General features: G+C 69.0%; 114 protein-coding genes and 6 pseudogenes (1 of these 120 running past the window's edge). 72 read left to right on the top strand and 48 right to left on the bottom strand.

The features are described from left to right. The 4 genes from ACTMTI_RS43085 to ACTMTI_RS43070 form a co-directional block, all read left to right on the top strand. Positions 1-1,174, top strand: partial view of a sensor histidine kinase gene (locus tag ACTMTI_RS43085; RefSeq protein ID WP_441126586.1) — the 3' portion only. 35 nt of this gene lie to the left of the window's left edge; only the last 1,174 of its 1,209 coding nucleotides appear in the window; the start codon falls outside the window, past its left edge; the stop codon is at positions 1,172-1,174. Next, positions 1,171-1,791, top strand: coding sequence for a response regulator (locus tag ACTMTI_RS43080; RefSeq protein ID WP_441126585.1), 621 nt, complete (start codon positions 1,171-1,173; stop codon positions 1,789-1,791). The genes ACTMTI_RS43085 and ACTMTI_RS43080 overlap by 4 nt, the downstream gene beginning before the upstream one ends. Positions 1,792-2,072: 281 nt before the next feature. Then, a complete protein-coding gene (locus tag ACTMTI_RS43075) occupies positions 2,073-2,942 on the top strand; it encodes a GNAT family N-acetyltransferase (RefSeq protein WP_441126584.1) in 870 nt (289 codons plus the stop codon). 835 nt (positions 2,943-3,777) lie between these two features. Beyond that, a complete protein-coding gene (locus ACTMTI_RS43070; protein WP_441126661.1) occupies positions 3,778-4,044 on the top strand; it encodes a helix-turn-helix domain-containing protein in 267 nt (88 codons plus the stop codon). A 222-nt stretch (positions 4,045-4,266) separates the two neighbouring features. Here ACTMTI_RS43070 and ACTMTI_RS43065 read toward each other — a convergent pair whose 3' ends face one another. Continuing rightward, complete coding sequence (locus tag ACTMTI_RS43065) at positions 4,267-4,599, bottom strand: YnfA family protein (RefSeq protein ID WP_441126582.1); 333 nt, start codon at positions 4,597-4,599, stop codon at positions 4,267-4,269. An 82-nt stretch (positions 4,600-4,681) separates the two neighbouring features. Here ACTMTI_RS43065 and ACTMTI_RS43060 point away from each other — a divergent pair, with 82 nt between their 5' ends. Both ACTMTI_RS43060 and ACTMTI_RS43055 read left to right on the top strand, forming a co-directional pair. Further along, on the top strand, positions 4,682-4,921 hold the full coding sequence (locus ACTMTI_RS43060) for a hypothetical protein (protein WP_441126581.1): 240 nt from the start codon (positions 4,682-4,684) through the stop codon (positions 4,919-4,921). A 68-nt stretch (positions 4,922-4,989) separates the two neighbouring features. Beyond that, positions 4,990-5,628, top strand: a complete 639-nt coding sequence (locus tag ACTMTI_RS43055) for an NAD(P)-dependent oxidoreductase (protein ID WP_441126580.1) — start codon at positions 4,990-4,992, stop codon at positions 5,626-5,628. A gap of 28 nt (positions 5,629-5,656) precedes the next feature. Here ACTMTI_RS43055 and ACTMTI_RS43050 read toward each other — a convergent pair whose 3' ends face one another. Together ACTMTI_RS43050 and ACTMTI_RS43045 are read right to left on the bottom strand one after the other, a co-directional pair. Beyond that, entirely contained in the window at positions 5,657-6,811 is a 1,155-nt protein-coding gene (locus tag ACTMTI_RS43050) for an SWIM zinc finger family protein (protein WP_441126579.1), read from the bottom strand. Then, on the bottom strand, positions 6,808-9,546 hold the full coding sequence (locus tag ACTMTI_RS43045; protein ID WP_441126660.1) for a DEAD/DEAH box helicase: 2,739 nt from the start codon (positions 9,544-9,546) through the stop codon (positions 6,808-6,810). Before ACTMTI_RS43045 ends, ACTMTI_RS43050 begins: the two co-directional genes overlap by 4 nt. Before the next feature lie 110 nt (positions 9,547-9,656). Here ACTMTI_RS43045 and ACTMTI_RS43040 point away from each other — a divergent pair, with 110 nt between their 5' ends. From ACTMTI_RS43040 to ACTMTI_RS43030, 3 genes are read left to right on the top strand one after another with little or no spacing between them, the layout of a single operon-like run. Next, positions 9,657-10,274 (top strand): DedA family protein, encoded by a 618-nt coding sequence (locus ACTMTI_RS43040; protein WP_441126578.1) that lies wholly within the window; start codon positions 9,657-9,659, stop codon positions 10,272-10,274. After that, entirely contained in the window at positions 10,258-11,370 is a 1,113-nt protein-coding gene (locus ACTMTI_RS43035; RefSeq protein ID WP_441126576.1) for a sensor histidine kinase, read from the top strand. The genes ACTMTI_RS43040 and ACTMTI_RS43035 overlap by 17 nt, the downstream gene beginning before the upstream one ends. Continuing rightward, on the top strand, positions 11,361-12,005 hold the full coding sequence (locus ACTMTI_RS43030; RefSeq protein ID WP_441126575.1) for a response regulator: 645 nt from the start codon (positions 11,361-11,363) through the stop codon (positions 12,003-12,005). Before ACTMTI_RS43035 ends, ACTMTI_RS43030 begins: the two co-directional genes overlap by 10 nt. 13 nt (positions 12,006-12,018) lie before the next feature. On the opposite strand, the gene ACTMTI_RS43025 is transcribed toward ACTMTI_RS43030, so the two are convergent. Continuing rightward, the gene (locus ACTMTI_RS43025) at positions 12,019-12,906 is read right to left on the bottom strand and encodes a LysR family transcriptional regulator (RefSeq protein ID WP_441126574.1); all 888 of its coding nucleotides are present in this window, start codon (positions 12,904-12,906) and stop codon (positions 12,019-12,021) included. Positions 12,907-13,186: 280 nt separating this feature from the next. Between ACTMTI_RS43025 and ACTMTI_RS43020 the strand changes: the two genes are divergently transcribed. Further along, positions 13,187-13,492 carry a hypothetical protein gene (locus tag ACTMTI_RS43020; RefSeq protein WP_441126573.1) on the top strand — a complete coding sequence of 102 codons (306 nt, stop codon included), beginning with the start codon at positions 13,187-13,189 and terminating at the stop codon, positions 13,490-13,492. Between the two features lie 82 nt (positions 13,493-13,574). After that, positions 13,575-14,108, top strand: a complete 534-nt coding sequence (locus ACTMTI_RS43015) for a hypothetical protein (protein ID WP_441126572.1) — start codon at positions 13,575-13,577, stop codon at positions 14,106-14,108. Positions 14,109-14,311: 203 nt separating this feature from the next. On the opposite strand, the gene ACTMTI_RS43010 is transcribed toward ACTMTI_RS43015, so the two are convergent. The 3 genes from ACTMTI_RS43010 to ACTMTI_RS43000 form a co-directional block, all read right to left on the bottom strand. After that, on the bottom strand, positions 14,312-14,770 hold the full coding sequence (locus ACTMTI_RS43010; RefSeq protein WP_441126571.1) for a hypothetical protein: 459 nt from the start codon (positions 14,768-14,770) through the stop codon (positions 14,312-14,314). A gap of 100 nt (positions 14,771-14,870) precedes the next feature. Then, complete coding sequence (locus tag ACTMTI_RS43005; protein WP_441126570.1) at positions 14,871-15,317, bottom strand: MarR family winged helix-turn-helix transcriptional regulator; 447 nt, start codon at positions 15,315-15,317, stop codon at positions 14,871-14,873. Positions 15,318-15,368: 51 nt separating this feature from the next. Next, positions 15,369-16,238: an LLM class F420-dependent oxidoreductase gene (locus ACTMTI_RS43000; RefSeq protein ID WP_441126569.1), complete on the bottom strand. Its 870-nt coding sequence runs from the start codon at positions 16,236-16,238 to the stop codon at positions 15,369-15,371. A gap of 103 nt (positions 16,239-16,341) precedes the next feature. On the opposite strand from ACTMTI_RS43000, the gene ACTMTI_RS42995 reads away from it, so the two are divergent. Further along, positions 16,342-16,767 carry an SRPBCC family protein gene (locus tag ACTMTI_RS42995; RefSeq protein ID WP_441126568.1) on the top strand — a complete coding sequence of 142 codons (426 nt, stop codon included), beginning with the start codon at positions 16,342-16,344 and terminating at the stop codon, positions 16,765-16,767. 9 nt (positions 16,768-16,776) lie between these two features. Here ACTMTI_RS42995 and ACTMTI_RS42990 read toward each other — a convergent pair whose 3' ends face one another. Then, a complete protein-coding gene (locus ACTMTI_RS42990; protein ID WP_441126567.1) occupies positions 16,777-17,733 on the bottom strand; it encodes a phosphotransferase family protein in 957 nt (318 codons plus the stop codon). Between the two features lie 64 nt (positions 17,734-17,797). Beyond that, positions 17,798-18,493: a CTP synthase C-terminal region-related (seleno)protein gene (locus tag ACTMTI_RS42985; protein WP_441126566.1), complete on the bottom strand. Its 696-nt coding sequence runs from the start codon at positions 18,491-18,493 to the stop codon at positions 17,798-17,800. A 71-nt stretch (positions 18,494-18,564) separates the two neighbouring features. On the opposite strand from ACTMTI_RS42985, the gene ACTMTI_RS42980 reads away from it, so the two are divergent. Beyond that, a complete protein-coding gene (locus ACTMTI_RS42980; RefSeq protein WP_441126565.1) occupies positions 18,565-19,458 on the top strand; it encodes a LysR family transcriptional regulator in 894 nt (297 codons plus the stop codon). Positions 19,459-19,524: 66 nt separating this feature from the next. Here the strand turns inward: ACTMTI_RS42980 and ACTMTI_RS42975 are convergent, their stop codons facing one another. The 4 genes from ACTMTI_RS42975 to ACTMTI_RS42960 all read right to left on the bottom strand — a co-directional run bounded on the left by ACTMTI_RS42975 (position 19,525) and on the right by ACTMTI_RS42960 (position 24,059). Further along, a complete protein-coding gene (locus ACTMTI_RS42975; protein ID WP_441126564.1) occupies positions 19,525-20,856 on the bottom strand; it encodes a serine hydrolase domain-containing protein in 1,332 nt (443 codons plus the stop codon). A gap of 18 nt (positions 20,857-20,874) precedes the next feature. Next, positions 20,875-22,425: a hypothetical protein gene (locus ACTMTI_RS42970; protein WP_441126563.1), complete on the bottom strand. Its 1,551-nt coding sequence runs from the start codon at positions 22,423-22,425 to the stop codon at positions 20,875-20,877. 26 nt (positions 22,426-22,451) lie between these two features. Continuing rightward, positions 22,452-23,378, bottom strand: a complete 927-nt coding sequence (locus ACTMTI_RS42965) for an alpha/beta hydrolase family esterase (RefSeq protein ID WP_441126562.1) — start codon at positions 23,376-23,378, stop codon at positions 22,452-22,454. A gap of 621 nt (positions 23,379-23,999) precedes the next feature. After that, positions 24,000-24,059 carry a hypothetical protein gene (locus ACTMTI_RS42960; protein ID WP_441126659.1) on the bottom strand — a complete coding sequence of 20 codons (60 nt, stop codon included), beginning with the start codon at positions 24,057-24,059 and terminating at the stop codon, positions 24,000-24,002. A 5-nt stretch (positions 24,060-24,064) separates the two neighbouring features. Between ACTMTI_RS42960 and ACTMTI_RS42955 the strand changes: the two genes are divergently transcribed. Next, positions 24,065-24,265, top strand: a complete 201-nt coding sequence (locus tag ACTMTI_RS42955; RefSeq protein ID WP_441126561.1) for a hypothetical protein — start codon at positions 24,065-24,067, stop codon at positions 24,263-24,265. Positions 24,266-24,520: 255 nt separating this feature from the next. Here ACTMTI_RS42955 and ACTMTI_RS42950 read toward each other — a convergent pair whose 3' ends face one another. The 5 genes from ACTMTI_RS42950 to ACTMTI_RS42930 all read right to left on the bottom strand — a co-directional run bounded on the left by ACTMTI_RS42950 (position 24,521) and on the right by ACTMTI_RS42930 (position 27,234). Then, positions 24,521-24,643: a hypothetical protein gene (locus ACTMTI_RS42950; protein ID WP_441126560.1), complete on the bottom strand. Its 123-nt coding sequence runs from the start codon at positions 24,641-24,643 to the stop codon at positions 24,521-24,523. A 32-nt stretch (positions 24,644-24,675) separates the two neighbouring features. Next, a complete protein-coding gene (locus ACTMTI_RS42945) occupies positions 24,676-24,840 on the bottom strand; it encodes a DUF4158 domain-containing protein (protein ID WP_441126559.1) in 165 nt (54 codons plus the stop codon). A gap of 326 nt (positions 24,841-25,166) precedes the next feature. Next, positions 25,167-25,679, bottom strand: a complete 513-nt coding sequence (locus tag ACTMTI_RS42940; RefSeq protein ID WP_441126558.1) for an NUDIX hydrolase — start codon at positions 25,677-25,679, stop codon at positions 25,167-25,169. A gap of 119 nt (positions 25,680-25,798) precedes the next feature. Next, positions 25,799-26,020, bottom strand: coding sequence for a hypothetical protein (locus tag ACTMTI_RS42935; protein ID WP_441126557.1), 222 nt, complete (start codon positions 26,018-26,020; stop codon positions 25,799-25,801). 896 nt (positions 26,021-26,916) lie between these two features. Then, positions 26,917-27,234: a transposase gene (locus tag ACTMTI_RS42930; protein ID WP_441126658.1), complete on the bottom strand. Its 318-nt coding sequence runs from the start codon at positions 27,232-27,234 to the stop codon at positions 26,917-26,919. A 363-nt stretch (positions 27,235-27,597) separates the two neighbouring features. Between ACTMTI_RS42930 and ACTMTI_RS42925 the strand changes: the two genes are divergently transcribed. Next, on the top strand, positions 27,598-28,026 hold the full coding sequence (locus ACTMTI_RS42925) for a hypothetical protein (protein WP_441126556.1): 429 nt from the start codon (positions 27,598-27,600) through the stop codon (positions 28,024-28,026). Here the strand turns inward: ACTMTI_RS42925 and ACTMTI_RS42920 are convergent. After that, complete coding sequence (locus ACTMTI_RS42920; RefSeq protein WP_441126555.1) at positions 28,016-28,231, bottom strand: hypothetical protein; 216 nt, start codon at positions 28,229-28,231, stop codon at positions 28,016-28,018. The genes ACTMTI_RS42925 and ACTMTI_RS42920 overlap by 11 nt on opposite strands. 389 nt (positions 28,232-28,620) lie before the next feature. Here ACTMTI_RS42920 and ACTMTI_RS42915 point away from each other — a divergent pair, with 389 nt between their 5' ends. Continuing rightward, positions 28,621-31,362 (top strand): BTAD domain-containing putative transcriptional regulator, encoded by a 2,742-nt coding sequence (locus ACTMTI_RS42915; RefSeq protein WP_441126554.1) that lies wholly within the window; start codon positions 28,621-28,623, stop codon positions 31,360-31,362. A gap of 740 nt (positions 31,363-32,102) precedes the next feature. Here ACTMTI_RS42915 and ACTMTI_RS42910 read toward each other — a convergent pair. Together ACTMTI_RS42910 and ACTMTI_RS42905 are read right to left on the bottom strand one after the other, a co-directional pair. After that, positions 32,103-32,327 (bottom strand): annotated as a pseudogene (locus ACTMTI_RS42910) (hypothetical protein); the annotation flags it as partial. 9 nt (positions 32,328-32,336) lie between these two features. After that, positions 32,337-33,545, bottom strand: coding sequence for a cytochrome P450 (locus ACTMTI_RS42905; protein ID WP_441126553.1), 1,209 nt, complete (start codon positions 33,543-33,545; stop codon positions 32,337-32,339). 91 nt (positions 33,546-33,636) lie between these two features. Between ACTMTI_RS42905 and ACTMTI_RS42900 the strand changes: the two genes are divergently transcribed. The 4 genes and pseudogenes from ACTMTI_RS42900 (at position 33,637) to ACTMTI_RS42885 (ending at position 35,550) form a co-directional block, all read left to right on the top strand. Further along, positions 33,637-34,278, top strand: coding sequence for a TetR/AcrR family transcriptional regulator (locus ACTMTI_RS42900; protein WP_441126552.1), 642 nt, complete (start codon positions 33,637-33,639; stop codon positions 34,276-34,278). A 57-nt stretch (positions 34,279-34,335) separates the two neighbouring features. Then, positions 34,336-34,530, top strand: a pseudogene (locus tag ACTMTI_RS42895) (molybdopterin cofactor-binding domain-containing protein); the annotation flags it as partial. Between the two features lie 32 nt (positions 34,531-34,562). Then, a complete protein-coding gene (locus tag ACTMTI_RS42890; protein ID WP_441126551.1) occupies positions 34,563-34,733 on the top strand; it encodes a hypothetical protein in 171 nt (56 codons plus the stop codon). 529 nt (positions 34,734-35,262) lie between these two features. After that, entirely contained in the window at positions 35,263-35,550 is a 288-nt protein-coding gene (locus ACTMTI_RS42885; RefSeq protein ID WP_441126550.1) for a hypothetical protein, read from the top strand. A gap of 6 nt (positions 35,551-35,556) precedes the next feature. Here the strand turns inward: ACTMTI_RS42885 and ACTMTI_RS42880 are convergent, their stop codons facing one another. After that, positions 35,557-35,823, bottom strand: a complete 267-nt coding sequence (locus tag ACTMTI_RS42880) for an NUDIX hydrolase (RefSeq protein ID WP_441126549.1) — start codon at positions 35,821-35,823, stop codon at positions 35,557-35,559. A gap of 101 nt (positions 35,824-35,924) precedes the next feature. Between ACTMTI_RS42880 and ACTMTI_RS42875 the strand changes: the two genes are divergently transcribed. Further along, on the top strand, positions 35,925-36,482 hold the full coding sequence (locus ACTMTI_RS42875) for a Tn3 family transposase (protein ID WP_441126657.1): 558 nt from the start codon (positions 35,925-35,927) through the stop codon (positions 36,480-36,482). A gap of 79 nt (positions 36,483-36,561) precedes the next feature. Here ACTMTI_RS42875 and ACTMTI_RS42870 read toward each other — a convergent pair whose 3' ends face one another. Beyond that, on the bottom strand, positions 36,562-37,995 hold the full coding sequence (locus ACTMTI_RS42870; RefSeq protein ID WP_441126548.1) for an MFS transporter: 1,434 nt from the start codon (positions 37,993-37,995) through the stop codon (positions 36,562-36,564). A gap of 79 nt (positions 37,996-38,074) precedes the next feature. Between ACTMTI_RS42870 and ACTMTI_RS42865 the strand changes: the two genes are divergently transcribed. Next, positions 38,075-38,644: a TetR/AcrR family transcriptional regulator gene (locus ACTMTI_RS42865; RefSeq protein ID WP_441126547.1), complete on the top strand. Its 570-nt coding sequence runs from the start codon at positions 38,075-38,077 to the stop codon at positions 38,642-38,644. Between the two features lie 230 nt (positions 38,645-38,874). After that, complete coding sequence (locus ACTMTI_RS42860; protein WP_441126656.1) at positions 38,875-39,522, top strand: tyrosine-type recombinase/integrase; 648 nt, start codon at positions 38,875-38,877, stop codon at positions 39,520-39,522. A gap of 132 nt (positions 39,523-39,654) precedes the next feature. Here the strand turns inward: ACTMTI_RS42860 and ACTMTI_RS42855 are convergent, their stop codons facing one another. Further along, on the bottom strand, positions 39,655-39,855 hold the full coding sequence (locus tag ACTMTI_RS42855) for a hypothetical protein (RefSeq protein ID WP_441126546.1): 201 nt from the start codon (positions 39,853-39,855) through the stop codon (positions 39,655-39,657). A gap of 138 nt (positions 39,856-39,993) precedes the next feature. Further along, positions 39,994-41,037 (bottom strand): hypothetical protein, encoded by a 1,044-nt coding sequence (locus ACTMTI_RS42850; protein WP_441126545.1) that lies wholly within the window; start codon positions 41,035-41,037, stop codon positions 39,994-39,996. A gap of 299 nt (positions 41,038-41,336) precedes the next feature. Between ACTMTI_RS42850 and ACTMTI_RS42845 the strand changes: the two genes are divergently transcribed. Continuing rightward, a complete protein-coding gene (locus tag ACTMTI_RS42845; RefSeq protein WP_441126544.1) occupies positions 41,337-42,254 on the top strand; it encodes an ArsR/SmtB family transcription factor in 918 nt (305 codons plus the stop codon). A 93-nt stretch (positions 42,255-42,347) separates the two neighbouring features. On the opposite strand, the gene ACTMTI_RS42840 is transcribed toward ACTMTI_RS42845, so the two are convergent. Further along, positions 42,348-43,427, bottom strand: coding sequence for a serine hydrolase domain-containing protein (locus ACTMTI_RS42840; RefSeq protein WP_441126543.1), 1,080 nt, complete (start codon positions 43,425-43,427; stop codon positions 42,348-42,350). Between the two features lie 314 nt (positions 43,428-43,741). Here ACTMTI_RS42840 and ACTMTI_RS42835 point away from each other — a divergent pair, with 314 nt between their 5' ends. From ACTMTI_RS42835 to ACTMTI_RS42815, 5 genes are all read left to right on the top strand, one after another. Then, on the top strand, positions 43,742-44,470 hold the full coding sequence (locus ACTMTI_RS42835) for a phytanoyl-CoA dioxygenase family protein (RefSeq protein ID WP_441126542.1): 729 nt from the start codon (positions 43,742-43,744) through the stop codon (positions 44,468-44,470). Between the two features lie 613 nt (positions 44,471-45,083). Next, positions 45,084-45,818, top strand: coding sequence for a hypothetical protein (locus tag ACTMTI_RS42830; protein ID WP_441126541.1), 735 nt, complete (start codon positions 45,084-45,086; stop codon positions 45,816-45,818). A gap of 280 nt (positions 45,819-46,098) precedes the next feature. Then, positions 46,099-46,689, top strand: a complete 591-nt coding sequence (locus ACTMTI_RS42825; RefSeq protein WP_441126540.1) for a DUF1707 SHOCT-like domain-containing protein — start codon at positions 46,099-46,101, stop codon at positions 46,687-46,689. A gap of 130 nt (positions 46,690-46,819) precedes the next feature. Continuing rightward, positions 46,820-47,785, top strand: a complete 966-nt coding sequence (locus tag ACTMTI_RS42820; RefSeq protein WP_441126539.1) for a tyrosine-type recombinase/integrase — start codon at positions 46,820-46,822, stop codon at positions 47,783-47,785. Positions 47,786-48,659: 874 nt separating this feature from the next. After that, positions 48,660-49,565 carry a class I SAM-dependent methyltransferase gene (locus tag ACTMTI_RS42815; protein WP_441126538.1) on the top strand — a complete coding sequence of 302 codons (906 nt, stop codon included), beginning with the start codon at positions 48,660-48,662 and terminating at the stop codon, positions 49,563-49,565. Between the two features lie 814 nt (positions 49,566-50,379). Here the strand turns inward: ACTMTI_RS42815 and ACTMTI_RS42810 are convergent. Further along, entirely contained in the window at positions 50,380-51,432 is a 1,053-nt protein-coding gene (locus ACTMTI_RS42810; RefSeq protein ID WP_441126537.1) for a protein kinase family protein, read from the bottom strand. A 171-nt stretch (positions 51,433-51,603) separates the two neighbouring features. Between ACTMTI_RS42810 and ACTMTI_RS42805 the strand changes: the two genes are divergently transcribed. Both ACTMTI_RS42805 and ACTMTI_RS42800 read left to right on the top strand, forming a co-directional pair. Beyond that, complete coding sequence (locus ACTMTI_RS42805; RefSeq protein ID WP_441126536.1) at positions 51,604-52,197, top strand: hypothetical protein; 594 nt, start codon at positions 51,604-51,606, stop codon at positions 52,195-52,197. A gap of 42 nt (positions 52,198-52,239) precedes the next feature. Continuing rightward, a complete protein-coding gene (locus ACTMTI_RS42800; RefSeq protein ID WP_441126535.1) occupies positions 52,240-52,452 on the top strand; it encodes a hypothetical protein in 213 nt (70 codons plus the stop codon). A 369-nt stretch (positions 52,453-52,821) separates the two neighbouring features. Here ACTMTI_RS42800 and ACTMTI_RS42795 read toward each other — a convergent pair whose 3' ends face one another. Further along, a complete protein-coding gene (locus tag ACTMTI_RS42795; protein WP_441126534.1) occupies positions 52,822-53,097 on the bottom strand; it encodes a hypothetical protein in 276 nt (91 codons plus the stop codon). A 193-nt stretch (positions 53,098-53,290) separates the two neighbouring features. Beyond that, positions 53,291-53,989 carry an AraC family transcriptional regulator gene (locus ACTMTI_RS42790; protein WP_441126533.1) on the bottom strand — a complete coding sequence of 233 codons (699 nt, stop codon included), beginning with the start codon at positions 53,987-53,989 and terminating at the stop codon, positions 53,291-53,293. Positions 53,990-54,284: 295 nt separating this feature from the next. Here ACTMTI_RS42790 and ACTMTI_RS42785 point away from each other — a divergent pair, with 295 nt between their 5' ends. From ACTMTI_RS42785 to ACTMTI_RS42770, 4 genes and pseudogenes are all read left to right on the top strand, one after another. Further along, a complete protein-coding gene (locus ACTMTI_RS42785; RefSeq protein ID WP_441126532.1) occupies positions 54,285-54,995 on the top strand; it encodes an alpha/beta fold hydrolase in 711 nt (236 codons plus the stop codon). Between the two features lie 141 nt (positions 54,996-55,136). Beyond that, positions 55,137-55,473, top strand: a pseudogene (locus ACTMTI_RS42780) (ISL3 family transposase); the annotation flags it as partial. Between the two features lie 323 nt (positions 55,474-55,796). Then, positions 55,797-56,108: a hypothetical protein gene (locus tag ACTMTI_RS42775; protein WP_441126531.1), complete on the top strand. Its 312-nt coding sequence runs from the start codon at positions 55,797-55,799 to the stop codon at positions 56,106-56,108. 324 nt (positions 56,109-56,432) lie between these two features. Beyond that, positions 56,433-56,606 carry a hypothetical protein gene (locus ACTMTI_RS42770; protein WP_441126530.1) on the top strand — a complete coding sequence of 58 codons (174 nt, stop codon included), beginning with the start codon at positions 56,433-56,435 and terminating at the stop codon, positions 56,604-56,606. Positions 56,607-56,743: 137 nt separating this feature from the next. Here ACTMTI_RS42770 and ACTMTI_RS42765 read toward each other — a convergent pair whose 3' ends face one another. Then, positions 56,744-57,196 carry a hypothetical protein gene (locus ACTMTI_RS42765; protein ID WP_441126529.1) on the bottom strand — a complete coding sequence of 151 codons (453 nt, stop codon included), beginning with the start codon at positions 57,194-57,196 and terminating at the stop codon, positions 56,744-56,746. 215 nt (positions 57,197-57,411) lie between these two features. On the opposite strand from ACTMTI_RS42765, the gene ACTMTI_RS42760 reads away from it, so the two are divergent. The 20 genes and pseudogenes from ACTMTI_RS42760 to ACTMTI_RS42665 all read left to right on the top strand — a co-directional run bounded on the left by ACTMTI_RS42760 (position 57,412) and on the right by ACTMTI_RS42665 (position 73,129). Continuing rightward, entirely contained in the window at positions 57,412-57,552 is a 141-nt protein-coding gene (locus ACTMTI_RS42760) for a hypothetical protein (RefSeq protein ID WP_441126528.1), read from the top strand. An 84-nt stretch (positions 57,553-57,636) separates the two neighbouring features. Continuing rightward, positions 57,637-57,918, top strand: a complete 282-nt coding sequence (locus ACTMTI_RS42755; protein WP_441126527.1) for a hypothetical protein — start codon at positions 57,637-57,639, stop codon at positions 57,916-57,918. Between the two features lie 676 nt (positions 57,919-58,594). Further along, positions 58,595-60,442 carry a hypothetical protein gene (locus ACTMTI_RS42750; RefSeq protein ID WP_441126526.1) on the top strand — a complete coding sequence of 616 codons (1,848 nt, stop codon included), beginning with the start codon at positions 58,595-58,597 and terminating at the stop codon, positions 60,440-60,442. Continuing rightward, positions 60,385-61,083 (top strand): hypothetical protein, encoded by a 699-nt coding sequence (locus ACTMTI_RS42745; protein ID WP_441126525.1) that lies wholly within the window; start codon positions 60,385-60,387, stop codon positions 61,081-61,083. The genes ACTMTI_RS42750 and ACTMTI_RS42745 overlap by 58 nt, the downstream gene beginning before the upstream one ends. Before the next feature lie 422 nt (positions 61,084-61,505). After that, positions 61,506-61,772 (top strand): hypothetical protein, encoded by a 267-nt coding sequence (locus tag ACTMTI_RS42740; protein WP_441126524.1) that lies wholly within the window; start codon positions 61,506-61,508, stop codon positions 61,770-61,772. Then, positions 61,773-61,985, top strand: coding sequence for a hypothetical protein (locus tag ACTMTI_RS42735; RefSeq protein ID WP_441126523.1), 213 nt, complete (start codon positions 61,773-61,775; stop codon positions 61,983-61,985). It abuts the gene before it with no gap. Beyond that, a complete protein-coding gene (locus tag ACTMTI_RS42730) occupies positions 61,982-62,350 on the top strand; it encodes an SsgA family sporulation/cell division regulator (protein WP_441126522.1) in 369 nt (122 codons plus the stop codon). The genes ACTMTI_RS42735 and ACTMTI_RS42730 overlap by 4 nt, the downstream gene beginning before the upstream one ends. Positions 62,351-62,509: 159 nt before the next feature. Then, entirely contained in the window at positions 62,510-62,773 is a 264-nt protein-coding gene (locus ACTMTI_RS42725; RefSeq protein ID WP_441126521.1) for a hypothetical protein, read from the top strand. A gap of 49 nt (positions 62,774-62,822) precedes the next feature. After that, positions 62,823-63,224 carry a hypothetical protein gene (locus ACTMTI_RS42720; protein WP_441126520.1) on the top strand — a complete coding sequence of 134 codons (402 nt, stop codon included), beginning with the start codon at positions 62,823-62,825 and terminating at the stop codon, positions 63,222-63,224. Positions 63,225-63,564: 340 nt separating this feature from the next. Beyond that, positions 63,565-63,843: a hypothetical protein gene (locus ACTMTI_RS42715; protein ID WP_441126519.1), complete on the top strand. Its 279-nt coding sequence runs from the start codon at positions 63,565-63,567 to the stop codon at positions 63,841-63,843. Next, complete coding sequence (locus tag ACTMTI_RS42710) at positions 63,843-64,184, top strand: hypothetical protein (RefSeq protein WP_441126518.1); 342 nt, start codon at positions 63,843-63,845, stop codon at positions 64,182-64,184. Before ACTMTI_RS42715 ends, ACTMTI_RS42710 begins: the two co-directional genes overlap by 1 nt. Positions 64,185-64,405: 221 nt before the next feature. Continuing rightward, positions 64,406-64,591 (top strand): hypothetical protein, encoded by a 186-nt coding sequence (locus ACTMTI_RS42705; protein ID WP_441126517.1) that lies wholly within the window; start codon positions 64,406-64,408, stop codon positions 64,589-64,591. A 52-nt stretch (positions 64,592-64,643) separates the two neighbouring features. Beyond that, positions 64,644-64,778 carry a hypothetical protein gene (locus tag ACTMTI_RS42700; protein ID WP_441126516.1) on the top strand — a complete coding sequence of 45 codons (135 nt, stop codon included), beginning with the start codon at positions 64,644-64,646 and terminating at the stop codon, positions 64,776-64,778. A 353-nt stretch (positions 64,779-65,131) separates the two neighbouring features. Continuing rightward, a complete protein-coding gene (gene recD2 / locus ACTMTI_RS42695; RefSeq protein ID WP_441126515.1) occupies positions 65,132-67,378 on the top strand; it encodes an SF1B family DNA helicase RecD2 in 2,247 nt (748 codons plus the stop codon). 125 nt (positions 67,379-67,503) lie between these two features. After that, positions 67,504-68,688 carry an Ig-like domain-containing protein gene (locus ACTMTI_RS42690; RefSeq protein ID WP_441126514.1) on the top strand — a complete coding sequence of 395 codons (1,185 nt, stop codon included), beginning with the start codon at positions 67,504-67,506 and terminating at the stop codon, positions 68,686-68,688. 48 nt (positions 68,689-68,736) lie between these two features. After that, entirely contained in the window at positions 68,737-70,005 is a 1,269-nt protein-coding gene (locus tag ACTMTI_RS42685; RefSeq protein WP_441126513.1) for an MFS transporter, read from the top strand. A gap of 179 nt (positions 70,006-70,184) precedes the next feature. Further along, the gene (locus tag ACTMTI_RS42680; protein WP_441126512.1) at positions 70,185-70,715 is read left to right on the top strand and encodes a pyridoxamine 5'-phosphate oxidase family protein; all 531 of its coding nucleotides are present in this window, start codon (positions 70,185-70,187) and stop codon (positions 70,713-70,715) included. A 171-nt stretch (positions 70,716-70,886) separates the two neighbouring features. Then, the gene (locus tag ACTMTI_RS42675) at positions 70,887-71,294 is read left to right on the top strand and encodes a YciI family protein (protein ID WP_441126655.1); all 408 of its coding nucleotides are present in this window, start codon (positions 70,887-70,889) and stop codon (positions 71,292-71,294) included. A 5-nt stretch (positions 71,295-71,299) separates the two neighbouring features. Further along, a pseudogene (locus tag ACTMTI_RS42670) lies at positions 71,300-72,446 on the top strand (RNA polymerase sigma factor). 185 nt (positions 72,447-72,631) lie between these two features. Then, a complete protein-coding gene (locus ACTMTI_RS42665; RefSeq protein WP_441126511.1) occupies positions 72,632-73,129 on the top strand; it encodes a GNAT family N-acetyltransferase in 498 nt (165 codons plus the stop codon). A 42-nt stretch (positions 73,130-73,171) separates the two neighbouring features. Here the strand turns inward: ACTMTI_RS42665 and ACTMTI_RS42660 are convergent, their stop codons facing one another. Next, positions 73,172-73,414 (bottom strand): DNA glycosylase AlkZ-like family protein, encoded by a 243-nt coding sequence (locus tag ACTMTI_RS42660; RefSeq protein ID WP_441126654.1) that lies wholly within the window; start codon positions 73,412-73,414, stop codon positions 73,172-73,174. 81 nt (positions 73,415-73,495) lie between these two features. Further along, positions 73,496-73,981, bottom strand: a complete 486-nt coding sequence (locus tag ACTMTI_RS42655) for a MarR family transcriptional regulator (RefSeq protein ID WP_441126510.1) — start codon at positions 73,979-73,981, stop codon at positions 73,496-73,498. Positions 73,982-74,065: 84 nt separating this feature from the next. Here ACTMTI_RS42655 and ACTMTI_RS42650 point away from each other — a divergent pair, with 84 nt between their 5' ends. The 6 genes and pseudogenes from ACTMTI_RS42650 to ACTMTI_RS42625 all read left to right on the top strand — a co-directional run bounded on the left by ACTMTI_RS42650 (position 74,066) and on the right by ACTMTI_RS42625 (position 76,909). Continuing rightward, positions 74,066-74,665, top strand: a complete 600-nt coding sequence (locus tag ACTMTI_RS42650) for an SDR family oxidoreductase (RefSeq protein WP_441126509.1) — start codon at positions 74,066-74,068, stop codon at positions 74,663-74,665. Beyond that, complete coding sequence (locus tag ACTMTI_RS42645) at positions 74,587-74,943, top strand: hypothetical protein (protein WP_441126663.1); 357 nt, start codon at positions 74,587-74,589, stop codon at positions 74,941-74,943. Before ACTMTI_RS42650 ends, ACTMTI_RS42645 begins: the two co-directional genes overlap by 79 nt. Positions 74,944-74,959: 16 nt before the next feature. Next, positions 74,960-75,307, top strand: a complete 348-nt coding sequence (locus ACTMTI_RS42640) for a DoxX family protein (protein ID WP_441126508.1) — start codon at positions 74,960-74,962, stop codon at positions 75,305-75,307. A 68-nt stretch (positions 75,308-75,375) separates the two neighbouring features. After that, a pseudogene (locus ACTMTI_RS42635) lies at positions 75,376-76,059 on the top strand (NAD(P)-dependent oxidoreductase). Positions 76,060-76,307: 248 nt separating this feature from the next. Then, on the top strand, positions 76,308-76,556 hold the full coding sequence (locus tag ACTMTI_RS42630; RefSeq protein ID WP_441126507.1) for a hypothetical protein: 249 nt from the start codon (positions 76,308-76,310) through the stop codon (positions 76,554-76,556). Further along, positions 76,520-76,909 (top strand): tyrosine-type recombinase/integrase, encoded by a 390-nt coding sequence (locus ACTMTI_RS42625; RefSeq protein WP_441126506.1) that lies wholly within the window; start codon positions 76,520-76,522, stop codon positions 76,907-76,909. The genes ACTMTI_RS42630 and ACTMTI_RS42625 overlap by 37 nt, the downstream gene beginning before the upstream one ends. Positions 76,910-77,053: 144 nt before the next feature. Here the strand turns inward: ACTMTI_RS42625 and ACTMTI_RS42620 are convergent, their stop codons facing one another. After that, positions 77,054-78,190, bottom strand: a complete 1,137-nt coding sequence (locus tag ACTMTI_RS42620) for an epoxide hydrolase family protein (RefSeq protein ID WP_441126505.1) — start codon at positions 78,188-78,190, stop codon at positions 77,054-77,056. 62 nt (positions 78,191-78,252) lie between these two features. Between ACTMTI_RS42620 and ACTMTI_RS42615 the strand changes: the two genes are divergently transcribed. Further along, entirely contained in the window at positions 78,253-79,215 is a 963-nt protein-coding gene (locus ACTMTI_RS42615) for a helix-turn-helix transcriptional regulator (RefSeq protein ID WP_441126504.1), read from the top strand. A 72-nt stretch (positions 79,216-79,287) separates the two neighbouring features. Here the strand turns inward: ACTMTI_RS42615 and ACTMTI_RS42610 are convergent, their stop codons facing one another. The 4 genes from ACTMTI_RS42610 to ACTMTI_RS42595 form a co-directional block, all read right to left on the bottom strand. Beyond that, complete coding sequence (locus ACTMTI_RS42610) at positions 79,288-80,349, bottom strand: tyrosine-type recombinase/integrase (protein ID WP_441126503.1); 1,062 nt, start codon at positions 80,347-80,349, stop codon at positions 79,288-79,290. 36 nt (positions 80,350-80,385) lie between these two features. Further along, a complete protein-coding gene (locus ACTMTI_RS42605; RefSeq protein ID WP_441126502.1) occupies positions 80,386-81,897 on the bottom strand; it encodes a helix-turn-helix domain-containing protein in 1,512 nt (503 codons plus the stop codon). A 34-nt stretch (positions 81,898-81,931) separates the two neighbouring features. Continuing rightward, entirely contained in the window at positions 81,932-83,635 is a 1,704-nt protein-coding gene (locus ACTMTI_RS42600) for an enoyl-CoA hydratase-related protein (protein ID WP_441126501.1), read from the bottom strand. A gap of 419 nt (positions 83,636-84,054) precedes the next feature. Then, on the bottom strand, positions 84,055-84,324 hold the full coding sequence (locus ACTMTI_RS42595) for a hypothetical protein (RefSeq protein ID WP_441126499.1): 270 nt from the start codon (positions 84,322-84,324) through the stop codon (positions 84,055-84,057). A 60-nt stretch (positions 84,325-84,384) separates the two neighbouring features. On the opposite strand from ACTMTI_RS42595, the gene ACTMTI_RS42590 reads away from it, so the two are divergent. Further along, on the top strand, positions 84,385-84,549 hold the full coding sequence (locus ACTMTI_RS42590) for a hypothetical protein (RefSeq protein WP_441126498.1): 165 nt from the start codon (positions 84,385-84,387) through the stop codon (positions 84,547-84,549). 278 nt (positions 84,550-84,827) lie between these two features. On the opposite strand, the gene ACTMTI_RS42585 is transcribed toward ACTMTI_RS42590, so the two are convergent. Next, positions 84,828-84,953 carry a hypothetical protein gene (locus ACTMTI_RS42585; RefSeq protein ID WP_441126497.1) on the bottom strand — a complete coding sequence of 42 codons (126 nt, stop codon included), beginning with the start codon at positions 84,951-84,953 and terminating at the stop codon, positions 84,828-84,830. Then, on the bottom strand, positions 84,941-85,423 hold the full coding sequence (locus ACTMTI_RS42580; RefSeq protein WP_441126496.1) for an ATP-binding cassette domain-containing protein: 483 nt from the start codon (positions 85,421-85,423) through the stop codon (positions 84,941-84,943). The genes ACTMTI_RS42585 and ACTMTI_RS42580 overlap by 13 nt, the downstream gene beginning before the upstream one ends. Positions 85,424-85,487: 64 nt before the next feature. Between ACTMTI_RS42580 and ACTMTI_RS42575 the strand changes: the two genes are divergently transcribed. Beyond that, positions 85,488-86,999: an ABC transporter substrate-binding protein gene (locus ACTMTI_RS42575; protein WP_441126495.1), complete on the top strand. Its 1,512-nt coding sequence runs from the start codon at positions 85,488-85,490 to the stop codon at positions 86,997-86,999. Positions 87,000-87,028: 29 nt separating this feature from the next. Beyond that, the gene (locus tag ACTMTI_RS42570) at positions 87,029-88,822 is read left to right on the top strand and encodes an ABC transporter permease subunit (RefSeq protein ID WP_441126494.1); all 1,794 of its coding nucleotides are present in this window, start codon (positions 87,029-87,031) and stop codon (positions 88,820-88,822) included. Between the two features lie 80 nt (positions 88,823-88,902). Here the strand turns inward: ACTMTI_RS42570 and ACTMTI_RS42565 are convergent. Both ACTMTI_RS42565 and ACTMTI_RS42560 read right to left on the bottom strand, forming a co-directional pair. Next, positions 88,903-89,097, bottom strand: a pseudogene (locus ACTMTI_RS42565) (hypothetical protein); the annotation flags it as partial. Positions 89,098-89,188: 91 nt separating this feature from the next. Continuing rightward, entirely contained in the window at positions 89,189-89,521 is a 333-nt protein-coding gene (locus ACTMTI_RS42560; RefSeq protein ID WP_441126493.1) for a hypothetical protein, read from the bottom strand. Between the two features lie 73 nt (positions 89,522-89,594). Here ACTMTI_RS42560 and ACTMTI_RS42555 point away from each other — a divergent pair, with 73 nt between their 5' ends. Then, positions 89,595-90,485 carry a hypothetical protein gene (locus ACTMTI_RS42555; protein WP_441126492.1) on the top strand — a complete coding sequence of 297 codons (891 nt, stop codon included), beginning with the start codon at positions 89,595-89,597 and terminating at the stop codon, positions 90,483-90,485. A gap of 182 nt (positions 90,486-90,667) precedes the next feature. Here the strand turns inward: ACTMTI_RS42555 and ACTMTI_RS42550 are convergent, their stop codons facing one another. Next, the gene (locus tag ACTMTI_RS42550) at positions 90,668-91,891 is read right to left on the bottom strand and encodes an oxygenase MpaB family protein (RefSeq protein ID WP_441126491.1); all 1,224 of its coding nucleotides are present in this window, start codon (positions 91,889-91,891) and stop codon (positions 90,668-90,670) included. A gap of 155 nt (positions 91,892-92,046) precedes the next feature. Here ACTMTI_RS42550 and ACTMTI_RS42545 point away from each other — a divergent pair, with 155 nt between their 5' ends. Further along, a complete protein-coding gene (locus ACTMTI_RS42545; protein ID WP_441126490.1) occupies positions 92,047-92,718 on the top strand; it encodes a TetR/AcrR family transcriptional regulator in 672 nt (223 codons plus the stop codon). A gap of 188 nt (positions 92,719-92,906) precedes the next feature. On the opposite strand, the gene ACTMTI_RS42540 is transcribed toward ACTMTI_RS42545, so the two are convergent. The 3 genes from ACTMTI_RS42540 to ACTMTI_RS42530 all read right to left on the bottom strand — a co-directional run bounded on the left by ACTMTI_RS42540 (position 92,907) and on the right by ACTMTI_RS42530 (position 98,306). Beyond that, the gene (locus tag ACTMTI_RS42540; protein ID WP_441126489.1) at positions 92,907-95,690 is read right to left on the bottom strand and encodes a glycosyl hydrolase family 95 catalytic domain-containing protein; all 2,784 of its coding nucleotides are present in this window, start codon (positions 95,688-95,690) and stop codon (positions 92,907-92,909) included. A 265-nt stretch (positions 95,691-95,955) separates the two neighbouring features. Next, positions 95,956-96,936: a ricin-type beta-trefoil lectin domain protein gene (locus ACTMTI_RS42535; protein WP_441126488.1), complete on the bottom strand. Its 981-nt coding sequence runs from the start codon at positions 96,934-96,936 to the stop codon at positions 95,956-95,958. A gap of 866 nt (positions 96,937-97,802) precedes the next feature. After that, positions 97,803-98,306 carry a FadR/GntR family transcriptional regulator gene (locus ACTMTI_RS42530; RefSeq protein WP_441126487.1) on the bottom strand — a complete coding sequence of 168 codons (504 nt, stop codon included), beginning with the start codon at positions 98,304-98,306 and terminating at the stop codon, positions 97,803-97,805. Between ACTMTI_RS42530 and ACTMTI_RS42525 the strand changes: the two genes are divergently transcribed. Both ACTMTI_RS42525 and ACTMTI_RS42520 read left to right on the top strand, forming a co-directional pair. Then, positions 98,278-98,913, top strand: a complete 636-nt coding sequence (locus ACTMTI_RS42525) for a carbohydrate ABC transporter permease (RefSeq protein WP_441126486.1) — start codon at positions 98,278-98,280, stop codon at positions 98,911-98,913. The two genes, ACTMTI_RS42530 and ACTMTI_RS42525, sit on opposite strands and share 29 nt — an antisense overlap. A 1-nt stretch (position 98,914) precedes the next feature. Next, positions 98,915-100,051 carry a mandelate racemase/muconate lactonizing enzyme family protein gene (locus ACTMTI_RS42520; protein WP_441126485.1) on the top strand — a complete coding sequence of 379 codons (1,137 nt, stop codon included), beginning with the start codon at positions 98,915-98,917 and terminating at the stop codon, positions 100,049-100,051. A 160-nt stretch (positions 100,052-100,211) separates the two neighbouring features. Here ACTMTI_RS42520 and ACTMTI_RS42515 read toward each other — a convergent pair whose 3' ends face one another. The 3 genes from ACTMTI_RS42515 to ACTMTI_RS42505 all read right to left on the bottom strand — a co-directional run bounded on the left by ACTMTI_RS42515 (position 100,212) and on the right by ACTMTI_RS42505 (position 103,709). Then, positions 100,212-100,781: a dihydrofolate reductase family protein gene (locus ACTMTI_RS42515; RefSeq protein WP_441126484.1), complete on the bottom strand. Its 570-nt coding sequence runs from the start codon at positions 100,779-100,781 to the stop codon at positions 100,212-100,214. 396 nt (positions 100,782-101,177) lie between these two features. After that, positions 101,178-102,608, bottom strand: coding sequence for an arabinofuranosidase catalytic domain-containing protein (locus ACTMTI_RS42510; protein WP_441126483.1), 1,431 nt, complete (start codon positions 102,606-102,608; stop codon positions 101,178-101,180). A 360-nt stretch (positions 102,609-102,968) separates the two neighbouring features. Next, the gene (locus ACTMTI_RS42505; protein WP_441126482.1) at positions 102,969-103,709 is read right to left on the bottom strand and encodes a FadR/GntR family transcriptional regulator; all 741 of its coding nucleotides are present in this window, start codon (positions 103,707-103,709) and stop codon (positions 102,969-102,971) included. 740 nt (positions 103,710-104,449) lie between these two features. Here ACTMTI_RS42505 and ACTMTI_RS42500 point away from each other — a divergent pair. From ACTMTI_RS42500 to ACTMTI_RS42490, 3 genes are all read left to right on the top strand, one after another. Further along, positions 104,450-106,807, top strand: a complete 2,358-nt coding sequence (locus tag ACTMTI_RS42500; protein WP_441126481.1) for an RICIN domain-containing protein — start codon at positions 104,450-104,452, stop codon at positions 106,805-106,807. Positions 106,808-106,929: 122 nt separating this feature from the next. Beyond that, positions 106,930-109,755, top strand: coding sequence for an RICIN domain-containing protein (locus tag ACTMTI_RS42495; RefSeq protein WP_441126480.1), 2,826 nt, complete (start codon positions 106,930-106,932; stop codon positions 109,753-109,755). Between the two features lie 10 nt (positions 109,756-109,765). Beyond that, positions 109,766-111,517, top strand: a complete 1,752-nt coding sequence (locus ACTMTI_RS42490) for a ThuA domain-containing protein (RefSeq protein ID WP_441126479.1) — start codon at positions 109,766-109,768, stop codon at positions 111,515-111,517. The last annotated feature ends 295 nt before the right edge of the window (positions 111,518-111,812 follow it).

Below are 111,812 nucleotides of genomic sequence, written 5' to 3'. Positions count from 1 at the left end.
GCGCTTCGAGCGCGTCGTCGAGATCGTCCCCTACATCACCCTCGCCGCTTCCGTGGTCATCAGCCTGGCCTCACCCGACCAGCCCGAGGGCGGGATCCCCCGTACTCTCGCGCTTACCGCCCTGGCCCTCGCCTGGATTCTCGGCGCCCGCACCCTCCTGCCCGCGGCCCTGCGCGGACGTCGGGTCGTCGTCACCGTTCACTTCGCCGGCGTCCTGGCCACCGCCGCGCTGCTCGCCTTCCACGACCCCATCTTCATCATCTACTGCATCTCCGGCTTCTTCCTCGCCGCCAACTTCGCTCCCTCCAAGTGGACCTTCGCCGCCGTCGCCGCTACCTCCTTCGTCCTGTACGGCTCGACGCTCGACTGGTCTCAGGCCACCATCCAGCTCATCGCCTTCTATCTGGCGATCATCGCCGTGCAGACCGTCGCCATCGGCGGCGGCTCCATCGCAGGCATCAAGATCGAGGACCGGCAGCGCAAATACCGGAAAGCAGTCAGCGACCTTCAGACCGCGCTGGAGGAGAACGCCGACCTCCACGCGCAGCTCCTCACCCAAGCCCACCAGGCCGGCATCCTCGACGAACGCCAGCGCATGGCCCGCGAGATCCACGACACCCTCGCCCAAGGCCTCACCGGCATCATCACCCAGCTACGCGCCGCCCAACGCGTCGAGGACTCCGACACCCACCTCGCACTCGCGCTCAACCTCGCCCAGGACAGCCTCACCGAAGCCCGCCGCTCCGTCGCCGCCCTGCAGCCCCACCAGCTCGAAGACGCCCACCTCCCCGAAGCCATGACCACCCTGGCCCGCAACTGGAGCCAGAGCACCGGCGTCGACCTCCACGTCGAAGTGACCGGCGACCGCGTCCCCCTCAGCCCCGCCATCGAGGTCACCCTCTTCCGCGTCGCCCAGGAAGCCCTCGCCAACGTCGCCAAACACGCAGGCGCCACTCGCGCCGGCCTCACCCTCTCCTACACCGGCACTGTCGTCCTGCTCGACATCCGCGACAACGGCACCGGCATCCACAACCCCAACGGCAAAGGATTCGGCCTCAGCAGCATGAGACAACGCCTACGCGGCGTCGGCGGCTCCCTCGAAATCGAGAGCACGCCCGGCGAGGGCACCGCCGTCAGCGCCACCGTCCCCGCGCTTCAAGGAAACCCCCGGTGATCCGCCTCCTCCTCGTCGACGACCACCCCATCGTCCGCGACGGCCTGCGCGCCGCCTTCGAAACCGAACCCGACATCGATGTCGCCGGAGAAGCCGCCAACGGCCGCGAAGGCATCGACCGCGCCGCCGCACTCGAGGTCGACATCGTCCTCATGGACCTGCGCATGCCCGAAATGGACGGCGTCACCGCCATCACCGCCCTGCGCCACTCCCACCCTCACATCAAGGTCCTCGTCCTGACCACCTTCGACGGTGACTCCGACGTCCTGCCCGCCATCGAAGCCGGCGCCACGGGCTACCTCCTCAAAGACGCCCCCACCGACGAACTCCTGCGCGCCGTCCGCGCCGCCGCCGCGGGCGAGCCGGTCCTGTCCCCCTCGGTCGCCGGCCGCCTGATGGGCCAGGTACGCCGACCGGTCAAGGCTGCCCTCACCGACCGCGAACTGCAGGTCCTCGCCCTCGTCGCTGACGGCGCCTCCAATCGCCAGGCGGCCGCCAAACTCTTCATCAGCGAGGCCAGCATCAAGACCCACCTGCTGCACATCTACGACAAACTCGGCGTCCGCGACCGCGCCGCCGCCGTCGGCGAGGGGTATCGACGCGGTTTGCTCAGTTAGTCGACCAACCACCCGCCGTACCGGAGCCCACCCCCGCCTACCTGCAGGAACGGCGCAGATGGCGGCCGGTGGGGCCAGCCTTACCGGCAGGCCGACCTGGGAGAACCCGTTAACGCCGGATTCCGTTCCAAATCTCTCCCACCCCGGGGTCGCCAGCCGCAAACGAGTGTGTTCGGGCAGGTCAGTGGCAGGGTGCGTACATGATCACGGCGACGCCGATTACTGACTGCCGGCGGGAAATCCGGGTGCGGAGGGTCGGTGGGGTGGTGTGTGATCGGGGGATGGCGATCGAGATGGGCAGGCCGGGGATCGACAGGCTCGGTGACGTGGTGCGGGTGTTGGGGGAGTGGCAGTACGACGGAGGCCCCGTGCAGTTGCATCCGGGGGATGTGGGGTGGTTCTGGCGGTTCGGTGCGGAGCGGACGGCGGAGGCTACGCGGACCTGGAGTCGGGCTGGGGAGGTTCTGGCGGTCGGGCTGCTGGATGGTGCGGAGTTGCTGCGGTTGGCGTTCGCGCCGCAGGCGTTGCGGGACGAGGAGTTGGCGCAGCAGCTGGTCGAGGACGTGTCGGCGGCTGAGCGTGGCGTGCTGCTCGAGGGCAAGGTGTACGTCGAGGCGCCGATGGGTGCGCTGGTCCAGGACCTGTTGTTCAAGGACGGCTGGGAGAGCGACGAGCCGTGGACACCACTTCGGCGCGACCTCGGCACCCCTGTGCCGGATCCGGGCGTTCACGTCGAGGTGATCGGGCCGCAACAGGCGCACGAGTGGGCCGCGGTCCTGCGGGCGTCGTTCGACGGGTCGACGTTCACTGACGAGCGCTGGCACGCGATGGCGGCAGGTATGCCGTATGTCGACGCGCGGTGCCTGGTCGCCCGCAACGAGCAGGGCGAGGCGGTGGCGGCCGTGACGGTGTGGTCGGCGGGTGAAGGCAAGCCGGGGTTGATCGAGCCGATGGGGGTGCACCGGGCACACCGCCGTCACGGTTACGGCAAAGCGATCACAGTCGCCGCAGCGCGCGCGCTCCAGGAGCTGGGTTCGTCCAGCGTGGACGTGTGCACGCCGAGCTCCAACGTCGGCGCCGTCGCCACCTACCAGTCGGCCGGCCTGGAGCAGTTGCCCGAGAGACAGGACCTGTACCGCAACGCTTCCTGAGGCTTTTCGATGTGGGGTCGGGGTGTGCTGGGCGCGAAGGGCTGGCAGGCCGAGGTGACCGTCCGCTGGCCCCGGAAGATCCAGGCGGCCGACGACCGCAACACCCCGCTGGCGCTGGCGCTGCTTGGGGCCTGCGGCGGCGCGGCGTGCACGATCGACGGCCGTCACGCTTCTGCCTGGCTTCGGCGGCGTGCGCCGGCAACGGTCGGAAGTCGGTGTTACCCCGTACCGAAAATCTGTTGTCGCCGTGGTAGACATTTGCATCCGATGGCGCTAATGTTCCTGACATCGCAAGGAACGGATCCACCGGGCAGCAGCAGTTAGCACGAGCACCACGACGAACTGCCCGCAGCAGGATGAAGTCAGTAGTTGATTGGCAGAAGGTCGGACGTGACGGGCCAGCGCAGTGGCAAGGGGCCCAGAGCGTGGACGCGCTGCCGAAGGTGAACAAGTGGTCCGGAAGAGAAAGATGAAGGGAGTGTTGACGCCATCGGGATCGCCCGTTGCCGGCTGAAGTTTCGCCGCTCGGGTACCGCAGTTCCACAGATAGGAAGGTGGTCTACGGTCACGCATCCGCGATCCGCGCATCACCGCCGCCCAGTACGGCGGATGCGGAAAACAGTAAGCCGGCCGATGGCCGGTAGATGGTGTTGAACTCTTCGGGGCCCCGGCGCAACAGGCGCCGGGGCCCCCTGTGCGCGTGATGAGAAAGGAATGTATGGATCAACGTCGCTCGGCTGCCGAGGGTGACACGCTCACGCACGGCAGGATTACGGATACGGCCGAACGCACGGCCGATGACCGGTTCGACGATGAGGACTACCCCGCCTACAGCATGGGTGCGGCCGCCGAGATGCTCGGCGTCACCCCGACGTTCCTGCGGGCTCTGGGCGCCGCCCATCTGATCGAGCCGAAACGCTCCAGCGGCGGACACCGCCGCTACTCCCGCTACCAGCTGCGCCTGGCCGCACGCGCCCGGGAACTCGTCGACCAGGGCGCCCCCGTGGAAGCCGCCTGCCGCATCATCATCTTGGAAGACCAACTCGCCGAAGCGCTGCGCATCAACGCCGCATATGAACGCGAGCGAGCGGCCGGAGACTGACAGGGAACTGACACCGGCGGCCTGGTCTCCGACCACGTGGACCAGGCCACACCGCGCGCACCGGCGCCGAACGCGCCGCGGACCCGGCCCCACGGCCGAGGCAGCCAAGACCGCGGCCGGCTGCGCCCGCCAGAACTGACCCATCGGCACAGAGTCGCCTGGCTGCTTCATGGCCCCGTAAACGGTTGCAATCGGGACGGAGCCCGTCCCCGGCCACGGGGGCTAGGCGCGCGGGACATACATGATCACCAGGACTCCGGCCACGCAGATCAGTGCCCCGATGACATCCCACCGGTCAGGGCGGAATCCGTCGGCGACCATGCCCCAAGCCAGCGACCCGGCCACGAACACACCGCCATAAGCGGCCAGGACGCGGCCGAAGTGCGGATCGGCCTGGAAGGTCGCGACGAACCCGTAGAGGCCGAGCGCGATCACGCCGGCGCCGATCCAGACCAGGCCACGCTGCTCACGTACGCCCTGCCAGACCAGCCAGGCACCGCCGATCTCGAACAGGGCCGCCAACGCGAACAGGACCAAGGAACGCACGATCGTCATAACGCCTATTAGAGGTCATGGGAGCGGTTCGCCGGCCAGGTCGGCTTACCGGAGCGGACAGTCGTCGGGGCAGGTGCAGTCAATGAAGCAGACGCTGCTGTGTACGTACCTGTCGGCGGTGCTGCTGGCCGGGCTGGCGCTCAACAGCCTGTTCGGCTGGTCCTGGGCCGACCCGATCGCCGCTGGTCATCGCCGCGGTCGCGGTCAAGGAGCGCCGGGGAACCTGGCGTGGCGACGCCTGCTGCGGCGTGAGCCCCGTCTCGGCCGAGTCCGGTGTCTGCACGGACGGCTGCTGCCCGCCCCCCGGGAGAACACCCCCTGATCGGCCGGGCGGCCGCCCGTCGAGGTAAGGTGAGTGAGTACTCACCTACCCTAAGGGGCGAAAGGCTCATGAAGCTCACCGTCTTCGGAGCGACCGGCGGCATCGGGCTCCAGTTGCTCCGGCAGGGACTCGACTTCGCCCACGAGATCACCGCCGTCGTGCGCGACGCCTCCCGCCTGCCCGCCGAGCTGCGCGAACGCGTCGACGTCGTCGAGGCGAACGTGATGGACCCCGACGCCATCACGCCGGCGGTCAAGGGCCGCGACGCCGTGCTCACCGCGATGGGCACGCGCGAACGCGGCCCCTCCGCCGTCCACACCGCCAGCGTCGGCGCCATCATCGAGGCCATGAACCGGACCGGCACCCGGCGCCTGCTGACGGTGGGCGCGAGCGGCATGGTGACCGACGCGGGCGACGGCCTGCTGACGCGGTACGTGCTCAAGCCCCTCATCGTGCAGCGGCTGTTCCGGCATTCCTATGCCGATCTGGCCGAGTCCGAGCGGTTGCTGCGGGCCAGTGACCTGGACTGGACGATCGTGCGCCCGTCACGTCTGACGGACGCGGGTCGTACCAACCGCTACCGCACCGCCAGGGACCGCAACATCCGGGGCGGCATGAACACCACCCGCGCCGACGTGGCCGACTGCATGCTGCAGCTGATCGGGGACCGCACGTCGGTGCGGCACGTCATCTCGGTGGCGTCCTAGAGCAGTCCTAGAGCGGGACGGCGCCGCGTCATCCGTGGGACAGGGCGGCGGGGTCGCGTTCGGGAGGGCCGGCGGGCCACCACTGGCCATCGCGTTCGATGAACGGGTACCAGCGCCCGTCTCGTCCGTAGCGCAGTTGCAGCGTGCCGAGGGTCCAGCGGTTACGCCAGGCCTGGATGCCGGGCGGCTGCTCGCCCTCCCAGCCCGCCTCCAGCAGTGCCTGCGCCCTGGCCAGGTCGCGCCGGGGCGGGGTCCAGGCGGTCTCGAGCACGTCCAGGCCGTCCGCGCCGCCGTATCGCCAGGCCGCCACGGCGGCGTCGAGGCCGAGGCCGAGGTCGTGCTCGGCGGCCAGCCGTACCCGGTCCTGGTATTCGGTCAGTTCCGGCAGCCGGCCGCGTACCAGGATCTGGCGGGCGCGGGAGGCGGCGGAGGCGGCCAGCACGCGCAGCGCGGCCGGGTCCGCGCCGGGCGCCGCGTCGCCGGCCGGTGGCGGGTCGAGGGCGGGCGGGGCGAAGGCGACGTCGTATGGCGGCGGCGCGGGCAACGGCGGCGTCCCCACCGCGAACGCCTCAGCCGCCGGAACCCCGGAAGCCGCCGAAACCCCGGAAGCCGCCGTCGTGCCGGCCGCGGGGGCGTCGCGCTGCTGGAGTGCCTCGATCAGCTCGCGCTCGCCGCGCCCGCGCATCAGCAGCAGCACGAACGGATCGGCGTCCAGCAGCCATGAGGCCTGGTAGCACAGGGCGGCGGCGTGCTTGCACGGATGCCCCCAGTCCGGGCAGGAGCACTCCGGTTCCAGGTCGCCGACGGCGGGCAGCAGCGGCACGGCGGCGTCGTCTGCGGCCTCGACGAGGTCGTGCGGCATGTCGCGGTCCAGCAGCGCGGCGATGTGCCCGCTCTTGGCGGCGACCTGGTCGAGGAAGCGTTCCCATGCGGCGTCGGTGAGCTGCTCGACGCGGACGACGGTGTCGTACTCGCTCTCGGTGACGGCGGCGATCCGGCCGGGGCTGACGGTGATGGGGCCGACCTGGCCGGTCTTGGCGTACGTGCGGCCCTTGCGCAGCAGGGTCTGGTCCAGCGAGGTGTCCTCCATGGCCTTGATCCAGGCGCGGCCCCACCAGGAAGTGGCGAAGCGGGCGCCGGCGCGCTGCGGGGGGAAGGCGGGGAATCCGCGTACGGCGGTCATCGAAGCTCCACGAGGGCGGCGAGTTCGGTGTCGGTCAGCTCGGTGAAGGCGGCTTCGCCGGCGGCGAGCACGGCCTCGGCGAGCGAGCGCTTGGCGGCCAGCATCTCGGCGACGCGGTCCTCGATCGTTCCTTCGGCGATCAGGCGGTGCACCTGGACGGGTCTGGTCTGGCCGATGCGGTAGGCGCGGTCGGTGGCCTGGTCCTCCACGGCGGGGTTCCACCAGCGGTCGTAGTGGATGACGTGGTCGGCGCGGGTGAGGTTCAGGCCGGTGCCGGCGGCCTTGAGCGACAGCAGGAACACCGGGACCTGGCCGTCCTGGAAGCAGCGCACCATTTCCTCGCGGCGGGCGACGGGGGTGCCGCCGTGCAGCAGCCGGGTGGCCACGCCGCGGGCGGTCAGGTGCCTTTCCAGCAGCCGGGCCATGGCGACGTACTGGGTGAAGACCAGCACCGCGCCGTCCTCGGCGACGATGGTGTCGACGAGCTCGTCGAGCAGCTCCAGCTTGCCCGAGCGGCCGGCCAGCCTGGGGTCGCTCTCGTGCAGGTAGTGGGCGGGGTGGTTGCAGATCTGTTTGAGGGCTGTCAGCAGCTTGACGATGAGGCCGCGCCTGGCCATGCCCTTGGCCTCGGCGATCTGGGTCATGATCTCGCGTACGACGGCCTCGTACAGGCCGGCCTGCTCGGTGGTGAGCGCGACGGGCCGGTCGGTCTCGGTCTTGGGGGGCAGTTCGGGGGCGATGCCGGGGTCGCTCTTGCGGCGGCGCAGCAGAAACGGTCCCACCAGGCGCGACAGCCGCGCGGCCGTCTCGGTGTCGCCGGACTCGACGGGTTTGGCCCATCGTGCCCTGAACCTGCTGAGGGGGCCGAGCAGTCCCGGGGTGGTCCAGTCGAGGATGGCCCACAGTTCCGACAGGTTGTTCTCGACGGGGGTGCCGGTCAGCGCGACGCGGGCGGCCGCGGGGATCTCGCGCAGCGCTTTGGCGGTGCTCGAAGCCGGGTTCTTGACGTGCTGGGCCTCGTCCGCGACCAGCAGGCCCCATGGGTGGGCGGCGAGTTTGGCCGCGTCGAGGCGCATGGTGCCGTACGTGGTCAGGACGAATCCGTCCTCGGCCAGCGTGCGGGCGGCGCCGTGGAAGCGGCGTACCGGGACGCCCGGGGCGAATCTGGTGATCTCCCGCTCCCAGTTGCCCAGCAGGGAGGCCGGGCACACCACCAGCGTCGGGCCGGTCCCGGCCCGGTGCAGGTGGAGGGCGATCAGCGTGATGGTCTTGCCCAGGCCCATGTCGTCGGCCAGGCAGGCGCCGAGCCCGAGCGAGGTCATCCTGGCCAGCCAGCGCAGCCCGTGCAGCTGGTAGTCGCGCAGCCGCGCGGCCAGTCCTGCGGGCGGGGCGATCTCGTCGGGCTCCGACAGTCGCTCGCGCAGTTCCTGCAGCCAGCCGGCCGGCTCGACGGGCACCTGCTCGCCGTCGACCTCGATCGATCCGGTGAGCGCGGCGCCGAGCGCCTGCAGGCCGGTCAGCGGCTTCAGGTCGCGTTGGCGGGCCTTGCGGGCCAGGTCGGGGTCGATGAGGACCCATTGGTCGCGCAGCCGCACGATCGGGCGGTGAGCCTCGGCGAGCTGGTCCATCTCGGCGGCGGTCAGCCGCTCGCCGGCCAGGGCCAGCTGCCAGTTGAAGCTGGTCAGGTGGTGGCCGCCGAGGAAGGAGGGCAGGTCCGAGGGGGCGGCGTCGCGCTCGCCGGCGACGGCGCGGGCGCTGAGGCCGCGTACCAGGGACTTGGGCCAGTGCACTTCCACGCCGGCGGCGGCCAGCCGTCCGGCGGCGCCGGCCAGCAGCTCCTCGACGTCGCCGTCGGTGAGGGTGAGCTCGTCGGGTACGGCGCTGTCGAGCAGGCGTTCCAGGCGGGGCCAGGCGCGGGCGGCGCGGCGGACGGCGAGGGTGGCCTCGATTCTGGCGCGCATGCCGAGGCCGGGGTCGTGGCCCTGCCACAGTTCGCCGGCGTCGACGACGAGAGAGGGGTCGGCGAGGCTGTGGAGCTGGACGACGGCGCGGAGTTCGGCGGCGGCCGGGTCGTCGGCCTCCAGCCGCAGCGACATCCGCACGCCGGAGTCGAGCCCGGCCGACACCTCCTCGGCCCAGCGGCGCAGGTGCGGCACTTTGACGGGTTTGACGGCCGCGTAAGCGGTGGTGCCGGTGGCGCGCACGGCGCCGGGGGAGCGGGGCATGGCGTCGGCGACGGCGTCGAGGAAGGCACGAATGAGTGGCTCGGCTTCGGGCAGCCACACCGCGCCGTCCGCTGCCCCCGTGGTGGTGTCAGGGGCGGGGGGCGCGAGGGGGATGGCGCGGGCCGTGGCGGGCATGGCGGCGGCCAGCTCGCGGATGCGCTGCACGTCGGCCGCGTCCAGGGGCCCGGCCCGCCAGGAGTCGTGCTCACCTGCGGTCACTCCGGGCAGGATGCGGCCCCGGGTGACGAGCTGGAGCGCGATCAGCGCGGCCGCGCCCCAGAAGCGGGCGGCGGGGTGGGCGTGCTCGTCGGTGCGCGCCCTGGCCAGCATCGCCACGGCCGCCGCCACCGGGACGCGGGTGGCGGCGGCCTGGCGGGTGCGTGCCGTGCCGTCGTGCTGCTCGGCCACGGTGACGGTGGCCTCGCCGTCCGGATCGAGGAAGGTCACCTGCCCGGCCCTGGGCGGGTCGCCGGGCTCGAAGACTGCGGGATGCCGTATCAGATCCGTCATGACGCTCACGGCCGTACAGTGTACGGTACCGATGGGGTGTGGTTTACCACAGTGCAGATCGGGCATCCGCCTCATTCCAGGCATACCCGATCTTCCATAGCCTAGATCGCATGACTGATTGGCTTGTTGGACTGATGGAGACCCTCGGCGCCCCAGGGGCGGGTCTGGCGATCGCCTTAGAGAACCTGTTCCCGCCGCTGCCCAGCGAGGTGATCTTGCCGCTGGCCGGCTTCACCGCCAGCAGGGGCGAGATGGACCTGCTCGACGTGCTGGTGTGCACGACGCTCGGCTCGGTGGTGGGGGCACTGGCGCTCTACTGGGTCGGGGCGCTGCTGGGGCGCGAGCGGATGCTGGCCATCGCCGCCAAGCTGCCGCTGGTGAAGGCGTCCGACATCGAGAAGACCGAGGCCTGGTTCCTGCGCCACGGCCGCAAGACGGTCTTCTTCGGGCGGATGATCCCCCTCTTCCGCAGCCTCATCTCCGTGCCCGCGGGCGTCGAGCGCATGCCCCTGGGAACGTTCACCCTGCTCACCACGGCCGGCAGCCTCATCTGGAACACCGTCTTCGTGCTGGCCGGGTATTTCCTCGGCGAGAACTGGTCGCTCGTCGAAGCCTACGCCGGCATCGGCTCCAAGGTGGTGCTCGCTCTGGTGGCGCTCGCGGTGCTGGTCTTCGTCGGCGTACGGCTGGCCGAGCGGCGCAAGGGCAGGCATGCGGCTCGCCGTTGAGGGCCTGCGGCAACTGGCCGCAGTGACATTGGGCGCCGTCACCGCGCCGGCCGGGCTGGCGTTCTTGCTGTCGGCGCTGCCGTTCCTGGGGAACCCGAACGTCGCCGCGGCGGCCCGGCGGCTGGCCCGGCTGGAGGCGCGCCGTCTGCGCCTGGACGTCGCCACGCTGGACGCGCTGGACGCCGACGACGGGCGGGCGCTGCGGTATCTGGCGGCGCGCGTGCCCGTGGGGATGCTGGGCGGGGTGGTGATCCTGCTGATCGTCTTCGGCGCCTGGCAGGGAGGAATGCTGCTCTGGGCGTGGATCCGTAACGAGCCGTTCGACGGGATGGCGCGCTCGGTGCCCCTCGCCCTCTACATGGGCGTCTTTGGGATCGTGCTGCTGTTCCTCGCCCTGACAGGCGTGGTGGGGGTGCACTGGATGGAGCGGCTCCTGGCGATGCGGATGTTGGGGCCGGACCGTACCGAGGTGCTGGAGCGCCGGATCACGGAGCTGGCCGAGAGCCGGGCGGGCATCGTGGCGGCGGTCGACTCCGAGCGGCGCAGGATCGAGCGCGACCTGCACGACGGGCTGCAGCAGCGTCTGGTGGCGCTGTCGATGCTGATCGGGCGCTCGAAGAGGGGCCGTCCCGAACTGCTGGAGCAGGCGCATCAGGAGGCGCAGCAGGCGCTGGCCGAGCTGCGGGAGGTGGCCTGGCGGGTCTATCCGAGCGGGCTGGACTCCCTCGGGCTGGGCGAGGCGCTGGCGGGGGTGGCCGAACGGTCCAGCGTGCCGGTCACGGTGGCCTGCCGGCTGCGGCGGCGGCCGCCGATGGCGGTGGAGACGGCGGCGTACTTCGTGGTGTGCGAGGCCGTGACGAACGCCGCCAAGCACGCCGGCGCCACGCTCATCACGGTCGAGGTGCACGAGGAGGACGCGGAGGAGACGACAGCGGTGGTGGTACGGGTGCGTGACGACGGCTCGGGCGGCGCCAGCGCCGCGGGCGGCGGCCTGTCGGGGCTGGCCAGGCGGGTGGCGGCGCTGGACGGCGCCTTCGAGGTGAGCAGCCCGGCGGGCGGGCCGACGACGATCATGGCGGTGCTGCCATGCGGGTGATCCTGGCCGAGGACTCCACGCTGCTGCGCGAGGGCCTGGTGCGGCTGCTGCTGGAGGAAGGCCACGAGGTGCCGGCCGCGGTCAGCGACGGCGAGGCACTGGTGTCGGCGGTGGCCGCGTACGAGCCGGACATCGTGGTGGTGGACGTGCGTATGCCGCCAACCCACACCGACGAGGGGCTGCGCGCCGCGCTGGAGATCAGGCGCCGCTGGCCCGCCGTCAAGGTGCTGGTGCTGTCGCAGTACGTGGAGAAGCGCTACGCCACCGAGCTGATGAGCGCGGACGTCGAAGGCGTCGGCTACCTGCTGAAGGACCGGGTGGCGCAGGTCGGCGACTTCCTCGACGCGCTGGAGCGGGTCGGCGCCGGGGGAGCGGCGTTCGACCCGGAGGTGGTGCGCCAGCTGCTGGCCCGCACCACCCAGGTGGATCCGCTGGCGCGGCTGACCGGCCGGGAGCGGGAGGTGCTGGAGCGGATGGCGCAGGGGCTGACCAACGCCTCGATCGCGCAGGAGTTGCACGTGTCTCAGAGCGCGGTGGAAAAGCACGTGAACTCGCTGTTCGACAAGCTCGGCCTGTCGCACACGACCGGTTACAGCCGCCGGGTGCTGGCCGTGCTGCACTTCCTGGAGTCCTGAGCGTGCCTGCCGCTCACCGGCGCTCCAGGCAGCATTGGACGAAGTCCTGGACAATCGGGTTGGCGTCGGCGGCCGGGGCCCAGGCGACGCCGACCTGGCTGGGACTGACACCGCTGACGGGCCGGTAGACGACGCCGGGCCGGGCGTAGAAGCGCGCGGCCGATTGCGGGGCCAGGGCGATGCCGTAGCCGTTGGCGATCGCGCTCAGCCAGTCGTCTGGCTGTTCGGTGACGGCGCCGATGCGAGGCGGACGGCCCTGGCGCTCATCGGTGGCCAGCCAGTAGTCGCGCCAGTGGCCTGTTTCGGCTGGGGCGGCCACGAACGGCTCGTCCAACAGCTCGGTGAAGGGGATCTCCTCACGCGCGGCGAGCGGGTGAGCGGCAGGCAGCGCGATCCACCGGGGTTCGGTGAACAGCACCTCCACGCACAGGCTGTCCTGGCCGGGGAAGGGCAGCCGCAGTAGCGCGACGTCGACGTGTCCGCCGGCGAGGCCGCAGGCCGGGTCGGCCCACGAGGACTGGCGCATGTGCACCCGCCAGTCCGGCCGGCGGTGGGTGAACGCGGCGATGATCTGCTGGGTGGCCTCGTTGGCGGCGCTGGCCATGAATCCGACCCGCAGCACGCGGGCCGCCCGGCCCGCCGTGGCCTCGGTCTCCCGCAGGATCCGGTCCCATTCGGCCAGCAGCGCGGGCACGCGTTCGGCCAGGGCCTGGCCCGGCTCGGTGAGCGCCATCCCGGCTCGCGAGCGCGTGAACAGCCGGACTCCCAGCAGGGTCTCCAGCTGTTTGATCTGCTTGGTCAGCGCGGGCTGGGAGACGTAAAGCCGTTGCGCGGCGCGGGTCAGGTTCCCCTCCTGCGCGACTGCGGCGAAGTAGCGCAGCAGCCGGGTGTCGACGTCCATGCCTCCAGGTTATGGATGCGGGTATTGGAGGCGAATGTCGGCGTTGCGCGAAGTTGCTGCCGCACCCGGAAACCACCGGCGGAGCTTCCTCGGCCGGGTGCCGGGGAGGCAGTCAGGATGTTGCTCTGCGGCTGAAGTCGGCATTCCGCTGCCCGGGTCCGCACGGCGGTGCAGACGAAGAGCAACCCGGCCCGATTTGATCAACGTGGCGTTGAAGGAGCTGGCCATCGCGCCGATGGTAGCGGTATGGCCGGTCAGGGGTTCCCCGATCGGTGTTCCGGTGGCCAGATCCCACACCCGTACCACGTCGTCGGGGCACGGGAGCGTCCAGGGCAGGTCCGGCCCGCAGATCCCAGAACCGGACCGAACAGTTGCACAGCGAGACCGCCACCGGACCGTCGTCGAGGCGATCGCGTACGCGTTCGCCGAACGCGTCGCCGACGTCGACGCCGACACGGCCAACCGGGAGCCGTTCGAACAAGCCACCCGGCCACTGCCCACCCCGGCGTACCGACCCCCGACGAGCTCGCCCGCCACGTCGCCGCCCGCGACCCCCCACGCCGGCAGCGCTGTGTCACACAGGTGACTGCCGTACTGTGCACAACTGCGCGGAGCCGTCCTGCGATACCGGGTCTACTTCTCTTTGCCAATCTCACTGAGGAGAAGTAATGCGCACAATGCTCAAGACCCTCGCCGTCGGCGGTCTGGTCGCCGCTCCGCTGCTGTTCCTGGCGAACCCGGCGCACGCGTTCACCAACGTGTCACTGACCGGCGGGACACTCGCGATCAACTCGACCGACGCGGCCGACAACATCACGATCAGCGTCAGCGGGGGCTTCGTCACCGTGGCCAACGCCAATGACGCGCTGATCCCCAGCTCGCCCTGTACGACGTTCGGGAACACGGTGCGCTGTCCGAGTGGCAGCGTCAGCCGGCTCCTGATCAACGTCAAGGGCGGCAGCGACAGAGTCAGCAACACCACCACGCTGCCCGCGACGGCCTCCCTCGGCGCCGGCTTCGACACCTATGGCGGCGGATCGGGCAGGGACCAGGTTTTCGGTGATGCCGGTCAGGACACGCTGAACGGCAACGGCGGCGACGACGTCCTGGACGGAGGTCTTGACAGCGGCGATCGAGCCAACGGCGGCAGCGGCAGCGATGTCTGCAGGGCCGAGAGCGAGATCGCCTGCGAGCTCAACTGAGCCGGGACCGTAGGGTTGGCCCTCGGCATCCGGTCGAGGGCTGCAATGGCGATACCTGAATTGCGCGGCACGGCAATACCGCGTCCTTTCGCCGGGCAGGCTGAAGGGCGGCGCCTTGTGCGGTTTGCGGAGCGCCTGACCGACGATCATGTCGTGCAGGCGCGGAAGCGCGCATGGGGTCATGCGCAGGAGGGGCATGCTGATCACGCCTGCCCGCCGGAGCCGGGCCGGACGATCATCATGACGACGACGATCGCCCACAGCAGGTTGTAGATTCCGGCGAGCATGGACAGCGTGCGCAGCCGCCGGTCGTCGCCGCCGTCGCGGAGCGCGTCGCGCTGGCGCGGGTAGATCTGCGTGGCGAGCAGGGCGCCCGCGGCTGCGGTGAGGACCATGGAGATGATGATCCAGATCTCGCCCATCCGGCCTTGAATGCCTGCCAGCGCCATTCCGACGACGGGCACGACCAGGCCGAAAAGGCTGTAGCCGCCGGTGATGCGGTGCAGCGCGGCGGCCACGGCCGGGCTGCGTTCGCCCGGGTCCGGTGACGGCGTGGCCGCGGCGAGCGGCGCGTATCGGGGAAACAAGCTCGTCGCGACGGCCGAGCCGCCGACGAACACGATGCTGGCGAGCACGTGCAGGGACAACAGGACGTGTTCCATCAGACTCCTCCTCCAACCTTCAGTGCGCCTGAAGCCTAGCGCATGCTTCAGCCGCCCTGAAGGTCGAGGTGTGCGAGGCCGGTACGGCGCCGTGAAAGGCTCAGGGCGTGCCGTCGCCCGCGAAGGCCGCGCGTGCGCTCTGGCCGATCCGCCGCTGGATCGGGTCCGCGGCCGGGCCGAACATACGCTCGTCGACCTCGGCCACCGCCTGCCGGGCCGCCTGGAGAAGCCGGGCGCCCTGCGCGGTGATCTCGATCGTCGACGCGGACCCGGCGCGGGCGGTGTGGTCGCGTACGAGGCCGGCGGCGACGAGTGCCTTGACCGCCGTGTGCACGCTCTGGACGGTGATGCCCGACATCCGGGCCAGGTCGCTGAACGACACCCCGGGCATGCCGGCGATGTGACCGAGCAGCCCCAGCCTGCTGACGGTGAGGTCCAGCGGCGCGAGGGCGTCGTTGAGCTCGGCCTCGATCCCGCGCGCCAGCGTCAGCAGGATGATGGAAGGGCTCGTCACGGGCGGGCCGGGGCGGTCGTTCTCGGTGGTCACCTTCCTAGTTTCCCTCGCCGTGGCGTTTCCTCGCCGACGCCGATCAGCCGATCAGCCGATGGAGGCCAGCCGCGGGAGCACCTTCTCGGCGATCTCCGTGGCGAACTCGACCGGGTGACGGTCGGGCATCACCTGCACCTCGCTCACGCCGAGCGAGGCGTACTGCGCCACGTCCGCCAGGACCCCGTCGACATCGGCGAGGACCGGGCGGGTCAGCAGCACCGTCTTGTCGATGGCGTCGTAGTCGCGGCCCTCGTCCGCGCAGTGCCGGCGCAGCACGTCGAGCTTGCGCGTCAGCTCCTCCACGCTGGTGCCGAACAGGTTGCAGGCGTCGGCGTAGCGCGCCACGAGCAGCAGGGTCTTCTTCTCACCACCGCCGCCGATCATGATGGGCGGATGGGGCCGGGTGAGCGGCTGCGGTTCGCACAATGTCTCGGTCAGCCGGTAGTGGCGTCCCTCGTACCGGCCGTTGTCCGAGCTCCACATCCGCAGGCAGATCTGGATGGTCTCCTCCAGCCGCTCGAACCGCTCGGCGACCGGCACCACCGGCACACCGAGGCCGGCCTGCTCCCGCTCGTACCACGAGGCGCCGATGCCGAGCCGGCCGCGGCCGCCGGACAGCACGTCCAACGTGGTCACCGTCTTGGCCAGGATGCCCGGGTGGCGGTACATCACGCCGGTGACGAGCAGGCCGAGGGTCATCTGCTGGGTCAGCGCGGCGAGGTACCCCAGCGTGGTGTAGCCCTCCAGCATCGGCTCCTCCGCCGTCGCCACCCGGTCCATCTGGAAGAAGTGGTCCATCACCGTGAAGGAGGCCACGCCGGCCTGATCGGCGATGCGGGCCGTCTCGGCCAGCGTCGGCGCGATGGCGGCGGTGTCGGCGGGTGTCGAATAGTTCCAGTAGTGCACACCGAGTTCCATGGGAACGTCCTTCCCAGGATCGTTCGCCCCATGGGCGCCATGTTGTGATGGTGTCAGACCTGGAGCCCCGGGCCCCACTCATAGCCACCAACTGAGGAGAACCTTGAGCAGACCCGTGTACGCGGCCGCCGCCGTCCAGGTCCCTGCGCCGCCGGAGCAGGTGTTCGCGCTGATCACCGACTGGCCCCGGCACCGGGAATGGATGTTCATGACCACGGCCCGCCAGGTGGGCCGGGACGTGATCGAGGCCTACACGGGGGTGTGGCCGCTCGGTTTCCTGGACACCATGACGATCACCCACTGGGAGCCGCCGACGCTGCTGCGCGTGCAGCACACCGGCCGGTTGGTGCGCGGCCGGGGCGCCATCCGGGTACGCCCGTGCGCGGGCGGCAGCCGCGTCATCTGGGCCGAGGAACTGCAGCCGCCGTTCGGGCCGCTGGGCCGGGCCCTGTGGCCGATCGTCCGTCCGGCCGCTGTCGCGCTCTCCCGCCGTTCCCTGCGCAAACTGGCCGAGTTGGTCAGTACGTGAACCGCCGCCTCATCGGCGCGCGGCGTCCGGCACTCCTTCGGCGACCCAGCGCCGGATCTGCTCGGCCGCCTGGTCGGCGACGGGATTGCCGGCCGGCCTGGTGACCAGGTCGCTGAGGGCGAACATGTCCATGACCCGCCCCAGGTAGGCCCAGTCCGCGGCCGGCGGCAGATCGGCGGGCTGGTGCGCGGCGAAGGCGGCGCGGAAACCGGTGACGAAACCGGTGGGGTAGTCGGCGCCGAAGCGGACCATGTTGGCCGCGTCGCCGTACGGGCAGCCGGAGAAGCCGAACTCCCAATCGAGCACCGCGTCGACGCGCCAGCCGGTTCGCGTGCGCGTGACCAGGATGTTCTTGGGGTTGATGTCGGCATGAACGAGGCGGCTGTGCCCGTCGATGCGGCTCAGCGCGGGCGCGTGGGCCGTACACAGGACGTCCCACGCGCTCCGCGTGGCCCCATCCAGGCGGACCTGGCAGGCCGGTGCCGCCATGCAGTTCGCGGCGAACTCGGGCAGCTGCTGCGACCAGGGACGATCCAGGTCGACGGCGAGGCGTTCGTCGGCGAAAAAGCCCGGCCGGTCGAACGCCACCGCGCCGACGCCCGCGACGACCCGTCCCACTTCCGCGCCGAGCGCACCCATGTCCGCCTCGCTGTGGCCGGGTTCGCCGAGCACCTGGCTGAGCAGCGTCCCGGCGACATGCTCCAGGACCATGGCCGGGCGGGCGCCGCCGTCGGCCGTCTCGGCGGGCATGACGAGCAGCACCTGCGGGACGGGAACGTACGGGCGGGCCGCGGCCATGACGGCGGCCTCGATGGCGGGGTCGGGCCCGCCGAACCTGACGACGACCTGGCCGCCGGCGAGCGTCAGCAGGCACGTCTCGTGGGAGAAACCGCCGGCCAGGGTGCGTGCCGCCGTCACCTTCCCGCCCAGCGCGGCCGCCACGCGGTGGATCTCTTTGCTGCGCATTCCGGCAAGTCTCGCATCTCCGGCCGCTGCGCACGGGAGCGGCTTCGGCGTGGTCGAACCCCGGCTAACGCGCGTACGCCATCGCGTGCCGGCGGCTGACCGCGGCCGCGAACGCCGAGATCGCCGGGTGCGGCCGCCGGCCGTCGCCGGCCAGCTCCGGCTGGAACATCGTGGCCAGGAAGAACGGGTGACCGGGCAGCTCGGCCACGCGTACCGCGCCGTCGTCGGCGTGCCCGGAGAACACCAGCCCGTGCTCGGCGAGGGTCTGCTGGTAGGCCTCGTTGAGCCCGTAGGAGCAGACGTAGGCCTCCACGGTGGCGGGCGCGCCCATGATCTGCTCGATGAGAGAACCGGGCGCCAGCCGTACCAGGCCCTCGTGCCCGGCCAGCGAGCACGCCAGCGGGGTGAGCAGGAAGTCGCGCGCGCCCGGCTCGTTCTCGGCGTGCGCCACGTCCAGGCCGCACACGTGCCGCGCGAACTCCAGCAGCATGTGCTGGAACCCGCCGCACGTGCCGAGGAACGGGATCTGCCGCTCGCGGGCGATGCGGGCGGCCTCGACCGCGCCGGCCTCGTCGCGGTACGGGCTGCCGGGCAGCATCCAGATGCCGTCGAAGGCCTCCAGTCCGGACACGTCGGTGGTCGAAATCCAGTAGGGGTCGAGCGCGATGCCGTCGCGCTCGCGCAGCGCCTCCATCAGCAGCGGGATGCGGACATGCGAGCGGACGCTGGGGGAGCGATCCCCCACCAGGGCGATTCTCATGCCGCCTATCGTGGCGGCCACCGCCGGTTAAGCGCCAACGATGAAATCTGCATCTGCTATAAGCATCACTGATGGACCCTCATCTGCTGACGACCTTCACGACCGTCGCCCGGCACGGCTCCTTCTCCGCGGCCGCCGCCGAGCTCGGCTACACCCAGTCGGCGATCTCCCAGCAGATCGCCGCGCTCGAGGCCGACCTGGGAGTGGCGTTGCTCGGCCGCCGCCCGGTCGAGCCGACCCCGGCCGGGCGGCGGCTGCTGGAGCACGCCGGGCCGCTGCTGCTGCGCCTGCGTGCGGCCCGCGCCGACGTGCTGCGCGCCGCCGCCCAGCCTCGGCACCGGCTGCGCCTGGCCGCCACGCCGCTGGCGGTCAACGCGGTCCTGGCCGCACGGCTGGCGCGGGCACGGGCGCAGCAGCCGCGGCTGGAGGTGACGCTGCTGACGTGCGGGCGCGAGCAGGTCGCCACGATGGTCGCCGAAGGGGAGGCGGACCTGGGCCTGGCCGACGGCGTCGCCGCGCCGAGCGATCCGCTGCGCCTGCCCGACACCGGGCCGATGACGACCGCGGGGGTGAGCGAGGAGGAACTGCGCGTGGCGCTGCCGGCCGATCATCCGCTGGCCGGGCGGGCGGCGTTGCGGCTGGCCGACCTGGTGGACGCGCGCTGGCTGCAGACGCCGCTGTGCCCGCTGGCGCGGCTGCGCGACCTGGTGGGCGAGGGGTTTGCGGCGGCGCTGGACTACCGGGGCGACGACGTGCACACGGTGGTCAACCTCGTGGCGGCCGGCCACGGCCTGACCCTGCTGCCCGCCTCGGTCCTGCCTGCCGCCCCCGCTCCGTCCGGTTGCGGGGCGCTCGCGCGGGGCGTGCCGCTTGCCTCGCCCCGCCTGGTGCACCGGGTCGAGTTGCTGCACGGCGCCCTGCCCCCGGGCCCGGCGGCCGACCTGGCGGTGGCGCTGTCACCCTGACCGGCACCGCACCTGTCACGGATCGTCAAGCAGTCCCGCACATCAGCCGGCAGCTGCGGGCCGCCTTCAGGCGTGCCAGCCGGTCACCCCGCCCGGTACGGGCGCCGCCGGATCGTAGGGCTCGCGGGTGAAGATGAACGTGTTGACGTCCAGGTGATCGGCTGCCACCCGCAGCGTCTCCCCGGCGTAGTAGCCGTCCAGCCCCAGCCAGGTCCCGTCGTCCTGGGGCACGAACCGCGAGGCCCGCCCGCCGCCGTTGACCGGCTCCAGCGACAGGCCGCCGTCGGGCAGCAGCCGCAGCGCGTACGGGGTGGGTCCCCAGTGCCACAGTCCCGTCAGGGCGAGCAGGCGGGGGTCGGCGGGGACGGGCCGCCATTCGTCGGGCAGGCGCGGCTCGTGCTCGTCGAGGATGTCGAGCAGATCGGTCAGCAGCCTGCCGCCGAGGCCGGCGGTGGTGTTGGCCATGAACAGCACGCCGACGCCCTCGCCCGGCTCGGCCCACACGGTGGCCAGGAACCCGGGCATCGACCCGGTGTGCCCGGCCAGGCGGCGGCCGCCGGTCCTGGCCAGTTGCAGGCCGAGCCCGTATCCGCCGGTCCAGGTGTCGCCGTCGGCGACGCCGGCCGGTTCGCGCATCTCGGCGAGGGTGTCGCCGCACAGCACGCCGCCGGTGTCGCCGCCCAGGAAGGCGGCCCAGCGGGCCAGGTCGTGCGGGGTGGACCACAGCTGGCCGGCCGGGCCCATGGCGTCGGCGTCGTGTTCGGGCTCGGCCAGCACCACGTCGGCCCACGGGTGCACGGCGTAGCCGGTGGCGTGCGGGGCGCGGGGGCGGGCGGTGGTGTCGTGCATGCCGAGCGGGTCGAGGACCTCGGTGCGCAGCGCCTGCAGCCAGCCGGTGCCGCGATGGCGGGCGATGAGCCGGCCGAGCAGGGCGAAGCCGAGGTTGGAGTAGTGGAAGCGGCGCCCTGGCCGGTGCTTGAGCTCGCCGGGCCCGAGGCGGGCCAGCAGGTCGCCGCCGGGGATGCCGGGGGTGCGTTCCCACCAGGCGGTGGGCGGTTCGGCGGTCAGGCCGGCGGTGTGCGACAGCAGCTGGGCGATGCTCGCCTGCCCGAACGGGGTGCCGGGCAGGTGGGCCTCCAGGGGGTCGGTCAGGTCGAGGGCGCCTTCGTCGCGCAGCCGCATGACGACCACGGCGACCATGCTCTTCGTGATCGAGCCGATCCGGTATTGGGTGGCGGCGGTCGGCGGGGCGTCGCCGACGCGGCCGCGGCCGCCGAACCATGCGGTGCGCCCGTCGCGGACGATCGCGGCCGTCAGCGACGGCACCCTGCATTCGGCCTGTTCGACGGCCAGTCTGCGCATCAGGGCGCGGGCCGTCGGGTGTCCCACCTGACTCATGAGCGACAACATTAGCCGTTAGATCGGCGCCAGCCGCGGCCCGATCAGCTCGCCCTGGTGCGGCTGGGGGTGGGCCTGGTCGTGGTAGTAGTGGCCGGCGTACCAGACGACGACGTTGGCGCCGTTGATGCTCTGGCCGTTGAGGAAGCGGTTGAGGGCGGCGCGGTCGCGGGGGCCCGGGTTGCCGTCGTCGAGCTCGCGCGGGTGGTGACGCAGGAACCACAGGTCGGAGACGCCGTAGGCGTCGGCGGTGCCGTCGAACTCGCCGGGGTGGATCTGCAAGCCGCGGCCGGAGGACTTGTCGCGCACCTGCCAGTAGCGGGCGGGGTGACGGCGCTTGCGGGAGGTCTCGCGGATGATCGGCACGGGGTCGGGGATGAGGGAGCCGGTGCCGTCGATCTGCTCGACGACGTCGTTGCCGGCGCCTTCGATGTCGAAGTCGAGCCGCCAGTAGGCGTGGTGGCGGTGGACCAGGCACGTCATGGGGTTGGCGGTGGCCGCGAACCCGAAACGCGGCAGGATGTCGCCGTCGTCGCCGAGCCGCCAGTCGCTGGCGTAGCGGTACCAGCCGGCGGCCAGCTCGCTGACGATGCGCAGCTGCTCGCCGTCGTGATGGAAGGCGACGCCCTGGAAGTTGCCGGCATCGGTGCTGGGGCGTTCCAGGATGGTACGGGGCGCGCTGGTGCACAGCCGCCACCCCCACCCGACCGGGTCGGTGCCGGTGGCCGAGAAGCGGGTTTCGAAGCTGACGTCGTCGCGGAAGGTCGTGCCCTCCTCGTATTCGACGTTGAGGATGGGCACGTGGGCCTGGCGCAGCATGAGCCGGCCGCGGTAGCGGACCTCGCGCAGCTCGACGCCGCCGCCGAGGCCGGGGTTTTGCGGGGCGGAGGCGCGCGGCCGTACCACCAGCAGGTTCCATAACTCCAGCGAGCCGCGGTGGACGCGCACGCGGACCTGGTCGGGGCCGCCGCGGTCGGTCAGGGCCTCGACCGGCTCGGGGACGCTGTGCTCGCAGTCGTGGTGCATGCGCACGTTGACGCCGGCCGGGGTCCAGTCCACGGCGCGGCCCGCCAGGTCGACGGCCACGATGCGGTGGCGCAGCCCGGTCGGCTCGCCGGGGGTGTAGATGCCGAGGGCAGGGCGGCGCACGGTGGTGCCGTCGGGGTTCTCGGCGTCGGCCAGCGGCGGCATGGGCCGGTAGACGACGACGTCGTCGCCTGCGGGGAAGCGGGGGTCGGCGCGCAGGATCTCGGCGGCGGCGGCGAGCTCGTCGCGGCTGGGCGGCGGCCGCCAGGCGCTGGGCCGCAGCTCGGCGCGTTCGGGCCGGTCCAGGGTGCCGCGCAGCTCGACGGCGCGGTTGCCGGCCGGGTCGAACACGGTGGCCTGGAACGGGGCGTTCTCGCCGGGGTCGTGGCCGAGGCCGGGGGCGAAGGCGACAGTGAGCCTGGCCGGGTCGGCGACCTCCAGCGCCGACAGCGCCTCGGGATGCTCGGCCACCGCCTGGCGCAGCCGCTGCGCGCTCAGCCCGGTGCGCGGGACCGCTTCGATCGTCACGCGTACGTCGTCCATGGATTCTCCAGCGGGTAAAAGGGGGGTCACCGGGAGGGGGCGCGGTCGAAGGTGTCGAGGATGAGGGCGGTGGCGTCCAGGTCGCGGGCGGTGATCCCCAGCCAGGACACCTCGATGGGACCGGGCCAGGTGTGCCCGCCGCCGTCGACCGTGTACAGGCGCAGTGTGGCGTGGCCGGGGCAGGATTTCCAGTTTCGCAGCCGTACCTGCTCGCTGATGTTCTTCGTGGAAGGCCCGGAGCAGCCGAGCCGGTGCGCCCAGGTGTCCATGACGTCCTGCACGGGCGCCAGCACCACCAGGTCGGCCAGCGCGCGCAGCTCGCCGGTGGCATCGCGCAGCGGGTGGCCGCCGCGGTAGGGGACGATCCGGTCGGCGGTGCCGTGGAAGGCGACGATCGTGGTCGCTTTCGCCTCCGCGCACGGCCGCACGATGTTCACCCCGGCGACCGCGGCGATGCCGGCCAGCCGGCCGTCCAGCGCGCAGACCAGGGCCGCGGCCATACCGGCGCCGTACGACATGCCGGCGGCGAACTCGCGGCGCGGATCGACGCACAGTCCCTGCTCCAGCCGGTCCAGCAGCGCGGCCAGGAAGCCGGTGTCGTCGGGTCCGCCGGTGTGGGGCAGCGTCCAGCCCATGCGGCCCTCGGCGGCCTGAGGGGTGGCGACGATGTAGCCGCGGCGCGCGCCGATCTCGGCCAGCCGGCTGTAGGCGCTCTGCCGGGCGGCCGAGGAGCCGAGCCCGTGCAGGTCGAGCACGACCGGGTGGGGCCCGCTGCCGTCGGGCACCGACAGCAGGAAGCGGCGCTGCAGGCCGCCGTGGGTCACAGTGTGGCGGCCCGGCTCCAGGCGGTGCACGGCCGTGCACCCGCTGGTGGGGGCGGCCGGGCCCGGCGCCGCCGGCGGAGCGTCGCAGCGTGCGGCCAGCAGCGCCGCCACCATCATGATAATGATCATGCCTTTGGCCATCGCCGTCTTCCGCTCCCCTGACGCCGCCCCTTTGCCAGCAGTGTGGGGGAGTACGCGCCCGCGCGCATCGTCTTCCGGCGAGCGGCTGGTCTGTGCCGGACACCTGCTGAGCAGGCAGGTGCTGGGGCCGGCCGGCTTCTGCCCGCGCCATGATGCCGGGACAACCATCTTCCCGCACCGTTCTCAAGCCCGTTCCGGAAACGGCGGGCTCGCAGGTGATGAACGTGACTCCGGGCGATGGCGCCCTCCGTGCGGTGGTCCGGATCGCGATGATCGGTATCCGCGCCGCCGCGACCGCGCCGCAGGTCAAGGCCGCCTTTTCGGGGCTGGCGGCGTCGGTCGAGCAGGACCTGGCCAATGCGGCGGCCGTCTTCCAGAGGCCGCTGATCGCTGCGGCGAGCTCTGCGAAGGCGCGCCCCGCATCGCCTTCACGGCCGCGGCCGGGGCCGCCTCCGTTTCCGCCCGGCCCGCCACGGCGACCTGGCCGACGAGCTCGCCCGTGTCGGGATCGGTGACCGCGACGGCATGGTCGCTCGGCGACCAGCTTCCCCCGGCCAGGAGAGGCCAGTACTCACTCGCCTCATGCTGCTCCTTGCCGGTGTGCCTGGATCAGGTCCCCGCCGGGCTTCGACGGCGGTAGGCCTGCGTCTTCATTCGGTTGCCGCACAGGTGCGGTGAGCACCACCGGGCCCGGCCGGGACGGCGCCACGGAGCTGGCGGGCGCAGACCACCGCGAAGCCTTCCGCCGCTACGAGGACCAGCAGCGCAAGCTGGTCGATATCAAGATGCAGATCAGCGACAACCTGGGCCTGATGGTGCCCGAGACGCACGACGACATCCAGGCCAGGAACGCCGCGCTCACAGCAAGTCAGTGAGCCGTCCCAGCGCCGGGGCCGCCGCCGTCAACCGTACTCGGTTCTCCTCAGGGAAGGCGTCGACGGCGGCGAGGGGCGTTCGGTGACGACCCCGGTCGCGGGGTTACGACGCGACCGGGGTCTGCCGGGGCGAGGCCGCGTTCACCAGGCGGCGGGACGTTCAAGGCACCTGCGTAGAGCGGCCTGATTACGAGCGACCCGTTTCTGATGACCGCGCCGCACCAGTCACACAGCTCAGGCCCACCCTCGTTCGGCTCATCGGTGGCCGGTGGACGAGTTGTTCGCCACCCCCATGAGCAGCGCGCCGACCACCTTGGCCATCCTCAGCGCCAACACGTGCTGTTTCGCCGCCGGATCGAGACCGTCATGCTCGGCCATCGCCGAGACCTTGATGGCCGACGGATTCGGCTTCACCCTCCAGCCGGCGGCGCCGAGGCCACATCATCGGGCACGAACCCGAGCCATGGCAGCGTGCACAGCTGGACCGTCATGCCCAGCCGGTCGGCCGGGCCCCGCCCGCGACCCGGGTCGACCAATGCGACGTCAGCCGCCGTGGGCGTAAAGTATCGGATCAACTCTTCGTCGGCGGGAGAGGTGATCGTGTGGCGGGTCAGCGGCTGGGGGGACGATGTCCGCCAGGCCCTCCGCTCGGGTCCGTGCGCGCGAGAGCTCCTGCGGTTGAGGTCCAGGCTGAACTGTCGCGGGAACGACGCACGACGTCCTCGCTGCGACGCGCCGTCGCCGAACTGGACTTGGAACTCGCTCAGGCCCGCGAGGAACTGGGCTGTGCCGGCAACGTCGCTCCGCTCCCACGTTGGCAGCGACGGAGGCAGTAGCTCATCCTCGCTCAGGGTGCTCTCCCGGCATCACATGCGACACCGTCTGTGTTCCAGCTTTCTGATCACCCCAGTAGGTGCCACGGCAGGACGACCGGCGAGGCCGGGAGATCCCCGACCGTGAGCCGCGCCACCAGCGGGCCGAGATCCCTGGGCACGACCTCCTCACCATCAGGGGGCGACCCGGCCAGCTCGGCCTGGGTCCACCAGTGGAAGCGGTCGGTCGCCTCCCGCTCCTCCTCATCCATGCCGGAGGTATCCACGTCCAGCCCGTTCACACGCAGCAGAAAGTAGAAGTCGCGGGAGAAGAAGCTCCGCCCGCCCTCGGACCACGGGCCCTCACTCGTCGCCACCACCGGGCCGAGTGTCGCTGGGGCCACGACATGCCCGAGTTCCTCTCGCAGTTCCCTGGCGGCGGCCTGCTGCACGCTCTCGCCAAGATCCACGCCTCCTCCCGGCGTGAACCAGGCGTAGCGCGGACCCTCAACTTGCAGAAACCTGCCCCGGTAAAGCAGGATCCGACCGGCAGGGTCGATCAGCAGAACTCGGGCTGACGCCCTTGAGATCACTTCGCTCATCGCGTCATCTCCACGGTGATGCTGTGCGCGGACGTTCGAGGGGTGCCACCGGAATACGGCGGACATGGGCCATGGCGAAGCGTTGACCTCGTGCCGCTCAGACAGGACTTCAGCAGGAACTAGCCGCCGTCAGAGAAGAGGAGGCGCGACGCGCCGACTTGCCACCAGACCGGCGCGACATCGAGCAGGCGGCCCGGGTCGAACATGCTGAACGCCAGCGTCAAGCCGCAGCCGAGCGTGATCAGAGGGTTCGTTCGATCCCCGGACGCGGTCCGCTCCGCAACGGCCAGCAGGCACATCGGCCGCCGCCAGAGCGCGATCGGGGCAACCTTGATCCCCATCGTAACCTCGGTCGCTGATTCGTCTCCGCGGCAGGTCCTGGCCGTGATCTACATCCGGTGGCTGGACGACGAGCACGTGCGCATCCACGGCAAGGGCGGCAGCGTGCGCAGGGGAGCGGTTAATCCGGTACACCAGGAAGCTGGAAGCGCTCGCCGTCGGCGGGGACGAGAACTTAAGGCCGCGGCTACAAGAATATGCCCATCGAGTTACATGCACGAAATTCCGTAGATCAAAAATCGTCTGCCTGGGGAAACGTTTAGCTAACGAGCTGGATAAGTAATTTAGCCAGCTCGGTAATGCGAATGGCCTGCCGGGGATGCCCATCCCAGCGCGCTATTCGCGCGCGTCGCCTACGGTTATAGGTAGCTTCTCCCCCTGGCAAGGTCGGCCGACTGACTGCAGTGTCGACCGGCCACAGGGGTTGGTCGACCAGTCCCAGACGGGAGGACGTTGGCCGATGGAGAAGGACAACAGGTTCAGACGGTGGTGGAACGGTCGTAGATGGCCTGCCCCCCAGGAGCTGGTGCTGACGGGCATCAACCTGGTGGTGGCGTGGTGGTTCAGGTTCGGCGGCTAAGCAGGAGGCACCCTGCCCAACCGCTCGAACCACACGATCTGACCCCCTGAAGGGAGGACCGCATCACGGGCCTCGTTCCTGGAAGCTTGCCGGCAGACAGGGCGAGGCCCCTTCGTATGCGCGCACTCCTCGGCGTTGCTGTGCTGCCAATGTGTGCACCCATTTAGCACAGTACCGTAGTTGTGCTTACATCGCGTGGTAGCGGTCAACATCGGCGATGCCAGGGCTGCTACAGATCGAACGTTACGCTCGATTCTTAGCGGCAGCATCTTTCCTCGCTGTAGTTCCTGCGTACACAGGCTGAATTCGTAGGGTCGGTCATGTGATCAAGGGACGTTCGGTGATCAGGCCGGTCTGGGTGAGACAGCCGTCGAGCAGGTGTGGCCGGTATTGGATCTTCTTGAGTTTGCGTTTGATGATCCGGACGAGTCCGGGCAGGTCGGCGACGACGAAGTTGGCCATGGCCCGTCGGAGCAGCGACCAGATGCCCTCGGCGGGGTTCAGTTCGGGGGCGTAGGTGGGGAACTGGTAGGTGCACAGCCAGTCGGCGTTGGCCTCGGCGAATTCGGTCAGCTCCGTGGCCAGGTGGATGTTCAAATTGTCCCAGCACCATACGAGCGGAGCGCCGAGTTGCAGGTGGGTGGAGATGATCAGGTCGCGGTAGTCGCTCCAGGTGAAGCTCTTCGGCTCCTTCTTGCGTCCGTGATAGATGAGCAGCTAGAGCCTGGCGCGCGAGCGTGCCGACGTCGCGCGACCCTGGGCCTCCCAAGCCGACGACCAACCCCATGACGCTAACGCCATGTCGGCGGTCGCCGACAGCGGCGTTCAGGCCCTCACCGAGGCGTCCGGCGAAGGCCTCGCCGGGCAGGGCGCGTCAGCTGTACCGGTGGCCTCCGAGCAGGCCCGGACGGTTATCTTGGGTGACTCTTAGTAGTCAGTCATGCCGGGCAAGTAAGGTTGGCGCGTACTTGCCTTACAGATATCCAGGGGTCTTCAGGCATGTCAGTCATGTCAGGTGCGCTGCCTCGCTACTACCGGGCGGAGCGGGCGGTGGCCGCCGATGAGTCGGTGTCGTGGGTGGTGGTCGATGAGGACCTGAAACTGCATGTCGAGGCGTGCGCGTATCTGGCGGGGCTGCGCGGGGCGGGCCGGGCGTTCAGCACCGAGAAGACGTACGCGGGCCGGATAGCTCTGTACTTGTCGTACTGCCAGGGCCATGGCGTGGACTGGTCGAGCCCGAGCCTGCCGCAGCTGATGGCGATGCTGCGGTGGCTGGCCCCCGGCTCCCGTGAGCGCCATACCCGCCCGCCCTGGGCCCTCGCTGGATATGCCGCGGAAAGCGATCTTCGTCGCCGTAGCGCATCGGGTCGGAGCTGCCCTCTCCGACCTCCCACATCACGACTGATCGAGCGGCGACTCAGCAGCTGATCTTCACGCTTCCGGCTGTGGCGCCGCCCGCGCTGTCGGAATACATCCACACCCGCCAGGTGTAGCTGGTCCCGGCGCAGCCCTTGTAGACGGCCGCGCTCTTGGTGTACTTGGGGTTCCAGGTGTCATTGCCCACGGTCTCCCAGCCGTACCACCGCTTGCGCTGAAGCTTGAGCGTGACTTGGCCGGTGCAGTCACTCGACACGGTGCCCGCGCCGACCACGCTGTGCCCGGGGTAAGCCCTTTTCGGAGTACCCGGGAACAGGACGCACTTCGCGGCGCTGCTGGATTCAACGCGGGCAGAAGCTGCCGCTGCTGGCTGGACTGCCGCGACCAACCCGGCGGTCAGAAGAGGTACGACCGCCGCAGCACCAACTGCGCACGAATACTCCACATCACAGAACCATCCTTTCTATGTGAGCACGATAAGAAGATCGGATCAGAGGACCCAAGGACGACAGGGACTCTAGTAACGACCGGCATATCCGCGGTATGCGTTATGGCCCGCGTATGTTGTTCCGCCTCGCTACGATCATGATGGTGAATCCACTGCAGGTTCTCGAAGTCAGTCTTCTCGGTCCATTCCAGGTCACAGTGGATGGTGAGCCGATCCGCCTGGCAGGGCGTCGCCGGGTCGAGCTCCTCGCCAGGCTGGCGGTGAGCGTGGGCCAGGTGGTCGCCGCCGACCGCCTCCTGGCGGACGTGTGGACGGAGGGCAGGACCGCCACGGCGGACAAGCAGCTGCACATCGTCATCTCCAAGCTCCGCGAGTCGCTGGGGGAGCTGATCATCACGAGGAGCCCCGGCTACCTGCTGGACCTCCCGCCCGACCGGGTCGACGCGAACCGCTTCTCGACCTTGCTACGGCGCGCACGGGCGGCCAGGCGCGAGGGCGACCAGGCCCAGGCGGCGGCCCTGCAGAGGCAGGCGCTGGAGCTGTGGCGCGGTGCCCCGCTGGACGGACTGGCCGCGCCGTGGGCGCGAGTTGAAGCGACGCGGCTGGAGGAGGTCAGGGCGGTCGCTGTCGAGGAGTACGCCGAAGACCTGATGGCGCTCGGAGAGCACGCCGAAGCCGTCTCTGAGCTGACCGCCCACACCGCCGTCCACCCCCTGCGCGAGCACCCGAGGGCTCAGCTGATGCTGGCGCTGACGCTCATGGGCCGTCCCGCCGAAGCTCTGGAGGTCTACGCCGACGCACGGCAGTCGCTGGTGACCCAGCTGGGTGTGGAGCCAGGAGCCGAGTTGCGCCGTGTCCACCGCGCGGTGCTCAACCGGGAGGCGCATCCGCAGAAGCGCCCGAGTACGCCCGCACGGCAGGCGCCCGCTCAGCTGCCCGCCGACGCCAGCGCCTTCACCGCCCGGCAAAGGGAGCTGGCCTGGCTTCGTGACCTGCTGACCTCCAGCGGCGGCAGAAAGGCGGCGGTGGCCGCGGTCAACGGCCCCGGGGGGATCGGCAAGTCCGCGCTGGTCATCCACATCGCGCACTCCGTAGCCGAGCACTTCGCCAACGGCGTGCTCTATCTCAACCTCCACGGCTCCACGCCCGGACTCGACCCCGTCACTCCGGCCGCGGCGCTCGCCCGGATGCTGCGGGCGCTGGGCGAGAACAGCGTCCCGGAATCGCTCGACGAGGCCTCGAGCCTGTTCCGCACCCTCACCGCCGAACGCGACCTGCTGATCATTCTGGACAACGCCGCCGACGTGCGGCAGGTACGCCCGCTGCTGCCCTCGGGCCCGGGATGCTCGGTCCTGGTGACCAGCAGGAAGCCTCTGACCACGCTTGACGCAGAGCACCTGCACCTTGCCGGTCTGACCGAGGAGGAGGCGGTCGCGCTCCTGGCCAGGGTGGCGGGTCCCGACCGGATCAGGACCGAGCCGGAGGCGGCCGCGCTGCTGGCCCGGCTGTGCGGGGGGCTGCCGCTCGCCGTACGGATCAGCGGGGCCCGGCTGGCAGCGCGGCCGGACTGGCGCATCGAGGACCTGGCAGGACGCCTGGCCGACGAGCGGCGCAGGCTGGACACGCTGGACTACGCCGACCTCGCAGTGCGCGCCAGCATCGCGGTGAGCCACCGGCAGTTGCAGGCCGAGCCGTCCGGTGAGGACGCCGCCACGACGCTGCCCTTCCTAGGGCTGCTCGACCTGCCCGTGCTGACCCTGCCCGTGGCGGCCGAACTCACCGGCTGGCCGCAGGACCGCACGGAGGCCGCGCTGGACCGCCTCATCGACTCCCGCCTGCTCAACGTCACCCATGACGCCTACCAGACGCACGACCTGACCCGCCTGTACGCCCGAGAACAGGCGGGTCGGCTCCCCGAAGAGGTCACCGCGGCCGCGACGCGCCGAGTTATGCACCACTACATCGCCACCCTGCAGCGCGCCTCGACGCTGATCGACCCGATGACCGCCGAGACCCTGTCCGACTACCCGCCCGAGCGCGACGGCGCGCCCCTGGACGATCCCCGCCAGGCCGCCGCGTGGATGCTGGCCGAGCGCGACAACATCCTCGCCCTCGTACGGCAGGCGAACCAGGGCGGCGACCCGTGGACCAGCGCCGCCCTGGCGCTGAGCCTCAACCGGCCGTTCGACGCGATGGCCTGGCACCGCGAACTGAACACCATCCACACGAGGGCGCTCGAGGTGGCGGCGCGCGGCGTCGATCACCTGACGCTGGCGCGGCTGCGCAACGTGCTCGGCACCGCGTGCCGCGAACTCCGACAGTTCGAGGAGGCATTGGAGCACCTGCTACACGGCCGCGACCACCTCAGGCAAGCGGGATTGCCGGAGACCACCCTCGGCCTGCACGGCAACCTGGTGAGCCTCTACCGGCGGCTCGGCCGCCACGACCAAGCGTTGGCAAGCGTGGAGGAGGGCCTTGCCCTCGCCAAGGCGCGGGATCTGCCCACGCACGAGGCGCGCTACCTGGCCATGCGCGGCCAGATCTACTTCGACCTCCAGCGCTTCGAGGAATCGGTCGCCGCGCTGGAGGAGAGCGTGGCCCGCTGGGCCGAGATCGGTTCACCCTACGGCGAAGCCATCGCGCTCATGAACATGGCCGATGCCCACCTGGAGCTGAAGCAGTACGACCGGGCCAGGGAGGCGTACCGCCGCGGCCATGACCTGTCGAAGATCACGGGGCTGAGGCAGGGCGAGATCCTCGCGCTGTGGGGGATGGGCCGCGCCGCCCGCCACCTCGGCGACCTTGAGGTCAGCATGGGGTACACGCGCCAGTCCCTGCTGCTCATGCGCGAACTCGGCCTCATCACCCAGGAGGATGCCGACCAGCGCCTGGCCTCCCTGCACGACGAACAGCCGCTCCCGGACGTCTTCGTGACCTGAGCTGTTCTTGATCGGGGGTTCGCGCACGTGGTCGATCTCGGCTGAGAGATCAGCGCATGCCTCAAACATACCCACGGTCACTACCGTGACGTTCCGATCAACGAACCCCGACTTGGGAGCGAAACGGTAGTGAGATTTCTACAGAAGACGACCGTCGTCGCAGCGGCCGGCCTGGCCCTGTCCGTTCTCGGCTCGGCTCCAGCCACCGCCGCCCAACTGGAACTCTAATCCCCCGACCTCCTCCACCGAGGTGTCCACGCGCATCCAGATCAGCACCGACTTTGGAACCCTGCAACTGCGTAAGGGCAAGTGGAACGACAATGGTGGGTGTGGGCGCGGATCACCAACCCGACCAGCACCGCAAACAAGAGCTACGTGCTCTCCTTCGTCGTTGGAGGTACCTCCACGGGCGTTGACATCAACGGCACGAGCTACACCAAGGCATACCGCCTGATCTCAGGAAAGACCTACAAGTCATGTATCAAGAGAGCCGTTATCGGCGGGGGCTACGACAAGTGCACTAGCTTCACGGGATGACCTCCCCGGCCCCGTGCACGCTGAGCCCGGCGACTCTGGGGAGGACGTCTGGGCGGAGCGGATGAGGACCGCGCTGGTCGGAACGTCGGCGTTGAGAATCGTACGCACGCTCGCCTTGTTGTTTAAGGTTCGGGATCGTGTTTGGCGGTCAGGGACTTCGGTCGTGTGTGGACTTTCCCCAGGTCATAGCGCGGAGCACGACTTCAGTTTCGGGAGCCGAGCGGCCGTCCAGGGCCGGGCTTGCCGGGTTTGGGCGCACGGGCCGGGCAGTCGTGGGCTCCGACCTCCACCACCCGGCCGTTGTCCATGACCACCACTCGGTCGGCGTCGCGGGCCGTGTGCAGGCGGTGGGCGATCGCGATGACGGTCCGCCCCTCCAGGACGACGGCGAGCGAGCGTTCGGCGCGCCTGGCCGTACGGGGGGCGAGTGGAGCCGGTCACCAGGTGACGGGCAGCTCCTGCATGCCGTACACGGTGGCCTCGTCCTTGAACGTGAGCTGGTCGGCGGGGACGGCCAGTCGCAGGTCCGGGATGCGCCGGAACAGGGTGTTGAAGACGATCTCCAGCTCCACCCGGGCGAGGTTCTGCCCCAGACACTGGTGGGCGCCGTAGCCGAAGGCCAGGTGATTGCGGGCGCCGCGATCGATGTCGAACCGCTGGCCGTCCTCGAACACCTCCGGGTCGCGATTGCCGGCGTTGGCCAGCATGAGCACGCCGGATCCTGCGGGGATCACCGTCCCGCCAAGTTCCACGTCCTCCAGGGTCACCCGGGCCATGGCGAACTCGGCGATGGTGAAGTAACGCAGCAATTCCTCGACGGCGTTCGCCGCCTTGTCCGGGTCTTCGCGCAGTGCGGCCAGCGCCTCGGGGTGTTGCAGCAGCATGTACGTGCCCAGCGAGATCATGTTCGCGGTGGTCTCGTGCCCGGCGATCAGCAGCAGGAACGCGAGGCCGAGCAGTGCGGAATGGTCCACCTCGCCGTTGTCGCGCTGCTTGGCGATCTGGCGGCCGAGCAGGTCGTCGGTGGGCTCCTGCTCCTTGGCCTTGATCAGCTTATCCAGGTAGATGGCCAGTTCCAGGGCCGCGTGCTGGCGCTCCTGCTCGGTGGCGCGGCGGTTGAGCAACTGCGCCGAGTGCGTCTGGAAGAAGTCGTGCTCGTCGTACGGCACCCCGAGCAGCTCGCAGATCACCAGGGAGGGCACCGGCAGGGCCAGCGCACGCACCAGGTCTGCCGGGCGGGGACCGTCGAGCATGGCGTCGAGGTGCTCGTCCACGATCTGCTGGATGCGCGGCCGCAGCGCCGCGATGCGCCGGACGGTGAACTCACCGACCACCGCTCGACGGGCCGGGCCGTGCTCGGGCGGGTCCATCTCCAGCATCATCTTGGGCAGCGGCGACTCGGCCATCCCGCCCGCGCTGTCCTCGGTCAGCCGCGGCACGCTGGGGTGGCGGCGGTCGGCGCTGAAACGCGGATCGCTCAGGACCGTCCGGATGTCCTCATAGCGGGCAGCCACCCAGGCGTCGCTTCCCGTCGGCAATGTGATCTTGGCGACCGGCTGTTCGCGGAGGAGCCGCAGGTGTTGCTCCGGCGGGGCGAACGGGCAGCTGCGGGCGGTCTCGAGCGTTACAGCGGGGTCAATCGTCAAAGCTCTCCCCGTTCGGTGTGGTGTCCGACTGCACAGATAAGCTACAGCCGTACGTTAACAGACTACTGTCTGGAACAGTACACTGGCGGCCGTGGCAACCATCAGAGACCGCGGAGCAGAACAGGGCGACCGCCGGATGCGACGCACCCAGGCGGCCCTGCGGCGCACGCTGATCGAGCTCGCCCGGCAACGGAGCCTGTCGCAGATCAGCGTCGCCGACGTCGCCGAGCAAGCCAACGTGGGCCGCTCCACCTTCTATGACCACTACCGTGACGTTCACGAGCTGGCCGAGGCCGCCTGCACCGCGATGATCGACGAACTCATCGACGCCATACCCCGCCACGTCGCGGCCGACGGCTCGTCCGAAGCGCCGCCCGATAATCTGCTGATCTTCTTCACTCACTTCGCCGAGCACGCCGACCTCTACCGCAGCCTGCTGGGCCCTCAGGGCAGCGCCCGCCTCATCGACCACGTACGCCGGTGCGCCACCGTGGCCACATACATCAGCGCCCAGCAGGCCGTTGGCGGCGACGGCCTCGACCACACCACGGACATCCCGCACGACGTGCCGTCCGCCTTCACCGCGGGCGCGCTCCTCGGCGTCGCCATCGACTGGCTCCAGCGCGGCTGCCCGCGGCCCCCGGACGAGATGGCCACTATGACCCGGCCGCTCCTCATAGCCCTCTACCAGAGCGACGACCGCGCGTCTCCGAGTGCCCGTGTCACCACCTGAGCTGCCAGCCGACACCAGAGTGCGGGCGGGCGCACGGAAACGACATGGACGACACCGACTTACCAGCAGCTCCTTGCCCGCAACAACGGCACCCACCTCCTAGCGCGCGGATCCTACAACCCGGGGGAGAAGTCCCGGTTCTCGATGTACGGCTGCGCCGCGATGTTCGCCGAGGTCGCCGTCGACGCCCGCCTGGGGCTGGAACGAGTGCGGCGGATGCTCGGCGTCTACGACGCGGGCCGGATCATCAGCCTCAAGCTCGCGACAGCCAGGCGATCGGCGGGATGGTGGGCGGCATCGTGGGCCCGGCCCGGGCGGGCTGGCCAGCCCGGCGCCACTCTGGCACGACGGTCAGCCGCGGCACCGGCCGCCGCACCCGGGACATGGCGGTCGCCGAGCTGGTCGACGACATGCACCGGCTGTGGCAGACCCACCGGGACCGCGCCCGTCCATAAGGGCCCGGTCCTCCACTACTCGCCCGGTAAGGGCGGCGCAGCAATGCGCCAGGACCAGGAGACTCGTTTGTAGCCAAACAGCCCCGGATACGAGGCGGGTCTGGCCGGAAGGCACGGTGCATGAGCCGGCGGGCTGGATCGCGTCGCGTCGGGCCGACGGTCATCCAGCCTTCAAAGCTCTCCAGTCCGTGGCCGATGGCAGGACGATGAAAGTCCTATGTACCGGCGAGCTTCGCACGTGGTGTCTCCTTCACGAATCAGATCCTCGCCGGTCAAGGGAATTGAATGGGCAAACCGAGCTGGACATACCGGGCTATAGCGCCGATTATCGGTATATGGCCACTCGTCGTCATATCGCGCGATCAGCCACTTGTCGGCGCACAATGACGGAAACGACACATTGAGCGCGTAGGTGGTAGTGCAATGGCGAAATCAGTGGCCGCCCCGCCCTCTCAACCGGATGAATGAACTCCTGGCGGAGTGGGCGGTTCTCTCAGCAAGGCGAACTCGTCTACGAAAGGGGGCCGGCATGCATGGCAAGCGAAATTTGATCTTGCTTGGTGCAGCCTTTCTCGCCGCTTCCACCCTGGGACCGGCCGGAGCCGTACACGCCTCGACCGTGGCGGTGACCGAGATATCCCAGAGCAAGCCATGCAAAAAGGAATGCAGAAAAGGATACAATTTCGGCTACCAGACGGGCTATAACCACTGTCTCACCGGCGGCCTGATACAACACATAGGGATAGAAGTGTCCGCCGAGTACGAACGCGGATACCAGAATGGGGTAAAGAAGGGCATTCGTGCCTGCAAACAATGAACCACATCAAAAGGGACGTACGCCGACGGCGCCGGGCTGGTTGACCAGCCCGGCGAACCAGGACCACAGCCCGTCCGGTCGATGTGAATGAGCGGACCGACTTGGTACCTCGATGCCAAACTGCTCGTGCAGAATGCGTCGCAGAGCGTCCTCGAAGGTCGCCGTGGAAGCATCGACCACACCACCGGGCAAGAAGTGGCATTGGGCGTTGTCCGGCAAGCCTTGTCCCAGGGCCAATAGCCGCCCGTCCGGCGTTTTGACGACGGCGCTCAAGCGAACAGTCATAATCGGCCCCCTTCCACGGGCAGGCGGCCATCGTCGACGTGGTCGGCGAGGTAGATCATGACGCCTTCGGGGTGCAGATGAGGTGATCGATTGGACTCATCGAGAGCCACTGGACGGACCTACTCCGTACCGCGATCTCGATCCGGGAGAAACGGCTGTCCTCAGTGACTCTGCTGCGCCGCATGGGCAACCACTCTCGCAAGAACCGGCTCTACCGAGCCTTTCGCGAGCTCGGCCGCGCGGTCAGGACGATCACGCTCTTGCGGTATTTGTCGAATCCAGACCTTCGCGAGCAGATCACCCAGGTCACCAACCGCAACGAGTCCGTCCACCACTTCGCCGACTGGCTGATGTTCGACGGCAAGCTCATCGGCCACAACGGCCCCGACTACCAAGAGAAGATCATCAAGTTCAACGAGCTGCTGGCCAACTGCGTCATTTACTCGACCGCCCAGGACATCACGGATGCGGCCAACGCCATCGCCGCCGACGGCCACCCCGTCGACCTCGATGACCTGGCCACCATCTCGCCCGACATCACCCACGTCATCCGCCGGTTCGGCAACTGGATCCTCAACCTGACCCCGCCGGCCGCCAACCCCACCACCCGACTCGACCTCGAGTCCCAAGTCCTCTTCGCCCCATAACCGGCGGCTCGCTCGCCGCTGCGGGTGTTCTTCGGCACCGAAGGGCTGCGGATGACCCAGCAGGCCTACGCCGAGCGGCTCAAGACGTGGGCCGACCGGGAGGAGTTGTCAGCGGCGGCTCACTGACTGCTTGGCCTCCTGACTGTTCGGCCCGGACGCCCCTCGGCGTCCGGGCCGCGGTCAGCCACAGGCCGGTGAATACGGCGCAGGCCAGCGTCACGGCACCCGCCGCGAGGAAGGCGCTGTTGAGGCCGGAATCGAAGGAGGCGCCGCCGGACTCCCGCGTGTGGACGATCGCCCCGAGCACCGCCACGCCGAGCACCGCGCCGATCTGCCGGGTGGTGCTGCTGACGCCCGAGGCGAGACCGCCCTCCTGCGGGTTGACCGCCTGGATTGCGGCCCCGGTCAGCGGCGACATGGTGAGAGCGAACCCGATGCCGACGACCGCCAGCCGCCACCACACGTTCCCGTAGCCGGTATCGGCGTGGACGAGGCTCAGCGCCAGCAGCCCCAGCCCGGCCAGCGCCAGGCCGATGCTGACGACGACGCGGAAGCCGTACCTGGCCGCGAACCGGCCCGCGTACGGGCTGACGATCACCATGGCCAGCGAGACGGGCAGGGTCCGCAGCCCGGCGACCAGGATCGAAGTGCCCTGGACGTAGACGAAGAACTGGGAGAAGAAGAACGACGACCCCATCAGCACGAACCCGACCACGACCATCGCCGTGTTGGACACCGTGAACAGCCGCTGACGGAACAGCCGGAGCGGCAGCATCGGCGTCGACACACGACCCTCGACCACGACGAACGCGGCCAGGAGCACCAGTCCGGCGGCGAAGCTGCCCAGAATCACCGGCGAGGTCCAGCCTCGGGAACCGCCCTCGATCAGGCCGTAGGTCACAGCGCCCACGCCCGCGACGGACAGGACCGTGCCGGGGACGTCGATCGGCGGCGCGCTCGGGTTGCGGGACTCCCTCAGCACGCGCAGCCCGGCCAGCAGCAGGACCGCCCCGATGGGCACGTTGACCAGGAAGATGGCGGGCCAGCCGAAGGACTCCACCAGGATCCCGCCCGCCAGCGGTCCGGCGGCCAGGCCGATGCCGCTGAACCCGGCCCACAACCCGATCGCTCTGACGCGCTCCCTCGGGGCGGGATACGCGGCGGCGAGCAGCGCTAGCGAGGCGGGGCTCAGCGCCGCGGCCCCGACGCCCTGCAGCACCCGCCCGGCGATCAGCCAGCCGATCGAGGGCGCGAGCGAACACACCACCGACGCGGCCGTGAACACCACCACCCCGGCCAGGAACACCCGCCTGCGGCCGAACCGGTCGGCGAAGACGCCGCCCGACAGCAGCAGCATGGCCACCAGCAGCACGTAGGCGTCGACGATCCACTGCAGGCCGGTCAGCCCGGTGTGGAGCCGCTGCTGCATGTCGGGCAGGGCGGCGCCGACGATCGTGTTGTCGAGCAGCACCATGAACTGACCTGCGCAGGTCAGGGTGAGCAACGCTTTCACGCACATCCCTCCTAAAAGCAGTTAATGACTGCATTAATGGAGACTCTAACGCAAGTCTCGACTGCGTTAAGGTGGGGGCATGGATGAGCAGGGGCGGGCCAGGCGGCCCGGCGGGCGCAGCGCCCGGGTCCGCGCGGCAGTGCACCAGGCCGTTACCGACCTGGTCAGCGAGCGCGGCTACGGAAACTTCACCGTCGGCGAAATCGCGGCCCGCGCGGGTGTGGCCGACACCAGCATCTACCGCCGGTGGGGCAACCTCCAAGCCCTGCTCAGCGATGTGCTGCTGACCCGGCTCAACGCGCAGGCGCCGATGCCTGACACCGGCAGCCTGGCCGGCGACCTGCGGACCTACGCCGCCATCGTGGCCCGCGAGGTCACCGGACCCGACGGCCTGGCGGTGGTGCGGCTGACCATCGCGCTGTCAGGCGAGGGTCAGCAGGGCCTTCAGGCGCGCGACGAGCTCCTGGCCGACCGCACCAGGCAGTTGCAGGCCATGCTCGACCGCGCCCGCGACCGCGGCGAGGACTCGCCCGACGCATTGGAGGTGCTGGACCATCTCCTGGCGCCGATCTACATACGCGTCCTGTTCGGCGCGGGCCCGCTCACCACTGACTACCTCGACGGGTTGGTCGACCGGTTGCTCGCCTGATCCAGTCCGTCGGTCGCTCCACTGCGTACGGAGCGCTGGCTCAACGCTGACCTGCGGTTATGTCGTCCCACGGCCCGTTTCCGCCGTATTCCGGTGGCACCCGTTCGAGATGGTGATGCAGGCGTCATTTCAGGATAGGGACGTGAGGGAGCGAGAAGACCCCGGCAGCAGGACGTCGCCGGGGTCTTGATGCGGAGTATGTCGGCTTGGTGTTCGTGCTGCCGTGTCTGATGGGATCAGCGCATTGCGCTCATGGCGCGTTCGATCTTCTCGCTCGGATACGGCGTTGTCCTGCTGGTGCCGTACAGGTCCCAGTAGAAGTCGTTCATGGCCGCCGCCACGGGTGCGTACCGGCGGATCACTGCGGCTACAGTCGGCGGGGCATCAGCGGGGTCCGCGCCGTCCGCGCATGCGCGGATGTACTCGTTGCGTTGTCCGGCGGGCACCTGCCGATCGACCGCGTCGGCGCGATGATGGCCGCGTGTAACGCCGACCTCGACCGAGGGGACGTCGAAGACCTGCGCAAGCGGGACGAGCTGCGGCGGGTGGCGCTGCGGGACGCGGCCTTGTACTCGACTGGCGTGCGCCGGTTCGAGCTTGCTGGGATGGCGCTGGCCGACTACGACCCGTCCGCCCGCTCCCTGCGCATCCGGGGCAAGCGGAGCAAGGAGCGGATGGTCTACCTTACGGCCAGCGCGGTCGGCCGGATCGAGGCGTGGCTGACCGTGCGCCGCCGCGACCCGGGGCGGCTTGTTCGCGCCGTTCACCCCGCGCGGCAGGCACATCCGCCGAAACCAGCACGGCCGAATCGTGTTCATCGACGCGCGGACGGTCAGCAACGTGCTCGCCGCCCGTGCACACCGGTTCCGATGCCCTGACCAGCTAATAGGGGGTGCCGTTAACCAACGTGTGAGCCCTGTGCGCCGGGAAGCCGGCACACAGGGCTCACCGCCTTGGCGCGCTAGCGGCCTTGAGTTACTCGCAGTCTGGGGCCCCGCGGTCTTGGGTCCTCAGCAGTCGGCGGTGCCGCTCGGCGCGTAGAACCCCGCGTACAGGTCGGCCCGGGTGTAGGCGCCGACCCACTCGCACGGTCCGTCCGGCCAGCCGTCCACCACCGCTCGCATCTGCCGCGCCGAGCCGCAGGCGTTGTACACCCGCGCGCGTACCAGTAGACGATCTGCTTCTTCACCGCGCCCTCGTAGGCGCCGCATCCCAGCGCCGTCACCGAGGCGTCGGCCGTGGCAGCGCCGGGAGAGGCCATGACTGTGCCCGCGCACAGCGTGGCAGCCGCGATCGTCACCATGAGCCTGCCGTTCTTCATCGTGGTCACGCCTTTCTCTGGTGGGGGGTCACGGCTTGGTCAGCCGGACCAGGAAACCGTCGTGATCGGTGTAGGTCAGCCCGTATTTATTGGTGCCGACAAAAGAGAAGTCGTTGGTGAAGATGACGTGCTGCACGTCGCCGTCGCCCTTGCGGATGTTTCCGGAAGGCACGCAGTTCTGGGCGTTTTCCGGATCGGAGGTGTCGTATTCCAGGTTGAAGTCGCCGCCGACCACGGTCTTGCCGGACACGCCCTCCTGCGACCTGATGGAGGGCACTGCGCTGAACATCAGCGCCTGGCACTGGGCCAGGGCCACTGGCTCGCTGGAGGAACTCAGGTGGGTGGCGCAGGACAGGTGGTCACCGAGTGCGTAGGCGCAGGCGAAGGTGCGCATCTCGTTGGTGGAGTCCTGGGTCGTGTACTGGCCGGCCCAGCCGTTGACGCCCTGCCACTTCGCCGCGGGGACCCGGCCGAGCACGGCGTTGCCGAAACTGTCGCCGTTCGTGCAGGTGACGGGCCCGCCGGTCTGCCGGTTGAGGGCCGGGTAGAAGACGTAATAGGTCCAGTCGTCCGGCCAAGCCTCGGACAGTGAGGGCTGCAGATAATTAGGCAGGTCGTTGGAGCAGATCTCGTTCAGCGTCACTAGGTCGGGGGCGAGGTAGTAGATCAGGTCGCCGCCTTCGAACACGGCTTGGCCATCGGCGTAGCAGCCCGCGTAGCCGCTGTTGCACAGGTTGAGCTGGAGCTCCTTGAACGGGCGCGCTGCCGCCGTGTGGGCCGGGTCAGTCCGCCGTACGCCCGCGGGAGCGGCGGGCCTGGCCTTGCCGCCGCGAGCCTTGGCTGTCACCGCGCCGGCCTGGGCGCCCATGGGCGCGGTGCTCTGCGCAGGCAGCCGCTGGGCGACGCCTGGCGCGGCGAGGACGGTGGTCGCGGAGCGTGCGGTGGTCACGGCGGCTTGGGCGGGGGCGGCGGTGGTTGCGGCGGACGTGCAGGTCAGCGTGAGGACAAGTCCGGACGTGGAAGCCAGGGCGGCCGCCAGACGTCGGGCGATGCGGATACGGGGGAATGTCACGGGCATTTCCTCCATCGGGCACGGGACTCGACATAAGAGAAGGGTTTTCCGGTGCCGTTGATGTCCAATGGTGGCGATAAAAGGGAGGGGCAGCAAGAGCCTTTGCGCCCCAGCGAAAACCCAACAAATCGCCACGCAGCATCTTGACTAACACTGTCTGTCGTGGTGGGGTGCCGAATGTAAAGGCAACCGGGGTATGCCGAGGCATTGGGGAATGAATGGGTATCTTACGAATCCATTTCACCGCGGAAGACCTGGCGCGCGTCACATTGGCCGATGGGCCAGACCCCCTGTGGGAGGTGATCTTCACACGCTTCCGGTTTCGAGACCGGGTGCGTCCGCTGACCTTCCGCCCCTGGTTCGAGGAACTGCACGCCGACCCCGCCAGGACCGCCCGGATGCGGGGCGGTGCCCGCCTCCTCGACTCACTCGTGCCGACCGGGCCGTTCTTCCCCGACTTCCTCACTCCCCCTGAGGGCCTGCTCGGCATAGAACGCGGGCTCGCGGCGCTGCTCGGCACATCCAGGAGGCGGCTGGCGGCCGAGCTGCGGCGGCTGGCCCGCCACCACAACCTGCCCGGCTGGGTGCGGCCCCTCGCCGAGGGAGACCTCGGCGCGCTCAAGGAACTGGTGGCCACGCTGCGCGACTACCACGAGGCCGCCGTGGCGCCCTTCCACGTGCTGATCACCGCCGCCGTCGCCATCGACCGCGCCAGCCGCGCCCGCAGCATGCTCAGCGGTGGGGTGGATCGGCTGTTCACCGAGATGGGGCCACTGGTCCGTTGGACGCCGCCCGTTCTCCAGACTGACTACATCGTGGACAAGGACTTGGTGCTCGGCGGGCGCGGCCTGCGGCTGGTGCCCTCCTACTTCTGCCAGCGCGCTCCGGTGACACTGGCCGACCCCGAGCTGCCGCCCGTACTGATCTATCCCATCGAGCAGCGACACCGCTGGCGGCAGGCGGCGGCCCGCCGCGGAGGTCTCGGCGCGCTCATGGGCACCAACCGCTCGGCTGTGCTGCACGCCCTCGACCGCAGCGCCACAACCACACAGCTGGCCCGCATGCTGCGCATTTCACCGGCAGCGGCCAGCCGCCACACCACCGTGCTGCGCGAAGCCGGGCTCATCGAGACCCGCCGTGACGGCACCGCCGTCCTGCACACACTCACACCGCTCGGCACGGCGTTGCTCGAAGGCTCCACCAGCGATCCCCGCTGAACGCATGACGGGGTGCTTTCGCGCCGTGAGAAGGGCACTGGCCTCGGTTCCGTGGCCGGGACAGCCTCGAGGCCGCCGCCTGGCCACCCGGACTCAGCGGTCGCACATCACGGCGACGAAGGCGTCGATCAGGTGCTGCCGGTTGGCGGGCACGCCGGTGGTGTAGACAGTGGCGGCGCGCCCGGCCCGGTCCCGGCCGCTGAACACCGCGGCCCCCGGCATGTCGCCGGCGACGAAGTAGGCGTAGCCGCAGCTCGACTTCATCCGGACCACGCCGAAGCCGTAGCGAACGCCCGCGGGCCAGCCTTCCTGCTCGACCTTCACCGGCCGGGTCATCATCTTGCTCAGCGGGGCCTTACGCCAGAACCGGTTGAGGTCTTCGGGAGTGGAGACCAGGCCGCCACTGGCCCCGAACTCGTGGGTGGGCAGTTGGTCGGTCAGGTCCACCTCGCCGCCCTGCGGATGGCCGGGGTGCACCCCGTAGGTGTGGGCGTGCGGGCCGCGGATGCCGTAGTCGCCCTTGGCCGGCCAGTACGTGTCCCGCATCCCGTACGGCTTGAGGATCAGGTCCCGGCTCGCCTGGCGGAAGTCCTTGCCGGTCACTGCGGTCACGATCATGCCGAGGACCAGGTAGTTGGTGTTGGCGTAGGCGAATGAGCCGCGGGGCGTGGGCTTGAGCGTCAGCGCCACCTGCAGGAAGTCCGGGAAGGGTTCCTTCCACTTGATCGCGTTGAGGTACTCGGGCAGGCCGCTGGTCTGCTGCAGCAGCATCCGGACGGTGATCTTTCGACCGTCGATCTCGGCGCCGTCGCCGGTGCCGCGCAGCACCCCGGGCAGGTAACGCTCCACCCTGGCGTCCAGGTCGATCTCCTTCTGATCGACCAGCCGCAGCACGGTGGCGGCAATGATCGGCTTGCTCCCGCTGGCGATCCTGAACCGGCCCTGGGGGCCGATCATCGGCTTCCCGGTGCCCCGCTCCGCGGTGCCGGAGCGCCGGGTCACGGTCGCGCCGCCCGGGCTCCGCACCTGGCTCAACGCGCCCGCCATGCCGTCCTCGGTGGTGAGCACGTCAAGGCGGGACTGCGGCGAGGGCGTTACGGCGGCGGCGAAGGCGGGGGTGACAGGGGCGAGGACCAGGGAACCGGCGACCGCAGCAGCGAGCAATTTCGTCATGCCTCCAATGTCGCGGGAAGATCACTCAGGATCAGTCACGCCTGCCTGCCTGTTGGAGTGGGGTCTGCCCTACCATCGAGGTGATCGCCAAGCGGCAGCCGAACGCCCGCGGCCCCTCGATCGTCGACCACACCCGGGCAGCCAGATAGTTGCGTACCTCCTGCTCGCGCTTGGAGCCCGCTGACAAAGGAGCTTGGTATCGGTGCGCGTCAAGGGTGTGAGACTCGACACCCGAGAGGCCTCCGCTCCCAGGAGGAGCGCGTGCCGACACCGCCATCCGTTAATCGGTTGCGCCTGTGATTAGCGTGGTTGTCATGGCAGAGATCGATGGTGCGACGTTCGTCCGCGACGGGTTCGTGAAGGTGGCCGCGACGGTGGCGCTGGAGCTGGCCGAGGCGGCGCTGGCGCAGGTGTGGGAGCAGCTGGGCGGCCGCTCAGCCGGCGATCCGTCCGGCTGGGACGAGCCGGTGATGTGGGCGTCGGACCTGAGCGGTCAGGGGCCGCTGGGCGAGATGGCGCGCAGCGCTCGGCTGGCGCGGGCACTGGATGAGGTGTGCGGGGCGGACGGTTGGGCACCGCGTGGCGCGCTGGGCATGATCCCGGTACGGTTTCCCGGCAAGGCGGCGGTCGACGATCGTGGGTGGCACATCGATGCGAATGTGGCCCTGCCCGACGGGACGTACGCGGTCAGCGGGCGGCCGGAGATGATGCTGGTGCTGACGTTGCTGTCGCGGGTGGGCCCGGATGACGCGCCGACGCGGATCCGGGTGGGTTCTCACCGGGCGGCGGGGGCGGCGCTCGCGGGGCAGGTGCTGGACCCGATGAAGGCCGGGCCGGTGGTCGAAGAGGCCACCCGTGACTTCCCGGTGGCGCACGCCACGGGTGAGCCGGGCGATGTGTTCCTGGTGCACCCGTTCACCGTGCACGCCGCCGACGAGCACCGGGGGGCGCGGCCGCGGTTCATGGCGCAGGGGCCGGTGCTGCTGAGGCAGCCGGTTTCGCCAGAGGCAGGCAATCTGCTGGGGTTGGCACTGGCGGGCTGACGACCGCGGGTAGCGACGGTCCCGGGGCGTGGGGCCAGGCGGCAGCGTTGTGCGATCCCGCCGCGCGGGTGTTGAGCGGCGGATGACCACCACGCGCCCCAGCAGGCAAACCCGAGGTCGATGACGTGGCCGACCTGCAGGGCTAACGGGCAAAGCAGCTCAGCGTCGGCCCGGTCACTCTTGGCCTCATCCTCACTAGCAGAGGTCTCGGAGGTGTCCACGCGCTCGACGGTAACTGGCGCCGCTGGCAGTGGCCGAATTGTTCTTGTGGAGGATCAATCCTCGCCCCACCCCGCCGCGCCCATTGAGCGGCCCAACCAGCAAGACGCCAAAGACCGCCGGGTAACTCACGCCGTCTATCCATCAAAGTCACAATCAAGGGACCGCCGGAGTGTGGTCAGCATTGGCCCGTTGACCAGGAGCGGACTCCCGGTAGTTGAGGTGTTGTCTAAGCAGGTCAGCGGCCAGGAGCCCGTGGTCCGTCCGTCTACACGCCTGCCGCCGTGAACGCCAGCGGTTGCGCCTCTCCAGCGCATGTCGAAGCCGGAAACCGGCATACCCGTCGGATCTGACCGATGCCGAATGGTCGATGCTGGAGCGCGAGGGGCGGGCGGTGATCGCCGAGCTGGTCGCGAGCACGGTCAGACCGATGGTGCATGACCTACGAGCGATGCTGGACGCGATCGGCTACGTGACCCGGCACGGGATCCGGATGCGGCTCGGCCGACGACGCGGTTGGACGCCCAAGGTCGGCGGGTGGTGCGGCTTGATCGTCTGCTTCAGGTGGGGCGGTTGGTGCGGGCGCGGCGGTGCAATCGGGGCGCACGACCGCCTGGGGCTACTTCGGTCCGATGAGGTCGGACAGGATGTTGATCGGAATCGCCAGGAGGAGTCCGGCTCCGAAGAACGTCCATTCGCGGACGCGTTGACGGCGGGCGTCGGTTTGGGTGTGTCTGAGGATGATGGCTTGGACGGCTTCGGCTTCGGCGCGGTCCATGTTGATGAGGGTGCGCTGGTGTTCGGCTTCGGCGACGAGCTGGCGGTGGGCGGCCTCCTGAGTGGCAAGTTCTTGCCGGAGTTCTTCTACGAGGGTGGTGGCTTCAGCGAACGCGTTGTTGGCATGGTCGAACGCGTCCGATACGCGCTGGACACGGCGTTTGAGCAACTCTCCCCGATCGGGAGGGGCGGGCGCGTAGCTACGTGTTACTCGCCGCCACTCGATAACGATGGCAAGAATGGCAAGACCGACGACGACCGGCCAAACGATGGTGGGGTCCAGGTCCAGCGGGACGGTATCGACCGCGAGGTTGCCGAGGAGCCCAAGGACGGTGGTCGCGATTACAAGTAGGACCGGGGATACGCTCCGCGCCGGTCGACGGCGGCGTTGAGGATGGCGACCATTCACGGGAGGAGGGTGTTCAGTCACGGTGCTATTGGATCGCGACGGGCGTGGGCGGGCGCCCGGGTTCATCAAGTTGCGATCTGGCGGATCTGTGTCGGATGGTGTGCGGCTTCAAGCTCGGAGCATGATCGCTAATAACCCCTCATAATCCTCGTTATGGGCGTGTATGTTGATGATCTCTCCCGGGGACCCCGGGGACGGTCACCCCTACTCGAAAGCGAACACGATGGGCGAAAACCAGCAACCGACCCCCTTCCATCCTGATCAGGTGCGTGTCTCGCATGACGAGCGCGAAGCGGTGGTGGAGCGGCTGAATACGGCGGCGGCCGAAGGGCGACTCGACTTCATCGAACTGGAAGCGCGGCTGGACCGGGCCCTGAACGCCAAGACTTACGCCGACCTGGCACCGCTCACCGCCGATCTGCCACCGGAGATTGCAGTGGAGCCGCTGGTCCTCAAGGGAGGCATGAACGGCGCGGCGCGGACCGGACGCTGGCAGGTACCCGCGCAGATCACCGTGTACGGCGGCATGGGTAGCGTCAAGCTCGATTTCACCCAGACCCAATGCCGACTGCCCGAGATCGCGATAGAAGTGCACGGGCAGACGGGCGGTGTCACGATCATCATCCCCGACGGGTGGGTGGCGGAGACCTCCGAAATGAATCCGGGCCTTGGTGGTTTCAGGGACAAGACCACGTCGGAGCGGCTCTCCGGGACGCCGCGGATCCGCCTTGTCGGCAGTGGCGGCTCCGGGGGCGTGGTCATCCGCCACCCGAACAGCTGGGAACGTCGAATGCAGCGGCGCGGTGGCGTGTGAACGAGGCGGAGCACGTCGCGCGCGGGCACGTGGTCCCGACACCAGAGGAGCGGGAGCCTGGAGACGTTGTGATCGACCACCGGGGCCGTCTGTTCGTCCGCGCGTCCGCCGAGGACTGCGAGGGCGCGCCGTGACCGCCGAGCTGGCGCCTCGCCCTGGCGACGACCTCGCGTACCCATCCGGCCTGCTCGGCTACGTGCAGGACCTGACGACGGCCTGGCTGCTCAGCTACAACTCCCCGAACACCCGCGACGCCTACCGGCGCGACATCGCGATGTGGTTCGCCTTCTGCGCCGCCCACGACCTCGACGTCCTGGAGGTCCGGCGGCCGCACGGCGACGTCTACAAGCGGTGGCTCGACCTGCAGGCGGGCAAGCCGCTCCCCGCGAAGACCCTCGCGCGGCGGCTCGCCGGGGTGTCGTCCTGGTACGGCTACCTTGTGGAGGAGGAGGCGGCCGAGTTCAACCCGTTCGAGCGGGTACGGCGGCCGCGGGTGGATCGCCAGCACTCGGAGACCGTGGCGTTGACCCGCACCGAGGCGCGCGAAGTGCTGCACGCAGCAGACCACGACCACGGCCGCGAGCGGCTCCGCACCGCGGCGCTGATCCGGCTGCTCTTGGAGACCGGCGTCCGCGTCACCGAGGCCTTGGCCGCGCAGCTGTCCGATCTCGGGTACGAGCGCGGCCATCGGACGCTGCGGATCGTCGCCAAGGGCAGCAAGCCGAAGACCCGCAAGGTCCCGCCGGCAGCGGCGTACGCGGTCGGCTGCTACCTGACCGACCGGGCGGAACGGGCCGGGCTGGTGGTGGAGCAACTGGACGGGCCGCTGTTCGCGTCCGGCTCGGGGCAGCGGCTGGACCGCAAGGACGTGTACGAGCTGGTGGAGCGCATCGGGCGGCAGGCCGGGATCGAGGGCTTGCACCCGCACCAACTGCGGCACACGTTCGCGACACTGGCGGAGGAGTCGGGCGTCGGCGTGAAGAAAATCCAGGCCGCGCTTGGCCACGCGAACTCGGCGACGACGGACATCTACCTAAAAGCGCGGGACCGGCTGGAGGACGACCCGTCCGACCTGGTCGCCGCGGCGATCGAGTGACGTCCGGCTGCAACGACGAGGTGATCTGGTGAGCCCCCGAGCTTGAGAGACGTGGATACTGGCGCTGACGTGCCCGGTACGGCTACCGCCCCGAGAACGTGGAGGGTTGATGCGCCGGATCGAGCGCGGGCTGGACGACGATGGGCACGGCACGAGGCCGCGCAGTATCTGCTGATCATCCCGGTCGCGATCCTCGGGGCCGAGGAGGACGACGTGCTGCCGCCCGCGACCATCGCGCCCGCCAGTGACGATGAGGCCCCTTGGCCGTGCGTGACGGTGCCGACCCGCCCGCATCCGGAGCTCATGCCCGACGTGCTCGCAACTCAAGGTCCTGGTACTGAGGTCCGCGTTCGATCTGGGCGCGACGATCAGCGATATCCGGCATGCTCTCGATCGCCGGCCCGATGGCACCCGCTGGATCCATACCGACGGTCTGCGCTCACTGCCAGGATGGATCCGGCATCGCCTATTTGCGTGGATCACCCCGACGGGGCAGGCCGTCGCCCTCTGGCCGGTTCAACAGAGAGCGGCAGAGCACGCCGCGCTCTTGAGCAACCAGCGAACCTGGCGGGAGGCGCACGAAGGGTGGGCTCAAAGAAGAGGAAAGCGCTCAGCGCTTCCGCACCTCCCAGCGGACCCAGTCGCGGGTCGTGACAAGATGCTCACGGCCTACCCGCCAGACTTCCTCCGCGAGGTGGGACGATCCGCGGCAGGCGGCCTTCCTCGAGGATCTCCTCACTGTGGACATCACGCGCTATGCGTCGCATCGCCACATGCCTCCGCTGCTGGGGTTGTGGGAACTCCCAGCGACCTCCCGATGAGCATGCGGCAAACTCCCTTCTTCTTCGGAAACCGTGGCTGTTAGCGTCCGGGCATGTCAACACCGGATCTCACCGCCGCACTGGAACGCATTCCCGGCTGGTTCTGGATGACCGACCAACGCCTGTTCGAGTGGTTCCTGTCGGGTGGCGCCCGGGGCGACGTCCTCGAACTCGGGACGTACCTCGGCAAGAGTGCCGTCCTGATCGGCGCGCATGTGCGGCAGGGAGAGACCTTCACCGTTTGCGACCTGTTCGAGTCGGACGCGCCAGACGCGAACAACAACGCCGAGACGACCGGGTCGTACTCCACGCTCACCCGCCGCCAGTTCGAGCAGAACTACCTGAGCGTCCACGACACCCTGCCCGAGATCGTGCACGGGCCGACCTCCATCATCCTCGATCACGTGAAGGCGGACACCTGCAGGTTCGTCCATGTCGACGCGTCGCACCTGTACGCGCACGTCAAGGGTGACGTCCTGGCGGCGCGGACCGTGCTCAAGGACGACGGGATCGTCGCCTTCGACGACTACCGCAGCGAGCACACACCCGGCGTCGCGCTCGCGGTCTGGGAGGACGTCGCCGGCCTCGGGCTGGCGCCGATCTGCATCAGCTCGCAGAAGCTGTACGCCACGTGGGGCGATCCAGTGCCCGTCCAGCGGCGGCTGCTCGAATGGCTTGAGTCCCGTACCGATCTGTGGCACACGACGGACGCGCTCGGGGATCGGGATCTCGTACGCGTCAACCAGCGCAAGAAGCCGAAGCCCTCCTCGCCTGGGAACGACGTGGACCGGCTCGCCGCCGAGTTGCGGCGCACGACGGCAGAGCTGAAAAAGGTCACGGCGGAGTCGCAGAACGCCGTGCAGGCGCTGAAGAAAGCCACCAGAGAGGTCAGCCTGATCGGCCCGGTCGCTCACCGCGCGGCTGGTTGGCTCCGTCGGCGCTCCACTCCTCGAAAGTAGTTTCTCGAAGACGCGTGTAATGGAATCCCAGAAGGCGACGGCGCCTACACCGTCCGCGCCGGTGACGGGGTACGGAGGGGACTCGCTCTCCATGGACCGGCAGCCCTTTCACGGCGGCTATCCGTATGGTGCGATGGTGGAGGGCCCCGAGGAGGACGCCTGCCAGGGCGGCCAACACGAGGTAGGCCGTCATGGCGGCCGCAATGACAAGGGCGGCGGCGCAGAAGGCGCGAGCGATGGCCTTTCCAGTTGGGTTATGGATGATTTCTGTGGGCCGTGGACGGCCGACCCGTCCGCACCGGCGGCACATCGTCCGCCACAGGCCGGCCGCCCACGGTGTCGTATCCCGCCCTGAAGCCCTTGCGTGGCTTGTCCGGGACGGGAAGCCGTAGGTGGCCAGGACATGGACGTAGGAGTCGCGCCCTGGCCACCCCTCCACCCAGGGGTGGTGGAGGCAAGGCCCGCCTCATCCGGAAGAGGCGGGTAAGTCCGGCATGGGCCGCGGAGGGTGCCGGACGTGCGATCGGACCCGGCGGTGATGGCGAGAGAAGCAGCCCCAATGACGTTCTTGATCACCACCCATTCCGCGATGTAGCGGCAGCGGACTGGCTCTATCGGCAGCCACTCGGCGGGATCCTTGTCCGCTTTCCGACGAAGCGCGCGGGTTCTCGGATTCCTCATCCTGTAGTTGAAGGAGACCCGTGTGTGGTGCAGGCGCAGGTCCCCGAACGCAGACGAGTTCCTGACAGGCGCCTCACCATAGCGGAGCGTTCTTCCCGATCGGCGTGCGTCTCCTCAAGCGGTGGGTGACCCTTTACTCGAGCGGCAGGGCGTGCCGTCCGGCAACCTGGCGGATCTCCTCCAGCGGGTACGGCGTCTTCCTGCTCTTACTCTGCAGATCGTGGTAGAAGTCGTTCAGCACGGTGGCCAGTGAGCTGTGCCGCGACAGCAGGGTCGCGACCCCGCCGGGCACGCCGGCTGGCCGCTCTCCCGCCGCCCATTCCCGCACCAGTTCGCGACGCCCCTGCCAGTCGGCGCCGTGGAAGGCCCCGGCCAGCCAGTTCACCAGGAACGTCAGCGTGTAGGTGCGGTCGAAGGTGAGGCGCCGGCGATAGAAGACCTGTTCCTCCTCTGACAGGTCGAACCGGGTCGACACGGCCTGCCCGAAATCGGTCAGGTAGAAGCGGCGCCCGTCGGTGAGGATGTTCTCGAAATGCGCGTCGAAGTGCAGTAGGCCGCCCGCGTTCATGAAGGACACGGCCTCACGCAGCCCCTGGTCCGCCAGGGCGCAGGCGCGGTCGGCGTCGCCCGCGCGCACCCGCTCGTCCAGCCACTGGTGCAGGTTGTAGGGAAAGTACTCCAGGAAGAGCGTCAGGCTCGCTGGAGCCTCTGCCAGCGCTTCGAGGCGGCGGCGCACGCCAGGCGCGCCCTCCCAGAAGGTGACCGCCCGATCGATGTCGGCCAGCTCTCCGTACAGCGGGGCCGGCTCGGCGTTGGGGAGCACCCGCCAGTGATACAGCAGCGGGAAGCCGGGAAACCGCCCGGTCAGCACCCACTCGGTGGTCATCGTGTGCGCGGCCAGCTCGCGCCAGGCGCCGAAGCCGGGCGAGCCGATGCCGTACTGGCAGAAGGGCGGCAGCCCGAACAGGTTGGCCGTCGAGTGCGGGTGGCGCAGTTCGGGCTCGGTGAGGGGCACGCGTTTGACGAAGACCGAGGTGCCGCCGACCTCGAGCCGCGCGGACGCCCCGCCGATGCCGGTGCCGAGGGGTACGGCCTCGCGCTCCAGCAACTGGGCCAGTTGCCGGTCGTCGTAACGGGACATGGCCGTGGAAACGTCACGGTGGGTGGTCAGCCGCGTGTCCGTCATCGTGATCACTTTACTGGCCGATGACGACCGCCCTTACCCGGCGGCCACCCTGCCGCACTGCTTGCCGAGCTCGGCGAGCTGGTCGTTGACCTCTTGGCGGTCCCAAGCTGCGCCGTTCCAGGCACTGACCAGCTGGTTTCAGCGCCGAGGTGGTACTGCCGCACGTTCGGGATGAGCGGCCTGAATGTAGCGCATCGCCGTGCCGGTACAAACCCCGAAGACGCGGATGAGGTGGACGGGGTCGGCCGTGACGGTGGCTTCGTGCAGCAGCCGATCCTCTCGGATCCGGTGGGCGTTGATGCCGACCCTCCGGAAGATCAACGTGAGCGAATTGATACTGATGGCGGCGTCGTCGCGGAAGGCGGTCGCCGTGGTGATGAACAGATGCGGATTGGCACTGGTGGGCCAGCGCTGATTCCGGTCCTTCAGCCAGGCGGCCAGCAGATCGTGGGTGAATTCATCAAGGTAGAAGGTATGCCATCGGTGCTCTCGGCGCAGGGTGAGCGTGCCTCTGGCGGTGTCGATGCCGTCGAGCCGCAGCGCCGGCAGGTCCTTGGTGTGCAGGGCGTGGATGGCGACGATGAGCCGTTCGATCGGGGCGTGGACGCGGTCGATGAGGCCGCGGAGCTGATCGTCGGGCAGTGGGACAGGCACGCTGGAGATCGCGGGCAGAACGATGGCGCGGGTCGGGTCGCGAAAGACGATACGTTCCTGCTTGAGGGCGTGAAGATGCTGCGCAGCCCGGTGCGGACGCCTTGTGCCTGAGTGCCGGTGAGGACCGCAAGCGCGGATGTCACGTGTTCAGAGGTGATCTCGCGCAGGTTCGCCTCCTGGAACGGGCTCCTGGCCACGGCCCACGACCTCGCGGTCCGCGCCGGATGGACCGGACAGGACCACACCGCCTCCTGGACGCTGTCGGCACGCCCCTCGGCGGTGCCCAGCGCACAGCGCATGACCGCCACCCAGTTGGCGTGGTCGGCGCTCCAGCGCAGCAGGATGGGGTGTACGGCGCGGAGATAGCTGCCGATGACGTCCCGTGATCGCGGGTGCCGTCGCCGGCGGCGGGCGTGGCCGCGCATGGCGCTGACCCAGCGCTCGAGTTCTTCGGCGAAGGGGCGGGGAACTGGCTGATCCGGGTGGCCACCCAGCGTTGTTCTGCGGTGGTCATACGATCGTGGGCCGAGATCACGAGACCGCGCCGCTCCAGCATGAACACCACCCGAGGGCCGGTGGTGTGGTGGACCCAGGTAGGCAAGGATCGGATGTCCCCTTCAGAGATGCCGGCTTCGGCCCCGACCCAGCCGAGGAGGATCCGCAGGCTCCGCAGGACCTGAGCGGTGGTCCAGGTGTACCAGCCGAGTTCGGTGGCCTCGCGGCGGACATCGGCGATCATCGCGTCGGCAGGACCTTGTCAGGTGTGATGATGGACCGGTCGCGCCGGGGCTGCAGCAGAACGGTCTGGGCTGGGTTGACCAGGTGCGGGGAGATCGATGGCGGGTCTGGGCGTCGCGCTCGTTCCAATTCGGCGCTCTTCCAGTGCGATGGGTGGTAGCCGAGCAGCCCGGTCGGCCAGGTGTCCGCCATGACGCATCCCTCGTTGTCGGTGCCCTTGAGTAGCCCATTGTCACAGCGGAGGTCGGACGGCCCCTCGGTGACGAACTCCACGTCATCGCCCGATGCCGGTCCATCCCACACGAGCCCCGATGCCGGATCCAGCGTCTGGACATCTCCAACGGGAACCGTGGATCGCATTACGGTGTTGGTTGGTGCCGCCGCTGTAGTTGTGCGGGAATCGCGAGGCACACGGGGTCATCTCCTGTCCAATCGCGGACCACATCGGCCCGGGTGCGAGTACGAATCACCCCGAGGACTTGACCACCGTCTGCAGTTGAGATGCGCGGGCGGTGGTCTGGCGACTGGTTCGGTAACGGCCCGGGGTCGTTCCGATGATGTTGGTAAACGCTGCGATAAAGCTGCTGGGGTTCGCCCATCCGCAGGCGTAGGCGGTTTGGGTGGTGTCGTGGCCGTCGGCGAGGAGCACGAGCGCGTGGTAGATGCGTAGCTGCGTGCGCCACTCATAGAAGGTCATGCCGAGTTCGTTGCGGAACAGTCGGCTGAGGGTGCGGGTGCTGGCTCCGATCGCCTTCCCGAGTTCGGCCAGCGTGGCGTTGTCTGCCGGCTTCTCGTACAGCATCCGGGCAATGGCTTGCAGTCGGTCGTCCCGTGGCTCCGGCAGGTGCAGTGGCTGTTCGTGTGCTTCGCGGAGTTCATCGATGAGGACTCGAAGGAGGCGAGAGCGCGCGGAGCGACTGTAGCCAGGCGCGGCGTCGTCGTAGTTGCGGGGGCCGGTCAGGGCAAGCAGGACCTCGCGGGCGAGGTCGGAGGCCAGGAACACGGCGGGATCGTCTGGTATGAGCCGGGCGAGGGATGGCGCGAGAAAGACGATCCGCATATCGGTGTCGCCGTGGGCGCGGTGGTAGTGCGTGAACCCGGCGGGGGTCCAGGCGACCCGGTTGGCGGGAACGATCGACGTGCCGCGCTCCGTGTGAACTGTCAAGACGCCGCTGGCTGCGTATACCAGGTGTCCCCGTGCGTGCGACTGCACTGCACTTGTTTCGCCGGATGGCCAGAGGTGGCGCCCGCCAGACGGCCACATATGTGACGTCACACCGGCGATCAGGCAAGGTTGGCGGCGAACAGGCATCAGTTGGCATCCTATCGGTAGTCAGCCACACCTTGATCTCGTGACACTGCCTCCATGCGGAGTGGTCTTCAGTCGCGCAGAGCGCCCGACCGAACCACACATCGAGGCAGCGTGCCTCGGTGCCGCGGCTTGAGAGAAGGAGAAACGCATGGCGACGTTCGTCCTCGTGCCCGGCGGTTGGCACGGCTCCTGGTCGTTTGAGGCGGTGGTTCCGCTGCTGGAGCGTGCCGGTCATGCCGTTCACGCCCTGACCCTGACCGGTCTGCGGCCAGACGACGACAACGCGACGGTCGCGACCGCCAACCTCGACACGCACGCCGACGACGTATTGCGGCTCCTCGATCGCGCCCACATCACCAGCGCGACGCTGGTCGGCCACAGCTACGGCGGGATGGTGATCGCCGCCGCCGCCGATCGCGCCCGCGGCCGGATCTCACGACTGGTGCATCTCGACGCCTACGTACCGCGCGATGGCGAGTCGTGCTGGTCGTCAACGACCGAGCGCTACCGGGAAGCGTTCGCTGCCGGCGCTGCGAGCACCGGCTACGCCGTCCGACCGCCGGACGGCGGCGATCCCCGCCGCCGCCCTCATCCCCTCGCCTCGTTGTTGCAAACGATCCGGCTCACAGGCACGCTCGCCCAGGTCCCCCGTCGCGAGTTCATCTACTGCTCGGGATGGGAAGACCGGACACCGTTCGCTGAACTCCGCACCCGACTCCAAGCCGATCCCGAGTGGCAGGTCCACGACCTCCCAACCGGCCACGACGCAATGCATGAGGCCCCGGAGGCGGTCGCTGCACTACTGCTCGGCGAATGCATCGCGGATGCATCGACGCACAGACGACAGGCTTGCCATTGAGGGCTACACAAGCCCAGTTCATCCGACCCCAAATATTCATGCCGTCGTCTGTGGCCACGGCGGGGGCCACTTACTCCGCGCGCGTGGCCGAGATCGGGAGGCCGAGTAGGGGTGTAGAGGACCCATCGGGAAGACCTCGACGTGCTTGACGCTACCTACGACCGTCCCGACCTGACCACGTTCGCCCGGCTCGATACACTCGGCCTTGAAGTCACCGGGCAGTGGCTCGACCCGGATCGTGCAGTGCTGGCGTGCCGAGTCGTTCAGCCGGACCGGTGGTGCCGCCGGTGCGGCTGTGAAGGATCGCCGCGCGACACGGTGACCCGGCGGCTGGCGCACGGGCCGCTCGGCTGGCGACCCACCACCTTGGTGGTCCACGATCCGTCGTTACCGGTGCACCGGCTGCGGACATGTGTGGCGCCAGGACACCAGCCGGGCGGCCGAGCCACGCGCGAAGCTCTCGCGGCGCGGGCTGCGATCCTCGATGCCGAGGATGACGAGCTGCCCGCGACGGCGGCTCCCGCGAGCGCCGATGACGTCCGTTGCCGTGCGAGACCGTACCCACCCGCCCGCACCCGGTGTCCAACGTTTCCGCAGCTCAGTCTGCTGTGGAAAGATCTCAGTCTGCTGTGGAAAGATCGTTCACCCCCCAGCCCTCACCTACTCCTGTAGGTGATGAGACTCCCCGTAACGCGCGCGCGAGACAGCCCGCCGCACCCACGACACTGGCTCCCGAGTGGCCAGCGACCGTCACGCCGGTCACCAGGAAGGACCGGTTGGCGGCTGATCGCGGAATTGCCCGTGCTGCGGAAGCTTTCAGCGCGCCACCTGCGCTCGGTGCTGCGGTCCGCGTTCGGTCTGGGCGCGACGATCAGCGATATCCGCGATGCTCTCGATCACCGGCTTGATGGCACGCCATGGATCCATACCGACGGCCTGCGCTGGCTGCCAGGGCGGATCCGGCATCGCCTATCTGCGTGGATCACCCCGGCCGGGCAGACTGTTGCCGTTTGGCCGGTTCAACAGAGGGCGGCACAGCACGCTGCGCTCTTGAGCGAGCAGCGAGCCTGGCGGGAGGCGTACGAAAGGGCGGGTTCAGAGAAGAAGAAATAGAAATCTATAACGTAAAGGGCGTCAAAACGGACAACATACTATTACCAACCTTCATGCAAGCCATCCGCGACGCGGACATATGCCCTGGTCATCGACGCGATAAGATTATGGGTAGTGCATTTCGGCCAGGCCGTAAAGATAGCCCTAGCGCCTTTACGTTATAGATTCCTATATGACCACAATTTGAACGTCATCCACCCGCCCGCCTGGCCCGAGCCCTTCTGCGCTGCTCCCGGATAATAGCGGCCAGCTCCTCTTCGGAACGACCTCCAGGAATGTACGCCGCCCGAGCGGCCTCTTGAGGGGACAAGCTCCGCGGGCGACGTGGAACTGGTGCGGGGCGTCCGGGTCGTCGATGTGCGGGCGCGCGCGAAGCGCGTCCTGGGCCTGGACGAGGAGACGGCGCGCGACCTGTTCCACGAGGGCATCGAGAACGTGGAGGAGCTGCGGGAGCTGGTCGACGCGCTGTGCGCTTCGGCACCTGCTCGCACTGGATAGGCGCTGAGGCGCTGTGCTGATCACACGCCGTCGGCGTTGACCGGACGGCCGGAGCCTGGTGGTGGGTACTGCGCTCCCGCGCGCTGCTACTGCCGGAATTGCCCGTGGAGGCCCGGAACTCCCGTTCAGTGGGCCGATCAGCCGTAGTTCTGGACCCACACCCTGACCGTGTGGGACTTGGGGCTGAGAGTGACGGTGGCCCTCCACTTCTCGCCGGCCCTCGCATTGTGGATACGGGTGTACATCTTCCCGCCCAGGCAGTAACCGCGGTCGCGCTTCATTTTCATCCACCCACCACCTGGGCCGATTGCACTGCGCCCCCATTTCCACAGGGTGGCCGTGGCCGCGGTGCCGTCACCGCCGTTCCAGCACTGGGTGACGATCTGCAGGACTTTGGCCTGGCTCTTGATCGCCCCAGTATCGATGCCCCTGGTGTTCCCGCCGCCGTCCCAGATGGTGAACCAGCGGGCCTGGCTCGCCTGCTGGACGGAGACGGCGCCCGTCGCCGGAGTCGCCGCCTGAGCGGCGGGGGCGAGAAGGGTGCCGGCCGCGAGGGCGCCTGCGGCCAGGGCCAGTGGTAGACGTCTCATCGTGCTTCCTTTCACTGGTCGTCGTGGACATTGGAAAGGTAGGCCAGCGCACGTTGAGTATTTGTTGAGTCCGGGTTGAGGCGGTGCATGAGCAGAAGGACCGGAACCAGCAGGTCGGCGGCAGGTGATACAAAAGCCACCCCTGCGAGGCAGTTCCTGCAGGGGCGGCTCGGCGCAACTAATGAAAGCGAAATAGCTAACGTCAAGCACGGCAGGTGAGGCCGGCGAGCCCTGGCGGCGGCGACGGCCGCCAGATCCACATGGTGATCAACAACCACTACCCGCAGGCCGAACCCACCAGCAAGTCGATGAACCGGGGTCTGCAGTACGCTGCGGCGGTCGGCCTTCTCTCCTGACTTGTCCCGCGCCTGCCTGGACCTGACGCTGCGGAGGGGTCGCGCATCGTCGAATGCTGGCTACAGCATGGCGACTCCGGCCCGATGTCAGTGTTCCTAGCCCACCCAGAAACGCTCACCGACTCGACGTCGTTCGCAGCGCGCTCGAGCGACGATGCCGACGGCAACCGCGTGACCGTCGGCAGCGCCCGCCACTTCGACTTGCACTCGTCGGGCGGCCTGACGAAGACGAACGCGACCGCGATGGACTGCTGGCTGGGCGTCATCACCGGCGGCGGCTCCGCGCTCAACGGCGACCGGGCGACGGACCTGCAGGCCCAGTACAGCGGCGCACTGCTCGAGGTCGTGGCCGCCGTACGCCGCTAGGCCTACTTACCTAGATCGTCACGCATGGCAGCCCGTAGCTGACCCACTTAGTGCCCATTAGCCACCAGCCCTCGGCGCAGAACGTTCCGCCCCGAGTTGCGATATATCCAGACGTAAGCTCGCCGCAGCCCCAGACTTTGTGAGCCGTGTTGACGTCGAGGGTGGGACCCCAGATGCGGAAATGAGTGTTTCGATCGTCGTAAAGGCACCAGCCAAGGCTTTTTTGTTGCCACGCTCGAACGATGTAGAGAGTGTTACTTCGCTTTTCCACCGCGATGCAGACCTGGTTGCTGCAGCCGTCGACGGACGCCGCTAGGCCTGCCGACGCATTCTTGGTTGCGGCGACCCCAGCCTCACTGTTTGCTGCCGCTGGGCTGGTGCTCAAAGCAACCGATAGCAGGCCGATCACGGAAGGAACCGCGAATAGTCCCAGCCACCTTTTGATTTTCACGGGTCTCCTCGTTTGTACGGTTTGGTCACTCCACAGGCTGGCTGCGGTTCCCGATCAGGTAGGTCTGGGATACGTCGGTCTCAGTCTGTACGTGACAGTGGATACTCGCACATTCTCGACAATTAAAGGAGCCTGATCCAGGCCAGCAGCCGGACATTAGCCGGACATTAGGTCTAGCTCACAAGTTTCTTGCCACCAGCAACGGACGCTCGCGGGAGGTGAGACGTGGCGCTGAACGTCGGCGACCTGTTCGCCACGATCTCACTGCGCGACAACCTCACTCCCGGCCTCGGCCGGGCGGTCGTCGCGCTGCGCACGATGACGAGCCGGTTCGACGACAGCGCGGTCCAGGTGGCGAAAGTCGGCGCGAAGATCTCGGTTGCCACGTCGGTGGCCAGCGCGGCGCTCGCCGGGCTCGGCGTGGCCGCGTCCGCCGTCGCGGTCGGGGCCGCCGGGGCGTTCGTCGGCCTGGTCGGCGCAATCGCCGCACTCGGCATCGCCGCGGCGGCGAGCGCGGACAGCGTCAAGGGGGCGTTCGCCAGCATGGCGAGCACCGTTGGGGCGCAGCTTCGGGCGGCGGCGGCCACGTTCGAGGAGCCGCTGAGACAGCTCGCTGGCAACCTGCAGACGATCTTCACCCAGATGATCGCCCCACAGCTCGCGGCCATGTTCCAGCAGCTCAGCCCATTGATCGGACAGTTCACGACGGCGCTAGTGCGGGTGCTCGTGCCGATCCTTCCGGCGGTGCGGCAGATCATCGCGGCCATCGTCCCGATGCTGTCGCAGCTGGCGGGCGCGATGGGGACCTTCGCCACGCAGGTCGCCGCGTTCCTCGCTCCGATCACGGCGGCCTTCGCGGCCAACAGCGGCCTGCTAGCGCAGTTCGTGCTCGGCGTCGGCTCGCTGCTGCAGATCCTCGGCCCGTTCGTCGCCGGGCTGGTGCAGGTGGGAGCGCAGTTCATGGGCCCGGTCCTGAGCGCTTTGCAGATGATCGTGCAGGCCCTTGCCGGGTCGCTGCTGTCCGCGATCGTGCAGGTGACGCCGGCCATCTCGCTGCTGCTGGTGAGCGTCGGCCAGCTCGTCGCTGCCGTGGCGCCGCTTCTGCCTCAGCTGGTGCAGCTTGTGGCGGTGTTCGTCACGGCGGGCGCTGATGCCAGCGATAGTGCAAGCGGTGTCCGTCGTTTCCAGCGCGCTGGTGCCGGTGCTGGTCCGGCTGCAGCCGGTCGTCGGGCAGATCGCCGCGGCGTTCGGTGCGTTCCTGCCCGCCGTGGTGCCGCTGGTCGGCCCGCTGGCGGACCTGGTGGCGCAGATCGCGTCGGCGCTGCTGCCTGCGTTGGCTCCTCTGCTGCCGCTGGTCGGGCAGGTCGCGGCTGTCCTCGGCGGTGTCCTGGTGCACTGCTGGGCCCGGCGTTCCAGTTCGTCACGACCGTCGTGGCCAAGATGGTGCAGAGCGTCGCCGAGCTGTTCGGCTGGCTGTACGACGTCCTGATAGGTCACAGCATCATCCCGGACCTGGTGACCGGGATCGGCCGGTGGATCGGCGGCACGCTGGTCGCGTTCTTTGCTGACCTGCCCGGCCAGCTCATGCGCGCGGTCGGCGACATCGGCGCGGTGATGAGCGGCGTCAGCCAGGCCGTCATGACCGGCATCTGGTCCGGCGTCGTCAGTATGTACGACTGGCTGAAGAACGCCCTGTACGGCTTCTTCTCCAGCATCATGCCGGACTGGGTGCGGCAGGCCCTCGGCATCTCCAGCCCAAGCAAGGTGTTCGCGCAGATCGGCGGGTTCACGATGCTCGGCATGGCACAGGGCATGCAGGCGTCGGCCGGCGAGGTGATGCGCACGGCCCGCAGCATCGCCGGGCAGCTCACCACGGCGTTCAACCCGGACCTGTCCGCGTCGGTCAGGCGATCGAGGCGGCGCACATCGGGGCCAACCAGATCACGGCCGACAAGCTGGAGGCGATCCTGGCCCTGGCCACGCGGATCGTCGCTGGCGACCCGAACGCGGCGCGGGTGGAGCTCAACGCGGGCGGCACGCAGACGGTGCTGGTCTCCTCGACCGGCACCGTAAGCATCGTCGGGCAACTCGCGACCGGGGTGACCGGCAACCGGCTCGTCATCAACCCGGCCGGGGCGACGCAGCCCGAGATCCGGTTCCTGCCGGGCACCGGCACGAACCCCGCGCGGATGTACGTGGACGGGTCGATGTACGCCGGTGAGGCGACCATCGTCACCGTGTCCGGCGCAGACGGGACGAACACCGCGCAGTGCCAGGTGGTCCACGCGGCCACCGACTACCGGGTCCACATCATCAACCCGACGACCGGCCTCGCGGGCGGAGGCTATCTGTTCGCGAAGCCGGCCGAGCTCGAGGTCGGCTACAACGACAGCTCAGCGAATTTGAACCGCTTCAAGTTCTCCGCCGCGTCGACCCAGTTCGCCGAGAAGTGGTCGTTCTCAGGCGGCGAGGCGGGGCTGCTCATGCGGTCGGTGTCGCTGTCGGGCGGTTCGTCGTACACGGTGAACTGGACGTTCACGATGGTGACGGTGCCGCGCGTGGTGTTCACCGCGGACAACCCCCTGCCGGACCGGCTGGCCTTCCACATGCGCAACCCAACCACCGCAAGCTTCTCGTTCCGCAGCAGCGAGAGCAGCTTGTCCACGCCGACCCAGTTCACCGTGCAGTTAAACATGTGGGCCTGGCGGATGTGATCAGTTCCGAGGAGTAAGTCAGCCTAGTCCTGCCCAGGCAAGTACTTCTTCAACGATTTGCAGTAGCGAGGCGGTCCAGAAGGCTATGTCCTCTTTGATCTGATAGAGGCCAATGAAGAGGCCGAGTGCCGCGATCGCATCCCGCAGGAAGTGTGCTCTGCGGCCAGAGGGCCACCATGCCAAGCGCTTGATGAGCGCTGGCCCTGTATAGAGGGCCTTCTGTGTCGGTGGCGGCGCGTAGACGGTCTTCTTGCGAACTCTCGATTTGGGCATATGACGCTTTCCGGAAGCTGACGGTCCCACACCTGAACGCTCAACCTGCGCGCCATCCTACGTTTCCCGGACGCTGGCTAGGCAGGGAGATTTGGGTTCGCCGCAGGCGCCAACGAAAGAAAATCATGATCTCGATTCCGGTGTGGCGCGTGACTGAGGTCCGCGAGGTCAGCAGCCCCGGCGAGGACGCATGGCTGATCACGTACGAGCCGGTCGACGGCGACCCGGGCGCCGCGTTCGTCAGCTACGTGCCGAAGGAAGCGATCGAAGTACGGGCCGCGGAGTACGGCCTGGCCACCGTGGACGAGGCGCTGGACGTAATCCTGCACGCGCCGCTACTCGCGCCCGCGCACGCGGCCGGGGAGCTCGACATGCCAGCCCCGGCGCTGGTCGACGTCGAGACCGCTCGCGCGTAGGTGACAGAACAGCTCGCCACCTGCAAGGCGAAGTACGGCGTCGTCACGGCGACGCCGGCCGGGACCGGTCGCGCAGCCAAGGCGGCTGATCCGCTGCAGGTCATCCGAGATCAGACGCGGATCGACCCGATCAAAACGGCCACGATCCGCATGGAGATGGCCCGATACCGGCTGGCCCACGAGGCCGAGTCGGAGAACGGAGGCGGCCGGTGAGCGTGATCCTGCCCGCTGATCTGCCCCGGTACGGGCTGCGGCTGGTGGCGTACGCGCCCAACAGCGACAGCGGTGGCGTCGTCACGCTGGACGTGCCCCGCGACGTCCTCCTCAAGGGCCTGGACGAGTTGGCCATCTGCGATGACCTGAAGGTCCAGCCGTCCGGTGAGCCGATGTGGACGCTGTGGACGCTGCGCTGGAATCCGGAGGAGCCGCTGACGTTCCGCGTGCCGACCGCCAATCTCTGCGGCTTCTTGGCCGAGACGTCGAAGCTCGTGCTGCCCGGCACCGAGGAGTCCCGGATCGACTGGGACGGCGAGATCGCGGAGCTGTTCGAGGAAGCCCAAGAAGGTGACATTCCGTGACCGGGCGTCAGGGTCGATCCGTTGCCCGCCCGGCTCTGACCGGCAGCTTCGCGAACGGCCCAACGCGCGCCCGCGCTGCGCAGCGCGCACGCCCGCGCATGCACGCGCGCGAGGCGCAGCCTACCAAAGATCACAGACCGTAAGTAGGGGGAGTAGCAAGTGGCCAAGGACCGCACCGGCCCGGAGGAGCGGAAGGCGTACCACACCCGCCGGATCAACGGCGAGCGGAACGGCGTCCGCCGCTTCTGGTGGGCCGCGTGCTGGGTCGCGGCTGAACTGACGCAGCTCGCCAAGCGGGACCCCGCCAAGGCCCACGCGGACGCCCTGCACCTGGCCAAGCAGATGCGCGACATCGCCGCCGACCTGAACGACAAGCACCTGAAGCACCTCAAGGCCCAGAAGGGAGGAAGTAGCGATATATGAGCTGAGCCTGCCCAAGGACGACAGCGACGAGCAGCCGGAGCAGGACAACGTGGTCGTCGGCCCGTTCCCCGCGCCGGTCGCCGACGACGCCGCTGTCCCCGCCGAGCAGGACAAGCTCACAGAGAACGCGGTGTCGGTCTGGGCGACGGCCGCGGCCGAGCTGCTGCCCCGCGCGGAGCAGCTGCTCGACGCGCTCGTGGTGGGCGATGGCCTGTTCGGTCAGCGGCCCGCGAGCATCGCGGCGCTGGCCCGGCAGTACTGGATCTCGCCGCCGCAGTTCGTCCGCGACGCCATCGCCCTGCGGGTGCTCTACGGCCTGTACGGGACGCCGGTCATCCTCGCGAACCTCGTCGCGCAGCCCTTGCTCCTGATCATCCGCTATCCGGCGCTGCTGACTGCCGTGGTGGTCGTCGGCGCGGTGGTGTACCTCTTCACAGTCGTTCTCGCCTGAAAGGCAATCCCCTCATGGAAATCTCCGTGCGCCTGGTCCTCGGCGGTCTCGTGGTGTGCCTCATGTTCGCAGGCCCGGCCATCGTGGTTATGCACCACAGCAAGCTGTTCAGGAAGATCCACTTCGTCGTCGCCATCTTCATGGTCCTCGGCGGGGTAGGCCTCATCGGCGTCGTCGCGTGGCTGGTCCGCCTCGGCGCTGACTGGGGAAGGGCGTCGACAACCGGCCCGGCGGCAAGTGGCGGGCGTCGATCTCGCGTGACCTGTACGGCATCGCGACCAGCCCCGCGGCCGCGCAGCTCGACGACATCACGCGCGGCTTCTTCGAGGAGTACTACGACATGCTGCGCCGCGGCGTCGACCCGCGTGACCCGTCCGCCGCCACGCCGATGAAGGCCTCTCCGGCCGCGCCGAAGTGGTCGTCGGCGGACGTGCAGGCCGTGGCCGAGCATGCGCTCATCAGCGGTCCGAAGGAGCTCGGCGCGATCTGCGTCGCGGCGCGGCGGCGACTTGGTGACGTGCCACTCGGTGAGGTCCCGGCCGCGTTGCGGGCGTTGGAGAAGGCAGGCCGGGTGCGGAAGTCCGGCGACTCGTACCAGCTTGTGAAGGAGGTCCAGTGATGAGTGTTGTTCCCGCGCCGCCCGCCAGGTGGTTCGACTCCGCGCTGCGTGTGACGGCCGTGACGTTGTCGTGGCTGGCGGTTGTGCTGGCGACAGCGTTGCTGTGCCGGCCGACGCCAGGTACCGAGGTGCTGGTGCCGGTGGTCGTCGCCGTGGTGGTCGCGGTGGTCATGCTGGTCGGCCGTCCGGTCAGCGGCACGCTGGCGCTGTTCAACACGACGGTTCTCGCCATGACCGTGTGGGGCGAGGTTGGTGGCGCGGTTCTGGTCGTGTCGACCATCGCCGCCCTGGTGTTGCTTCCCGTTCACCCTGTCCATCCAGGCCCGGGGAGGGGTCGATGATGTTGAAATCTGAGGATCTACGGACCCGCCGAATGAGTGGCTGACCAGTCTGTCCGACCCGTGCGCCCGTCCGGAGGTCCCCTCTTTGAGGGCAGTGTGCTGGACGGCGCGCCTTTGCGCGCCCGGCGATACGCTGATCGGAGGGTGAGGGGATTGCCCCGGCCGATCCACTGTTGCGCGAAAGGCTCCCCGTGAAGAGTCTCCTGTCGTACACGGTCTTGATGGCGACCTTCTTCATCGTCTCCGTGCCCCTGAACGAGATCACCGAGGACTGGCGCGACGCCCTACCGATCGTGTGGCAATACGTCGTCCTGTTGGTCATTACCGCCGCGGGCGGGCTCGCGGCGGTTGCGGTGACCGCGCTCGTGTTCTCCGTCCGCCGCCGCGACCGGAACGGATCACCGTGACGGTGCCGCGGCGCCGACGCCGCAACTCCCGGACCGGCGGTACCCGGTCAGCTTGGTCGAGACGTGGAAGGTCGACGCGCGGCATGTGGCCTCGGGGAAGGAGCGGGCGTTGCCACAGCGGCAGCAGGAGGCCAAGCGGAGAGTGCATGAGCAGAAGGACCGGAACCGGCAGCTCGGCGGGAAATGAAGAAGCCACCCCTGCGAGGGAGTTCCTACAGGGGTGGCTCAGCAATTGATGCAAGCGGAATAGCCAGTTTTAGGTCGTAGAGGCAGCCCTGGTGGTCCGTGCTCGCTCGCGCTGGGCGCGGATCAAAGCCTCCAGGTCCTCCAAGGGGATACCTCCCGGCCGGTGTGCCAGCCTGGCCGCCCTGGCAGGAGAGAGGGCGTCGCGTTCGGCGCGAGCACGGGCCAAGAGCTGCCCAGCTGATGCCAGCGCTTTTGCTCGCGTGATAGTTGACGGAAGGGGTTCCGAAAGAAGAGGGGTGGCCACGTGTTCATGATAGATCGCTGGCTCAGCGGCTCGCGGAAGGTGTCGCGGTGATGAAGATCTGCCCTAATCTCGTCGGTGTGGGAAGGCCGGACGCGGGTGCAGAAAATATCGTTACCGAATTGCGCGCAGTACTTGAACGCATCACCTACGCCAACGAGGACACCGGCTACACCATCGCCCGCGTGGCCACCGAACGCTCCGGCTCGGAGCTGCTGACGGTCGTCGGCCCGCTGCTGGGCGCGCAGGTCGGCGAGTCGCTGCGGCTGCGCGGCCGCTGGACCTCCCACCCCCGCTACGGCCGCCAGTTCGAGGTGTGGTCCTACACCACCGTGCTCCCGGCGACCGTGCAGGGCATCCGCCGCTACCTCGGCTCGGGCCTGATCAAGGGCATCGGCCCCAAGATGGCCGAAAGGATCGTCGACCACTTCGGCACCGACACCCTCGAGGTCATCGAGCAGCAGCCCGAGCGCCTGGTGGAGGTTCCGGGCCTGGGCCCGAAGCGGACCAAGATGATCGCCGCCGCCTGGGAAGAGCAGAAGATCATCAAAGAGGTGATGATCTTCCTGCAGGGGGTCGGCGTGTCGACCTCGATCGCGGTGCGCATCTTCAAGCAGTACGGCGAGGCGTCCATCTCCGTCGTCAAGGACCAGCCGTACAAGCTGGCCGACGAGGTGTGGGGGATCGGCTTCAAGACGGCCGACACCATCGCCCAGGCCGTCGGCATCCCGCACGACAGCCCCGAACGCGTCAAGGCCGGCCTGCGTTACACCCTGTCGCAGGCCGCCGACGACGGCCACTGCTACCTGCCGGGCCCCAACCTGATCGGCGACGCCGTCAAGATCCTCGACGTGCCCGCCGACCTGGTCGCCTCCTGCCTGGAAGAGCTCGTGGCCGAAGAGGGCGTCGTGCGCGAGCCGATCCCCGCCGGTGACAACGTCGTGCCCGCCGTCTACCTGCCGCCCTTCCAGCGCGCCGAGGTGTCGCTGGCCTCCGGCCTGCTCGGCCTGCTGCGCGGCGGCCACGACCGGCTCAAGGCCTTCGCCGGCGTCGACTGGACCAGAGCGGAGAAGTGGCTGCACGACCAGACCGGCGCCGAGCTGGCCCCCGAGCAGCGCCAGGCCGTGCGGCTGGCGCTGACGGAGAAGGTCGCCGTGCTGACCGGCGGGCCCGGCTGCGGCAAGAGCTTCACCGTGCGCTCCATCGTGCTGCTGGCCCGCGCCAAACGCGCCCGCGTCATCCTGGCCGCGCCGACCGGGCGCGCCGCCAAGCGGCTGGCCGAGCTGACGGGGCACGAGGCCACCACCGTGCACCGGCTGCTGCAGCTGCGGCCCGGCGGCGAGGCCACCTTCGACCGCGACAATCCCCTGGACGCCGACCTCGTCGTCGTCGACGAGGCGTCCATGCTGGACCTGCTGCTGGCCAACAAGCTCGTCAAGGCCGTCGCCCCCGGCGCGCACCTGCTGTTCGTCGGCGACGTCGACCAGCTGCCCTCGGTCGGCGCGGGCGAGGTCCTCAAAGATCTGCTGGCCGCCGACGACATCCCCCGCGTGCGGCTGACGCAGATCTTCCGCCAGGCGCAGGAGTCCGGCGTCGTCGTCAACGCCCACCGCGTCAACACCGGCCGCCACCCCGTCCTGGAGGGCATGAAGGACTTCTTCCTGTTCCCCTGCGAGGAGCCGGAGGAGATCGCCGCGCTGACCGTCGACGTCGTGGCCCGCCGCATCCCGGCCCGCTTCCGCCTCGACCCGCGCCGCGACGTCCAGGTCCTGGCCCCCATGCACCGCGGCGCGGCCGGGGCGGGCGCGCTCAACATCGCTCTGCAGGAGGCGCTGACCCCGGCCCGCGAGGGCATGCCGGAACGCCGCTACGGCGGACGCGTCTTCCGGATCGGCGACAAGGTAACCCAGCTGCGCAACAACTACGACAAGGGCGCGGCCGGGGTGTTCAACGGCACCGTCGGCATCGTCACCGACATCCGGCCCGACGAGCACAAGCTCACCGTCGTGACCGACGAGGACGAGTCCGTCGACTACGCCTTCGACGAACTGGACGAGCTCGCCCACGCCTACGCGGTGTCCATCCACCGTTCCCAGGGCAGCGAATATCCCGCGGTGGTCATCCCGCTGGCCACCAGCGCCTGGATGATGTTGCAGCGCAATCTCCTCTACACCGCCATCACGCGGGCCAAGAAACTCGTGGTGATCGTCGGTTCGCGGCGGGCGCTGGCGCAGGCCGTACGCACCAAGGGCGCCGGGCGGCGGCACACCGGCCTCACCCACCGCCTGACACCGCGTTGACCTGCGGGTGGTCCCCGACAAGTGATCTAAATGTGACCGAACTCTCCCATATGATTCCGCGTCTTATATGCAGGAGCATTAAGGTTTTTGGGGTGCATTTGGCACTCTAGGGGGAGAGGACAGTCTTGAACACTTGGAGGAAACCGGCCGCCTCAGTCGCGCTGCTGGCCGCGGCAGCCTTGACCGCCTCGTGCTCGAGCGGCGGCGCGGCCGCCGAGGGTCCCGGCACAACCGAAACCACCACCGTGGCCACCCCTGAAGCGCCCACCGTCACCATCAGCCCCGCCGAGGGCAACACCAAGGTCAGCCCCGACAAGAAGATCGTCGTCACCGCCGCCGGCGGCGCCCTCGAGGACGTCACCGTCGAAGCCGGCGGCGATCAGATCGAGGGCCGCTTCAACGCCGACAAGACCAAGTGGGTCTCCAAGACCCCGCTCAAGCCCTCCACCGGCTACAGCGTCACCGCCAAGGCCGGTGCCACCACCGCCACCAGCACCTTCACCACCCTCAAGCCCGAGCGGGCGCTGCAGGTCATCGACGTCACCCCCAACGCCAAGGGCGAGACCCTGGGCGTCGGCGCGCCCATCATCGTCACCTTCAACCAGCCCGTCGACGACAAGGCCGCCATCGAAGGAGCCCTCGAGGTCGACGCGGAAAAGCCCGTCGAGGGCGCCTGGCGCTGGGTCGACGACACCAAGGTCATCTACCGCACCGCCAAGTACTGGCCCGCCCACCAGAAGGTCACCTTCAACGCCGGCATCACGGGCATCAAGGGCGGCAAAGGCCTGTACGGGGTCAAGGACTACACCGCCACCCTGACGATCGGCGCCAAGCAGATCAGCAAGATCGACACGCGCAAGAAGATGATGCACGTCTACCAGGACGGCAAGCGCGTCCAGACCATGCGCATCAGCGCCGGCATGGCCACCACCCGCGAATACACCACCACCTCCGGCGTTCACCTCACGATGGAACGTGGCAATCCGGTCCGGATGATCTCCCCGGGCCGCGAAAAGGGCAACCCCGGCTACTACGACGTGATGATCAACCACGCCGTGCGCATCTCCAACTCCGGCGAGTACGTCCACGCCAAGGACAACGTGTGGGCCCAGGGTGTGCGCAACGTCAGCCACGGCTGCATCAACGCCCGCCCCGACCAGGCCAAGTGGTTCTACGACAACGTCCAGCGCGGCGACGTCGTCGACATCGTCGGCACCGACCGCGAACTGGAGTGGAACAACGGCTGGGGCTTTTGGCAGATGTCGTTCTCGCAGTGGAAGAAGGGCAGCGCACTGAACGGCAAGGCCTGACCTTATGAAGACCTCGCGAGTTCGGCGACCGTGCCCCATGATCTTTACGTGAACATCCGACAGGACGGGGACGCGCGGCGGATGCCCGCCGGGTTGGTCGCGCTCGCGCTCGCCAGCTTCGGGATCGGCCTGACCGAGTTCGTGATCGCGGGCCTGCTGCCCCAGGTGAGCCGCGGCCTGGGCGTCTCCGAGGCCGCGGCCGGGTGGCTCATCTCGGGATACGCCCTGAGCGTCGCGATCGGCGCGATCCTGCTGACCGCCGCCACCACCCGTATCCACCGCAAGGCCGTCCTCGTCGGGCTGGTGGCGTTGTTCGTCCTCGGCAACCTGCTGTCCGCCGTCGCGCCCACCTACGCCGTGGCGCTGCTCGGCCGCGTCGTCGCCGCCCTGTGCCACGGCTCCTTCTTCGGCATCGGCTCGCTCGTCGCCCGCCGCATGGTCGCGCCGGAACGGGCCTCGCGCGCGGTCGCGGTGATGTTCGCCGGTCTGACGGTCGCCAACGTGCTGGGCGTGCCGTTCGGCGCCCTGGTCGGCGAGCGCTGGGGCTGGCGCGCGACGTTCTGGGCGATCACCGGGATCGGCGTGCTGGCCGTGGCCGCCATCGCCGTGTGGGTCCCGGCCTGGGCGGGCGCCGTGGACAAGGCCCACCGGGCGGCCGGCCTGCGCCCCCAGCTACGCGCCTTCCGCTCCTGGCAGGTCTGGCTGACCCTCGCCGCCACCGCCCTCAGCTACGGCGGCATGTTCGGGGCGTTCAGCTACATCGCCTACACCTTCACCGAGGTCACCGGCTTCTCCAGCGCCGACGTCGCCTGGCTGCTCGTCGTCTACGGCAGCGGCCTGGTGATCGGCAACGTCGCCGGGGGCCGCGCGGCCGACCGCGACCGCGACCGCACGCTGATCGCGGCCCTGGCGGGACTCGCCGCCACGCTCGCGGCGTTCGGGCTGCTGGCCGACGTGCGGGTCGCGTCGGTGGTCCTGGTCTTCCTGATGGGCGTCTTCGGGTTCGCCAGCGTCCCCGGCATGATCACCCGCGTCACGGACGCCGCCGGCGGCGCGCCGCTCGCCGCCAGCGCCAACGTCTCGGCCTCCAACGTCGGCAACGCCCTGGGCGCCTGGCTCGGCGGCCTCGCGATCAGCGCCGGCCTGGGCTACACCGCGCCGCTGTACGTGGGCGCCGCGGTCGTGGCGCTCGGCCTCGCCGTGATGGTGGTCACCGCGCGCACCGGGCCTGCCGCCTCACCTCCGCCGGCCGGCCCTGACCAGGCGGCCGATCAGGCCTGGCTGGACCAGGAACGCCGGCACAGCAAGAACCGGTAGCCGTCGACGGTGACGCCCCAGGCGTTGCCGGCGGGCAACCCGCACCCACCTTCCCGCATGAGGCGGCCCGGACGGGTGAAGAAATACGACACAAGGTGTCGGGTTTTGGGTCGAGCATGGGTTCACCGGTCGACGTCGATGGCGGCGTGGACCGGGCCTACGGATAGATAAGGACCTCAATGTACGAAACGCCAGTAGAGCTCAAAGGGCTCCAGACCCTTCTTGACGCCTCCCTCTCCCGCTCCACCTCACACCTCCGCTCGATCATCAACAGCGAGCGCACCCTGACCGCAGAGCAGCTCACCCAGGTCCTCACCGGCATGTGCACCCTCGCCCTGTCCACCGTGACGGCGAAGGGCGAGCCGCGGATCAGCGGCGTGGACGGGCACTTCCTGCACGGCAAGTGGCACTTCGGCACGGCGCGCGACGCCGCCAAGGCCCGCCATCTCGCCGTCCGGTCCGCCGTCAGCGCCGCGCACATGCGTGGTGAGGACCTGGGCGTGTTCACGCACGGCACGGCGGAGATCCTCAATCCCCAGGACGGCGAGCCGGCCGCGGACTGGCCGGACCTGCGCGCGTACTTCAAGGACTTCTACGGCGACGACTTCTTCGACTGGGACAACGACGTGGTCTACTACCGGCTGCATCCGCACTGGATGACCGTCTACGCCCCCGATTTCGCGAAGCTCGCTGCGGCGTCCCCGTCCTGATCGGCAGCACAGGCCCCACCGGGACCGTGTCCCCTTTCCGTGGCGCCTCGGAGTGCGCGGAGTCCTTGAAAACCGCGGGAAAATGTCGCGGTGGGATGTCGAGAACCCGCGCGGCTTCGTCCCCGGCGTGCACACGGCCACAATGGGCCGTACTTCGCTAAGGAGATCATGATGGCCAAGTACCTGCTGCTCAAGCACTACGGGGGCGCGCCGCCAGCGGTCAACGACGTGCCGATGGACCAGTGGACGCCGGAGGAGCTTTCGGCCCACGTGCGGTACATGCAGGACTTCGCCGCTCGGCTCGAGGGCACCGGCGAGTTCGTCGACAGTCAGGCGCTCTCCCCCAAAGGCACGTTCGTCCGCTACGACGGCGAGGGGCGACCGCCGGTCACCGACGGGCCGTTCGCGGAGACCAAGGACCTGATCGCCGGCTGGATGGTGATCGACGTCGAGACCTACGAGCGGGCGCTCGAGCTGGCCGGCGAGTTGTCCGCGGCTCCGGGTGCGGGTGGCAGGCCGGTCCAGGAGTGGCTCGAGGTGCGCCCGTTCCTGGCGGCTCCCTTGACCATCACGGAGTGAGCATGGTGGACGAGGCCCTGCTGCGGGCCCTCACCCCCACCGTGATCGGCATCCTCGTCCGTCGCGGCGCCGACTTCGCGGCGGCCGAGGATGCCGTGCAGGACGCCCTGATCGAGGCCGTACGCGTGTGGCCGGACGACTCGCCGCGGGATGCCAAGGGCTGGCTGGTCACCGTGGCCTGGCGCAAGTTCCTCGATGCCGCCCGCGCCGATACCTCCCGGCGGCACCGCGAGGTGCTCGTCGAGGCCGAGCCCGTGCCCGGCCAGGGCGAGATGGCGGACGACACGCTCCAGCTGTACTTCCTGTGCGCGCACCCGTCCCTGACCCCGGCTTCGGCCGTCGCGCTCACGCTGCGCGCGGTCGGCGGCCTGACCACGCGTCAGATCGCGCAGGCCTACCTCGTGCCGGAGGCGACCATGGCCCAGCGGATCAGCAGGGCCAAGCGGACCGTCTCGGGCGTCCGGTTCAACCAGCCCGGTGACGTCGCCACGGTGCTGCGCGTGCTCTACCTGGTCTTCAACGAGGGCTACTCCGGCGACGTCGACCTCGCCGGCGAGGCGATCCGGCTCACTCGCCAGCTGGCGGTCAAGACCACCCATGAGGAGGTCGCGGGCCTGCTCGCACTCATGCTGCTCCACCACGCACGGCGCCCGGCACGGACCGGCCCCGGCGGCAGGCTCGTGCCTCTTGCCGAGCAGGACCGCAGCCTGTGGAACATCCGCCTGATCGCCGAGGGCGTCGACGTGCTTCAGGCAGCCCTCACCCGCGACCGCCTGGGCGAGTTCCAGGCCCAGGCCGCCATCGCCGCGCTCCACGCCGACGCCCGGACGGCCGAGGAGACTTACTGGGCGCAGATCGTCGAGTGGTACGACGAAACTGGTGCGCCTGACCGACAGCCCGGTGGCTCGCCTCAACAGGGCCGTCGCGGTCGGCGAGGCCGACGGCCCGCGGGCCGGCCTGGCCGCCCTGGCCGGGCTCGACCCCGCCCTGCCCCGCCACGCCGCCGTCGCGGCGTACCTGCACGAGCGCGACGGTGACCTGGTGACCGCGGCACGGCTCTACGCCGAAGCCGCCCGGTCGGCGCCCAGCCTCCCCGAACGCGACCACCTCACGCGACAGGCCGCACGGCTCAACGCGCAGCTGCGCAGTTGAGCGCCGAAGGCAGGCGTTCACCTGCCTTCGGCGGCCAGTTGGCCGGCCGTGTCCGTGATATCGCAACCGGTCGAGTAGTGCACGCAGCGCGAGCACGGCCTGTCCGCGCAGGCGGTGCGCAACTACCTCCGCGAGCGGCCGCCGCCGGAACCCGGCCGGCGCCAGACATTCCCTAAAGTGCCACCGTGAACATACGTGAAGGAAAAGCCGGCGACCTCTCCGCCGTCCTGGCCATGTTCGACAGCGCGGTCGCCTGGCTGACAGCCCTCGGACGCACCGGCCAATGGGGCACCCAGCCCTTCACCGGCAACCCCCGCCGCACCCAGCAGATCGCCGGCTTTCTCGACAGTGGCGGCATGCGCATCGCCGAGATCGACGGCCACCCCGCCGGCTGCATCTCCGTCGGCCCCGCCCACGACTACGTCACCCCCGCCACCGAACCCGAACTCTACGTCCAGGTCCTGGTCACCGACCGCCGTTACGCCGGCCACCGCGTCGGCGGCACCCTTCTGGACTGGGCCGTCCACGAAGCCCGCGCCCGCGGCGCCGGCCTGCTGCGCGTCGACTGCTACGCCGGCGACGACGGCCGCCTGGTCGCCTACTACGAAAGCTGCGGCTTCACCCGCGTCGCGCCTTTCACCGTGGGGGAGTGGCCCGGCATGCTCCTGCAGCGCCGCCTGTGACCACCGCGTCCGGAACGCACACGACGAGCCCCAGGACCGCTCTCACAAACGATCGTTCATGAGCCGCGATACCGCCTCAAAGGGTGCCGACAGCCACTGGGCCAGGTGCGTGGGCGTGGCGGGCCCGTAGGCGTACAGGTAGCGCCGGACCAGTTCGGCGAGCGCGGCCGGGGGCGTACATCGGAGCGAAGCCGGGCAGCCACCGCGCCGGGCTGGTGTAGGTGGTGGCGTGGCCCCGGCTGGGGCCGTGGCACATCGCGCCGCGCCGGGTCGCGGCCCCCCCATCGCGGCGACCCACTGCGGCCACTTGCCCTGGAAGGCGTCCATGACCCGGTCCCCGGCCCACGGGCGCCGACGGCCTGTGGATCAGCGGTTGGCGAGCTGGTCGGTGGCGGTGTGTCCGGCGTCGGTGGTGCGCCGGAGAAAGCTTGCGATGAGGTCGAGTTCGTCGTCGGTGTACCCCTCGCAGAGCTGATCCATCTGCGCGTTCATGCCCGCGAAAAGACGGTAGAGCTCGGGATTGCGCTCACGGCGTGCTTGGACGATGACGGCGCGGCGGTCGGCTGCATCGGGGTCACGTTCGCGGGTGATCCAGCCGCCGCGTTGGAGTCGGTCGAGGATGCCGGTCATGGTGGCGGGGTGCAGTCCGGCGTTGCGCGCCAGCGCGCTGGGGCTGAGGGGGCCGTGCCGGTTCAGCAGGTCCAGGCAGGTCCAGTCGACGTCCTTGAGTTCGGCGTGGGTGCCGAACTGGCGGTTGAGCAGCGACAGCTGGATGTTCAGGTCACGCAGGGCCGCTTTCACCGCCCTGACCTGCTGCCTGCGCCCGCGACTCGCATTTGATACGACACTCATATTGTATGCACCTCGTAGCAACTGTTACGGTTTCCATATTGTATGACGCTCGGACATAAAGGGCCACAACGGAGGAGAGCCTTCATGATCCTGGTCACCGGAGCTACCGGCACCGTCGGCCGCCCCTTGATCAATCTGCTCATCGCGCAGGGAGTCAAAGTGCGCGCGGTGACCCGTGCACCCCAGGCCGCCGCCCTGCCCCACGCGGTAGAGCTAGTCGAAGGCGACCCGGCCCGTCCCGGAACGATCGCCGACGCCCTGGATGGCGTCACCGGCCTTTTCCTCAACCCGCGCAGCCTCGGCCAGGCCGCCGACCCGCACATCATCAGCACGGCCACCGCGAGGTTACTGAGCCTGGCCCGCGAACGCGGCGTCACGCGAGCGGTGACCATGTCCGCCCTGAACGTCGATCATGCCCTCGACGAGCAGCCCTCCCGGCTGCGCGGCGAGTACAACAAGGAGGTCGAGGCCGCCGTCATCGCATCCGGCCTGGAGTGGACGGCCCTGCGCTCGGGCTACTATGCCGTCAACACCATCACCTCATGGGCCGCCCAGATCCGCGCCGGTGACATCGTGCGCGGCACCCATAGTCGGCATGGGCGCCTTTGCACGAACGTGACCTCGCCGCCGTCGCGGCGCACGCCCTGCTCACCAGCGATCTGGCCGGCCGGCGCCCGGTACTGACCGGTCCGCGATCCCTCACCCAGCCGCAGATGGTGACCGCCATCGGGGAGGCGATCGGCAGGCCACTGCGCTTCCAGGACGTTCCGGCGGAGATGGCCAGGCAGGGCATGCTCCACTCCGGAATGCCCGAAGCCCTGACCGATGCCTTCTTGACGCTGCAGTCCCGCTCCTACCTCCAACACGACCTGGTCACCGGCGAGGTCGAAGCGATCCTCAGCCGTCCAGGACTCACCTTCGCTCAATGGGCCACCGAGCACGCCGACGCCTTCGGCGCCTGAATTCCGGAGCACGTCCATGTACATCGCTTACGTCTCCTTCACCGCCATGACCATCGCCTACAGCATCTTCTCGGCGGGCTGCGACTTCGTCCGCTACGAGCGCGTCGGCGTCGCCATGGACCGGGTGGGCATCCCGCGCGCATGGATGCCCTTCCTGGGCATCCCCAAGGCGGCGGCCGCGCTCGGCCTCATCGCCGGCTTCTGGATTCCGACGCTTGGCAAGGCCGCGGCCGCCGGACTCGTCCTGTTCTTCGGCTGCGCCATCGTGACCCACCTGCAGGCCCGCGACTACTCGTTCGGGTTGCAATACCCGTTCATCCTGCTCGCCGCCCTTACCCTCTGCCTGGGCATCACCGCCACCTGACAACCCCAATCCCCGGGGATGTCCTCTCACGCACACCAACGAGCCCAGAACCTAGGAAGGCCCTCCAGATGAAACTCACGATCTTCGGACCGACCGGCCGTGTCGGACAGCAACTCCTCACCCAGGCCCTCGCCGCCGGCCACCAGGTCACGGCCGTCGCCCGGAACCCGGCAAAGCTCAGCACCAGCGTCCGCGGTGCCACGAACCTGCGCTTGGTCACCGCGGACCTGAGCGATTACCAACCGGCGACGCTCATGTCAGCGATCGACGGAGCCGACGCAGTGCTCTCAGGCCTGGGCCCAAGAAAGAAGGCCGAGCACGGCATCGTCTCCGCCGGAACCCGCGCCATCGCGGTCGCGATGTAAGCAGCTGACGTACGACGCCTCATCGTCGTCAGCGGCGTCGGCGTCTCAACCATTCCCACCCCCGGCCACCCGCACCCGCCCAAGCGCGAGCCTGGCGCAGGCTTCGTCATGCAGTACGTGACCACCCCGCTGGCCAAACGCGTGCTCGGCCACCACTTCGTCGACGTCGCGCACATGGAGGACTTCCTGCGCAGCTGCGACCTGGACTGGACAGCTATGCGCGTACCGCTGATCGTCGACAAGCCACCGACAGGTACCTACAGGACCGCCTACGGGCACAACCTGCGGGCCGCCTTCCGCATCGCCCAATGCGACGCCGCCAACTTCATGTTGCGACTCATCAACCAGCCCGAAGCCGTAGGCAAGATCGTCACCGTGGCCTACTGACGGAACGACCGCAGAGGCGAAAGCCGGGCGACATCCTCCTTCGTAAGCGAGAACACGAGCCCCAGAGCGTGTCACGAGCTCGTCACTGCAGGCGACTGATATACGTGATAATGGTCTAGTATCACGTACATCAGCGATCATGGCGGCGCGGCGACCAGGAGAAGCCTTCGCCGGGCAGGTGCGAGACCCCGGCACGTTATCCGGTACATCACTCGGACCGGTACAGCGCTCGCCGCCGGGCGGTCGGCATGAGCGCGACGCCAAAGGTCGCCGCCCTGCGCGGCAGGAACGTCACCCTCACCGCAGCCGCCGACGCCTGCCTGGCCACCCCGCGCACGGCCAACCCCAACACTCACCGCGCCTACGCCTCAGCCGTCGACCGCGTCATCACCCGGCTTGGCCGTGATCGGCCGCTCGCTGAAGTCGCCGACACTGAGATCGGCCAGGCGCTCGCCGAGCTGTGGGGGGCGAGCGCGCCGCCGTCACCTCCTGGCTGATCTGGTGCCAGGCCAAGAAGCACTGGGCCGCCCCGACGGTCCCGGCCGACGCCGAGCGCCGCAAGGAAACTGCCGACAAGACCCGCGCGGTCGCCAAGGCCACCATCCACCGGTTGCTGTCGCGCCGCGACATCCCGCTGCGCGAGAAGACGCTGTGGCGGATGCTGTACGAGACCGCGGCCCGGGCCGCCGAGATCCTCGCCCTCAACGTCGAAGACCTCGACCTGGAGGACCGCCGCGCCCCAGTCCGCTCCAAGGGCGGCGCCACCGAGTGGGTGTACTGGGACAGCGGCATCGCCCACCTGCTGCCCCGCCTACACCGGCTCCAGTCGGTACGCACTGTCATGGCTTAGCGCTAATACTCGCGAGTAGAGTCCCGGCCCCCGCCCCAGGGACAGTTCGGCCGCCGAGCCGACCTGCGCGTGCGCCCCGCAGATCGCCGAGGCGACCTCGGCGAGTCGCCCGCCGGGCGCACACCTGTGCCCACGTCAGGTTCGTCACCGCAACGGGCCGAAGAACGCCCGGATGTCGGCCGCGTGCTCCTGCGGCACCTCCATCGCCACGAAGTGGCCCCCGGAGTTCCCCTCCGGCCAGTGAACGATCTTGTTGTCCCGCTCGGCGAGGCGGCGCATCAGGGCGGAGCCGCCCCCGTACACGCCGGACGGCACCCGGTTCTGCCCCTTCGGCCAGGCGAAAGCGCCGTCCTCGGCCAGGGTCACGCGGTCGTACATCGGCCACGAGGACGACCCCGACGTGCCGGTGAACCAGTACAGCGAGGCGTTGGTCAGCATCAGGTCCCGGTCGATGGCCTGCTCAGGGGTGTCCACCGTGATGCTGAACTCCTTGAACTTGTTGATCAGCCAGGCCAGCAGCCCGACCGGGGAGTCGTTCCAGGCGTAGGCGAAGGTCTGCGGCGCGGCCCGCAGCAGCGCGTGATGGTCCACACCGCCACTCATCCACTGTTGCATCATCTGCCACTCGGCCCGCTCGGCGTCGTTCATGTCCGGCACGTCGGCCTCGGTCGGGAAGCCGAACCCGCCGTCGATGTGCACGCCGACGACGTGCTCCGGGTCCACCTCGGCCACCGCCGGCGCGATGTAGGCGCCCAGGTCGCCGCCCTGGGTGCCGTACCGGTCGTAGCCGAGGCGGGCCATCAGCTCGGCCCACATCCGGGCCACCCGGTCGACCGTGAACCCGGTTCGCGGGGGGGCCTGGGAGAAGCCGAAGCCCGGCACCGACGGGACCACGACGTGGAAGGCGTGCGCCGGGTCGGCCCCGTGCGCGCGAGGGTCGGTCAGCGGGCCGATCAGGTCGACGAACTCGACGAACGAGTTCGGCCAGCCGTGCGTGAGGATCAGCGGCAGCGCGTCCGGCTCCGGGGACCGTACGTGCAGGAAGTGCACGTCCAGCCCGTCGATGCCGGTGACGAACTGGGGGAACCGGTTCAGCCGCGCCTCCTGGGCCCGCCAGTCGTATCCACCCGCCCAGTGGTCGACCAGGTCCCTCAGGTAGTCCACCGGCACTCCGCGGCTCCAGCCGTCGCCGGGCAGCTGCCGGGGCCAGCGGGTACGGGTCAGCCTGTCGAGAAGGTCGTCGAGGTCGGCTTGCGGGATGTCGATCCGGAATGGCGTCATGTGGGCCACGTTAGGATCCATATAGGTCAGGTTCTGGCACACATGGCTGGCATTCTTGATTCATGTCCTCAGATACCCCGGGCCGGCTGCTGGCCCTGCTGTCGTTGCTGCAGACCCCCCGCGAGTGGCCGGGTAGCGAGCTGGCCGCGCGGCTGGGGGTGAGCCTGCGTACCATCCGCCGAGACGTGGACCGGCTCCGCGAACTCGGCTACCCGGTGCACGCCACGATGGGCGCGGTCGGCGGGTACCGGCTGGCCGCCGGCAAGGCGATGCCGCCGCTGCTGCTGGACGACGAGGAGGCGGTGGCGATCGCGGTGGGGCTGCGCACAGCGGCCGGGCACGCGGTGACCGGCATCGAGGAGGCGTCGGTACGGGCGCTGGCCAAGCTGGAGCAGGTGCTGCCCGCCAAGCTGCGGCACCGGGTCGGCGCGCTCGGCGCGGCCACCGAGCCGCTGCTGACCTGGGAGCAGCCCACGGTCGCCCCGGAGCGGCTGACCACGCTGGCCGCGGCCATCGCCAACCGGGAGCGGCTGCGCTTCCCGTATCGCCGGCACGACGGGGTGGCCGGCGAGCGCCGGGTGGAGCCGTACCGGCTGGTGTCGGCGGGGCGGCGCTGGTATCTGGTCGGCTACGACAACGACCGGGACGACTGGCGGATCTTCCGGGTGGACCGGATCGGGGAGCTGACGTCCATCGGAGTGCGTACCGCGCCGCGGCAGCTGCCCGCGGCGGACGCGGCCGCGTACATGACCGGCAAGCTGCTGGAACTGGCTCCGGTCTACCGGACGGTGGCGACCCTGCACGCGCCGATCGAACGGGTGGCCGGGCGGGTCGGCGACTCCGCCGGCGACCTGCAACCCATCGACGCGGGCAGCTGCCGGCTGAGCAGCCACACCGACACCCTCGAGTGGACGGCCTGGCGGTTGCTGTCGCTCGGCTGCGAGTTCGAGGTGCACGAGCCGCCGGAGCTGGTGGCGTATCTGCGGGAGCTGGCCGGCCGGGCCGCCCGGGCGGCGGGGCCATGAGGTCGGGCTCGGCGGCCAGAGGCAGCGGTGCGGGCTGCGAAACAGCCGCGCCTGATGGCCGTCAAGGCCCCGTCAGCTCGGCGCCTTGCCACGCAGCAGCGGGTGCGCACGCATCGCCACCTCCAGCTCGCCCGGCAGCTCATCGCGATAGCGCCCCAGCGTCGACAGATCGCTGTGCCCCAGCACCCGCCGCACCGCGTCCATGTCCACCGCATCAGCCAGTAAATGCGTCGCCGTCGTGTGCCGCAGCCCATGCGGCGTCACCGACCGCCGCTGATCCGGATCCACCCGCCGCTGCACCCGATCGATCACCGCCTGCACGTCGCCCCGCGCCAGCCGCCGCCCCCGCCACGACAGCAGCAGCGCCTTGTCCTCCACCGCCGCCGGCCGCCCCCGCTCCACATAGGCCTGCAACACGACGGCCACATCATCCGGCAGCGGCACATCCCGCGTACGTCCGCCCTTGCCGAAAATGCGCCAGTAACGCACGCCGTCGTTGGTGAAGAAATCCTCCACATTGGCCCGCACCAGCTCCGACACCCGCGGTCCCACCGTCGACAACAGCAACACGATCATCGCATCCCGCAGCTCCGTCCGCTGATCGCGCCGCTTGCCCGCCGGCGCCGGCGCGTCCTGCAACGTCTGCGCCGCCCCGATGAGCCCCTGGGCCTGCTCCCGTGTCAACGCCCGCCGATGCGGCCGCAACCCGCCCCGCTCCTTCGCCGTCACCGTCGAGGCCGTCATCGGATTGATCTGCACCCATCCGGCCAGCGTCGCGTGCTTGAACAACGCCGAGATCGACCGCCGAAACCGTGCCTGCGACGAGGGCGACTGCCCGCCGCCCGCCTCACGAGTCCCGCCCGCCGAGCGCCCGTCCGGCTTTCGCGCGAACGCCAGCAAAATCGCATCGACGTCCTCACCGGTCAGATCATCCAGCACGACACCCTCGCCGGCCAGCTCCACCAGCGTCGCCACGTCCCGTGCGTACACCTCCGCCGTCGAGGGCGACAACGCCCCCGTCAGCGTCTTGGCGCGCACCAGCTCCACATAGCGGTCCGCCGCCTCCGCCACCGTCAACCGGTCGAGCTCCGCAGGCCGCATCACAAGCCCCTTCCCGCGCATGCCTTCAGCCAACAAGCCCGACGCTAGCCCAGCCTGCCGACGAAAACTTCAGATGTCGCGGAACGTCTCGATCCGCGCCCCCAGCGCGTTCAGCCGCTCCGCCAGATCCTCATAGCCCCGGTTGATGACGTACACGTTCCGCAGCACCGACGTGCCCTCCGCCGCCATCATCGCCAGCAGCACCACCACCGCGGGCCTGAGCGCCGGCGGGCACATCATCTCCGCGCTCCGCCACCGCGTCGGCCCCTCCACCAGCACGCGATGCGGATCCAGCAACTTCACCGACGCCCCCAGCCGCGTCAGCTCCGTCAAATAGATCGCCCGGTTGTCGTACACCCAGTCATGGATCAGCGTCGAACCCTGTGCCGCCGCCGCGATCGCCGCGAAGAACGGCACATTGTCGATGTTCAGCCCCGGAAACGGCATCGGGTGAATCTTGTCGATGGGGGAGATGAGCTTCGAGGGCCGCACCGTCAAATCCACCAGCCGCGTACGCCCGTTCGCCGCCGGATACTCCTCCGTCCGATCATGATCGAGCCCCATCTCCTCCAGCACCGCGAGCTCGATCTCCAGGAACTCCACCGGCACCCGGCAGATCGTCAGCTCCGACGACGTCACCACCGCCGCCGCCAGCAGGCTCATCGCCTCCACCGGGTCCTCGGAAGGGGAGTAGTCCACATCCCGCTCGATCGTGGCCACCCCATGCACCGTCAGCGTCGTCGTGCCGATGCCCTCCACCCGCACCCCGAGCTGCTCCAGGAAGAAGCACAGGTCCTGCACCATGTAATTCGACGAGGCGTTACGGATCACCGTCACCCCGTCATGCCGGGCCGCCGCCAGCAACGCGTTCTCCGTCACCGTGTCGCCCCGCTCGGTCAGCACGATCGGCCGCGACGGCGCCACCGACCGATCCACCCGCGCGTGATAGAACCCCCCCGTCGCGGCGATGTCCAGCCCGAAATGCTTCAGTGCCGACATGTGCGGCTGCACCGTCCGCGTCCCCAGATCACAGCCGCCGGCGTACGGAATCTGGAACTGCTCCGTCCGATGCATCAACGGCCCCAGGAACATGATCACGCTCCTGGTACGGCGCGCCGCCTCGGTATCCATCGCCTCCAGCTCCAGCCTGGCCGGAGGAACGATCTCCAGATCGCTGCCCTCGTTGATCCACCGCGCCCGGACCCCGATCGAGGCCAGCACCTCCAGGATCCGGTAGACCTCCTCGATCCGCGCCACCTTCCGCAGGATCGTCCGCCCCGAGTTCAGCAGCGACGCGCACAGCAACGCCACACACGCGTTCTTCGACGTCTTCACATCGATGCTGCCCGACAAGCGGCGACCGCCCACCACCCGCAGATGCATCGGCCCCGCATACCCCAGCGACACGATCTCGCTGTCGAGCGCCTCACCGATCCGGGCGATCATCTCAAGACTGATGTTCTGATTGCCCCGTTCGATTCGGTTAACCGCACTCTGACTCGTCGCCAGTGCATCGGCCAGCTGCAGCTGTGTCCATCCACGATGCTGCCGCGCATCCCGGATGAGCCGGCCGATCCGCACAAGATAATCATCTGCCACAACAGCAGACCTTATCTCACATATGAGATGCAGCCCCATCAGCGCGCGCCGACGCGCCGGACAACTCCCGATGCCGCGCCAAATGCTCAGGAGTCACTTGCGCCCTCACCTTGCGCACGAACGCCCGCCGCGCCGCCCGGAACCCGTTCCTGTCATCGAACATGTCCCGGCTCATCTCCGCCAGTTCCTCCACCCGGTACGCCTCCAACGGCTTGCGCCGCTCATCGGCCTCCCGCACCTGCCGCCGAGCCGCCAGCAACCGCTCATACCCCGGATCCGCCGCCAGCCGCTCGGCGTACTCCAGCACCCGCCGCTCGAACTCCAGCCGCGACCCACTCAGCATCCGGTCTGCGAGGCCCGCCTCCACCGCCTCGACCGCGCCGATCGGCAACGCATCACCCGTCAACCGCAACGCCCGCTCAGCCCCCACCCGCCGCGGCAACGCATACGTCCAGTACTCACTGCCGAACAAGCCCATCGTCCGGTAATGCGGATTCAGCACCACGCCCGCACGGATGATCACGCGGTCCGCGCCCAGCCCCATCATCACCCCGCCGGCGCCCGCATTCCCGCCGATCGACGTCACCACCAGCTGCCGCGTACAGCCGATCACCTCACGACATACCGCGTTGATCGCGTTGATGTTCATCCACGCCTCCAACTCCGGATGCCGCGCCGCCTCGATCACGTTCAGATGAATCCCATTGGAGAACACCTCTCCGCCCCGCAGCACCACCACCCGCGTATCCTGCGCCACCGCATACCTCAGTGCCGATGCCAGCCGCCGGCACTGCTCCGTCGACATCGCCCCGTTGTAGAAGTCGAAACTCACCACCCCCACGCCATCACTGCGGTCATAGGTGATCTCGCTGTAACCCGGCCGCTCCGGCACCCCCGCCACCAGCTCACCCAGCGCCATCGCCGCCGGGAGCTTCGCCGCCCCCTCCTCCTCCAGCCGCACATGCCCGACCCACACCGACCCGTCCCCGGTGTGCACCAGTACCGCACCCTCACGCCGCGCCGCCACCTGCCCCGGCTCCCCGGCCAGCTCCGGCCCCCGGTACATGTCGAACACCCGCACCGGCAACCCGCACAGCCGCACCCGGCCGCCCGGCGCCCCATCGGCCGCCCGCACCCGCCGCACGATCTCCTCCGTCGGCTCCTCCCAGGCGAACTCCCGATCCGCATGCCGCATCGCCCGCCGCAACCGCCCCCGCACCTCAGGAGAGCGGTAATCCAGCGGCTCCGGAGCGAACGACGCATCAGCCGCCTTGGCCGCCACCTCCACCACCAGCTCCACCGCGGCATCGGCCACCGGCCCGTTGTACAACGCCGACTTACGCGGCGCCTCCGCCGGCATCGCGAACGTCCGGAAACCCCAGATCGGGCCCGCGTCCATCTCCTCCACCGCCTGCAGCGCCGTCACGCCCCACTCCGGCTCCGCATCCATGATCGCCCAGTCCAGCGACGACGGCCCGCGGTCCCCGGGCGGCCCCGGGTGAATGATCACCGTACGGAACCCGCGCCACACCCGCTCCGGCACCCGCTCCTTCAAGAACGGGCAGATCACCAGATCCGGCTTGGCCAGCTCGGCCGCCTCCGCCATCACCTCCTCCGACACCGCCAGCTCGACGCTCACGTCATGACCGGCCCGGCGCAACTCCAACCACGCACGCTGGGTCAGGCCGTTGAAGGAGGAGCAGAGCAGCAAGATACGCAACGCGAGACTTCTTTCCACAAGCGGAGACCGACGACAGGGCAACGGGCAGGGGAACTAGCCGGCCCCGGCAGGCCGATCGCACCGGCCCCAGGCATTTAAGACTGTCCCATATAGCCCATACATGCATCGATGCTGACACGAAAAACCCACTGCTGCTGACAATTGACCGCAAAAGCCGCCCTGACCAGCCCCAATTGACCCGCTTTGCCCAAAAAGTCCCACGAGCGCGAGCGGAGCTTCGACAGCGCGCGGCCGGGTCGGAGCGCGTTTTTGGCCACGCGGGCAGCGATGCGGGCCCGGCCCGACGAGGATCGGCGCGAGGAGCGCCGTGCCCACTCACCGCCGCTTAGCCGCCTACACCCCTCACCGAGGGTGGATGTATCCGGGGCCGACGCCCCGGCCGGCCAGCCCGATGGGCTTCACTCGGCCGAGGGCGGGGACGGCTTGGTGTCGGTCCAGCCGGACTCCAGCACCACATTGACCCGGCCGTCCTCATCCGGCAAGCCGATGAAATCAGCGGCCGGCACCTTGGAGGTGCCGGGGTCGATGATCAGCCTGATCCGGGGGGTTCGGTCTCCCTGGATCAGGAAGGTCACGGCGACACCCGGTCGCCCCCGCGGGTCTGTGGTCAGGCCTTCGACCCGTACCGCGGGCAGCGTCGCCAGCGCCCGGTAGGCGGCGCTGCGCACCTGTGGGGAGGCGGCTGGGTCACAGAGTCTCCTTGCCGCAAGGTGCCGGACACCTGATAAATGTCCGGCGGACTGCTGGACGAGATCCAGATCCACCTGGCCCCTGTCCTCCTCGACAGCGGCACCCGGCTGTTCGATCATCTGGGCGGTCAGTTCGAGCTCCGAGCGACCCAGGCGATCACCAGCCTGAACGCCACCCACCTGCGATTCAAGGTGCTCCGCTGACTGACCACGTCTTGGTCGGACTGACGGGCGGTGACTCTGATTTGTGTACACCACCCCTTAGGTCGGGTGGCCCGGAGGGGTCTCACCTGGCGAAATTCCCCCGGCTACTCGGCGATCGATATACACCGTAGACTGGACACACTCTCTCGCCGCGGTAAGCGTCCGGGCAGCCTGGAAGAGGCCCGTCAGCGAGGGTTTCGGTCGTCCGGGTGAGCAGAGCCAATCGCCGGTTTCTCGTCACTGCAGCGCACTGTGGATCTCATGTAAGTCCGGAATTCTCATCGGTAGGCCGATGCCTGGAGGTCGTACAGGTGGGCGTACCGGCCTGCGAGGGCGATGAGCTGGGCGTGCGTGCCGCGCTCGATGATGCGCCCGCCGTCGAGCACGACGATCAGGTCGGCCATCCGGATGGTGGCGAATCGGTGCGAGACCAGCAGGGTGATCCCGCCGGTGGCGTGCTGCCACTCGCGGGCTGCCTCCGCGTATCGCTGGTAGACCTCGTGCTCGCTGGCCGCGTCCAGCGCGGCTGGCCGCCGGAGAGCTCGACGCCGTCGCCGAGGGCCTTGCCGAGCCGGGGCTCCTCGCCCTCGGGCAGGCGGGCGAAGACCTGGGCGGCGCCGCCCTTCTCCGCGGCTTCCGCGAACTCGTCAATCCTGGGCAGGTTGCCCACGCCGACGGCCTCGCGGGCCAGGAACGGGAACCGGCTGAAGTCCTGGAAGGCCGAGGTCACGCGTTCCCGCCAGGCCGCGGGATCCAGCTCGGTGAGGGGTGTCCCGTCGACGGTGATGGTTCCGCTGGTCTGCTGGTAGAACCCGCACAGCAGCCGTCCTTCGCCTCGGCTCCCGCTGATCGCCAGGCGATTGATTGAAAGCAAAACAACTAAGTTAGGCTACCCTTATTCGGACTTAGCCAACATCAGGCACCACAGGACTACTTTTATGCGCAAAAATCCCCTCCGCTTCGCCGCGGCGCTGCTTCTCACCCCGCTACTCGCCGGCTGCTTCTCGGAGGGCTCCGCCGGCAGGGGCGGCGCCCGGTCCGAGCAGCGCATCAAAATCGTCCTGGCCGTGCCGCCGGCCCAAGCCCTCTCCCCGTACAGCAACGACGCCACGGTACTGAGCAAGCTCTCCGTCGTCGAGGGATTGACCAGGCTCGACGCCGACGGCACCGCGAAGCCCGCACTCGCCGCCTCCTGGAAACAGGCCAGCGACACCACCTGGACCTTCGACCTACGCGACGCCCGATTCCAGGACGGGACGAAGGTCACCGCCGAAGCCGTCGCGAACGCCCTCGCACACGCCTCCGACGCCGAGCCGGCACCGCGCGTGCTGAGCGACATCGAGCTGACCGCCAAGGCGCAGGACGCCGACACCGTCGTCCTCACCACCGCCGCCGTCGACCCCGTCCTGCCGCTGCGCCTGGCCTCTCCCGCCCTGGGCATCCTCTCCCCGAAGGCATATGCATCCAACGGTGCCGTCAGCCCGATCGGCACCGGCACCGGCCCCTTCAAGATCACCAAGCTCGGCGGCAAGACCCAAGCCACCCTTGGCCGCTTCGACGGCTACTGGGGCGGCAAGGCCAAGGCCGCCGGCATCGACGTCTCGTGGATCTCCGACGGCACCGCTCGCGCCAACGCCCTGCGCAGCGGATCCGTCGACATCGCCGAGTGGATCCCCACCTCCCAGGCCAGGCTCCTGGCACCCGGAACCCTCCATGAGGTCCCGTCCACCCGAACCGACAGCCTGCTGCTCAACACCGGCAGCGATGTCTTCCGCGACGCCGCGATGCGCGCCGCCGCCCGCGAGGCCGTGGAGCCCACCGCGCTCGTGGACAGCGTCTTCGGCGGCTACGCCGACGCCGCCCAGGGACTGTTCGGCCCCGCCATCTCCTGGACCCGGGACAAGCACGTCACCGTCGAGCACATCGTGAAGGCCGCCACCGCCGAGCAGGTCAAGCAGCAGACCGGCGGCAAAGCCATCACGCTGGCCACCTACACCAATCGCACCGAGCTGCCCGAAGTCGCCAGCGTGCTCCAGCAGCAACTGGAGAAAGCCGGATTCACCGTGAAGCAGGACATCCGTGAATATTCGCAGATGGAGGCCGATCTGCTCGCGGGGAAGTACGACGCGCTCGTCTTCTCCCGGGTGACCCTCCTCGACACCGGCGACCCGGTCGCCTACCTGGCCAGCGACTACACCAGCAAGGGCTCCTACAACATCACCCGGCTCGCCGAACCGGCCGTCGACCGGGCCATTTCGGCCGCCGCCGAGTCCGGCGCCGGCACGCGCCAGGACAAGGTGATGGCCGCCGAAGCCGCCGTCCTGTCCACCGACGCCGTCGTGCCGCTCATCCACGAAAAGGTCCTGCAGGGTGTCTCCACCGACGTCGAAGGCGCCATCCTCGATCCACGCGAGCGCGCCCTGGTAGGCCTCGACACCCGGCTGAAGTAGCCGAAGCGGTCACGAGAGCGCGCCCCCACGTGAGCGTCACCAGAGCCGGCTCGCGGCTCCGCCCGCCGGCCCCCGGCCGGTCCCGCGGCTTCGGCGGCCGTTGGGCCGGGCTGTTCGGCGCCCTGTTCGCCGGGGCCGGGCTGCTGACCGTCATCGCCCTGTTGCCCTGGATCTCCGGCACGGACGTGGCGCTCACCGTCCTGCGTGCCCGTTCCGGCGAACAGGACCCATCCCTCGAGGCACTGGCCGCCGTACGTGAACAACTCGGGCTGGACGCCGGTCCGGCGGCCGCACTCGGCCACTGGCTGGGAGCTCTGGTACGTGGCGACGCGGGGACCTCCTGGGTCTCCGGCGAGCCGGTGACGCCCGCCCTGGGCGCCGCGCTCGGCGTCTCACTCACCCTCACCTCGGCCGCACTCGTGGTCACCCTCGCCGTCGCCGCGATGGTCTGCGCCCGGACGCTGTGGCTGGGCGCCCATCGCCGGCTCACCCGCGACGGGGCCGCAATCGGCGCGGCGGTGGTGGCGGCGCTGCCCAAGTTCCTGCTCGCAGCCGTGCTCTCCACCGTCCTCGGCGTGCACCTGGGCTGGTTTCCGCCGTACGGCTGGGAGGGTCCGTCGTCGATGGTGCTGCCCGCGCTCGCCCTCGGTGTGCCCTCCGGCGCGATGATCGGCGGACTGCTCGACCAGGCGCTGCCGGCCGCCTTCCGCGAGCCCTGGGCCCGTGCGGCGACCGCCAGTGGAATGCCGCCTGGCTGGATCATGCGTGCTGCGCTGCGCCGCGCGGTGCCCGGCGTACTCCCGCAGCTGCTGCCCACCGTGGTCAGCCTGGCCGGGGGCGCGGTCGCCGTCGAGAAGATCTACGCCATTCCCGGCCTCGGCATGCTGACCCTCGATGCCGCCATCGCCCAGGACCTGCCCGTCCTGCAGAGTGGAAGCCTCGCGCTGATCCTGCTCGGCGCCGGCGCGGGACTGCTCGTACGCTCGGCACGACGCGCCATGCTCGGCCCCGCTCTCCGCGAGGGGGCGCTGCCCTCGCTACCCCTGCCCGGCCTGGACACCGGACGCGCGCTGCCAGCCGTGGCCGTCGGGTGCGCCCTCCTGCTCGCCACCGCCGTCGGGCTCGGGCTGTTGCGCGACCCCATCCAGGTGGACACCGCCGGGCGGCTGCTGGCGCCCTCGTACGAGCATCCGCTCGGCACCGACGCGCTCGGCCGCGATCTGCTCGCCCGGCTGGGGCACGGCGCACTGCGCACCACGGTGCTGGCCTTCGCCGTCACCGCCGTCAGCCTGCTCCTCGGTGTGCTCGCCGGACTGGCGCGCCAGGTCACGGCCGGGCTGACCGACATCGTGTCCACCTTGCCGGTGATACTGGCGGGCCTGCTGGTCACCGCCGTCGCCGGACCGTCGGCGCTGGGCGCGGCGCTGGCCGTCTGCCTCGTCGGGTGGAGCCCGTACGCCGCCCAGACCACCGCGCTGCTGGAGCAGGAACGCGCCGCAACCCACATGGCCGCCTCCGTCGCCCTGGGGGCGAGCCGAGGCCACCTGATCCGGCGTCATCTGCTGCCCGCTCTGGTCCCGCCACTGCTGCGCAACGCCCTGTTGCGGCTGCCGACCGTCGTCCTCGTCCTCGCCTCCCTCGGCTTCCTCGGGCTCGGCGAGCAGCCGCCCGCGCCCGAATGGGGGCGGCTGTTGTCGGAGAACCAGTCATACGCGGAGCTGGCGCCGTGGACGGTTCTCGGCCCGGCCGCCGCGCTCTCCCTTCTGGCGGTGCTGGCCGTCGCGGCGACCGCACTGCTGGGCCGCGCCGACCGGCGAGCCTGAACCCTCTTTCTCCGGGCTGTATCGCAGCGGAGCTCCCAGCGTGCCGGCTTGGGCGGACCCCTCAGAACGGTGATCTGCTGGTTGCCCGGCCAGGTCCAGGTCAACGTCCAGCCGTGGACGGCGGCCGTGCCGGTGTTGGCGATGGTGACGGCGGCGGTTCCAGTCGGCCTGTGGCGTGTCGGTGCCGGTGGGCGTCTGGCTGAGGCCGGAGGCGCAGTCGCCGGCGCCCGGCGAGGGGGATGTAGTCGGCCTCGTTTGCGAAGCAGCTCCAGCACCGAACCTGGCGCCAAGCAGGCGGGTACAGCCGCGGCCTGCTGGCCGTAACGGGCGCCCTTGCGCACCGTCACCTGGCTGGCCGCGCCGACTTCACACGGGTTGTTCTCCGTGCAGCGCTTCCCGTCGTCGTTGCTCGTGTTTGTCCAGCCCGACCACGGAGTGCCCGTCCGGGGCGATCAGCGGAGACCCCGAGGCGCCGTGCCCTGGTTCGCAGGCGCTGGTGTACCTGAGTGCGTTCTCCTGCTCGTACCCGCCCTCACGCAACCCCGGCACCACGGCCTTCACCAAGAACGGGGCTTCGCAGCTCTGCGGAACGGCGACATCCGCACCGCCCTCGCGCCTTCGTCCGGCCGTCCGGCGTCGGCCGGTCCGGGACTTATCGACGATGACGTAGATCAGCGCATCTGAAGGGAGATCGTCCATGCCCAGGAGCACCCACGATCTTCAGTGACATGTCCCGATCCGATCATTGCTCAGGGCGTGGGAGTCTGGACATATGACAATTGAGTGGTCCCGGCAGGAGATCCTCGAAGCGGTCAGGACACGCTTGCTACGGCCGGGCGCTGTGGGGGACAAGTACTCCGCCGTCGATGTCATGGCAGAGCCCGACGGCATGCTAGTGATCTTCCGCTGGCGGCGAGATCCGAACACATACGCCATCAAGGTCGAGTTTCCGATGGCGTCGGAGAGTCCGTGGACTGGCGGTTGGTACACCGCCCTGCCGGTCACCTCGCCGGATGAATGGGCCGCAGACTTCGCCTTTCGCCTTATGCTGGAACTCGATACCGGGCTGGTTCGTCGAAGCCGCCGGATGATCCGAGATGGGTACGTCCTGTTGGACGTTCACGATGCCTCGGACGTCTGGCCCGCCGGGTTCTTCATCAATCCCGTTCCGCTCCTCGACCTTGAGCTCTCCGCCTCCCCGGATGACCTCGAGAAGGCCTATTCCCTTCTCGGATCGCTGCCGGCATCGGTTTCTCCGCCTGTGTCCAAGGTCGGCGCCTGGCTGGCCAGGGCAGGGATGGATGTCACCATTCCCAGACAGCTGATCGTCGAGGCCAGGCTTGCCTGCTGGCTTCAGGCCTACGTCAACAACGCCCGCGGGGAACCTGCTGTCGGTCAGGCAGCCGCGTCGTGGGAGGACGAGCGACGCACCATCGCCCGTCTCGACCTGGTGCACATCCAGCCCGGCGTCCCATCAGAGGTGCGCCAAGCGCTGGTGCGGCTCATGGTCTGCGAGGTAGCCGAGGCCGGCGCCCTGAGCGTGGTCACCGCGGTCGACGGTCCCGAGCTCCATGGACTGGGGTTCCGGCCCGCGAACGGTGGCGGCCTTGCGCTTGATACTAGGAGCACTGAACCGCGATCGGACCCCGCGGTCGAAGCCTGACCCAAGGCGCCTCACATCCGAGGCTGGGCCCCAGCCCGCAAAACCACCCAAAACGTCGTTTTTGCGGACCTTCGTTGTGCCTATTCGAACCGGAGAGGGCTTCGAGAGCGCCTGCGGGTCCGTTCGAACATTGCCCAGTGGATCGCCTGCCCGTCAATGCGAGCGGCACCCCTAGACCGTGATCAGCCGGGCCGGTTGCCCGTCGGAATCACGATCTTGGTTTGTGCCCCCTTGGTGAGGTAGTACGTGGTCCACTTCTTGACCATCTCGTCGAGGAGCCAGGCGGCGGCGGGCACCAGCGGCAGCCCAATCAGACCCTCCCGGAACTGCACCAGTAGCGGCCAAGCGGTCTTGACCACCGGGTCCCACAGCGGCTCGCGTCGGATGCCGTTCCAGTCGGCCACCTGGTTGCCGGTGAGGTACCTGGCGAAGGCGTTGACGAGAGGCTTGTCGATGCCGCCGGGGCTGGTCAGCTCCGCGAGCATGTCCCGCAGGATGGCGTTGAGTTCCATCCCCTCCGGGGTCGGCCCCATGTTCCTGGGCAGGACCAGGTCCGACTGGGCGTAGGAGGAGTCCCAGGTGGCGGGGAGGAACTCGTCCCTGATGCCGAGCATGTGCCCCAGCATCTGCACCGAGTGCAGGTACCCGGCGGCCTCAGTGGAGGAGATACGCACCTTCCACTCCCGCATCCCGCGCATGGAGTAGGTCGCCAGGGTGTGCCACGTGACGAGCATGTCCTCCTGGCTGATCGGGATAGGGCCGGACCAGTGGGGAGACGACTTCAGCAGGTGCCGCACCGCCGCGTGCACCAGCCGGGTCTTCACAGCCTCGACGACGGCCGTGCCGCCGGCAGCCCAGGCGTTCTGGGGTCTGACCGCGTACGCCAGGATGTTCGTCTTGGCGATCCGGTCTTTCAGATCCGCACCGCCCGCGGAGTAGTAGACAGCGCGTGCCTCCTTGGGAATGGCGGTGGCCAGCATCCCGGCGCCGACAATGGTGAGGACGACGATGTAGTTCCCTTTGAGCGCGTGGAACCGCGCCCCGGCATCCAGCATGGCGGGGTCGGCCCACGACGGCAGCTGACGCGCCTGCTCGATGAAGGCCCGCAGATCCTCCGGCAGTCCCGCGGGCAGGGGCTGGTCGTTGCGGTTCCAGTCGTACAGCAGGCGGTTGACCTCGGGTATGACACCGCGGTCGAACAGTGAGGCGAGGAGCGGATCGGCCACGTCGTCCCACACCCATCGGGGGTCGGCGCCGCTGCCGGAACCCGCGATCGAACCGCTGGCCGGCCAGGTCCAGTCGCCGGACAGGGAGTCCGCCTGGGCCGGGGAGGTCATCCCTAACGCGCCGAGCGCTCCCAAGGCGGTGCCCGAGATCAGTACCTCGCGCCTGCTCAACTCTGCCATGCTCTGCACTCCTTCGAGGTGGGGTCCCGCTCAGGGCATGCGAGAAAAGGGATGATACTGAGAAACAAATCATGAATCTGTGTATCATCATCAGAGCATAGTGTGACGAGCATCACAAGACCGCGTTCGAGGCAGAGTCCCTACAGGAGGTGATTGTGGAATCTGTGCTGTCCGGATTCATGGTGCCGTCGGACTCCGATTCATTGCTGGAGCGCGCCTATTTCGATGCCGTCGAGCGCGTCGACGACACCGACGAGCTGCGGACACGCATACTTGACGCGGCGTACGAGCAGTTCTGCCGGATGGGCATCAGGCGCTCCACCATGGAGGACGTCGCCCGGCTGGCGAAGGTGTCGCGGATCACGGTCTACCGGCGGTTCGACACCAAGGACACGCTGATCGAACACGTGGTGCGCCGGGAGTTCCGCCGCTATTTCGACCGGTTCCTCATCGACATAGAACAAGCCGGCACCGCCGCCGACAGGGTGGTGCTGGGCTTCGTGAGCTCATTGCGGGCAATTCGCGGCAACCCGCTGATCGGCGGACTCATCGCCGCGGAACCGGACCTGCTAGTCCCCTCCATGACGGCTGACGGGGGTCAGACCCTCGCCACAGTGCGGCATTTCGTCGCCGGCCAGCTCCGCAGCGAGCAACGCGCGGGCAACGTGTCGAGCAGCCTTGACGTCGACCTCGTGGCCGAGATGATGGTGCGGATCTCCACCTCTTTCCTGACGATCCCCAGTGCCATCATCGACCTGGATGACGACGAGCAACTGGCCGCGGTGGCCCGACGGTTCCTCGTGCCCATGCTTGAGCCACCAGCCTGAGCTTCACTCTCGCGCCGGCTTCCCGAGGCTGACGTGCGAGCCGTCGCCGGCAGATGCTGGCGGCGTCCGCCTTACGCGGCTCCGGACGGGTGGAATGGCCTTGATCACTGGCACGGGCGTCGCCGCAACCGGTGGCCGGTTGCGGCGAAGCGCGCGTTGGGTTGAGGTCTGCGAGGGTCGTCGGGTTTTCACACGCCCGTAATGGTCCATTGGTTGTTGGTGCTGTTGTTCGGCGTCCACATGGCCACGGTGGAGCCGACGGTGCTGTTGCCCATACCGTCGAGGGCCGTGCCGGTGCCACGGTTGATGATCTGGTAGCGGTCGTTGCCCGCGTTGTTGAGGCGCCACTGCTGGTTGTTGCCGCCGCTCCACGCCGCCTGCCTGGCGTTGGCGCCGTTGGCGGTGTTGTCCCAGCTGTCGGCGACCATGCCGTTGGTGCGGTTGACGATGCGGTACCACCCCCCGCCCAGGTCCACGAGCTGCCAGTGCAGGTTGGTGCTGCCGTCCCAGTTCCACTGCTTGAGGTTCGACCCGGAGGCGACATTCCCGCCGCTGTCCAGCGCCAGACCGGTGGTGACATTGGTGATCCGCACGTAGCTCGTCGGCGCGGGGCCGGACCCGGTCACGCGGTACGTACGACCGGCTTGGCCGGTCAGTCTGATGACGTCGCTCTCGGGTTTGGCGACGCTGACGGTATCGCCGGTCGTGGTGTCGACCACCTGGTAGGTTCCGGCGAAGATCCGGCTGCGTACGTTGACCGTCCCGTCGCGATCGAACCTGATGAGGATCTCGGTGGACCCGCCGGAGCTCCACGTCGCGTCCACGGTGTAGCCGCCACGCCCCCGAAGACCCTGCACCCTCCCGCTCGGCCAGGCCGCCGGCAGCGCCGGCAGTACGTGAAGCTCGCCGTTGTGGCTCTGCAGCAGCATCTCGGCCATGCCCGACGTCGCCCCGAAGTTGCCGTCGATCTGGAACGGCGGGTGCAGGTCGAACATGTTCGGCGCGAGCCGGGCCGTCGTCACGAGGGCGCGGATCAGGTCGTGCGCCCGCGTGCCCTCCTCCATCCGCGCCCAGTAGTTGATCTTCCAGGCCAGCGACCAGCCGGTCCCGTCATCACCGCGCAGTTCGAGGGTCCGCCGCGCGGCGGTGTACAGCGCGGGAGTGCCGCGCTTGGTGATCTGGTTGCTGGGGTGCAGGCCGTAGAGGTGGGAGATGTGCCGGTGCTTCGGCTCGGTCTCGACCCAGTCGTACAGCCACTCCTGGATGTTGCCGCGTGACCCGGTCCTCATCGGCGGGAGCCGGTCCCGGGCGGCCAGGACCTGCGCCCGGAAGCTTGCGTCCGTGCTGAGGAGCTCGCTGGCCTTGGCGCAGCCGTTGAACAGGTCCCGCAGGATCTGGTTGTCCATCGTGGGCCCGGCGCACACGCTGACGCCCGCGTGATGGGTCAGCTCCGGCGAGTTCGACGGGTTCGTGACCAGATACCCCAGGCTTGGCTCCTGCACGAGAGTCTCCAGGAAGAACTGCGCGGCCCCCTTCATGGCCGGGTAGTACTGCCGGAGGAACTCGAGGTCGCCGGTGAAGAGGTAGTGGTCCCAGATCATGGTGGCCAGCCATGCGCCGCCGGTCTGCCACATGCCCCAGGTCGCGCCGTCGACAACCGAGCTGCCCCGCCACCCGTCGGTGTTGTGGTGGGTCACCCAGCCGCCGGCATTGTACTGCACCCGGGCCGTGCGGGCGCCGCTGACCGTGAGGTCGTTGATCATCCTGAACACCGGCTCGTAGCACTCCGACAGGTTCGTCGTGTCGGTCGGCCAGTAGTTCATGGGCAGGTTGGCGTTGAGGGTGTACTTCGAGTCCCAGGACGGGGTCAGGGAGTCGTTCCAGATGCCCTGCAGGTTGGCGGGCTGGGTGCCCGGACGCGAGGAGGAGATCAGCAGGTAACGGCCGTACTGGAACAGCAGTGCCGAGAACTGCGGGTCGTTGCTGTTGGCGTGCTGCGCGATCCGTACGTCGGTCGGCTGGTCGGCCGCCGCGGTGCGGCCGAGGTCGAGCGTCGTGCGCCCGAACAGCCGCTGGTAGTCGGCGACGTGTCGGCCACGCAGGTCGTCGTAGGTTCTTGTGACGGCGGCGTTGAGGTGACGCCGGGCGATGCCCTGGTAGTCGCCGCTGACGTCCTTGTAGTTCACGTAGCTGGAGCCGATGGAGATCAGCACCGTCACGCTGTTGGCGGCCCTCACCTGCAGCGTGCCGCCGGAGCTGCTGACACTGCCGCCTTCGGCGACGGCCCGGGCCAGTGCCAGGAACCTGACTTTGCCGGACAGACCCCTCTGGTCGCCGGAAATGCCGTCCAGCGCCACCGTCGTGCCGTCCGGACTGGACCGCGTCGTCCGCTGCGGGCTGTCGAACGTCGCGGAGAATGTGATGGAGCCGGGCCTGTCGGCGGTCAGGCGGAGGGCGATCACCTGATCCGGTGCGCTCGCGAGCACCTCGCGCTGATACCGCACGCCGTTCTGCAGGTACGTCACCGTCGTGGTGGCCGTGGTCAGGTCCAGCCAGCGGTTGTATTCCGAGACGCCGGTGGCGCTGCCGAAGGTCAGTCGCAGATTGCCCACGGGCTGGTACGCCAGCTGAGCCGAAGGGTTGCCCAGCATGTTCTGGTCGATCAGGCTCTGGGCCTGGCTCCACTGGTTCTGGAAGACCAACTGCCGGATCTGTGGCAGCGCCGCCGCACCCCTCGTGTTGCTCTGGTCGTACGGCCCGCCGGCCCAGATGGTGTCCTCGTTGAGCTGCAGCCGCTCGGCGTCGACGTTGCCGAACACCATGGCGCCCAGGCGACCGTTTCCGATCGGAAGCGCACGCAGCCAGTCCGTACCGGCGCTCTCGTCGTACCACAGCGCCAGATCGTTCGCGGCGCGGACCTGCGGAGGCGGCACCGACGCGGCCCGGGCAGCCGCCGTCCACTGCCCCGGCAACAGCGCAGCTCCAGCTCCAACCGCGCCGAATCTCAGCGCTTGTCTTCGCGATAAATCAGCCATTTCGGTTCTCCAAGCCCATGGGGGTTGCGGACGGACGGCCTCCGTTGGGTACGACCACGCGCCTGTTCCGGCGGTGTGCGGAGGATCGGCAGGATGAGGGCGTCAAGGACCACCGCTGCCGGCAGCTGTTCACCCCACTCATCACCGGGGCGATGAGTCACCCCGGTGATGGCGCGTCGTCAGCTGTCGCAGGCTGTCAGTATCAGACGCGGGTCCACTTCTGGTTCGTGCCGCCGTGGCAGGTCCAGATCTGCACCCTGGTGCCGTTGGCGGTGCCGGACCCGGACACGTCCAGGCACTTGTTCGCCCCGACGGCGGTGACGGTGCCGTCGGCGTTGAGACGCCACTTCTGGTTGTTCTGCCCGTTGCAGTCCCAAATGATCACGGCAGTGCCGTCCGCCGTCCCGGCCCCGTTCACGTCCAAGCACTTGCCGCCGTAGACCCGCAGCTCACCGGCGCTGGTCGACGTCCACTGCTGGTTGGCCTGCCCGTTGCAGTCCCAGATCTGCACCTGCGCGCCGTTCGTCTGCGACACCCCGGCGACGTCAAGGCACCGGCCCGACGCCGCACCCTTGAGCGCGTTCCCCGGCGGAGTCGGGTTGCCGCCTCCGAACTGCGCGAAGAATTCCCACACCACTGGCCTGGTCCAGGAATTCTCGCCGGGTTCGAAGTCGCCAGGCCTCCCGTCCACGGGACCGGGGGTGTGGCCCGCGTCGAACGCCGCCCATGCGACCGGATACCCGGTCCGGCACCCCGAGTAGTTGGTGACGATGTGCGTCAGGCTGCCCTGCGCCGGCTCCGGCGGGTTCTGGGGCGTGCAGCCGTTGTTCCTGACGAACCTGTCACGCAGCGACCGGCCCGCGGAGATGTTGAGCACCGCGTCCCTGAGGCCGTGCAGTCCGATGTACGCGACGGGCTCGGTGCCGCCGCTGCACCCGCTGAGCTGCGCGCCGGCGTAGACCGCCACCGCGCGGAAGACCGTCGCCCGGGCGCACGCGAGCGCGTAGCTCATGCCACCGCCGTAGCTGAAGCCCAGGGCGAAGCGCAGGGAGGTGTCCACACAGAGGTCCGCCTCGATCCGCCGGATCATGTCGTCGACGAAGGTGACGTCCTCACCGCCCGAGTTGGCCCAGCCGTTGTTGATGCCCTGAGGCGCGACGAAGATCGCGGTGTTGTTCGACAACGCCCTGAGCCCGTAATAGGACCAGGGATACCCACTGGTTCCGCCCGAGTCGACATCGTTGGCGGTGCCGCCATTCCAGTGGAATCCGAATATCAATCGGTATGGGTTTGCGTTGTTGTAGTTATCCGGAATTCTCAGGATGTAACTGCGATTTTTCCCGCTGGTCGTAATCGACTGCGTACCGCTTCTCAGCGTCGGAGTCTTGCCGCATCCCGCGGTGGGCGCGAGGGCGCTCTGCTTTGCGAGCGACGGGGTCGCGCTGTCGCCCAGCGCCGTTTGAGCCGTGGTCAGGACGACGAGCAGTGCCGTGGTCGCGATGGCGGTTAAGAGGGACCTAAGCCTCGACATCACGCAAATTCCTTTGCCGTTCTCGTGGTGACACACGCAAAATGGGAAGCCACTTCCTCCACCTTTCCGGCGGCGAGGACGTCGGCGGCCGGCGTTTCTCGTCTCTGACTCGGTGAATACCGGGTCGACGCGGCGCACCGCGTTCTGCCGATCGAAACTCGCCGACCCGGCGCATATCGGCCGGCCGGTCGAGCAGTCAAAGTGTTAGCGCTCACTCAACGCCGCCGTAATCGGATCTCCTTTCTTCCGGGCGGCGCTGGAGGCGACGGTGCAGCGGAGCAAATATGACCCTGACGAGACCTGTCAAGGCTCGGCCTTGTCGACGTTGGGCGCCCCTCGTCTGAGACGCCCCGTCGATCCCGCGTCTGGCCAGGGGAAGCGGCCGCCGTCACCACGGACGTGCCGCGATGAAACTTTCACGGTCCGTCAATCGAATCGTTTCGTATGAAAAGCCGGCCGGCTACCCCTGCCCTGCCCTGCCCGGGCGGGGTGGCCGGTCTCACGGGGTGCGTCCGGTGCTAACGCCGCAGCCGCACGGGATCGGCCGTTCCGCTGCGGCGGACGATCCAGGCCTCGGTGATGTGATTGAACATCGCCTCGGCGGCACCGTCGGGATCGTGGGCGGCGATGCGTTCGTAGATGCGGCGATGGCCGAGGTTCGACGCCACGCACAAGGCCCGCTCGGTCCGGCCCATGTAGCGGGCAGTGTTGAAGACCTGGCTTTCCAGCGCCCGTACGACGCCACGAGCGATGCGGTTTCCCGACGTCTGCATGATCGTGTCGTGGAAGGCGCGGTCGCTTTCGGCGTACGTGACCGGGTCGTCCACGAGTTCGTCCATCCGATCCACCAGTGCACGCAGCTGATCCACGGTGTCCGGCCCGGCCAGACGGGCGGCGACGTTCGCCATGTCGGACTCCAGCACGCGCCGTGTGACGACGAGGTCGTCGTCCCTGCGCTGGGACAACATCGCCGAGGCGTGGGTCAGCGCCGGAATGGCGCGGTACTTCGTCAACTCGTTCATCGTCGTGGCATGCGCCGTGTTCCTGCTGCTGCTGTTGGGGTCGATGGCCGGCTTCGCGCTGAGTCAGCTGCGGTTCCGCGGTTCTTTGGTGATCTTCCTGGGCTGTCTCGCGGGGCTGTTCATCCCGTTCCAGGTCATCATGGTGCCGCTCACCAGGGTCATGGCCGACAGCGGGCTCGTCGACACCTACCCGGGACTGATCCTGGCCTACGTCGCGCAGTTCCTCCCGTTCACCGTCTTCCTGATGACGAGCCACTACAGGACCATTCCGGCCGAGATCGTCGACGCGGCCAGGATCGACGGGAACACGGTGTACGGCGTGTACCGGCGGATCATGCTCCCGCTGGGCGTTCCGGCGCTGCTGTCGGTCGGCATCCTCGACGCCTTGTTCTGCTGGAACGACGTGCTCATCTCCCTGCTCATGATGCCGTCACCCGAGCATCGCACCCTCATGATCGGGGTCAACGCGCTGCGCGGGCAGTATTCCGACGACATCCCCACCTTCGCCTCGGGAGTCCTGATCGCCGCGATACCCCTGCTGATGGTCTATCTGTTCCTCCAGCGCCAGATCGCCGACGGCGTCACCGCCGGTTCCACGAAGGGCTGACATGCGAATCACGGGGTATCGGACCACGACGACGGTCCAGGAATGGGGCCGTCCCGTCGGCGACGCCAACGGCGTCTTCGCCGACGGAGTCGTCTCGGTGCCGCTCGTCATGGTGGACACCGACGAAGGGATCACCGGGATCGGCCTCGGGCCGCACGTGGAGATCGACGCCGTCTTCGCCGCGATCGAGGGCGAGGATCCGCGCGGCGTGACGGCGCTCTACGACCGCATGCTGCGGCAGACCTTCAAGGCCGGCCACGCCGGCGCCGTGTTCGGCACGATCGGCGCGCTCGACACCGCCCTGTGGGACATCAAGGCACAGGCGGCCGGTGAACCGCTCTGGCGTCTGCTGGGCGGACGCGACCGGCGGGTGCCCGCCTACGCCTCGGGCCTCGACATCGGCCTGACCGACGACGAACTCGTCTCGGCCTACCAGGTCTACGCCCAGCACGGTCTGCGGGCGGCCAAGATCAAAGGCGGCCTCGACATCGAATGCGACCGGCGCCGCCTGACGCTGGTACGGGACGTCCTGACCGAGGCCGGGCACGGATCGCGGCCGGGCCTGATGCTCGACGTGAACGAGGCCTGGACCCGAAAGCAGGCGGTCCGGCACGTCTACGAGCTCGAACGCACCCTGGATCTCGCGTGGATCGAAGAGCCGGTCCGGCGGTGGGACGCCGAAGGCCTGGCCGTCGTCGGCCGCGGGATCCGCGCCTCCGTCGCCACGGGGGAGAACCTCACCGGGCTCGAGCAGTTCCGTCCGCTGCTGGCCGCGGGGGCCGTCGACATCGTCCAGACGGCCGTGGTCTGGGGGGTGTCACACTTCCTCCGGGTGTCCGCCCTGGCGCACGCCCATGACCTGCCGGTCAGCCCGATCGGCTCCACGCCGGTCGCGCTGCTGCACGCCGCGACGTCGGTGCCGAACCACCTGGCCAGCGAGTTGCGCTCGACCTTTACGTCGAGGACGGCGCGTTCATCCTCGGAGACTCGCTGGGTCTCGGCATTCACGATCGACGAGCACGCGATCGACGCGTTCACCCGCCGGCCGGACGCCAGGGCCGCCGAGGGCCCCAACATCCGGCCGGAGCACGCCGGACGACGGCTGCTGGCGGCCACCGGCGGCTTCTATCAGACCTAGTGCCACGTCAGGCAACGTTTGCCCTGTCCGCTACCGGCACCTCGGGGCGATGTCCCCCGTCGATATGTCCGCGCGTTCGGGGGCACGGCCAGCGCGGCCAACGCGACCCCGAGCCGTCGTTCCGTCGCGAGGGAGCGGCCAACGTGCCAGGATAATCACGTCAAGCCGTAACTCGCGTGGGCCGGTATCGCAGGGCGACCGCCCCCGACCGGAACTCATGGCGGTCCACGGGCTCAAGCTGGATGCGCTCGCGCAGACCGGCGAGCAACGTCGGCCCGTGTCCGGCAAGGACCGGCTGCACAAGGAACTCGTACTCGTCGATCAGTCCCAGATCTGCCAACGCCAGGGGGAGCGTCACGCCACCCACCCACAGGCCCTCGCCTGACTCCTGCTTGAGCTGCTGAACCGCTTGCCCCAAGTCGCCTCGCACCAGCTCGGCATTCCAATCGACCCCGCTCAGCGTGCTCGACACGACGTACTTCTTCGCCCGGTCGATGGTCTCGGCGAACGGGATCTGCCACTCATCCATCCAGTCAGGCCACGTGTCCGTGGCCGGCTTCCGCCACGCCGACTCCATCATCTCGTAGGTCACCCGGCCGAATAGCAGGGCATCGGCTCGCTCCATCTCAGCGGTCCAGTAGCGCATCGACTCCTCGTCCGGGGGGAGCCCTGCCTCGTGATGGCAGCAGCCGTCGAGCGTGACGTTGATCGAGTATCGAAGTGGTCTCATCTCGTTGCTCTCCCTTGATGCGCGCAGCGCGTTTTCACCGGACGTCTACTTAGACGACTGTCGGCGCCATTTCTCATCGGCGCCCGATCCCACCTACTCAACACCGTCGTGATGCGAACCAGACCGCAGACCGAGCGCGCGACCGATTCGGCGCTCGGGGCGTTCAGGTTCGCAACGGGACGGCGCCCATAACGCTCGACTTCGATGCACGGTGCCACGTCACCTACCGTCGGCTCAGGGCCAACGACGAACGTCGCAAACGTTGCCTGACGCGGCACTAGTGTCGTGCCCCCCTCGCCGGTGCCCGGCCTCGTCCGGATGCCGGCCACCGCCTCCCCCTGCTGGGCGGAGTGGGTGGCCGGCGTCCGGGCTCGCCAAAAGGCCCCTGAGACCGGGTCAGCGGTAACCGGCGGCGATGATGTCGGCCTGGACGGCGTTCTCCGTGGCGTCGGTGGGATAGCCGGCGACCATCGCGCCTTCGTAAAAGGTTCCGGCGCTGAGGTTGGCGCCGCCGTCGGGCTTGCAGCAGTCGCCGCCGCTTCCCAAGATGATGGCACCCTGCTTCTTCATCGGGCTGTAGCCGTTGGGGAGCGGCCCGTCGTACAAGGTGTACAGGCTGCCGGACTGCGCGTTGCTGCCCTTGATGGCGAACCGGGTCGTGCCGTTGTTCTTCAGCGTGGCGGTGACGAACTTGTGGGGGAAGGCCCGCTGGTTGGGGTTCCACGACTGGCTGCCGCCGGGGTAGAGCCCCCATTCGAGGTCGGCCTGGACCCAGGGGCCGGTTCCCTGGCAGCCGCCGAACCAGCATTGGGTGCTGAAGTTGATGGCGTCCATGGCGCCGGCGGCGTCGGCCTTCCTGGTCGTCTCGCTGTTGCCGTAGTCGAAGCAGCAGCCGCTGTTGACGTGGGTACCGCTGGTGACCATGTACATGCCCTCGGGTGCGCTGCCGGTGGGCACGCCGGTCAGGTGGCCGTCCCGCCAGTAGCTGTTGCCGGGGTTGATGTAGAGCGAGTAGGCCTTGCCGCCGCCGACGGTGAGCGACTCGGTGGTCGCGATCGCGGGCCTGCTTTGGGGGGAGCCGGGGACCACGCTGGATCCCTGATACCACAGGTCGTTGCCTCGCCCGGACTGGTCGTACACGACGGTGATGACGCACGTGGTGCCGGCGCAGAAGGAGTCCTGGGCCGCGGCGTTGGCGACGCCGCCCGCGGTCGCGACGCCGATGTTCCTGGTCGTGTTGTCGGAGGAGCGCCTGACCTGGTACAGGTTGCCGTTGTACGAGCCGTAGAGCGCCCGCGTCGTGCTGTGCGCGGCCACGCACGGCGTACCGCCCGAGGCGTAGATGTCGCACGGCCGCGCGCCGGGCGGCGGCGGCTCCGCTCCGGTGGTCCATTTCTGGTTGTTTCCGCCGTGGCAGGTCCAGATGTGCACCTTGGTGCCGTTGGCGGTGCCGGCGCCGGACACGTCCAGGCACTTGTTCGCGCCGACGGCGGTGATGGTGCCGTCGGCGTTGAGGCGCCATTTCTGGTTGTTCTGCCCGTTGCAGTCCCAGATGATCACACTGGTGCCGTCGGCGGTGCCGCCGCCGTAAACGTCCAGGCACTTGGTGCCGTACACCCGTAGCTCATCGGAATTGATGGAGGTCCACTGCTGGCTGGCCTGGCCGTTGCAGTCCCAGATCTGCACCTGCGCGCCGTTCGTCTGCGAGGTGCCGTTGACGTCCAGGCACCGGTTCGACCCCACGCCCACCAGCGGCGCGGTCGCTGCCGAGGCCGGTGCCGACCATGTCAGGGCTGTGGCCAGGAGGGTCGCCAGCGCCGCCACCACAGACGCGACGTGGGCGGCCCGAGAGCGCCGCCCACGCGTCGCACGGCCCGATAAGGGAACGGATGAAGGCTGCATTGTCGTACTCCTTGGGGGATAGCTGCTCGGAAACCGGTCGCCACAACGAGTGCGAATCGATTCGCCAACGTACTGAATCCACTGAGGAGGGGGAGACGGCGGTGCACAGCGAAGCACATACGACGGGCGGATCGCCTGTCAAGGCTCCGTCCTGTCCGCCTGCCTGCCGGAACCCCTGCCCGGGGGCGCTCGCAGTCGGGCCCGATGAAACGTTCATCCGGCGCCGGCTCGCCTGGCCATGTGTCGTCGGTTCCCATATGGTCGAACCGGTTCGGGGCAGCCGGCTCAGTCGGATGAGGAGAAGAGGCGCTGCTGGATCTCTCGCCGGTAGTCGTCGAGAGTGTTGTCGATGTGCGTGGCGGCGGCCTGGGCGGCCGCTTCCGGGTCGCCGGCGCGGATGGCTCGGTAGATGGCGTCGTGCTCCTCGACGGCCTTGGCGGCGTGCCCGCCCACCGAGCCGCGCAGCCCGATGAGGTTGGACTGCGCCTGCAACCTGCGGGCCTCCCGCACCGCGACCTGGAGGAACATGTTGTGCGAGGCCGTGGCGATGGCGGTGTGAAAGGTGTGGTCCCCCTCGTTGAACAGCTCCTCGCGCCCGGTCTCGAAGCCGTGGCGGCACACGCCGGCCGCCTCCTCGATGGCCCTCAGCTCCGCGGGGGTGGCGCGGCGGGCGGCCAGCCGGCTGGTCTCCATCTCCTGCGCGCGGCGGAACTCGAACAGCATGTAGACGTGGTCGAGGTCGGTCGGGAGGAAGAAGGACGCCCAGCGCCCGGTGCCGAGCATCCCCTCGTCGTCGGCCACATACAGGCCGCGGCCCTTCTGGGCGCGCACCCGGCCGAGCGCGGAGAGTATCTTCACCGCCTCGCGCACCACGGTGCGGCTGGTGCCCAGATGCCGGGCCAGCTCGTTCTCGGTCGGCATGCGGTCGCCCGGACGCAGGCCGAGCCGGACGATGAATTCCAGTACCTGCTCGGCGGCCACCTCGTAGCCCGGCCGGTATCCGCTCTCGCGCGGGGTGTCGGTCACCGCTTCCTCCTCGCCGTTCCCTGCAAGAGTATGGCTGATCGACGTCGCCCTCCCGGAGGACTATCAGGTGCGTCCGATCAGTACGACACATCTGAAAGCTTCATTCGAGCATGATGGGCGCGAGCGTACGCCGTGGCAGGTATCGCCGCTGGTGAAGGAGTAAAGCGCACAAAGCATGGCTAGACCTTCGGTATATAAACGGCGAAATAAGCGGGCTTAAGGTCTTGACGCATCATGACTCCGAACGTAATTAGATAGCGAGGCCCCGAAGGACGCGCTCCTTCAGGAACCTCCGCGGCTGGATCACATGGACGCAGTGTGGAGGCACTTCGCGGCCCTCCGCATCGTGACCAGCCACGTCGACGTCCACAGCTTCGTTTGCCATGCGTCCCCTTGTGGTCTCACCAGTGAGGCGCGCCACCTTGGGAGAAGCACGTGACCGATCGAACGAGCTACGTGGACGAGGCGGGCCTCGATCCGGCGCGGCCATCCCGTCGGCGCCATGACGGCGCAGGTGACAGTCTCTGCCGGCCCACTGATCGCGCTCACCATACCGCCGAGCAGCATGATCCGACTGATCCCGGAGCCGGATCCGCACAGCCGGCCGCCGTCATGCTTCTCTCCCCGTTCGACGACGGCCTCCACCTCAGAAGAGCGTCACCTGCCTGAGGATCAGGGCGTGACCTGGCCATACCTCTACCCCCCGAGGAACGACTGTGCCATTACCTTCGCCCGTCACGATGCTGAGACCGATCCTGATCGGCATCGTCACCGCCGCGCTGGCCGCGGCGTTCGCCCTCGTCGCCCCCGCCACCCCGGCCCTCGCGGCGACCACGACCCTGTACGCGTCACCCGCCGGCACCGGCACCGCCTGCACCTCAACCCAGCCGTGCTCGCTGTCCGCGGCGCAGACGGCGCTACGTTCGCTGAACGCCGGCATGTCCGGGGACATCGTCGTCGAGCTGGCCGACGGGGTGTACCGGCTGTCCGCGCCGCTGCGGCTGACCGCCGCCGACTCCGGGAACAACGGCTACTCCGTCAGATGGCAGGCCGCGGCGGGTGCCGTACCGGTCATCAGCGGAGCCAGGGCGGTCACCGGCTGGTCGTTGGCCGACTCCGCGAAGAACATCTGGCGCGCCAACGTCGGCGCCGGGATCGACACCCGGCAGCTGTACGTCGACGGCACGCTCGCCACCCGGGCGCGCACCGCCGTCAACCGGTCCGACTTCACCGCGAGCAGCACCGGGATGAGGTTCACCAGCGGCGCGCTGAGCTATCTGAACAACCTCGCCAACCAGGGTCGGGTCGAGATGGAGAGCGTCGGTTCGTTCACCGACCGGTACGCGCCGGTGCAGAGCATCAGCGGCAACCTCATCACGATGCGGCAGCCCGCCTGGAACAACAACAACTTCGGGTACGACACCTTCACCAGCCCGCACCGGGCGGGGCCGCTCTACCTGGCCAACGCCTACGAGTTCCTCGACTCGCCGGGGGAGTGGTACCTCGACCCCGCAACCGGCGCCCTGTCCTACATCCCGCTCGCTGGGCAGAACATGGGCAACGTCAGCGTGGAGCTGCCGGTGCTCCAGTCGCTGGTGCATGTGGGGGGAACCTACGACGCGCCCGCGCACCACATCACGTTCAGCGGGATCACCTTCACCGGCACGAGCTGGCTCGGCCCCAGCGGCAACCAGGGCTACGTGGACCAGCAGACCGGCGCCTACATAGCCGGCAACTGGAGCTGGCCCGCCTTCACCTCCTGCCATCAGGGCTGCCGCCAGTTCGAGGCGACCCGGCCGAACTGGTACCAGATGCCCGCCGCCGTGCAGGTCTCCGCGGCGAACACCGTCACCTTCACCGACTCGCGCTTCGTCAACCTGGGACAGACGGCCATCGGCATCGGCAATGACGCCAACGCGCACGCCAGCGGTGTCGGCCTGGGCGCCGCCGACATCACGGTCACCCGGTCGGAGATCGCCCGCAGCTCGGCCGGCGGCATCGTGGTCGGCGGCGTGCGCGCCGACGCGCACCACCCGAGTGACCAGCGGATGGTCAACCGGAACATCACCGTCAGCGACAACCGCATTCACGACCTCGGCCTGGACCACCGGGGCGTCGTCTCGGTCCTGACCACTTACGTCACCAACACCGACGTGTCCCACAACGAGGTCTACAACATGCCGTACACCGGCATGTCGATCGGGTACGGCTGGGGCGCCAACGAGCCGGGCGGCAGCACCCACTACGCCGACCGCGGCCTGTACGACTTCCAGCCGCGCTACACCACGGCCACCACCGCCTCCGGCAACCGGCTCATCGGCAACTACGTGCACGACGTCATGCAGCAGATGACCGACGGCGGCTGCATCTACACGCTGTCGTGGAACCCGGGCGCGGTGATCAGCGACAACCACTGCCTGCGCATCAACGGCTGGTTCGGCATCTACTTCGACGAGGGCTCCAGGTACTACACCGTCAGGAACAACGTGCTCTCGAACACCGGCACCTGGGCCACCGCCAACTACTGGTACGGCGAGAACATGGGCAATTTCACCGTCACCGGCAACTGGTCGACCAACGGCAGTACCAACGTGACCAACGGCGACCGCGGCAACGTGGTGAACAACAACGTCACCGTCACCAACGGCGCCTGGCCGGCCGGCGCCCAGGCCGTGATCGCGTCCGCCGGGCCCCAGGGCCGGCCTTCGGGGAACACGAGCGCGTTCAAGGGTGTGGGATCGGGCCGGTGCCTGGACGTCAGCGGCGCCTCGCAGGCCAACGGCGCGCAGGCGCAGATCTGGGACTGCAACGGGCAGGCCAACCAGCAGTGGACCTCCACCAGTTCCGGTGAGCTGCGCGTCTACGGCGGCAAGTGCCTGGACGTGAACGGGGCCGGGACGGCGGACGGCACCAGCGTGATCATCTGGGACTGCAACGGCCAGAACAACCAGAAATGGCGCCTCAACGCCGACGGCACCATCACCTCCGTCGGAGCGAACAAGTGCCTGGACGTGTCCGGAAACGGCACCGCCAACGGCACCAGGATGCAGATCTGGACCTGCCACGGCGGAGTCAACCAGAAGTGGACCCGCGCCTGACACCGTCCGCCTGACGACGGGCCTCGTCTCTCACCGTGGCCAGAGGCGGCACTCCTCTGGCCACGAGCAGAATTCCGGCCGCCTTGCCCTGATTGGTCTTCCTGTTGCAGGAGGGAACACTCATGTCCCGACGTCCGTGGCTCACCTTGCTGACCACGATGGCGCTCATCACTTCCGGAGCACTCGCGCTCAACGCCTCCCCGGCGAACGCCCTCGACATCCCGCCGTCCGACTACCAGCAGGTGTCTCTCGCCTCGGGTGGCGCGGAACTGGGTGAGGCGATGTCGCTGGCCGTGATGCCGAACCGGTCGGTGGTGCACACGGCGCGCGACGGCACGGTGCGCGTCACCGATGTCAACGGCAACACGAAGGTGGCCGGCAGGCTCAACGTCTACTCTCACGACGAGGAGGGCCTGCAGGGTGCGGCGGTCGACCCGAACTTCGCGTCGAACCGGCACATCTGGCTCTACTACTCGCCGCGGCTGAGCACGCCGAACGGCGATGCGCCCAGCACCGGCACGCAGGCGCAGTTCGACCAGTGGAAGGGCGAGCTGTACCTGTCCCGGTTCACCCTCAAGCCGGACGACACTCTCGACATGACCAGCGAAAAGGTGGTCCTGCGGGTCCAGAACGACCGCGGCCAGTGCTGTCACGTGGGCGGGGACATCGACTTCGACGCCGCCGGCAACCTGTATCTGACCACCGGCGACGACACCAACCCGTTCGAGTCGAGCGGCTACTCCCCGCTGGACGAGCGGACCAACCGCAACCCGCAGTTCGACGCCCAGCGCTCGTCCGCCAACACCAACGACCTGCGCGGCAAGCTCCTGCGCATCAAGCCGCAGCCCGACGGCACCTACACGATTCCCAGCGGCAACCTGTTCCCGCAGGGGACGGCGAGGACCCGGCCGGAGATCTACGCGATGGGCTTCCGCAACCCGTTCCGGATGAGCGTGGACAAGGCGACCGGCATCGTTTACCTCGGCGACTACGGGCCGGACGCGGGTGTGACCAACCCCAACCGCGGGCCGAGCGGGCAGGTGGAGTTCGACCGCATCACCGGTCCGGGCAACTACGGCTGGCCGTACTGCACGGGTACGAACACCACCAGCGAGACCTACAACGAATGGAACTTCGCCACCAACAGCACCGGCCCGAAGTACAACTGCGCGGGCGGCCTCACCAACAACTCCTTCCGCAACACCGGCCTGACCACGCTGCCTCCGGCGAAGCCGGCGTGGATCAGGTACGCGGGGGACGCCGGATCTCCGCCGGAGTTCGGCTCGGGGTCGGAGTCGCCGATGGGTGGTCCGGTCTACCGGTACGACCCGGACCTGAACTCGGCCGTCAAGTTCCCCCAGGCGCTGGACGAGCGGTATTTCGCCGGTGAGTACGGCCGGCGCTGGATCAAGGCGATCGAGGTCAAGCCGGACGGCGCCTACGGGGAGATCTCGGCGTTCCCCTGGTCGGGGACGCAGGTGATGGACATGGCCTTCGGTCCTGACGGGGCCTTATACGTCCTCGACTACGGCACCGGGAACAACAACCAGGCGCTGTATCGCATCGAGTACATCGGCAACGCCAACCGCAATCCGATCGCCAAGGCGTCGGCCGACAAGACGTCGGGACCGGCCCCGCTGACGGTGAACTTCTCCTCGGCGGGCAGCTCCGACCCGGAGGGTGGCGCGCTGACCTACTCGTGGAACTTCGGCGACGGCACCACCTCCACGGCGGCGAATCCCAGCAAGACCTACACCACGAACGGCACCTACACGGCGACGCTGACGGTCCGGGACCCGCAGGGTCTCCCCGCCACGGCGAGCGTGATCGTGAACGTCGGCAACACCGCACCGACGGTCAGCCTCACCATCCCTGCCGACGGGCAGCTGTTCTCCTTCGGCGACACCGTGCCTTTCCAGGTCACCGTCAGCGACCCGGAGGACGGCACGATCGACTGCGCCGAGATCACCGTCGCCTACTTCCTCGGCCACGACAGCCACCGCCACAAGATCACCTCCAATACCGGCTGTTCGGGCTCCATCTCGCTGCCGGCCGACGGTGAGCATGACACTGCGGCCAACATCTACGGCGTCTTCGAGGCCTCCTACACCGACAAGGGCGGTCTGACCTCCACCAGCGCCCGTACGCTCCAGCCGCGGCACCGGCAGGCCGAGCACTTCGGCGCCCAGCAGGGCATCCAGACTGCCGACCACGCCACCGCGGAAGGCGGCAAGACGGCCGGCTTCACCGACGACGGCGACTGGATCTCCTTCCAGCCGTACAACCTGGGCAACGCGACGAGGATCACCGCCCGGGTCTCCTCGGCCGGCGCGGGCGGCCGGATCGAGGTGCGGGCGGGCTCGGCGACGGGCACACTGCTGGGAACGGTGAACGTCGCGAGCACCGGCAGCTGGGACGTCTTCACCGACGTTTCGGCGAACCTCAGCGGCGCGCCGGCCGGCACGACGACGCTGTACCTGGTCTTCCGTGGCCCGACCGGACAGGGCTACCTGTTCGACGTCGACACCTTCACCTTCGACACCGGCACCCCGCCCTCGGGGAGCACGAGCGCCTTCAAGGGTGTGGGGTCGAACCGGTGCCTGGACGTCAACGGCGCCTCGCAGGCCAACGGCGCGCAGGCGCAGATCTGGGACTGCAACGGCCAGGCCAACCAGCAGTGGACCTCCACCAGTTCCGGTGAGCTGCGCGTCTACGGCGGCAAGTGCCTGGACGTCAACGGGGCCGGGACGGCGGACGGCACCAGCGTGATCATCTGGGACTGCAACGGCCAGAACAACCAGAAGTGGCGCCTCAACGCTGACGGCACCATCACGGCGGTCGGCACGAACAAGTGCCTGGACGTCACCGGCTCCGGCACCGCCAACGGCACCAAGATGCGCATCTGGACCTGCACCGGAGGAACCAACCAGCGCTGGACCCGCGTCTGAAAGGACACCCATGCTGCGACATCTCACCCCCGCCGCGCTCGGGCGCATCGCGGGGCGCGACCGAAAGACATCTGTGCTGCGACGCCTGTCGATGACGGTGGCGGCGATCATCGCCGCCGCGACGGTGATCCCCGCCATCCCCGCCCAGGCCGCCGCCTTCAAGGTGCTGGTGTTCTCCAAGACGGCAGGGTTCCGGCACGACTCGATCCCCAACGGGATCCAGGCCATCCGCGACCTGGGGGCCGCCGACGACTTCGCCGTCGACGCCACCGAGGACTCGAACGCCTTCAGCACGGCCAACCTGGCCCAGTACAAGGCGGTGGTGTTTCTCAACACCACCGGTGACGTGCTGAACGACAACCAGCAGACCGCCTTCCAGACGTACGTGGACGGCGGGGGCGGCTACGTGGGGGTGCATTCGGCCGCGGACACCGAGTACAACTGGCCGTACTACGGGCAGCTGATGGGGGCCTGGTTCAACAACCACCCGGCGATCCAGCAGGCCACCGTACGGAACGAGGACCGGGCGCATACCGCGACCGCTCACCTGGGGGCGACCTGGACACGTACCGACGAGTGGTACAACTACCGCACCAACCCCCGCTCGAACGTCCGGGTGCTGCAGAGCCTGGACGAGGGCAGCTACAGCGGCGGCGGCATGGGCGATCACCCGATCACCTGGTGCCATCCCCAGTCCTCCGGCCGCGCGTTCTACACCGGCCTCGGGCACACCAAGGAGTCGTACGCCGATCCGAGCTTCCGCACGTTGCTGCTCGGCGGAATCCGGTACGCGGCCAAGGCCACCAACGCCGACTGCCGCCCGGAGACCGGGTACACGACGTTGTACAACGGATCGACGACGGGCTGGTCGCAGGCCGGGCCGGGGTCGTTCGCCAACAGCGACGCCACGCTGACCTCCCAGGGCGGCATGGGCATGCTGTGGTACGGCGCCAAGGAGTTCCGTTCCTACTCGCTCAAGCTCGACTGGAGGCTGACCGGCGACTCCAACTCGGGCGTGATCGTCGGGTTCCCGGCCACCGGCGACCCGAACGCGGCGCTCAACACCGGATATGAGGTGCAGATCGACGCGACCGACACCCCGGACAGAACGACGGGGGCCATCTATGGGGTCAAGGCGGCGGACATCGCCTCACGGGACGCGGCGCTGAATCCGCCGGGTCAGTGGAACACCTATGAGCTGCTGGTGGAGGGTGAGCGGCTGCAGGTGTTCCTGAACGGCACGAAGATCAACGATTTCACCAACAGCGACCCGGTCCGCTCGCTCCAGCAGGGCTACATCGGCATCCAGAACCACGGGTCCGGCGACGTGGTGTCATTCCGCAACATCCGCATCAAGGAGCTGAACCCGTCGAGCAGTACGAGTGCGGTGCGGGGTGCGGGGTCGGGCCGGTGCCTGAACGTCAACGGCGCCTCGCAGGCCAACGGCGCGCAGGTGCAGATCTGGGACTGCAACGGCCAGGCCAACCAGCAGTGGACCTCCACCAGCGCCGGTGAGCTGCGCGTCTACGGCACCAAGTGCTTGGACGTGAACGGGGCCGGGACGGCGGACGGCACCGCCGTGATCATCTGGGACTGCAACGGGCAGAACAACCAGAAATGGCGCCTCAACGCCGACGGCACGATAACCGCGGTCGGCGCGAACAAGTGCCTGGACGTGTCCGGCGCCGGCACCGCCAACGGTACCAAGGTGCAGATCTGGGCCTGCCACAGCGGCACCAACCAGAAGTGGACCCGCGTCTGAGGCCATCCGTCCACAGCCCGGGGGAGTGGCCGGGAGCTTCAGTACTCGGCGGGATATCCTGCTCCGGTGGATGTCTTCGCACCTGACATGACGGCCGGCGTGGCCCCGATCGGGGCCACGCCGCAGACACCTTCCCCGAAATTCTGGCCCTGATCGCCGCGGGGAGAGGCATATTCCCACTTCAGGTAGCCGCGCGAGCATCAAGTATGTGACAGCCATGGCTCCCTCCACAGCGGTCCGAAGGCAGTGATCTTCTGAGCTGAGCTCAGGGCTGCTGCCGGAACGGGGCGAGCGT

Origin of the sequence: Nonomuraea sp. H19 (assembly GCF_052068215.1) — a bacterium.
Taxonomy (GTDB): Bacteria; Actinomycetota; Actinomycetes; order Streptosporangiales; family Streptosporangiaceae; genus Nonomuraea.
This window is presented reverse-complemented; position numbering and strand designations above follow the sequence as displayed.

Coding starts and splice junctions, on each gene's coding strand:
- ACTMTI_RS43075 (WP_441126584.1), top strand. CDS start 2,073: ATGGCGATCGAGATGGGCAGGCCGGGGATCGACAGGCTCGGTGACGTG.
- ACTMTI_RS43070 (WP_441126661.1), top strand. CDS start 3,778: ATGGGTGCGGCCGCCGAGATGCTCGGCGTCACCCCGACGTTCCTGCGG.
- ACTMTI_RS43065 (WP_441126582.1), bottom strand. CDS start 4,599: ATGACGATCGTGCGTTCCTTGGTCCTGTTCGCGTTGGCGGCCCTGTTC.
- ACTMTI_RS43060 (WP_441126581.1), top strand. CDS start 4,682: ATGAAGCAGACGCTGCTGTGTACGTACCTGTCGGCGGTGCTGCTGGCC.
- ACTMTI_RS43055 (WP_441126580.1), top strand. CDS start 4,990: ATGAAGCTCACCGTCTTCGGAGCGACCGGCGGCATCGGGCTCCAGTTG.
- ACTMTI_RS43050 (WP_441126579.1), bottom strand. CDS start 6,811: ATGACCGCCGTACGCGGATTCCCCGCCTTCCCCCCGCAGCGCGCCGGC.
- ACTMTI_RS43045 (WP_441126660.1), bottom strand. CDS start 9,546: ATGACGGATCTGATACGGCATCCCGCAGTCTTCGAGCCCGGCGACCCG.
- ACTMTI_RS43040 (WP_441126578.1), top strand. CDS start 9,657: ATGACTGATTGGCTTGTTGGACTGATGGAGACCCTCGGCGCCCCAGGG.
- ACTMTI_RS43035 (WP_441126576.1), top strand. CDS start 10,258: ATGCGGCTCGCCGTTGAGGGCCTGCGGCAACTGGCCGCAGTGACATTG.
- ACTMTI_RS43030 (WP_441126575.1), top strand. CDS start 11,361: ATGCGGGTGATCCTGGCCGAGGACTCCACGCTGCTGCGCGAGGGCCTG.
- ACTMTI_RS43025 (WP_441126574.1), bottom strand. CDS start 12,906: ATGGACGTCGACACCCGGCTGCTGCGCTACTTCGCCGCAGTCGCGCAG.
- ACTMTI_RS43015 (WP_441126572.1), top strand. CDS start 13,575: ATGCGCACAATGCTCAAGACCCTCGCCGTCGGCGGTCTGGTCGCCGCT.
- ACTMTI_RS43010 (WP_441126571.1), bottom strand. CDS start 14,770: ATGGAACACGTCCTGTTGTCCCTGCACGTGCTCGCCAGCATCGTGTTC.
- ACTMTI_RS43000 (WP_441126569.1), bottom strand. CDS start 16,238: ATGGAACTCGGTGTGCACTACTGGAACTATTCGACACCCGCCGACACC.
- ACTMTI_RS42990 (WP_441126567.1), bottom strand. CDS start 17,733: ATGCGCAGCAAAGAGATCCACCGCGTGGCGGCCGCGCTGGGCGGGAAG.
- ACTMTI_RS42985 (WP_441126566.1), bottom strand. CDS start 18,493: ATGAGAATCGCCCTGGTGGGGGATCGCTCCCCCAGCGTCCGCTCGCAT.
- ACTMTI_RS42980 (WP_441126565.1), top strand. CDS start 18,565: ATGGACCCTCATCTGCTGACGACCTTCACGACCGTCGCCCGGCACGGC.
- ACTMTI_RS42975 (WP_441126564.1), bottom strand. CDS start 20,856: ATGAGTCAGGTGGGACACCCGACGGCCCGCGCCCTGATGCGCAGACTG.
- ACTMTI_RS42970 (WP_441126563.1), bottom strand. CDS start 22,425: ATGGACGACGTACGCGTGACGATCGAAGCGGTCCCGCGCACCGGGCTG.
- ACTMTI_RS42965 (WP_441126562.1), bottom strand. CDS start 23,378: ATGATCATTATCATGATGGTGGCGGCGCTGCTGGCCGCACGCTGCGAC.
- ACTMTI_RS42950 (WP_441126560.1), bottom strand. CDS start 24,643: ATGGCCGAGCATGACGGTCTCGATCCGGCGGCGAAACAGCACGTGTTG.
- ACTMTI_RS42940 (WP_441126558.1), bottom strand. CDS start 25,679: ATGAGCGAAGTGATCTCAAGGGCGTCAGCCCGAGTTCTGCTGATCGAC.
- ACTMTI_RS42935 (WP_441126557.1), bottom strand. CDS start 26,020: ATGGGGATCAAGGTTGCCCCGATCGCGCTCTGGCGGCGGCCGATGTGC.
- ACTMTI_RS42925 (WP_441126556.1), top strand. CDS start 27,598: ATGTCAGTCATGTCAGGTGCGCTGCCTCGCTACTACCGGGCGGAGCGG.
- ACTMTI_RS42890 (WP_441126551.1), top strand. CDS start 34,563: ATGGTGGGCGGCATCGTGGGCCCGGCCCGGGCGGGCTGGCCAGCCCGG.
- ACTMTI_RS42885 (WP_441126550.1), top strand. CDS start 35,263: ATGCATGGCAAGCGAAATTTGATCTTGCTTGGTGCAGCCTTTCTCGCC.
- ACTMTI_RS42865 (WP_441126547.1), top strand. CDS start 38,075: ATGGATGAGCAGGGGCGGGCCAGGCGGCCCGGCGGGCGCAGCGCCCGG.
- ACTMTI_RS42860 (WP_441126656.1), top strand. CDS start 38,875: ATGGGATCAGCGCATTGCGCTCATGGCGCGTTCGATCTTCTCGCTCGG.
- ACTMTI_RS42855 (WP_441126546.1), bottom strand. CDS start 39,855: ATGCGGCGCCTACGAGGGCGCGGTGAAGAAGCAGATCGTCTACTGGTA.
- ACTMTI_RS42840 (WP_441126543.1), bottom strand. CDS start 43,427: ATGACGAAATTGCTCGCTGCTGCGGTCGCCGGTTCCCTGGTCCTCGCC.
- ACTMTI_RS42835 (WP_441126542.1), top strand. CDS start 43,742: ATGGCAGAGATCGATGGTGCGACGTTCGTCCGCGACGGGTTCGTGAAG.
- ACTMTI_RS42825 (WP_441126540.1), top strand. CDS start 46,099: ATGGGCGAAAACCAGCAACCGACCCCCTTCCATCCTGATCAGGTGCGT.
- ACTMTI_RS42815 (WP_441126538.1), top strand. CDS start 48,660: ATGTCAACACCGGATCTCACCGCCGCACTGGAACGCATTCCCGGCTGG.
- ACTMTI_RS42810 (WP_441126537.1), bottom strand. CDS start 51,432: ATGACGGACACGCGGCTGACCACCCACCGTGACGTTTCCACGGCCATG.
- ACTMTI_RS42805 (WP_441126536.1), top strand. CDS start 51,604: ATGAGCGGCCTGAATGTAGCGCATCGCCGTGCCGGTACAAACCCCGAA.
- ACTMTI_RS42785 (WP_441126532.1), top strand. CDS start 54,285: ATGGCGACGTTCGTCCTCGTGCCCGGCGGTTGGCACGGCTCCTGGTCG.
- ACTMTI_RS42765 (WP_441126529.1), bottom strand. CDS start 57,196: ATGAGACGTCTACCACTGGCCCTGGCCGCAGGCGCCCTCGCGGCCGGC.
- ACTMTI_RS42755 (WP_441126527.1), top strand. CDS start 57,637: ATGTCAGTGTTCCTAGCCCACCCAGAAACGCTCACCGACTCGACGTCG.
- ACTMTI_RS42715 (WP_441126519.1), top strand. CDS start 63,565: ATGCTGCGCCGCGGCGTCGACCCGCGTGACCCGTCCGCCGCCACGCCG.
- ACTMTI_RS42710 (WP_441126518.1), top strand. CDS start 63,843: ATGAGTGTTGTTCCCGCGCCGCCCGCCAGGTGGTTCGACTCCGCGCTG.
- ACTMTI_RS42705 (WP_441126517.1), top strand. CDS start 64,406: ATGGCGACCTTCTTCATCGTCTCCGTGCCCCTGAACGAGATCACCGAG.
- recD2 (WP_441126515.1), top strand. CDS start 65,132: ATGAAGATCTGCCCTAATCTCGTCGGTGTGGGAAGGCCGGACGCGGGT.
- ACTMTI_RS42680 (WP_441126512.1), top strand. CDS start 70,185: ATGTACGAAACGCCAGTAGAGCTCAAAGGGCTCCAGACCCTTCTTGAC.
- ACTMTI_RS42675 (WP_441126655.1), top strand. CDS start 70,887: ATGGCCAAGTACCTGCTGCTCAAGCACTACGGGGGCGCGCCGCCAGCG.
- ACTMTI_RS42660 (WP_441126654.1), bottom strand. CDS start 73,414: ATGGGGGGGCCGCGACCCGGCGCGGCGCGATGTGCCACGGCCCCAGCC.
- ACTMTI_RS42655 (WP_441126510.1), bottom strand. CDS start 73,981: ATGAGTGTCGTATCAAATGCGAGTCGCGGGCGCAGGCAGCAGGTCAGG.
- ACTMTI_RS42650 (WP_441126509.1), top strand. CDS start 74,066: ATGATCCTGGTCACCGGAGCTACCGGCACCGTCGGCCGCCCCTTGATC.
- ACTMTI_RS42640 (WP_441126508.1), top strand. CDS start 74,960: ATGTACATCGCTTACGTCTCCTTCACCGCCATGACCATCGCCTACAGC.
- ACTMTI_RS42630 (WP_441126507.1), top strand. CDS start 76,308: ATGAGCGCGACGCCAAAGGTCGCCGCCCTGCGCGGCAGGAACGTCACC.
- ACTMTI_RS42620 (WP_441126505.1), bottom strand. CDS start 78,190: ATGACGCCATTCCGGATCGACATCCCGCAAGCCGACCTCGACGACCTT.
- ACTMTI_RS42615 (WP_441126504.1), top strand. CDS start 78,253: ATGTCCTCAGATACCCCGGGCCGGCTGCTGGCCCTGCTGTCGTTGCTG.
- ACTMTI_RS42590 (WP_441126498.1), top strand. CDS start 84,385: ATGTCCGGCGGACTGCTGGACGAGATCCAGATCCACCTGGCCCCTGTC.
- ACTMTI_RS42585 (WP_441126497.1), bottom strand. CDS start 84,953: ATGGCCGACCTGATCGTCGTGCTCGACGGCGGGCGCATCATCGAGCGC.
- ACTMTI_RS42575 (WP_441126495.1), top strand. CDS start 85,488: ATGCGCAAAAATCCCCTCCGCTTCGCCGCGGCGCTGCTTCTCACCCCG.
- ACTMTI_RS42560 (WP_441126493.1), bottom strand. CDS start 89,521: ATGGACGATCTCCCTTCAGATGCGCTGATCTACGTCATCGTCGATAAG.
- ACTMTI_RS42555 (WP_441126492.1), top strand. CDS start 89,595: ATGACAATTGAGTGGTCCCGGCAGGAGATCCTCGAAGCGGTCAGGACA.
- ACTMTI_RS42550 (WP_441126491.1), bottom strand. CDS start 91,891: ATGGCAGAGTTGAGCAGGCGCGAGGTACTGATCTCGGGCACCGCCTTG.
- ACTMTI_RS42525 (WP_441126486.1), top strand. CDS start 98,278: ATGGCGCGGTACTTCGTCAACTCGTTCATCGTCGTGGCATGCGCCGTG.
- ACTMTI_RS42530 (WP_441126487.1), bottom strand. CDS start 98,306: ATGAACGAGTTGACGAAGTACCGCGCCATTCCGGCGCTGACCCACGCC.
- ACTMTI_RS42520 (WP_441126485.1), top strand. CDS start 98,915: ATGCGAATCACGGGGTATCGGACCACGACGACGGTCCAGGAATGGGGC.
- ACTMTI_RS42515 (WP_441126484.1), bottom strand. CDS start 100,781: ATGAGACCACTTCGATACTCGATCAACGTCACGCTCGACGGCTGCTGC.
- ACTMTI_RS42500 (WP_441126481.1), top strand. CDS start 104,450: ATGCTGAGACCGATCCTGATCGGCATCGTCACCGCCGCGCTGGCCGCG.
- ACTMTI_RS42495 (WP_441126480.1), top strand. CDS start 106,930: ATGTCCCGACGTCCGTGGCTCACCTTGCTGACCACGATGGCGCTCATC.
- ACTMTI_RS42490 (WP_441126479.1), top strand. CDS start 109,766: ATGCTGCGACATCTCACCCCCGCCGCGCTCGGGCGCATCGCGGGGCGC.